This window comes from Actinomadura kijaniata (assembly GCF_014138665.1).
GTDB classification, from domain to species: Bacteria; Actinomycetota; Actinomycetes; order Streptosporangiales; family Streptosporangiaceae; genus Spirillospora; species Spirillospora kijaniata.
On sequence record NZ_JACJIA010000009.1, the window covers coordinates 53793 to 167422 of the forward strand.

Genomic DNA, 113630 nt, shown 5'->3' on the forward strand with positions numbered 1-113630 from the left:
CGTGGAGACATCCACGGTCGTCTCGTACGTGGTCATGGGGTGGGGTCGCATACCGCCTCCAGTCGACGCGGTGAGAGGGGCAGTGCCGCCCACAGTCTTCTCCTCGAACCCGCCTAGAAACCGCTTACCGGGAGAAATGTCACCAATACGGTAGGTTCCAGGTTCGATGTCGAAATGGGGGTGAGGTATCGGTCCCGGATCAGCGGCTCGACGGTGCCGTGCGAGAAGCGGCAGATGAAGTCGCGCCGTTTCCCCCGGGCCGACACCGGGATCGGGATCGGGACGTTACCACTTGGTTTTGACAACCTCACGTTTTGGACCGGTCGTGAGGTCCTGCTTTCGCGGCGCAGAGGTCATCACCGTCCACACGGGAAACTCGCGCGCAACGGAGTCACTCGACCGGGGAGGGCGTGGAGTGTTCCGGGTTTCCTGGCCGCTGTCGGCCATCGGGTGTGGGGACCCGAAAATGAGAATCTCACGCGCGCCGGGAGTGGAAAAGGGGCGGGCGCCGCGGGGGCGAAAATTTCACGGGAAGTTTACGGGAAGCGCGCATCGAACGCGGTGCGCGCTTCCCGTTCGGGCTCCGCGCCGTGGCGGAGCCGAAGCGCCGGTCGCCGGGCGTCGGCGTCAGGCGGGCCCGTCCAGCGAACCGCTCTTGACCTGCGTCAGGAAGGTGCGCCATTCGGCCCGGGTGAGCGTGAGGACCGGGCTTCGCTCGCCGCGCTTGGCGTCGCGGGCTCCGATCAGGCTGCCCGGGGAGGCCAGGGCGGCGATCTCCACGCAGGTTCCGTTCGCTCCGCAGTGCGTACTACGCCGCCAGTTGGGAGCGCCGTTGACATTCATCATGGCCGGGATGGCGCCTTTCAAAAAAGAGGGACCCCCTGTGCGACGCGCAGGGGGATCTGCTTTGCACGGGTTGCTGAGAAAAGCGGCCGGGCCGGCGGCCCCCCTCCCGGGCGCGAATGATGGCGTGCCCGGGACGCCGCGGTTCAGGGTGCTGAACGCCCGACTTTCGGTCTGCACCTTATACCAGCGGCCGAAGGCAGGGAAACTCGACCCGTCCGCTCGGACAGTCGGGAAATATGTCCGGTTGTGGGGCGGGCGGTGCAGTTTAGGGAGGTTTCATGAGCGGGCCAGCCATTGGTCGCGTACCTCGGCCAGGTGACGGCGTGTCTCATGCTCGTCCAGCGCGGCCTGGGCCATTCCGTTGTGGGCCAGACGGTACATGTGCGTGGTCTGCTCGTCCTCCAGATAACTGAAAGTGATGCTCTCGATGTGCACTATGTCCGGGAAAGTCACATCGTGTACCGGGGCGAACTCCAGCACCGTGAACGACGTGGCCATGATCGGGTGCGGACCGTCCAGCGTCAGGATCCGCAGGTCGACGTTGGGCAGGATCGAGACCTGCCGCAGGTGGTCGAGCTGCTCGGCCATCACCCGGGCGTCGCCCACGCGGCGGTGCAGCACCGACTCGTCCAGCACGACCGACATCCGCAGCGGCTGCGGCCGGTGCAGCACCTGCTGGCGGCGCAGGCGCACGTCGATCCAGCGTTCGATCTCGGCGGGCGGCTTGGTCGCGACCACGTCCCAGCCGCCCACGATGTGCCGGGCGTAGGACTCGCTCTGCAACAGGCCGGGGATGACCAGGTTGTCCCAGGCCAGGATCGCGTCGGCCTCCGCCTCCAGGGCGATGAACTCGGCGTACCCCCCGCTCAGCATGGGGTAGTCCTCCCACCAGCCGCGCTTGGTGGCGTCCTGGGCGAGGGCGATCAGCTCGTCGAGGCGGGGGCCGTTGACGCCGTAGAGCTTGAGCAGCTCGATCACGTCGTCGACGCGCGCGCCGGTACGGGCGTTCTCCAGTCGGCTGACCTTGGCGGTGGACCAGGACAGCCGGGCGGCGACCTCGTCGCCGGTGAGCCTGCTGTGCTCGCGCAGGCGGCGCAGTTCGATGCCCAGCCTGCGCTGTCGGACGGTGGGACCGCGTGAGGTGCTCATGGCGGATGTCCTCGGCCGGGGAGTGGGCTGCGGGGTGGTGGAAGACCGTTCCGGTTGAGATTCCCAGCGTCGCGCCTGAGCCGCCGGGCGGCAAGACCACGCGCGGGGAGAGGCCGGATCGCCGTCACGCGGGGCGCGCGGCGTGGCACCCTGGGGAGAGTGATCGTTGGGGTGGGCATCGACGTGGTGGACGTCGCGCGGTTCGAGCGTTCCCTGGAGCGGACGCCGGGGCTGCGCACGCGCCTGTTCACCGAGGGGGAACGGGACCTGGCGGGGCGTTCGCTGGCCGCCCGGTTCGCCGCCAAGGAGGCGCTGGCCAAGGCGCTGGGCGCGCCGCGCGGCCTGATGTGGACCGACGCGGAGGTGCGGCGGGCGGCGGACGGGCGGCCCTCGCTGCACGTGACGGGCACCGTCGCGGAGGCCGCGGCCGCGCGCGGGGTGACCTCCTGGCACGTGTCGTTGAGCCACGACGGCGGCATCGCCACCGCCATCGTGATCGCGGAGTCCGGCGTCTAGCGGCCCGGACGGATGGCAGTTCCGATCTTCACGGGAGAGGCGGCGGAATGCGGTACGCGCACGAGGTCGGCAAGGTCCGGGCGGCCGAACGGGCCCTGATGGCCCGGCTGCCCGAGGGAGCCCTGATGCAGCGCGCCGCCGCCGGGCTGGCCTCGGTCTGCGCCCGGCTGCTGCCCTCGGTCTACGGCGCGGACGTGGTGCTGCTGGTCGGGTCCGGCGACAACGGCGGCGACGCGCTGTACGCGGGCGCGCGGCTGGCCCGGCGGGGCGCGCGGGTCGCCGCCGTCGCGGCCGGGTCGAGGATCCACGAGGACGGCGCGGCGGCGCTGCGCCGGGCCGGGGGCCGGGTGCTGGACGACCCGGCGGGCGCGGAGCCGGTCGTGGCCCGCGCCGACCTGATCGTTGACGGGCTGACCGGGATCGGCGGCGCCGGCGGCCTGCGCGAGCCGCACGCGACGCTCGCGCGGTGGGCGTCGGAGGCGACCGGAACGGTCGTGGCCTGCGACGTCCCCAGCGGCGTGGACGCCTCCTCCGGGCGGGTGGACGGGGCCGCCGTCCACGCCGACGTGACCGTCACGTTCGGCACCCACAAGCCCGGACTGCTGATCGACCCGGGCGCGGCGCACTGCGGCGTGGTCGAGCTGGTGGACATCGGGCTGGGCGACGACCTGCCCGATCCCGACGTCGTCGCGCCCTGGCCGGTGGACGTCCGGCCGCCCGAGCCGGGCCCCGAGTCCGACAAGTACCGGCGCGGCGTCGTCGGGATCCTGGCCGGGAGCCGCCGGTACACCGGGGCGGCGGTGCTCAGCACGGGCGGCGCGGTGCGCGGCGGGGCGGGCATGGTGCGGTTCGCGTCGGAGGCCGAGCCCGTCGACCTGGTGCGGCAACGCTGGCCCGAGGTCGTCACCACCGTCATCGACCCCGGCGCGGGCGGCGCGCTGGACCGGGTGGGGCGCGTCCAGGCGTGGGTCGTGGGGCCGGGGCTGGGCACCGGCGACGACGCCGAGGCGCTGCTGGAGGCCGTGCTGCGCACCGAGCTGCCGGTGCTGGTCGACGCCGACGGGCTGACCGTGCTGGCCCGGCGGCGCAAGCTGCTGGCCCGCGACGCGCCCACGGTGCTGACCCCGCACGCGGGCGAGCTGTCCCGGCTGATCGGCGTGGACCGGGAGCGCGTCGAGGCGCGGCGGCTGGAGAACGTGCGCCGCGCCGCCGAGGAGCTGACGGCGACCGTGCTGCTGAAGGGCTCCACCACGCTGGTCGCCGAGCAGGACCGCCCGGTCCGCGTCAACCCCTCGGGCACGCCCCGGCTGGCCACCGCCGGGACCGGGGACGTGCTGTCCGGGCTGGTCGGGGCGCTGCTGGCCGGGGGGATGCCCGCGCTGGAGGCCGCCGCGGCGGGCGCCTACCTGCACGGGCTGGCCGCCCGGATCGCCGCGGCGGGGCCGGGGGACGCCGGGACCGCGCCGATCAGCGCGTTCGACGTGATCGGCGCGCTGCCCGAGGCGTTCCGGCTGCTCGACTGATCGTCTCCGTTGAACCCCGGGCCGGGCCGCCGCGTCCCAATGGGTGGGAACGCCGCCGGCGTTCCGAGGGGACGACGGGGACGCGCCCGCCCCGGCGGGGCCGTGAGCTGCACGGTCACCGCTCCGGGGGCGGCACACTGGATAACCATGAGGACTCCCGCACAGGCACGTATCGACCTCGACGCCATCAGCGGCAACGTCGCGCTGCTCAGGAACCGCGCGGCCGGTGCCGAGGTGATGGCCATGGTGAAGGCCGAGGCGTACGGACACGGACTGGTGCCGGCGGCGCGGGCGGCCCTGGCCGGGGGAGCGACCTGGCTGGGCGTCGCCAAGGTGGCCGAGGGCCTGACCCTGCGCGCGGCGGGGGTGACCGGCGTCCCGGTGCTGGTCGGCGTGAGCGTGCCGGGCGAGCCCTACGAGGAGGCCGTGCTCGCGGACCTGGACCTGTGCGTCGGGGGCCGCTGGCTGCTGGAGGAGCTGGCCGGGGTCGCGCGGCGGACCGGGCGGGCCGTCCGCGTCCACCTGGAGGCCGACACCGGCATGAGCCGCGGCGGCAGCGGGCCCGCGGACTGGCCCGGCCTGGTGGACGCCGCGCTGGCCGCCGAGGCCGAGGGCCTGGTCGAGGTGGTCGGGGTCATGTCGCACCTGGCGTGCGCCGACACGCCCGACCACCCGTCGGTGGCCGCGCAGGTGACGACGTTCACCGAGATGGTCGAGCGGGCCGAGAAGGCGGGGCTGCGCCCGGCGGTGCGGCACCTGGCCAACTCGGCGGGCCTGCTGACGCTGCCGGAGGCCCGCTTCGACCTGGTCCGGCCCGGCATCGCGATCTACGGGCTGTCGCCGATCCCCGAGCGCGGCTCCTTCGGGCTGCGGCCCGCGATGACGCTGGTGTCGGACGTCGCGGCGTGCAAGCGCGTCCCGGCCGGCAGCGGTGTCTCCTACGGGCACACCTACCACACCGGCGCCGACACGAACCTGGCCGTGGTGCCCGCCGGATACGGCGACGGCGTGCCCCGCCACGGCTCCAACCTGCTGGAGGTGCTGGCGGGCGGCCGCCGCCACCGGATCGCGGGGCGGGTCTGCATGGACCAGTTCATGATCGACATCGGGGACGCCACGCTCGCGGTCGGGGACGAGGTCGTGCTGTTCGGGCCGGGCGAGCGCGGCGAGCCGACCGCACAGGAGTGGGCGGACGTGCTCGGCACGATCTCCTATGAGATCGTCACCCGGATCGGGTCCCGAGTCCCGCGGGTCTACACCGGTCGGCTCGCGGCGGAGGTTTCGCATGGTTAGCAGGAACAGGCGCAGGATCGGCATCGCCGGGGCCGTCGCGGGCCTCGGGGCCGCCGGGATCGGCGCGGCCGTGGGGGTGCGGCGGCTGGCGGTCGGCCGGATCGCGCTGCGCCCCGACCCCGACGCCGACGAGCCGTTCGGCGAGCTGCGCGGGGAGCCGACGACCGTGGAGGCCGACGACGGGCTGCCGCTGCACGTGGAGGTCGACGGACCCGACGACGCGCCCCTGACCGTCGTGTTCTGCCACGGCTACTGCCTCACCCAGGACGCCTGGCACTACCAGCGCCGCGACCTGCCCGGCCGGGGGCCGGGCGGGCGGCGGCTGCGGATGGTGTTCTGGGACCAGCGCAGCCACGGGCGGTCCGGCCGCAGCGCCCCCACCCACGCCACCATCGACCAGACCGGCTCCGACCTGTACGCGGTGCTGCGCGCGACCACCCGTCCGGGGCAGCCGGTGGTGCTGGTGGGGCACTCCATGGGCGGCATGTCGATCATGGCGCTGGCGGAGGCGCACCCCGAGCTGTTCGGCGACCGGATCGTGGGCGTCGCGCTGGTCAACACCTCCGGCGGCGACCTGCGCGAGATGACGCTGGGCCTGCCGATGGCGCTGGCCCGGCTCGTCCAGCCGCTGACGCCGGGCGCGCTGCGCGGCCTGGGCCGCCGGGCCGACCTGGTGGACCGGGTGCGCGGGCTGGGCGCGGACGTGGCGTTCATGGTCACCAAGCGGATGGCGTTCGCCGACCGGCAGGTCAGCCCGACCGTGGTGGACTTCCTGGAGCAGATGATCCGGGCCACCCCGATCGACGTGATCGCCGAGTTCTACCCGACGCTGATCGCGCACGACAAGGCGGCCGCGCTGGAGACCGTCGCCCGCGTCCCGGCGGTGGTGATGGTGGGCGGCGCGGACCGGCTCACCCCGGTGGAGCACGGCCGGCGGCTGGCCGAGGCGCTGGACGCCGAGCTGGTCGAGATCGCCGAGGCGGGGCACGTGCTGCCGCTGGAGTACCCGGGCGTGGTCACCGGCGGCGTCCGCCGCCTGATCGACCGCATCCGGCCGCAGTTGGAGGAGCGCACAGCATGAGCGGGCTGGAGGGGCGCGGCGTCGTCTGGACTGAGGAGCGCCGGGAGCGAAGCGACCAGAGTGACGAGGGAAGGCGGCGCCTTGAGGCGCCCTGGAAGGCCGTGGGAGACAGTTTGAGCGACGTGACCACTCTCGCCGTTCCGACCGCCGAGGACATGCAGCGGCTCGGCGTGCGGCTGGGCGGGCTGCTGCGGGCGGGGGACCTGCTGGTGCTCACCGGCGACCTGGGGGCGGGCAAGACCACCCTCACCCAGGGGATCGGGGAGGGGCTGAAGGTCCGCGGGCCGATCACCTCGCCCACGTTCGTGATCGCGCGGGTGCACCCGTCGCCGGCCGGGGGGCCGGGCCTGGTGCACGTGGACGCCTACCGGCTGGGCGGATTCGCCGAACTCGACGATCTGGATCTGGACGCCTCGCTGGAGGACTCGGTGACGATCGTGGAATGGGGCGAGGGACTGGCCGAGGGATTGGCCGAGGAACGGCTGGAGGTCCTCATCACGCGGTCGGCCGACGGGTCCACCGAGGAACGCCTCGTGCGGTTCACTCCGGTGGGCGATCGCTGGTCCGACCTGCATGATCACCTGACCGGCTGATGTGAAAATCTCTCATATTTTTTGTCGGTAAGGCTGAACCGCTTTGCCGGGAGATGTCGTACTCTTTGCCGGAACGAACCTCACCTTCGCGACAATTCGATTTCCTCGGCACGGGAGTGGGATCCGGTGAGTGGTAGCCATCGCAGCGAAAACAACCGCGTCGACAGCTACCGCGGTTCGGGCGGTGGTCAGGGCGCGGCAGGCGACGGTTACCGTTCGGACGGCGGGTACGGCGGCGACTACGTCGGCAGCGGGCACACGGGCAACACGTACGCCGGTGGCGAGTACGCCACCGGCGGCCACATCAGTGGCGAGCACGGCAGCGGAAGGCACGGCCTGCCCCCGTCCGGGAGCGACGAGTACCTCGCGCGCAGCGACGAGTACCCCCGGCGCGGCACGGACTCGGCCCCGCGCGGCGGCTACCGGGGAACGCGGCGGTCGGCCGGCAGCGGCGGCTACCGCGCCGGCAGCGGCGCGCACCGCCGGGTCGAGCGCGAACGCCGCGCGGGCCGCCGCCTGGCCCTGCTCCTGACGGGCGCGGTCGCCGGGGCGGTCGTCTGCGTGCTGGCCGCGTTCGCGATCCTCAGCGGCTCGGGCGTGCGCGACGGCGACACCGGGCAGGTCGTCAGCGGCGCGACGCAGACCGCCGCGGGCGCGCCCACCGAGCGCAGCGGCGTCCCCGACGCCTGCGAGATGGTCCGGGCCGACCTCGCCGACCGGCTCGCCCCCGACGCCCAGCGCACCCAGGCCGACAACTACCAGAGCAGCGACCGCCAGAACCAGTGCGTCTGGGGCGCCTACGAGGGCGAGCGCAAGCGCCAGCTCACCGTCGAGATCCGCGCCGTCGCCCCCGAGGGGACGCAGACCGGCACCGAGGCCGCGCGCGTGACCTTCGCCCGGGAACGCGCCGACGACGAGTCCGGCAAGGGCCTGCTCGCCGGGCAGGAGGTCACCGACAAGACCCGCCTCGACGGCGTCGGCGACGAGGGCTACACCGTCTACAGCGTCGACGAGGGGCAGGGCTCGGCCGAGGCCATCACCAACGTCCGCCTGTCCAACGTCCTGGTCACCGTCCGCTACTCGGGCGGCGACGACGGCGACCCGCTGGCCGCCGACGCGGCCATGAACGGGGCGACCGACGCGGCCAAGTCCGTGCTGGAGAGCCTCAACAAGGGCTGAGAAGCGGCGGGCAAGCCATAGACTCAGGCAACGTGCTGGTCTTGGCTTTTGACACCGCGACCGCAGCGGTCACCGTCGCGCTGTACGAATGGAACCCCGGCGAGGGGCTGCGTCGCCGCGGAGCGGCCGAGGCGGTGGACCGGCGAAGGCACACCGAGCTGCTGACCCCGTCCGTCGCGGGCGTGCTCGCCGAGGCGGGGGCCGCGCCGGGCGACCTCAACGCCATCGCCGTGGGCGTCGGCCCCGGCCCCTACACCGGCCTGCGGGTCGGCATCGTCACCGCGCTGGCGATGGGGGAGGCGCTGAAGGTCCCGGTGCACGGGGTGTGCACGCTGGACGTGATCGCCTGGGACTCGCGGCGCGAGACGCCGTTCGTGGTGGCCACCGACGCGCGGCGGCGCGAGGTCTACTGGGCGCGGTACGGCTCCTACGGGCAGCGGATCGGCGAACCGATGGTGGGCCCCGCCGCCGGGCTGCCCGAGGGGGTCCCGGTGATCGGGGAGGGCGCCGAGCTGTACGCCGAGGTCCTCGGCGACCGCGCCGCGGAGCCCGCCCCGCTGCTGCCGTCGGCGGCGGCGCTGGCGGAGCTGGCCGTGACGCGGCTGTCCGGCCGCCCCGGCCCCGCGCTGCTGCCGCCCGAACCGCTCTACCTGCGCCGTCCCGACGCCAAGGAGCCCGGTCCGCGCAAGAAGGTGACCCCGGCGTGAGCCCGGGGGTGCTGCTGCGGCCGATGACCGAGGCGGACCTGCCCGCCGTCCACGCCCTGGAACGCGAGCTGTTCCCCGAGGACGCCTGGTCGATGGAGATGCTGCGGGAGGAGCTGGCCGACCAGCCGCGCACCCGGCACTACGTCGTCGCCGAGGCGGACGGCGGGATCGTCGGGTACGCGGGGCTCGCCGTGGCCGCCGACCAGGGCGACGTGCAGACCATCGCGGTGCGGGCCGACCAGCGCGGGAAGGGGCTCGGCGCGGCGCTGCTGACCGCGCTGCTCGACGAGGCCGCCAAACGCGGCGCGGACGAGGTGTTCCTCGAGGTCCGCGCCGACAACCCCGCCGCGCGGCGCCTCTACGAGCGGTTCGGCTTCGAACGCGTCGGACTGCGCAAGCGCTACTACCAGCCGTCCGGTGTGGACGCCGTCGTGATGCGCCGCAGGGCGCGGACCGGGCCGGTCGGGTTCTCCAGGGAGACATGATGATCGTTGATTCCGAGCCCCTCGTTCTGGGGATCGAGACCTCCTGCGACGAGACCGGCGTGGGGATCGTCCGCGGGACGACGCTGCTGGCCGACACCGTCGCCTCCAGCGTCGACCAGCACGCCCGGTTCGGCGGCGTGGTGCCCGAGGTCGCCTCGCGCGCGCACCTGGAGGCCATGACCCCGACCGTGGAACGCGCCCTGGCCGACGCGGGGGTGACCTTCGCCGACATCGACGCGTTCGCCGTCACCGCCGGGCCCGGCCTGCCCGGCGCGCTGATGGTGGGCGTCGCGGCGGCCAAGGCGTACGCGCTGTCGCTGGGCAAGCCGCTGTACGGCGTGAACCACCTGGCCGCGCACGTGTGCGTGGACCAGCTGGAGCACGGCAAGCTGCCCAAGCCCTGCGTGGCGCTGCTGGTGTCGGGCGGGCACTCGTCGATCCTGCTGGTCCCCGACGTCGCCACCGACGTGCGGTCGCTGGGCTCGACCGTGGACGACGCGGCGGGCGAGGCGTTCGACAAGGTCGCCCGGGTGCTGGACCTGGGGTTCCCCGGCGGCCCGCTGATCGACCGGGCGGCGCGCGAGGGCGACCCGGGCGCCATCGCGTTCCCGCGCGGCAAGTACGCCGACGGCACCTACGACTTCTCGTTCTCCGGCCTGAAGACCGCCGTCGCGCGGTGGGTGGAGGCCCGGGAGCGCTCCGGGGAGCCGGTGCCGGTCGCCGACGTGGCGGCGTCGTTCCAGGAGGCCGTGGTGGACGTCCTCACCCACAAGGCGCTGAAGGTCTGCAAGGACAACGGCGTGCGGGACCTGCTGATCGGCGGCGGCGTCGCGGCGAACTCGCGGCTGCGGGCGCTGGCGCAGGAGCGCTGCGACCGGGCGGGCGTGCGGCTGCGCGTGCCGCGTCCCAAGCTGTGCACCGACAACGGCGCGATGGTCGCGGCCCTCGGCTCGGAGCTGGTCACGTCGGGCCTGGCCCCGTCGGAGCTGCACCTGCCCGCCGACTCCAGCCTCCCGATCGAGGTCATCACCCTGTAGCGGGCGCGCCGAGCTCGGCCAGCAGGCCGGCGAGGTAGTCCTCGTAGTAGGGCACCAGCGTCCGGTCGAGCACCCGGTCGTCCTCCTCGGGCAGCAGGTCCAGCAGGCACCGCACGTCCCAGTACGGGTCGTGCGCGTGCCCGCCCGACACCTGGTCGAACACCTGGAGGAACCGGTCGGCGGCGGCCCGCCCGTGCCGGGCCAGCAGCGCCAGGCGCATCCGCGCCACGTCCACGGCGGCGGGCCCGCCGGCGGCCTCCGACCAGTCCACGACGCCGGTGAGCCGCCCGTAGGTCCACAGCGTGTTGTCCGGCTCGTAGTCGCGGTGCAGGAACCGGGCCGGCGCGTGCGGCGCGGGGCCGGCGGCGACGTCGAAGGCGCGTTCCCACAGCTGGGGACGGAGCGCGTGGCGCGGCGGGAGCCGCACGTCGAGCCGGTTGGCGGGAACGTGGGGCGGCATCGACGACGCGCCGCGCAGCCCGTGGACCAGCGTCAGCGCGGCGGCGAGCTGGATCAGGTACTCGGGCAGCTCGTCGGGCGCGGGCCGGGGCCGGTGCCCGTTCAGCCGGGTGACCAGCAGGGCGGGCGCGTCGCAGTAGGCGCCCGCCGGGTCGGCGGCGACCAGCGACGGGGTGGGCAGCTCGCAGCCCGCCAGCAGCGCCAGCGCGGCGATCTCGCGTTCCGGCGAGAACTCGGCGACCGGACGCTCCCGGGGACGCCAGCGGCGCAGCACCAGCCGGTGCGCGTGGCCGGAACGGGTCTCCACCAGCAGCGCGTGGTTGACGTGCGCGCCGCCGGGCAGCGGGCGCACCATGCGGATCTCGGCGCCCCTGCCCAGGCATTCGGTGACCCAGCGCATCGCGGGGCCGGGCAGGGCGGCGCCGGTGGGACGGACGGGCGCGGTGTGCGTCACGGGGTCCATCAAAACGGATCCCGTCGGGTATTGAGAGTGATTTTGCAAAGACGGAACGTAACGAAACGCATGTCATCGACGTGCTCTTGCCGCCGAGGCCCGAGCCGTGACCGGGCCTTGGGGTGAGGCGTCCCTGGGGGGTTCGACCAAGGACGCCCCACCGTCGCAGCGCTCGGGGCCCGTCCGGTTAGTCCTTGCCCTCCCGGCGAGGGCGCAGCAGCGCCTCCGCCAGGGCGAGCATGGTCTCCTCCAGCGTGGACAGCCGCTTCAGGACGTCCTCGTGGACCGCCGTCACCTGCTTGGTGACGTCGTCGTGGACCAGGTCGACCTTCTTGCCGACCTCGTCCTGCACGCCCTCGAAACGCTTGCCGACCTCCACCTGGAGCGTCTCGGCCGTGCGGGACACCTCGTCCTGCACGCCGTCGACGCGCTTGGCGAACTCCTCGCGGGTGCCCAGGACCTGCCGGGACACGTCCTCCTGGAGGTCGGTGACCCGCCGGGAGACGTTCTCCTGGATGCTGTCGACGTGCCGGGTGACGCTGCCGTTGATCTCGTCGATCCGCTTGGACACGTCGTCGTGCACGCCGGTGACCTGGCGGGACACCTCGTTGTGCACCGACTCGACCTGCTTGGTGACGTCCACGTGCACCGACTCGACGCGGCGGGAGACGATGTCCACCTGGGTGGTGAACTCCTCCAGCGCGCCGTCGACCTTGCGGGTGACCTCCTCGTGGATGTCCTCGATGCGCTTGCGGACGTCCTCGTGCACGTCCTCGAAGCGCCGGGAGAACTCGTCCATGCGCTTGGCCACGTCGCTGTAGGCGGTCTCGGCGATCTGGGACATGGTCGCCTTGACCTCGTCGCGGTCCGGCCGGGCCCGCAGCTCCTCGATCAGCGGGTTCACGGCGTCGGCCAGATGCTTCTCCAGCGCGTCGAAGCGGTGGCTGTGGTCCACCACCGGACGCTTGGTCAGCTCGGTGAGCCTGCGGTGCAGCTCGCTGACCTCCAGCGTGGCGGGGAGCTGGCCGATGCGGTCGTTGACCCCGTCGATCCGGTCGTCGATGCCCTCGAACCGGCCGTCCAGGCCGTCCAGCTTGCCCGACAGCCCCTCGAGTCGGCCATCGAGCCCGTCCAGCCTGCCGTCCAGGCCGTCCAGCCGTCCGCCCACGCCCTCGACGCGGCCGTTGACCGCCTCCAGGCCCTGTTCCACCCGCTCGGCCATCTCGCCGAGCGACTGGTCGACCCGGGTGCTGACGCCGTTGATCGAGTGTTCCAGCCGCTCCGAGCGGTGCCCCAGCTCCGCCAGGGACTTGTCCAGCCGGTTGAACCGGACGGAGGCGGCCTCCATGCTGCCCTGGAGCTTGTCCAGGCGCTTGGTCATCTCCTCCATCCGCTTGGACGCCTGCTGGGTGACGTCGGTGATGTTCTGTGCGGAGTCGATCACCGCTTGGATGCGGTTCAGTCCCTCGTCGACGTGCTCGCCGATGACGCCGACGTCCGCCCACAGTGCCGGCAGCTCGGCGACGGGCTTGACCCTCTCGCCCACCGCCTCGATGTGCTCGGCGAGCCCTTCGGCCCACTCCGGGGGCTTGCTGGACAGGTCGTCGACCTGTCCCCGGACGCTGTCGAGCTGTCCGGTGAGGCCGCTGAGCTCACGCTCGCGCACCTCGCGAAGCAGCCACTCCATACCCTCCAGTCGCTGGCGAATCTCGTCCAGGACCTGACCCTGTGAGCGCTGTTCGTAGACGTGGTCCTGCGCCGCACGGGCGAGCAACTCCCGCATCCGATCCGAGACCGGTTGACCCCCCGTCTGCAGGAAGTTGTGATTCGTTTCCACCCGATGCTCCTTCGTGTGCCGACACGGCTAAATGGCGCGCGGCATTGAATCGTGAAGACCTCACTGTAGTGCGTTCGCGGGACCGCTATAAGTGGGAGCAGAGAACATTACGAGTTCTGTGGAATGCGTTCGATATACCTAAAGTCGGTGTCGTCGCGCGCGTTGGTCCGTGGGGGTGATTTCCCGGTTTCGCGGCTGATCGGATCAATTGCGGCGGTGTCGGGTCCGGCGGGGCGGGGCCCGGCGGACGGGCGGCGCTGCGGCCGGAGGCGGCGCGGGGCCGCACATTTCGCCTGACACCACCAGTTCACGCGCGCCGGCGCGAGGGCGCCGGTGTGATCGGCGCCGGGGCGGGGACGTTCCGCGCGGTGGCCGGCCGGGCAATGCCCGGTGGTATTCGGGGCGATTGACGATCATCTTCCGGCGGTGATGGAGCCGCCCCCTGAACGTCTCTTGGTCTTTCTTCGTCCGTTGAACTGGACGGGCTGTTTCGCGCCTTCGCCGCCCGGCCTTGCCGCGCCTCCGCAAACGATTGGCGAACGCAATGCTGGAAAGCGATCAGATTTGCTCGGACGTGGCGCGCCGCCCGGCCGCGCTTGACGGCCGGGCCGGGGCCGGGCGGGGACGGGAGATCTTTGGGCTCGATCGGCGGGCGGGACCGCGCCGGGCGCGTTCGGAACGGGCCCGGGGCGGCGCGGGCTCAGAGGGAGGCGGCGGTCACCGGCCGCGCCAGCAGCGCGACCGGGTCCTGCCCCACGCGGGTCAGCACCAGCGTGAGCGTCCGGCCCGCCCGCCCGGCCCCCTTCGTCCCCCGGCCCCCGAACCCCAGGTCGCGCCGGAGCCGGTCCACGTCCACCGCCGAGCCGCGCTTCTTCACCGTCAGCACGCCGACCTCGCGGCGGCGCAGCTCGGCCCGCAGCCGTTTCACCGAGAACGGCAGCACGTCCTCGATCTCGTAGGCGGACGCGAACGGCGTCGGCCGCAGCGAGTCGGAGGTGACGTAGGCGATGTGCGGGTCGGCCAGCCCGCCGCCGACCCGCGCCGCGACCTCGGCGACCAGGTGCGCCCGGATCACCGCGCCGTCGGGCTCGTACAGGAACCGCCCCCACGGCCGCACCGGGGGGTCGCCGAGCCCGGGTTCGGGCGTCAGCGTCAGCGCGCCCCCGGCGCCGCCGGGGGAGAGCAGGGTCGCGCGGCGCCCGACGTCCCCGGCCAGCCCGCCCAGCCACAGCGCGGCCTCCTTCACGTCCCCGCCGACCGAGACCCACTCGGCCTCCACGGGCCCGCGCACGGCCGCCGCGTCCCCCCACAGCGCCTCGTAGGGGATGCCGGGCGCGACCTTCACGCACGCGGCCGGGACGCGTTCGGCCAGGCCGAGCACGGTGTCCAGCGGCGGCTCGTAGGAACGCGGGTCGAACACCCGCCCCCGCGCCGTCCGCCGCCCCGGATCGGCGAACACCGCCCCGAACCCGGCCGGGATCCCGCCGGCGTACCGGGCGGTGGCGTCGTCGCGCCGCACGGTCACCAGGGACTCCAGGGCGAACGCCGCCACGTTCGCCCGCGCCACCTCGGCCGTCAGCGGGTCCAGCTCCACGGCCTCCCCGCCCAGCCCGGCCCGCGCCCGCGCCGTCAGGTCGGCCCCGATGCCGCAGCCGAGCTCCAGCACCGCCGTCTTTTCCAAAAACTCGGCAAAGCGGCGCGCCCGGTGCGCCGCGACCTCGCCGCGCGTGGACTGCTCCAGCCCGGCGGGCGTGAAGTACATGCACGCGGCCTCGTCGCCGAACTTGGCGCGGGCCCGTTCCCGCAGCCGCACCTGGGTCAGCGCGGCGTTGACCAGGTCCGCCGGATGCCGTTCGCGCAGCCGCGTGGCGGTGGCCAGCAGGGCGTCCTCGCTCACGTCGGAGGCCGCCGCCTCGGCGAGGATCGCCTGGCCGGCGGGGGTCAGCAGACCGAGGAACGCCTGGATGTCCATAGGCTGGACGTTAGCGAGTCGAGACCGGTATGAGACCGCGGGCGGGGTTGCCCGTGTTCGTGTTGACGGGCTAACGGCCACGGAATAGTCTCCATGACTGGCACTCTCCCTTCGAGAGTGCCAACACAGCGACAAGGTCGGTCTGGCACCCGCGACGACAGGCCGGTCCAGGGTCGCCTTCTCTGTCAAATGTGCCGGCCGGCCAATGACGGCCGGCCGAGACCGATCGAAGGGGAGGTCAGATCGTGACGACCGCCACCAAGGTTGTTCTCAAGCCGCTCGAGGACCGCATCGTCGTCCAGCCGCTTGAGGCCGAGACCACCACCGCGTCGGGTCTGGTTATTCCGGACACCGCCAAGGAGAAGCCCCAGGAGGGCACCGTCCTGGCCGTCGGCCCGGGCCGGGTCGACGACAAGGGCGAGCGCGTGCCGCTCGACGTGAAGGTCGGCGACGTCGTGCTCTACAGCAAGTACGGCGGCACCGAGGTCAAGTACAACGGCGAGGAGTACCTCGTCCTCTCCGCCCGCGACGTGCTCGCGGTCGTCGAGAAGTAACGGACCTGACGTGACGCTCCGCCCCGGACCTCGCCCGCTGACAGGGGCGGGTCCGGGGCGGATCGCTTGATAGAGGGAGAACCCCTGTGGCGAAGATCCTGGAGTTCGAAGAGGACGCCCGCCGCGCCCTTGAGCGCGGTGTGAACGCCCTCGCCGACGCCGTGAAGGTCACGATCGGCCCGCGCGGCCGCAACGTCGTGATCGACAAGAAGTTCGGCGCGCCGACCATCACCAACGACGGCGTCACCATCGCCCGCGAGGTGGAGCTGGAGGACCCCTACGAGAACCTGGGGGCCCAGCTCGCCAAGGAGGTGGCGACCAAGACCAACGACATCGCCGGTGACGGCACCACCACCGCCACCGTGCTGGCCCAGGCGCTGGTCCGCGAGGGCCTGCGCAACGTGGCCGCCGGCGCCTCGCCGCTGTCGCTCAAGCGCGGCATGGACGCCGCCGCCCAGTACGTGTCCGACCAGCTGCTGAAGTCGGCCCGCGAGGTCAACGAGAAGTCCGAGATCGCGGGCGTCGCGACCATCTCGGCGCAGGACGCCAAGATCGGCGAGCTGATCGCCGAGGCGTTCGACAAGGTCGGCAAGGACGGTGTCATCACCGTCGAGGAGGCCCACACCATGGGCCTGGAGCTGGAGTTCACCGAGGGCCTCCAGTTCGACAAGGGCTACCTGTCGCCGCACATGGTGACCGACCCCGAGCGCATGGAGGCCGTCCTGGAGGACGCCTACGTGCTCATCCACGAGGGCAAGATCTCCAACGTGCAGGAGTTCCTGCCGCTGGCGGAGAAGGTCGCCCAGACCAAGAAGCCGCTGCTGGTCATCGCCGAGGACGTCGAGGGCGAGGCGCTGGCGCTGCTGGTCGCCAACAAGATCCGCGGCACGTTCCTGTCGGTGGCCGTCAAGGCCCCCGGCTTCGGCGACCGCCGCAAGGCGATGCTCGGCGACATGGCCGCCCTGACCGGCGGCCAGGTCATCTCCGAGGCCATCGGCCTGAAGCTGGACTCGGTCGGCCTGGAGGACCTGGGCCGCGCCCGCCGCATCACCGTCACCAAGGACGCCACCACCATCGTGGACGGCGCCGGTGAGCAGGCCGACATCGAGGCCCGCGTCAACCAGATCAAGGTCGAGATCGAGAACTCCGACTCCGACTGGGACCGCGAGAAGCTCCAGGAGCGCCTGGCCAAGCTCGCCGGCGGCGTGTGCGTGCTGCGCGTCGGCGCCGCCACCGAGGTGGAGCTCAAGGAGAAGAAGCACCGCCTGGAGGACGCCATCTCGGCGACCCGCGCCGCCATCGAGGAGGGCATCGTCTCCGGCGGCGGCTCCGCGCTGGTGCACGTGGCCAAGGAGGGCTTCGAGTCCCTCGGCCTGACCGGCGACGAGGCCACCGGCGCCGAGGCGGTCCGCCGCTCGCTGGTCGAGCCGCTGCGCTGGATCTCCGAGAACGCCGGCCAGGAGGGCTACGTCGTCGTCTCCAAGGTCCAGGACCTGGACGCCGGCCACGGCTACAACGCCGCCACCGGCGAGTACGGCGACCTGATCGCCCAGGGCGTCATCGACCCGGTGAAGGTGACCCGCTCGGCCGTCACCAACGCCGCGTCGATCGCGGGCATGCTGCTCACCACCGAGGCTCTCGTCGTCGAGAAGCCCGAGGAGGAGGAGCCGGCCGCCGGCGGCCACGGCCACGGGCACGGCCACGGCCACTGATCAGGCAGCTTGATCGAGAACGGGACCTCCGCCCCTGGGCGGGGGTCCCGGGCTTTTGCGGAGGAAAAGCGGCGAACACGAGGTTCCCGGCTCGTTGAGCTGTTTCCCGCTCCCTGGCGGCGAACACGTGGAACCTCCGCCACGGCGCGCAGCAGGATGACCACGTTGCGTTCCGATGGGGGACTCGTCCCCGCACTGTGACCATTCCGTTGTCGTGGACAGTGGAGACAGGGCATGGCCCGCTGGGCATCATGCTCTACGTGACCGAGGGATGCTTCGCCGGGACCAGTACCGCGGGCGTGACCGAACCCTCGGGGGGGCCCGCGCCACCGCCTTCCCCCGACGCCGGACGGCTGCGCCTGCTGCGCGCCGCCGGTGAGCGGGAGGGCGACCTGCGGGAACTGACCTCCCTGGCCGTCCAGGGCGACCCGGGCGCGATCGAGGTGCTCATCGCGCAGGTGCGGCCGATGGTGGTGCGCTACTGCCGGGCCCGGCTCGGCCGCGTCTCCGGGCAGTACCACATCGCCGACGACGTGGCCCAGGAGGTCTGCATCGCGGTGCTGTCGGCGCTGCCGCGCTACCGCGACATGGGCCGCCCGTTCGCCTCGTTCGTCTTCGGCATCGCCGCGCACAAGATCGCCGACGCGCTGCGCAGCGCGGTGCGCGCGGCGGTCCCCACCGAGGACCTCCCCGACGGGCCCGACGACCGGCCCGGCCCGGAGGAGACGGTGGTGCGCTACATCGAGGCGCAGCGCGCCCGGGACCTGCTCACCCGCCTCCCCGACCACCAGCGGGAACTCGTGCTGCTGCGGGTGGTGGCCGGGCTGTCGGCGGAGGAGACCGGCAACGTGCTGGGCATGTCCGCGGGGGCGGTACGGGTCGCGCAGCACCGCGCGCTGGCCCGGCTGCGGGCGATGGCCAGAGAGGAGTCGATCGCTTGACGGAGCGGAGCACCGGCGTCCCGGACCGGGCCGGCGCCGAACCCGCCCCGGCGCCCCTCGCCGACCCGGCCGCGGTGCGGCGCACCGACGCCCTGGTCGAGGCACTGGCCGGCCGGCGCGTCCGCGCCGCCGCCCTGCCCGACCCCGCCCTCCGCCTCCTCGGCGCGCTGGTCGCCGACGTGGACGACCCCACCCTGCGCGGCGTTCCGGGCCTGCGCGGCGTGCCCGCGCCGGAGGACCCCGACGAACGGCCGCCCGCCGGCCCGGAGGAGCCCGCCGGGACCGACCCCGCCCGGCCGGGCGGCGCCGAGCCGGGCCCGCGCCGCCGGGGGCACCGCACGATCGTCGCGCTGGGCGTCGCCGGAGCGGTGCTGGCCGGCACCGGCGTGGCCGCCGCCGGAAGCGGGACCGCCGGGGCCCCGGCCCCGCCGCGGGCCGCCGAGGCCGGTCCGCGCGAACTCCCCGGCCCCGCCGGACCCTCCTCCTCCCGCGCCCGGCTCCGCCGCGTCCCGCCACCGGACCAGACCCCGCCCCAGGCCCCGGCGGCGCGGCCTCCCGTCGCGGGCGACGAGCGTCCCGACCGCGCCGCCCGGCCCCGCCCGGACGCCCCGGTCCGCGAGGACCTGGAGGACCTCGAAGGCCGCGTGAAGGACATGCCGCCGGGCCGCCCGCCCGCGCGGAACGGCCGCTCCGGCTGGCGGCCCGAGCAGCAGGTGGACCGGCCGCAGCCGGCCGGCCAGCGCGAACGCGCCGAAGAGGTCCAGCGCCGCCTGGAGGAGATCCGCCGCCGCGCCGAGAGACGCCTCGACCGCTACCGCCGCTGAGACCGGCACCGCACACGGCCGACGTCAGCGTCGCCTGGGGGCAACCCGTAGGCCTTGGGTGGGGACTGGCGTCGGTCCTCGCTTGGCTGCGGTCGACGTCGGTGTTGCCTGGGGGCGGCCCCCAGACCCCCGGGGTGGGGACTGACGTCGGTCCTCGCTTGGCTGCGGTCGACGTCGGTGTTGCCTGGGGGCGGCCCCCAGACCCCCGGGGTCGGGACTGACGTCGATCCTCGCTTCGCTGCGGTCGACGTCAGTCGCCCTCGCGGCCTTCCTCGCTGTCGATCACGCCGTCGACGTAGCCGCGCGCGTACTCCCAGCTGACGTAGTCGACGGGGTCGGGGGACATCGCGGGCTCGTGGACGCGGGGCAGGCCCTGGTCGAGCAGGTGCCGCAGGTTGCCGTGCAGCAGGTCCCAGTCGATGTAGTGCACCTTCCCGCAGTCGCCGCAGTCCACGGTCAGGCCGCGTACGCCCAGCGGCTCCAGCAGGGCGCGGAAGACCTCCAGGTCGGCCAGGTCGGCCAGGACGTCCTCGCGTTCGGCGACGCTGAGCGGCACGACGTCCTCGCCGGGGTCGCCGAGCGAGGCCGCCGGGTCCTCCGGGTCGCCGGCGAACGGGTCGAGCGGAGCGTCATCGTGCACACTCCCACGCTAACGCGCGCCGCCCCCGCAGGTGCACCCCCCGTCCCCTTCTGTGTGGCGGCGATCGTCCCGCGTCCCCTGTGACGTGGGGAATGTCCGGAAACTCCGGGGCGTTACGACGATTCACCGGGGAGGAGTGGATGTCGCCCACGCCACGCGCCGGACCCTCGCAACCGGCCATCCCGGCGGACGGTCTCGGCCTACCATGGGACGAGGTCGCCGTGACCTGGTCGGACACCGCCATCACCGCAGGAAGGTCGCCATGAACCCCGCAGCCGAGCCCGCCAAGTTCCTCCCTCCGGGACTGACCTTCGACGACGTGCTGCTGCTGCCGGGCTACTCCGACATGCAGCCCGGCGAGGCCGACACGACCACCCGGCTGACCCGCAACATCACGTTGCGCATCCCGCTGGTGTCGGCCGCCATGGACACCGTGACCGAGTCGCGCACCGCCGTGGCGATGGCCCGCCAGGGCGGCATCGGCGTGCTGCACCGCAACATGTCGGTCGAGGAGCAGGCCGCCGAGGCCGATCGGGTCAAGCGCTCCGAGGCCGGGATGATCACCAAGCCGGTGACCTGCCTGCCCGACGCCACCCTCGCCGACGTCGAGGAGATGTGCGCCCGCTACCGGATCTCCGGGGTACCGGTCACCGACGTGCGCGGCGTCCTCGTCGGCATCGTCACCAACCGCGACATGCGGTTCGAGACCGACCTGTCGCGCCCGGTGCGCGAGGTCATGACCCCGATGCCGCTGGTCACCGCGCCGGTGGACGTCTCCCGCGAGGAGGCGTTCCGGCTGCTGGCCGACAACAAGATCGAGAAGCTTCCGCTGGTGGACGCCGACGGCCGGCTGCGCGGTCTGATCACCGTCAAGGACTTCACCAAGAGCGAGCAGTACCCCCACTCCACCAAGGACGCCGACGGCCGGCTGCTGGTCGCCGCCGCCGTGGGCGTCGGCGAGGACGCCATCCGCCGCGCCCAGGCGCTGGTCGAGGCGGGCACCGACGTGATCGTGGTGGACACCGCGCACGGCCACTCCAAGGGCGTCGCCGACACCATCGCCAAGATCAAGGCGAACTCGTCGGTGGAGGTGGTCGGCGGCAACGTCGCCACCTACGCCGGGGCCAAGGTCCTGGTCGAGGCCGGCGCCGACGCCGTGAAGGTCGGCGTGGGGCCGGGCTCCATCTGCACCACCCGCGTGGTCGCGGGCGTCGGCGTCCCGCAGATCACCGCGATCTTCGAGGCCGCCCGCGCCGCGAACGAGGCCGGCGTCCCGGTCATCGGCGACGGCGGCCTCCAGTACTCCGGCGACATCGCCAAGGCGCTGGTGGCGGGCGCGAGCACCGTGATGCTGGGCAGCCTGCTGGCCGGGATCGAGGAGTCGCCCGGCGAGCTGATCTTCGTGCACGGCAAGCAGTACAAGTCCTACCGGGGCATGGGCTCGCTCGGCGCCATGCGCAACCGCGAGCGCGGCATGTCGTTCTCCAAGGACCGCTACGCCCAGGCCGACGTCTCCAGCGAGGAGAAGCTGATCCCCGAGGGCGTCGAGGGCCAGGTGCCCTACCGCGGCCCGCTGGCCAACGTCGCCCACCAGCTCGTCGGCGGCCTGCACCAGTCGATGTGGTACGCCGGCGCGCGCACGATCCCCGACCTCCAGGAGCGCGGCCAGCTCATGCAGATCACCTCGGCCGGCCTGCGCGAGAGCCACCCGCACGACATCCAGATGACCGTCGAGGCGCCCAACTACCAGGGCCGCTGACGGGCTGCCGTAAGCTCACGGGGGAGCGTTTTCCGGATCCGGAACGGGAACACTCCCCAGGATCATGACGGACGGCCCGGACACGGCCGCGCGCGACGCGGCCGGGCGGGACCCGAGAAAGAGGAAGCGCAGTGGCTGCTGAGGTGGAGATCGGCCGGGGCAAGAGCGGTCGCCGGGCGTTCGCGTTCGACGACATCGGCATCGTCCCGTCCCGCCGGACGCGCGACCCCGAGGAGGTCAGCGTCGCCTGGCAGATCGACGCCTACCGGTTCGAGATGCCGCTGGTCGTCGCGCCGATGGACAGCGTGGTCAGCCCGGCCACCGCGATCCAGGTGGGACGGCTCGGCGGGCTGGCGGTGCTCGACCTGGAGGGTCTGTGGACCCGCTACGAGAACCCCGAGCCGCTGCTGGCCGAGATCGCCTCGCTGGACGACGTCCGCGCCACCCAGCGGCTCCAGGAGATCTACGCCGAGCCGATCAAGGAGGACCTGATCGGCCGCCGGATCCAGGAGATCCGCGACGCGGGGGTGACGGTCGCCGCGCGGCTGTCGCCGCAGCGCACCGCGCAGTTCCACAAGGCCGTGATCGACGCCGGGGTGGACCTGTTCGTGATCCGCGGCACGACCGTGTCGGCCGAGCACGTCTCCGGCCGCGCCGAGCCGCTGAACCTCAAGCAGTTCATCTACGACCTGGACGTCCCGGTCATCGTGGGCGGCTGCTCCACCTACACCGCCGCGCTGCACCTGATGCGGACCGGCGCGGCGGGCGTGCTGGTGGGCTTCGGTGGCGGCTCGGGCCACACCACCCGCACCGTGCTGGGCGTGGCCGTCCCGATGGCGACCGCCGTCGCCGACGTGGCCGCCGCGCGCCGCGACTACATGGACGAGTCCGGCGGCCGGTACGTGCACGTCATCGCCGACGGCGGCATGACCAACTCCGGCGACGTCGCCAAGGCGTTCGCCTGCGGGTCCGACGCGGTGATGGTCGGGTCGCCGTTCGCGCGCGCCACCGAGGCCCCGGGCCGCGGCTACCACTGGGGCAGCGAGGCCCACCACGGCGACGTGCCCCGCGGCACCCGCCTGGACCTGGGCACGATCGGCACCATGGAGCAGATCCTGTACGGCCCGTCGCACGTGGCCGACGGCTCGATGAACCTGATCGGCGCGCTGCGCCGCTCGATGGCGACCGCCGGGTACACCGAGCTGAAGGAGTTCCAGCGGGTGCAGGTCGTGGTGGCTCCGCAGACCCTCTGAACCTCTGACCTCCGGCTCTCCGAGTCTCCGAACGGTCCGCCATGAGGGCGGCGCGCAGGGTGCGCGCCGCCCTCGTGCGTTGTTCACGTGGAATCCATCACGCGGGGGTGGACCGCTCCCTACTGTTGGGTAGGGGTAAGGGGCGAACGCCGTACGACCGCATGGGGGAGACGCGATGACGGGATCACCGGTGACCGGACTGGGCAGTTCGCGGCTGGGCCCGGCCGAACGGTCGACGGCGTTGGACCGGATGTCCCGGGAGGAGTTCGACGTCGTGGTGGTCGGGGCCGGGATCGTCGGGGCCGGGGCCGCCCTGGACGCCGCCACCCGTGGCCTGTCGGTGGCGGTGGTGGAGGCGCGCGACTTCGCCTCCGGCACCTCCTCCCGGTCCTCCAAGCTGATCCACGGCGGTCTGCGCTACCTGGAGCAGTACAACTTCGACCTGGTGCGGGAGGCGCTCACCGAGCGCGGCCTGCTGCTCCAGCGCATCGCCCCGCACCTGGTGCGGCCGGTCCCGTTCCTGCTGCCGACCACGCACCGCGTGTGGGAGCGCGGCTACCTCGGCGCGGGCGTGGCGCTGTACGACGCGCTGGCGTTCCAGATGGGCTCGACGCGGGGCGTGCCGCACCACCGGCACCTGACGCGGCGCGGGGCGTTGAGGCTGGCCCCGGCGTTGCGCAAGGACTCGTTCGTCGGCGCGATCCAGCTGTGGGACGCGCAGGTCGACGACGCCCGCTACGTGATGATGCTGCTGCGGACCGCCGCCGGGTACGGCGCACAGATCGCGTCCCGGACCCAGTGCGTGGGGTTCCTGCGCGAGGGCGAGCGCGTCACCGGCCTGCGCGTCCGCGACCTGGAGGGCGGCACGACCAGCGAGGTCCGCGCCAAGCAGGTCGTCAACGCCACCGGCGTGTGGACCGACGACATCCAGGAGCTGGTCGGCGGGCGCGGGCAGATCCACGTCAAGGCGTCCAAGGGCATCCATCTGGTGGTGCCCAAGGACCGCATCCACTCCTCGACCGGCCTGCTGCTGCGGACCGAGAAGTCGGTGCTGTTCGTGATCCCGTGGGGGCGGCACTGGATCATCGGGACCACCGACACCGCCTGGGACCTGGACCGGGCGCACCCGGCGGCGTCCAAGGCCGACATCGACTACGTGCTGGACCACGTCAACGCGGTGCTCAACACCCCGCTCACGCACGACGACGTGGAGGGCGTGTACGCGGGGCTGCGGCCGCTGCTGTCGGGCGAGAGCGAGGAGACCTCGAAGCTGTCGCGCGAGCACATCGTGGCGCACCCGGTGCCCGGCCTGGTGCTGGTGGCGGGCGGCAAGTACACGACCTACCGGGTGATGGCCAAGGACGCGATCGACGCGGTCGCGCACGGTCTGGACGGCAGGGTCGCCGAGTCCTGCACCGACCGGGTCGCGATCGTCGGCGGCGACGGCTTCCAGGCGATGTGGAACGCCCGGTACCGGCTGGCGTCCAGGTCCGGGCTGCACGTGGCGCGGATCGAGCACCTGATGCGGCGCTACGGGACGCTGGTGGACGACCTGCTCGGGCTGATCGCCGAGCGGCCGGACCTGGGCCGCCCGCTGGAGGGCGCCGACGACTACCTGCGCGCCGAGATCGTCTACGCGGCGTCGCACGAGGGCGCGCGGCACCTCAACGACGTGCTGGCCCGCCGCACCCGCATCTCCATCGAGACCTGGGACCGCGGGCTGGGCGTGGCGCAGGAGGCCGCCGACCTGCTGATGCCGGTGCTGGGCTGGTCCAAGAAGCAGCGCGACCGCGAGATCGAGTACTACCGCAAGCGGATCGAGGCCGAGCGCGCCTCCCAGGCCCAGGAGGGCGACCAGGAGGCCGACGCCCGGCGGCGCGGCGCGCCCGACATCGTGCCGGTGGCGACGCCCGACGGTGTCTCCTGACCGTCGAATCGCCTGCTCAGGATCGCGACGCCCCGTCCCCACCGCCGGGACGGGGCGTTCTTTCTGACCGGATGTGGCAAAAGGGGCAAGGCTTTCATAAGTGGTAAAAGTCTGAATTGCTGCTAACCTCGCATTTCTTCGTGATCAAGGAGTCACGGGAACGGGGAGGTGGCAGTGCGGGGGTTCGTCATCGCGGCCGGGGGGTCGCTCGTCGCTCTGGCGGTCGGGTCCGTGGACGCCACGGCGGCCGTCAACGGGAACGTCACGCGCGTCGCGCACGCCGCGCCGCAGGCCGTCGCCAAGGCGAAGCCCAAGAAGCCGAAGAAGCGCTACGTCCCGCAGGGCGTGCGGTTCAACCTGCCGACCGGCACCACCGCGCAGCGCGGCGCGATCGACCTCTACATCAAGAAGCTGATCCGCAACGCCCCGCGCGGCTCGGAGATCGACGTCTCCCTGTTCCGGCTGCGCACCCCCGGCATGGCCAAGGAGCTGGTGCGCGCCCACAAGCGCCGGGTGAAGGTCCGGATCATCCTGGACTCCGACTCGCCCACCGGCGGCAAGACCAACCGCGCCGTCTACGACTACCTGCGCCGCAACCTCGGCACCAGCACGCGCCGGTCGTCCTGGGTCGTGCTGTGCCCGACGCGCCGCGGCTGCGTGGCGACCGCGCCCAAGGGCAAGTGGAGCAAGAACCACAACAAGTTCTACGCGTTCTCCCGCACCTACGACTCGCGCAACGTGGTCGTGCAGACCTCCAGCAACGCCACCAACGGCGGCTACAACCAGTACAACGACGCCTACACCGTCGTGGACCGCAGGCTCTACACCGCCTACCGGCGCTACTTCTACGACCTGGCCAGGAAGCGCGCCAACGCGAACTACTGGCGCACCACCTGGTCCGCCCACCGGGGCGTCAGCCACTTCCCGAAGGCCACCGGCGACCCGATCGGCGACGTGCTGGACCGGGTGAGCTGCACCGGCGGCCGCACCCGCATCCGCGTCTCCAGCGGCATCCTCACCCGCACCGGCGTGGCGGGGCGGCTGACGAAACTGGACGACCGGGGCTGCCGCGTGCAGGTCGTCGCCGACGAGATCGGCGAGAGCGCGATGCGGACGTTCACCAAGCCGAGCCGCAACGGCATCCCCGAGGTCCGCTACTTCACCCGGGGACAGAACCGCACCGCCCACTCCAAGTACCTGCTCATCGACGGGATCTACAAGGGCCACCGGCGCAAGCTGGTGCTGACCGGCAGCCACAGCTACACCACCGACGCGCTGCGCTACAACGACGAGTCGATGCTGTGGGTCTTCGGCGGCCACGTGCACGACGTCTACGTCCGCAACTTCAACCGGGTGTTCTCGGCGGCACAGGGCAAGGTCTACGTGAGCGGACTGCTCGCCGCGCCGACCGTTCCCGACGACACCAGCGAGGCCGAGCGGCCCGAGCCCGAGCCCGCGACCGGCCAGCCCGAGGCGGAGCTGCCCGCGACCGAGCGACCCGCCCCCGACGGCGGCCCGTCCGGCCCGGTCGACGGCCTCCCCTCCGCCGAGGGCCTCTAGGACAGCACGCCGCCCAGCAGGGCCCGGATCCCCTTCTCGTACAGTTCGGCGGGTACCCGTTCCGGGTCCAGCAGGTGCTGGAACGCCAGTCCCACGTCCAGCGCGACCACCAGTGCGGCGCGGTCGGCGGGGGTCAGGCCGTCGCGTTCGGGGAGGCGGCGGGCCAGGCGGGAACGGCGTTCGGCGTACCAGTCGGCGATCCGCCACCCGGCCGCGTAGTCGCGCATCCCGTAGAGCCAGAACTCCACCAGCAGCAGCGCCCGGGAGCGCGCGCCGTCGCCCGTCACGCGCCGCGTGTAGGCGTCCCCGGCCCGCCGCAGGCGGTCCTCGGGGGGCCGGCCGGCGTCGTGGAGCTCCTGGCAGGGGCCGTCGGTGAGGCGGTCGTCGGTATGCCGCTCCAGCAGCGCCAGCAGCAGGTCGGTCTTGCCCGCGAAGTTGGAGTAGACGGCCCCCTTGGTGAGGCCCGCCGAGGACGCGATGTCGTCGAGGGAGGCGCCGTGGATGCCGTGTTCGGCCCACAGGCGCTCGGCCGCCTCCAGCAGCGCGGCGCGGGTCTGCTCGCGGCGTTCCCGGCGGCTGCCGCCGCCCCGCCTGGTCGCCCGTCCCGTACCGGTCTCCGCCATGCCCACCCCTCCGTCGTCGGCGCGCTCCGAGAATTCCCTCCCCGGCGCGGGACGCGCCCGGTCTCCTGTTTCCGGAATACACCGACCGGTCATGGTCAGTCCGCCGGTTACGGAACTCGACCGGATGTGGAACGGTCCGTCAGCACTTCTCGCGCTATTGATCGCCGCACATTCGGAGAATGTGGTACACATCACCAAAAGTGTGTCGTTACTCGCAGGTAGTCAGAGATGGCCACCTGGTCATACGCTGCCTTCCATGGCATCCCCGACGGTTCCCGCGAACGGCGCGGCGAAGTACAGCCTCCCCCGGAACACCCTCGATCGGCTCGTCTCGCACCTCGTCCCCGGCGGGGCCGGCACGGTGACGATCCCCGCCCCCTTCACGGGGGAACCGCTGGCGACCGTCCCGCTGTCGGGCGCCGACGACGTCCGCCGGGCCTACGACCGGGCCCGCGAGGCGCAGCGCTCCTGGGCGCGGCTGCCCGTCCGCGAACGCGTCAAGCCGTTCCTGCGGCTGCCCGAGGCCATGGTCGGGCGCCGCGCGGAGATCCTCGACATCATCCAGATGGAGACCGGCAAGGCGCGCCGGCACGCGCTGGAGGAGTTCCTCGACGTCGCGCTGTGCTCGCTGTACTACGCGCGCCGCGCCGAGAGGCTGCTGAGGCCAAAGCGCCGCCAGGGCACGTTCCCCGGCGTGGTGCGGGTGCGGGAGCTGCGGCACCCCAAGGGCGTCGTCGGGCTGATCTCGCCGTGGAACTACCCGTTCGCGCTCGGGGCCAGCGACATCGCGCCCGCCCTGATGGCCGGGAACGCCGTCGTCCACAAGCCCGACACCCAGACCTGCCTGTCCAGCCTGTGGGTGCGGGCCCTGCTGGTCGACCTGGGCCTGCCGCGCGACCTGTGGCAGATCGTCGTCGGCGAGCCGGCCGAGATCGGCGACCCGCTGGTCGAGAACGCCGACTACGTGTCGTTCACCGGCTCCACCCGGGGCGGCCGGGCCATCGCCGCCAAGGCGGCCCCGCGCCTGGTGAACTACTCGCTGGAGCTCGGCGGCAAGAACCCGATGATCGTGCTGGACGACGCCGACGTGGAGCGCGCCGCGCGCGGGGCCGTCCGCGCCTGCTTCACCAACGCCGGCCAGCTGTGCATCTCCATCGAGCGGATGTACGTCCACGAGGACGTCCACGACCGGTTCGTGCCGCGCTTCGTCGAGCTGGTCAAGGGCATGCGACTGGGTGCGGGCCTGGACTTCTCCGCCGACATGGGCTCGCTCACCCACGCCCGCCAGTTGGAGGCCGTCACCGCGCATGTCGAGCAGGCCGTCAGGGAGGGCGCGACCGTCCTGGCCGGGGGCAGGCCCCGCCCGGACATCGGGCCGCTGTTCTTCGAGCCGACGGTGCTGACCGACGTGTCCGGCGAGATGGACCTGTGCGCCAGCGAGACGTTCGGGCCCGTCGTGTCGGTCTACCGGTTCCGCGACGAGGACGAGGTCGTCGCCCGCGCCAACGACACCGAGTACGGCCTGAACGCCTCGGTCTGGACGCGGGACGTGGCGCGGGGACGCCGCCTCGCCGCGCGGATCGAGGCGGGCACCGTCAACATCAACGACGGCTACGGCGCGGCCTACGCCTCCTACGACGCCCCGATGGGCGGCTTCAAGCAGTCCGGCGTCGGCCGCCGGCACGGCGCGGAGGGCCTGCTGAAGTTCACCGAGGTCCAGAACGTCGCCAGCCAGCACTGGATGGACCTGGAGCCGCCGGGGTCGATGCCGTTCGACCGGTTCGCCGACCTCATGGCGAACGGCGTCAGGTACATGGCGAAACTGCGGATCAAGTAGGCGGCCGCCCATGACGCGCACGTACGACTACGACGTCCTGGTCATCGGCTCCGGCTTCGGCGGCAGCGTCACCGCGCTGCGGCTGACCGAGAAGGGCTACAAGGTCGGGGTGGTCGAGGCCGGGCGGCGGTACGACACCGCCCCCGACGCCGGCCCCGGGGCCCGCCACGCGGAGCTGCCGAAGACCAACTGGCGGGTCTCCCGCTACGTGTGGGCCCCGGCGCTCGGACTCACCGGCATCCAGCGCATCCACCTCATCCGGGGCGAGAAGTCGTCGCGGGTGATGGTGCTGGCCGGAGCGGGCGTGGGCGGCGGCTCGCTGAACTACGCCAACACGCTGTACGTCCCGCCGGAGCCGTTCTTCAAGGACCGGCAGTGGGCGCACATCACCGACTGGAAGTCCGAGCTCGCGCCCTACTACGACCAGGCCAAACGGATGCTGGGCGTCGTCACCAACCCCACGGTGACCGACGCCGACCGGGCGATGAGGCGCGTCGCCGAGCGCATGGGCAAGGCCGACACCCTCGTCCACACCCCCGTCGGCGTGTACTTCGGCGACGGGCCGGGCGTGGAGAGGGACGACCCGTTCTTCGGCGGGGCCGGGCCGCGCCGCAGGGGCTGCACCGAGTGCGGCGAGTGCATGGTCGGCTGCCGCCACGGCGGCAAGAACATGCTGACCGAGAACTACCTCTACCTGGCGGAGCGGGCCGGGGCGCGGATCATGCCGCTCAGCCGGGTCACGCGGGTGACGCCGCTGGTGGGCGGCGGCTACGAGGTGGAGATCGTCCGCACCGGGTCGTTCGGGCGCAACCGGAGGACGTTCCGCTGCGAGCAGGTGGTGTTCGCGGCCGGGACCTACGGCACCCAGAAGCTGCTGCACAAGCTGAAGTCGACCGGGCGGCTGCCGTTCCTGTCGGACCGGCTGGGCGTGCTGACCCGCACCAACTCCGAGGCGATCCTCGGCGCGGGCCGCCGCAACGGGAAGCCGGGCCCGGACTACTCGCGGGGCGTGGCGATCACCTCCTCGTTCCACCCGACGCCCGACACCCACATCGAGCCGGTCCGCTACGGCCGGGGCTCCAACCTGATGGCGGGCCTCCAGACCCTCCTGGTGGACGGCGACCGGCCCGGGGAGCGGCGGCGCCCGCGCTGGCTGAAGTTCCTCGGGCACATCGCGCGCCGCCCCAGGGACCTGGTGCAGCTGCTGGACGTGCGGCACTGGTCGGAGCGCACGGTCATCGCGCTGGTCATGCAGACCCGCGACAACTCCATCACCCTCAAGCCCAGGCGGGGGCCGCTGGGCTGGGACGTGCGCGCCGCGCAGGGCCACGGCGAGCCGAACCCGACCTGGATCCCCGAGGGCCACGAGGCGACCCGGCTGCTGGCCGAGGAGGTCGGCGGCATGGCGGGCGGCGGCTGGGGCGATCTGTTCGACATCCCGCTGACGGCCCACTTCCTGGGCGGCTGCGCGATCGGCGACTCCCCGGAGACCGGCGTCATCGACCCCTACCACCGCGTCTACGGGCATCCCGGCCTGCACGTCGTGGACGGCTCGGCCATCTCGGCGAACCTGGGCGTCAACCCGTCGCTGACGATCACCGCGCAGGCCGAACGCGCCATGGCCCTGTGGCCGAACAAGGGGGAGGAGGACCCGCGCCCGGCGCTGGGGGCGGCCTACCGGCGCATCCCGGCGACGCCGCCGAAGAACCCGGTCGTCCCCGGCGGCGCCCCGGGCGCGCTCCGCCTCCCGATCGTCGAGATCACCTGATCTCCCCCGACGCCGCGCGACGGCCCCTAACGTGGGGCCCCGTGAACGCCGTCGAGGACACCACCGACCGGATCATGAAGGAGCTGCGCGAGCGGGGGGCGCCCGAGCGCGCGGCGCGGGAGAAGGGCTACCTGAAGAGCGACCTGGTCCACCTGGGCGTGCCGGTCCCGGACATCCGGCGCACGGTGCGCCCGGCCGTCGGCACGCGCGCCGAGACCCTGGCCCTGGCCGGGGCGCTGTGGGCGGTGACCGACTCCGGGACGCCCGTCCACGAGGCGCGCATGGCCGCCGCCGAGGTGCTGGTCCGCAACGTCGGCGCGCTCGCGGCGGAGGACGCCGCGTTCGCCGAACGCCTGGTCCGCGACTCGGTGAGCTGGGTCTACGTGGACGTCCTGGCGGACAAGGTCGTGGGCGCGCTGGTGCTGCGGTTCCCGGACCTGGCCGGGACGCTGGACCGGTGGGTGACCGACCCCTGGATGTGGATACGCCGCACGTCCCTGCTGGCGCTGCTGCCGGGGGTCCGCGCGGGCGCCCCCGACCGGGAGCGCCTGTCCCGCTACGGCGAGGCGCTGATCGGGGAGCGGGAGTTCTTCATCCGCAAGGCGCTGGGCTGGGTGCTGCGCGAGCTGTCGAAGAGGGACCCGGCCTGGGTGCGCGACTGGACGGAGGCGCACCTCGGCGAGATGTCCGGCGTCACGTTCCGGGAGGCGGTCCGCCGCCTCCCGGAACGTGACGCCGCGGCCCTGACCGCCGCCTACCGGGCGCGGTAGGCGGACCAGACCTGGCGCATGCGGGCGCCCTGGCCCGCCGTGAAGTGGGTCATGCAGGCGTCCCAGGCGTAGTCCATGAAGTTGTGGATCGGGTCCTCGCCGGGGGCCGGGCAGGTGTCCTTGCGGTCGGGGCAGCCGTTGGTCGGGTCGCGCTCCTCCGGGGTGTCGTCCACCCGGTCGCCGGGCGTGCCGCAGCCGTCCTGGAAGGTGTGGTAGAGGCCCATCCAGTGGCCGACCTCGTGGACGGCGCTGTACCCGCGGTCGTAGTTGGCGATCGTGCCGTCCGGCAGGGCGCCGATGTGGATCACCACGCCGTCCATCCTCGGCTCCGACCGGTACTTCCACGGGAACGTGGACCAGCCGAGCAGATCCTCGCCCAGCGAGGCGCTGTAGAGGTTCAGCGTGCCCGCGCCACCGCGCCGCAGCCGGGACTTGTAGGTCGCCTCGTGCGTCTCGGGGTGGGCGTACCAGTCCGCGTTGTCGCTGCGGGTGATCTCCTTGAGGACGAACGAGACGCCGGTGTCGGCGCCGCCCCGGCCACCGCCGTAGGCCGCGTTCATCACCGCGATCTGCCCCCTGACCTGCTCGTCGGTCAGGTTGCCGCGCCCGCCGTCGTGCAGGACGTGGAAGTACACCGGGACGGTCACCCGGTCGGGGACGCGCTCACGCCGCGCGGGGGAGGACGTCAGCAGGGACAGCAGGGACGACAGCTCGCCCTCGATCCTCGGGACCTCGGCGGCGGGGACCTCGTTGCGCTCCGGAACGCCCCGGTGCAGCGCCTCCGCGCGGATCCTGGCCAGGGCCGGGGCGCATCCGCCGTCCCCGGCCGCGGGCCGGGCGGCGTCCCCGGCGACGGGGACCAGGGCGGCGACGAACAGGACGGCGGCGGCCAGCGATTTCACGGCACTCCTCGGGCACGGGCGGCGGAAGGGACGGAGTCACGGAGCAGATACGGTACGTCACCAACTGGTAGCAGAGGGGCACCGGGGGTCGCGATGGAGACCGCCAAACGGAAGCCGACCGTTATCGGCCGGAAACGCTGTGTGGGAGCCGCCATGCCCGCCCGCGCCATCAGCGCAGGCAGAGGCCCGTAGACTGGAGATTCCTCCGCCTGAACCCGTCGTGTCCCTGCGAAAGGCGCTGTTGGTGGCCGTAGACCAGACCTTTGACACCGTTCTCGTCGTCGACTTCGGCGCGCAGTACGCGCAGCTGATCGCGCGGCGGGTCCGGGAATGCCATGTGTACAGCGAGATCGTGCCGTCGACCATGCCGGCGGCCGAGATGCTGGCCAAGAAGCCGAAGGCGATCATCCTGTCGGGTGGTCCGGCCTCGGTGTACGAGGAGGGCGCGCCGATCGCCCCCGACGGACTGTTCGACCTGGCGGTGCCGACGCTCGGCATCTGCTACGGCCACCAGGTGATGGCGCAGGCGCTCGGCGGCACCGTGGAGAACTCCGAGGTCGCCGAGTACGGCGGCGCGACCATCGCGGTCACCGACCCGGGCGTGCTGTTCGACGGGCAGCCGGACGAGCAGGCGGTGTGGATGTCGCACCGCGACTTCGTCAGCCGCGCCCCGGAGGGCTTCACCGTCACGGCGCGGACCGAGGTGACGCCGGTCGCGGGCATGGAGGACCCCGAGCGGGGCTTCTACGGGGTGCAGTTCCACCCCGAGGTGCTGCACACCGAGCACGGAATGGAGGTGCTGCGCCGCTTCCTGTACGAGGGCGCGGGCTGCCGCCCGAGCTGGACCATGGTCAACATCGCCGAGGAGCAGATCGAGGCGATCCGCGCCCAGGTCGGCGACAAGCGCGCCATCTGCGGCCTGTCGGGCGGCGTGGACTCGGCGGTCGCCGCCGCGCTGGTGCAGCGCGCCATCGGCGACCAGCTGACCTGCGTGTTCGTGGACCACGGCCTGCTGCGCAAGGGCGAGCCCGAGCAGGTCGAGAAGGACTTCGTCGCGGCGACCGGCGTCAACCTGCACGTCGTGGACGCCCAGGAGCGCTTCCTGGACGCGCTGGCCGGGGTCGTCGACCCCGAGGAGAAGCGCAAGATCATCGGACGTGAGTTCATCCGCGTGTTCGAGGCGGCCGCGCGCGAGATCGCGTTCGGCGACCGCAGCGAAGCGAGGATCGCCGAAGGCGGCTCTTCCAGGGGGTCGGGGGGATCGTCCCCCCGGGGCCGGCAGGGCGAGGACGCGGCCGAGCCCGTGGAGTTCCTCGTCCAGGGCACCCTGTACCCGGACGTGGTGGAGTCCGGCGGCGGCACCGGCGCGGCCAACATCAAGTCGCACCACAACGTCGGCGGCCTCCCCGACGACCTCCAGTTCCGGCTGGTGGAGCCGCTGCGGGCGCTGTTCAAGGACGAGGTCCGCGCGCTGGGCGAGCAGCTCGGCCTGCCCGCCGAGATCGTCTGGCGGCAGCCGTTCCCCGGCCCCGGCCTGGGCATCCGGATCATCGGCGAGGTGACCCGCGAGCGCCTGGACATCCTGCGCGACGCCGACGCCATCGCCCGCGAGGAGCTGACCCGCGCCGGGCTGGACCGCGAGGTGTGGCAGTTCCCGGTGGTGCTGCTGGCCGACGTCCGCTCGGTCGGCGTGCAGGGCGACGGCCGCACCTACGGCCACCCGGTCGTGCTGCGCCCGGTGACCAGCGAGGACGCCATGACCGCCGACTGGGCCCGGCTGCCCTACGACGTGCTGCAGAAGATCTCCACCCGGATCACCAACGAGGTCCGCGAGATCAACCGGGTCGTGGTGGACGTGACCTCCAAGCCGCCCGGCACCATCGAGTGGGAGTGACCCGCTGAACGCCGAAGGCCCCGGGGCGACCCGGGGCCTTCGCACGTCGTGGGGAGGGTCAGACGGTGGCCGGGGCCAGCGCGGCCTCGCCCTCCAGGGTCAGCGCGGCGGCGTGCACCACGGAGGCGATCTTGATGGCCTCCTGGATCTGCTCGCGCGGCATGCCCGCGTCGCGCAGCACCTTCTCGTGGGCGTCCAGGCACTTGCCGCAGCCGTTGATCGCCGAGACCGCCAGGCACCACAGCTCGAAGTCGACCTTCTCCACGCCCGGCTTGCCGATGATGTTCATCCGCAGGCCCGCGCGCAGGGTCTCGTAGGTCTCGTCGCTCAGCAGGTGCATCGAGCGGTAGTAGACGTTGTTCATGGCCATGATCGACGCGGCGCCCTTGGCGGCGTCGAACGCCTCGGCCGACAGGTAGTCCCCGGCCTCCTCGGCGAGCTCGCGGATCACGACCGGGTTGCGACCGGCCAGCGCGGAGGCCAGCACGGTGCCCCACAGCTGCTGCTCGGTGAGCTGCGAGGTGGAGGTCACCGAGCCCAGGTTGAGCTTGGTGTCCTTGGCGTAGTCGGGCAGGGACGACTTCAGCGCGTCAACGCTCATTGCTGCGGGTCCTTTCGAGAGAACGCGAACGGCCGGTCGCGGGCGGCGCGACCGGCCGTCGTCGTGCGTGCCACCGGGCCGGCCACCGGCCGGCTACCGGGCTGGGGCGGTCGGTCAGGCGCCGGCCATCAGCTTGGTGGCGTCCAGGGTGTCCTCGCCCTTGTTCCAGTTGCAGGGGCACAGCTCGTCGGACTGCAGGGCGTCGAGGACCCGCAGGACCTCCTTGACGTTGCGGCCCACCGAGCCGGCGGTGACCATCGAGAACTGGATCTCGTTGTTCGGGTCGACGATGAAGGTCGCGCGCTGGGCGACGCCGTCCGGGGTCAGGATGCCCAGGGACTCCGTCAGCTCGCGGTTGAGGTCCGACAGCATCGGGAAGGGCAGGTCGCGCAGGTCCGGGTGGTCCTTGCGCCAGGCGAAGTGGACGAACTCGTTGTCCACGGAGGCGCCGAGGACCTGGGCGTCGCGGTCGGCGAACTCCTCGTTGAGCCGGCCGAACTCGGCGATCTCGGTCGGACAGATGAAGGTGAAGTCCTTGGGCCAGAAGAAGACGACCCGCCACTTGCCCTCGTAGGTCTTGTGGTTGATCGTCTCGAAGGCGTTGTCCGGGTCCAGGGAGACGCAGGCGGTCAGCTCGTACTCGGGGAACTGGTCACCGACAGTAAGCACGCAGGCTCCTTTGATTGCGAGTTTCGTCTGCCTGATCAGGCGGAATGCGGGGGAGAGGGCGACGGCCCAGCGTCGCGTCCGCCCCCGACGTCACTCAGAGTGCCTCAGGTATCGTGAAAAGAGAAATCGATCTGTCTCTTCACACTCATAGGAGTTTGCTATCAGCAGGCCAACGGTGGCCCAGCTGCGCGCCTTCGCGGCCCTGGCGGAGCACCTGCACTTCCGGGACGCCGCCGCCGCCCTGCGGATGAGCCAGCCCGCGCTGTCCGGCGCCGTGGCCGCCCTGGAGGAGACCCTGAACGTCCGGTTGGTGGAGCGTACGACACGCCGGGTCCTGCTCACACCGGCGGGGGAACGGGTGGCCCGCCGCGCCGAGACCGTGCTCACCGAGCTGGACCGCCTGGTGGAGGAGGTGCAGGCGGCCAGCGGCACGCTGGTCGGGCCGCTGCGCGTCGGCGTGATCCCCACCGTCGCGCCCTACCTGCTGCCGGTCGTGCTGCCCCGGCTGGCCGCCGACTTCCCCCGGCTGGAGCTGTCGGTGCACGAGGAGCAGACCGAGGCGATCGTCGCCGACCTCCAGACCGGACGCCTCGACGTCGTGGTGCTGGCGCTGCCGTCCCCCGTCCCCGGGGTGACGGAACTCACCCTCTACGAGGAGGACTTCGTCCTGGTCGCCCCCGCCGCGACCGGCCTGCCCGACCCGCTGCCCCGCGAGACGCTGGCCGACCTGGACGTCATCCTCCTCAACGAGGGCCACTGCCTGCGCGACCAGGCGCTGGACGTGTGCCGCGAGGTCGGCGCCCGCGCCGCCGCCGCGACCTACGCCACGAGCCTGGCCACCCTCGTCCAGCTCGTCTCCGGCGGGCTGGGCGTGACCCTGGTCCCCGAGACGGCGCTGGAGGTGGAGACGCGCCGCGCCCCCGACCTGGCGCCGCGCCGCTTCGCCGGCCCGGCCCCGTTCCGCCGCGTCGGGCTGGCGTTCCGCGGCACCTCCCCGCGCGCCGCGGAGTTCGGGGCGCTGGCGGACGCGATCCGCACGGCGGTCGCCGAGCAGGTCCCCGCCGTGCGGGTCGCGCGCCCCTAGGACAGGGTCCGCACCACCCGCACGGCCCGGCGCAGCCCCGGCACCCGCCGCCCCACGCGGCGCAGCCGCCGGAACCCCTCCGGCGCCCCCGGGAACGCGCGGTCCACGCGCAGCTCGGCCGCCCCGTCCAGGGACACCAGCAGCCACAGCCCGGGAACGCGGCGGTGCGGGTTCCACCCGCAGGCGTTGACGCGGACGCGCAGGTCCCAGGCGCCGGGGGCCAGGTCGGCCAAGCCCTCCAGCCGCGCCCGCACGTCGAACCGCAGGTGCTCGTCCGGGCCCTCCTCCTCCCGCCGCCGCGCGATCACCGCGAACGCCGCCTCGTCCCGGGTGCTCCGGTGCCGGGCGAACACCTCCACGCCCGCGCGGGGCAGCGCGTCGGTCATGTCCCGGGCCTCCTCGGGGATCGGCGTGCCGAGCACGACCGGCGGATTCCACAGCACCCGCCGCCCGCCGTCCCGGTCCACGCGGCGGAACGGCACCGGCCCGCCGTCCCGGTAGACGAGCTCGGCCGACAGCACGAGGGTCAGCGCGCCGTTCTCCAGCCGCATCTCCACCGCCCTCGCCCGGACGACGATCCGCTTCTCCGCCTCGGCCAGCGCCTCCAGCTCCGCGTAGCTGCCGGCGCGCAGTATGACGGCGCGCGGCCGGTAGCCCGCCGGGAGGAACCGGTCGGTCCCGGGCGCGAACCGCTCCACCGCCAGCCGCCGGACGGCCGCGTACAGCTCGCGCCGGTACCCCGGGGGATAGTTCAGCAGCCTGCGGCCGCCCACCCGTTGCAGCATCTTGCCGCGCAGCCAGTGCGCGTAGAAGCGGTCCCTGGTCTCGCCGGGCGGGACGTGCTCGTCCACCACGTCCAGCACCTCGCGCAGCGCCCCGAAGTAGTGCTCGGGGTCGAAGCGCCGGGAGGAGTAGTTGCCCTCGTCGGCCCGCCTGACCCAGTGGCAGCACGGATAGCTCGCCAGCACCGAGATGACCTCGGCCTTGAAGTAGGCGGGCACGCAGAACCGGTGGTCCTCCAGCCGCACCGGCCCCTCGGGGAAGCGCAGGCCGTGCTCGCGCAGGAAGGCCGTGCGGAACAGCTTGTGCGGGGTGAGCAGCGTCAGCAGGTGGTGGGCGAGGATCTCGGCGCGGTCGCGGTCCCGCCGGAACAGCCGCCGCGGAACGCCGCGCCCGTGCCCCACCAGCCGCCCGACCAGCACGTCCGAGCGGTTGCGGGCGGCCATCGCGTACATGCGTTCCAGCGCCTCGGGCCCGAGCCAGTCGTCGCAGTCCAGGAAGTACACGTACTCGCCGCGCGCCATGTCCAGCCCCAGGTTGCGCGGGCGGCCCGGGCCGCCGGAGTTCTCGGTGCGCACGACCCGGACGTGGTCGTGCCCGGCGACGGCGGCGACCAGCCGTTCGCCCGTGCCGTCGGTCGAGCCGTCGTCGACGAAGACGGCCTCGTACTCCTCCGGCGGCAGCGACTGCCCCAGCACCGACGCCACGCACGCGTCGAGGTACGTCCCCGCGTTGTAGACGGGGACCACGACACTGATCTTGACCTTGTCTTCCACAGCCACCAACGATGTGCGCTCCGGCGCCCCGGAAGGGGGAGCTTCCGCCGCTCTTTGCCGTTCGATGGCCCAGTGAGGGAGGAGAGCGCGCCCACCGCCCGGCGCGGTCCCGCGTTCCACGCGACTCGGTCGCCTCCGGGTCAAGTCTGCGTCAGGCCATGGTCGAGCGATCGCGATGCGCGCCCGGCGTGTCACCCGGCGTCACCATGCTGGCCGCATGGCGACGTTCTCACTGGAAGATGTCCGTGCCGTCTGCAAGGAACGCGACGCGTGGTGGACGGTCCTGCTGGTCGACCCGGTCGCGACACGGCTGACCCGGCTGGTCGCCAACCGCACCCGGATCACCCCCGACCAGATCACGCTGGCGGCGTTCGCCCTCGGGCTGGGCGCGGCGGCCTGCTTCCTGCGCGGCACCGCGGGCTGGCTGGCGGTGGGCGCGGCGCTCTACCACCTGTGCTTCGTGCTGGACTGCGTGGACGGCAAGCTCGCCCGGCTGAAGGGCACCGGCACGCCGTTCGGCGGCTGGCTGGACTACATGCTCGACCGGGTCCGCGACGCCTGCTGCGCGATCACCCTGGCGGTCGGGCAGTACCTGGTCACCGGGCAGGTCGGCTATCTGGCGCTCGGCTTCGCGGTGATCGTGCTGGACATGGTGCGGTACCTGAACGGCCCGCAGATCGCCAAGTTCCGGCGGCTGATGAGCGCGACCCTGCTCCAGCGCGGCGGGGAGCCGGGCCCGGCGGAGGACGCCGCGCCGGGCCCGGCCGACCCGGCCGACCCGGCCGCCACCGGACCGGCGCGCAGGCCCGAGCTGGACCGGGAGGCCGCCGGCCGCTACCCCCGCTACCTGCGGTTCCGCCGCCACCTGACCCGCCACCGCGTCCGCACCCACCTGGTCAGCGGCATCGAGTTCCAGATGGCGGTGTTCATCGTGGGCCCCCTCACCGGCGCGATCGTCCCGATGACCGTCACCACCGGGGCCCTGCTGCTGGCCTTCGAGTGCGCCATCATCTACAAGTTCTGGCTGACCTCCCGGCAGTACGTCCGCACGCTCGCCCGGCTCGACGCCGGGCCGGCCGGGCCGGCCGCCGGGCCCGTCGCGACCCTGGTGCCGCGCCAGGGACGGGCCGACGCCCCCGCCGTGCGGCTGGTGAACCGCTAGAACCCACGATCAAGCCGGTGCGTAACCGGGTATGTGCCATGTGTGACTGATCGGGGGATGGGCCCGGAGAGGGCCGTGCTGAGCGTCGTCGTGCCGTTCTACAACGTAGAGGACTACCTCGGGGAGTGCCTGGAGTCGCTGGCGGGCCAGACGCTGCGCGACATCGAGGTCGTCATGGTCGACGACGGGTCCCTCGACGGCAGCGCGGTCATCGCCAAGTCCTACGCCGACCGCGACCCCCGGTTCCGGCTCGTGCAGCAGGACAACCGGGGGCTCGGGCCCGCGCGCAACACCGGGGTGCGGCACGCCACCGGCCGTTACCTGGCGTTCGTGGACTCCGACGACGTGGTGGCGCGCGGAGCGTTCGAGCTGATGACCGGCACGCTGGAGCGGACCGGGTCGGACTTCGCGTGCGGCAACGTCCACCGGTTCGACGCGGGCCGGGTGTGGCAGAGCTGGGCGCACCGCGAGCCGTTCGGGCGGCGCGCGCTGCGGACCCACGTCACCCGCCGCACCACCCTCATGCAGGACCGGATGGTGTGGAACAAGGTGTTCCGCCGCGACTTCTGGGACCGGCACGGGCTGGCGTTCCCCGGCATGCTCTACGAGGACTCGCCGGTGATGGTGCGGGCGCACGTGCTGGCCGGCAGCGTGGACGTCCTGCCCGAGCACGTCTACTACTGGCGGGAGCGCCCCGGCTCCATCACCCAGCGCCGGGCCGAGCTGGCCAACCTGGAGGACCGCATCACGTCGGTCCGCCGCGTCCGCGCGTTCCTGGACGAGCGCGCCCCCCTGCTGCGCCCCAGCTACGACCGGTACGCCGTGGACGTCGATCTCGGCGTGCTCACCGAGGCGCTGCCCCATCTCGCCGAGGCCGACCGGGCGCGCGCCATGGAGCTGGGCCGCGCGTGCCTGGCCGGGACCGACCCGCGGGTGCTGCGGGACCTGGCCCCCGCCAAACGGCTCCGCTTCCACCTGCTGGAACGCGGGATGCTGCCCGAGCTGCTGGAGGTCCTGGAGGCCCGCCCCGACGACCGTCCCGCCCCGCGCACCGTGCGCCGGGGCCTGCTGCGGCCCCGCTTCTACACGACCCTGCCCTACTTCCGGGACCGTTCCAGGGGCGTGCCCGACGAGATCTACGACGTCACCGACCGGCTGCCGCTGTGGGCGTTCGCCGACCGGGTCGCGTGGGAGGACGGGATGCTGCGCGTGGAGGGCTGGGCGCACATCTCCTCGCTGGACGTCTCCCGCGAACGCGACTCCCGCGTCCGGATGTGGCTGGTGGAGCCGAAGCGGCGCCGCCGCGTCCCGCTGGAGGTGCGGCCCACCTACCGTCCCGAGGTCACGGCCCGCTCCGGGCAGGCGGAGGTCTCCTACGACTGGGCGGGGTTCAGCGCCCTGATCGATCCGGAGCGGCTGCGGATCGGCCGGCGGTGGCGTCCGGCGGCCTGGGAGCTGCACGTGGAGGTCGTCACCCGGGGGCTGCGCCGCCGGGGGCGGGTCCGTCCCACCCGCGCCCCCGTCCTGGCCTGGACGCCGTGCCGGGACGTCGCGCCGGGCGTCCGCGTGAAGCCGGTCGCCGACGGGGCCCTGACGTTCCGGGTGCAGCGCCCGCGGGCCGACCTCACCGGCCACCGCCTCGTCGGCGACCGGCTGGAGCTGACCGGCACCCTCGCCGCCCGGCCGGGCCGCGCCACGCGGATCGTCGCGACCCGGCTCGCCGGCGGCCCGCCGGTCACCGGGCCCGCCGAGGTCACGCGGCGGCCGGGCGGCGGCTGGGGGTTCCGGGCCCGGCTGCCGCTGGAGGCGCTGCGGCCGGCGACCGGGGAGGGCGGCGCGGCGGGCGGGGCGATGGCCGCGCGGATCACCGACCGGGTGGACTGGAACCTCAGCCTGGAGACCGCGGGCCGCGGCCTGCGCCTCGCGATGCCGCGCACCGCGCCGGAGGGCCGCTACCCGCTGCGCGGCGACCGGGAGTTCGCGCTGACCAGCACCAGGTTCGGCAACCTGCGCGGCGTCGAGCGCCGCCGCCGCCCGGTCGTGGACGGGATCCGCTGGGACGGCGACACGCTGGTGCTGACCGGCGACCACAGCGGCCCCGAGCGCCCGGACCGGGTCGTGCTGGCCCACCACCGCTGCGGCGACCACCACCGCGCCCCGCTGACCTGGGACGGCGCCCGGTTCACCTGCCGGATCGCGCCCGCCGCGATGGAACGCTTCGGCCTGCGCACCCCGCTCACCTCCGGCGACTGGGAGCTGCGCCTGCCCGACCCGGTGACCGGCGCGGCGGGCCCGGTCACCGTCGTCGCCGAACGCCGCCTGCTCGCCGCCCTGCCGGAGGAGCGCGTCGTCGGCGCGCACGAGGTGACCGTCGACGCCCACCGGAGCGACGCGCTGCGGCTGCGCGTCCGCCTCGCCCTGCCCGAGGAGGACCGGGGGGCGCGCGGGCGCCGCCGCCTGCGGACGGAGATCTACCCCGCGCTGCTGCACCGGCCGGTCCGCGACCTGGTCGTCTTCGACTGCTACGAGGGACGCCAGTACGCCTGCAACCCCCGCGCGGTCTTCGAGGAGATGCGGCGGCGGGACCTGGGCCTGGAGTACGTGTGGGTGTCGCGGGACGGCGCCTTCCCCACGCCGGACGGCGCGCGGATCGCGCTGGTCGACAGCCGCGACCACTACGAGGCGCTGGCCCGCGCCCGGTTCGTGGTCGGCAACTTCGGCCAGTTCCCCTGGTACGTCAGGCGGCCGGGGCAGACCTACCTCCAGACCTGGCACGGCACCCCGCTGAAAAGGCTGGTGTACGACCTGGCGGACATGCCGTGGGAGCGCACCGAACGCTTCGACTGGGTGGAGCGCGAGGTGCCGCGCTGGGACGTGCTGCTGTCGCCGAACCCGTTCACGACGCCGATCATGCGGCGGGCGTTCCGGTACGACGGGGAGATCGTGGAGACCGGCTACCCGCGCAACGACGTGCTGCTGGGCCCCGACGCCGGGCGGATCGCCGCCGACACCCGCGCCCGGCTGGGCGTCCCCGCGGGCCGGAAGGTGATCCTGTACGCCCCGACCTGGCGCGACGACCACCACCTGGCGCCGGGGCGGCGGGCGTTCTCCCTGGAGCTGGACATCGAGCGGGCCCGCCGCGCCCTCGGCGACGACCACGTGCTGCTGGTGCGCACCCACTACCTGGTCACCGACCGGAACTGGTCGGCCAACGACGGGTTCGTGATCGACGTGTCGGCCTACCCCGACATCGCCGACCTCTACCTGGCGGCGGACCTGCTGGTCACCGACTACTCGTCGGCGATGTTCGACTTCGCGGTGACCGGCAAGCCGATCTTCTGTTACGCCTACGACCTGGAGCGGTACCGGGACCGGGTGCGCGGCTTCTACTTCGATCTCGAAGCGGAGGCCCCCGGCCCGGTCGTGCGGACCACCGGCGACCTGGTGGAGGCGATCCGCGAGGACGACGGGACCGCGCACCCGTGCTACGCGGCGTTCCGGGAGAGGTTCTGCCCGTTCGACGACGGGCACGCCGCCGCGAGGGTGGTGGACCGGCTGCTCGGTTAGCGGCAGAGCATGCGTTCGGTGCCGTGCCTGGCGACCAGGCGGAAGCCCGGCAGCGCGCCGGGTTTCGCGATGTTGACCGAGCCCACGGCGCAGCGCGCCCGGTAGCGGTCGGCGATGCGGAGCCGCTCCTGCGGCGGGGTGGAGTCGGCGAAGAACGCGTCCCCGTCGGCCTGCCGCCGCCGCCAGTCGGACCCGTACGGGTAGGGCCACGGCGTCGGGACGGTCCGCGTCCCCGCCAGCAGCAGCGCCTTGCGGCCCCAGATCCGGGAGGCGAGCACCGTCTCGCCCGGACGGACGTGCGCCACGGCGAAGTAGCTCTGCATGGGGTAGAGCACCGGCACGTCCCAGGACCCGCGCTGCTCCTCCTGGGGCATCACCGCCGGGGGCAGCGCCCGGACGACGCCGCCGCGCACCGAGTACAGGCCGACGCACAGCGCGGCGGCGCTCGCGACCGCCAGCACCACCTGCACGGGCCGCGCCCACGCCGCGCGCTCGCCGGGCGGCGGCGGGTCGCCGAGCCGCCGGGCCAGGGCGAACTGCAACGGCAGCACCACCACCGGCATCGCCCGCGCGAACTCGTAGCGTCCGAACACCACGCCCGCCAGCACGAACAGCGACGCGACCGCCCACAGCGCCAGCAGCTCGGGCCCGCCTCGCCGCCGCCGGTCCAGCCACAGGGCGGGCAGCCCGAGCAGCGCCAGCCCGTACCAGCCGAGCGCGTCGGTCACCAGCCTCTCGTGGATCTGGGAGAACGACTCGGGGTTGCGGAACAGGTCCGCCACGTCGCTGTAGGGCCACACCAGGATGACCGCCACCGCGGCGGCGCCCGCCGCCGCGACCCGCAGCAGCCCGCCGCCGGTCAGCCACCGCCGGAACCCGACCAGCGCGAAGCCGAGCAGCCCCAGCGCCGTGCCGACCGCCGTGAACGGGTGGACCAGCAGGATCAGCCCGAACAGCGCGCCCAGTCCCAGGAACCCCGGCACCCCCAGCGTGTCGCGCCGCTTCAGGAACACCGCCCAGACGAACAGCATCAGCGTGAACGCGAACGTGCTCGGGTACCCCAGGTTGGCCGACAGCGACCGGAACTCCATGAACCCGCTCCACAGCAGGGGGGTGGTCCCCCAGAGCAGGAACACGAACAGCACGCCCAGGAACGCCGTCTGCCAGCGCGTGCTGACCGCCCGCGCGAACGCCCGCACCCCCGCCAGCGTCAGCGCGACGTTGACGACCCCGGCGATCTCCAGCACGCCCGGCGCCGAGAGCCCGGTGAGCCGCGCCAGCACCGCCAGCGCGAACGGGTAGGGCGACAGGTACGGGCTCGGCGCGCGCTCCCCGGTCATCGGGTCGGGCGGGTCGGTGAGGTCGGCGGCGAACGACCGCACGGTCGCCACGTGCAGCGGCCAGTCCCCGCCCCACAGGTGCCGCAGCACCACCGCGACGGCCCAGGCCAGGACGAGCGCGCACAGCAGCCAGTACGGCCAGTCCCGCGCCAGGTCGCCGAACCGGTCCCGCGCGGTGGGCGGGGAGGAGGTCGGCGGGGACGTCTCGGCCGTGCTCTGTCCGGATTCGGTGGCGCTGGTCAACTGCACTCCGAGGAAAGGGCGATACAGGACGGATGTTGCGTGTAGGTCACGAGACTAGCCCCGAGCCGGACCCGATCACACGAAGATCACTTCGGTAGGCGGGCGCGGGCCAGCAGGGTCGTGCCGCGCCAGGAGCGCACCGGCAGCAGGTCCTCCAGCGCGAGGACCGCGCCCAGCAGCCGGTCGTGCAGGGGGTGGCGGGGGCGGATCTCCCAGCCGTTCATCCGGTGGCGGTGCCAGCGGGCCAGCGGGCGCAGCAGCACGTTCCAGCTCCACATCCGCTCGACCACCAGGCCCGCCCCGGCCAGCAGGCGGGCCAGGCCCTCGCGGGTGTAGCGGCGCACCCGGCCGAGCGCCAGGTCGCGGGCCGACCACAGCGCCATGTCGCACGGCACCGCCACCAGGGCCGTGCCGCCGGGCCGCAGCACCCGCGCGATCTCGGCGGCGGCCAGGTCGTCGTCCTCGATGTGGGCGAGCACGTCCCAGGCCAGGGCCAGGTCGACGGACCCGGCCGGCAGCGGCAGCCACCGCGCGTCGGCCTGCCGGCAGTCCACGCCCCGCGCGCACGCCATCTCCACCGCGTCGTAGGAGAGGTCGACCGCGGTGGTGCGCCAGCCGTGCCGGGCGAGCAGCCGCGCGGTGTCGCCGGGGCCCGCGCCGATGTCCACGGCCGTCCCCGGGCCGCGGCCCCAGGTCCGCAGCAGGTTCAGCTCGCGGGTGAGCACGGCGCGGCGCTCGCGGTACCACCAGTTGTCGTCCTGCGCTTCGGCGATGCGCCGCAACTCCAGCGTGTCCACGGTCCAAGACGACGGGATGGCGGGCCGGAGGGCCACCGACGCCACCACGGATGAGCGGATCGTGGAACGGTCTTTGCCATCCCGCACGACCAATGCCCCTTTCTGTGACCTCTTGCCACTAGCGGGACAAAAGTGGCTTCCGGTACATACAGGTGACCATCTGTTTCTTCGCAGGGAGCTCCATGTCCCCCCGTTACCCCCTGCTGATCGGCGGAGCGGCGATGACCGCGCTCCTCGGCAGTACGCTCGCCCCCGTCGCGGCGACCGCCGACCCGGCACCGGTGATCGAGAAGCGCTCCGGAACCGCGTCCCCCGCCCTGGTCAGCGGCCTGAACGAGCGGGCCGCGAGCGGCGACCCCGTCGCCGCGGCCCGCACCCATCTGGCCGACCCGCGCTACAAGATCAAGAATCCGGGCGCCGAGCTGGCCCCGCTCGGCGTCGTCCGCGACGGCGCCGACGAGACCGTCCGCCTCCAGCAGCGCCACCACGGCGTCCCCGTCCTCGGCGGCCACTACCTGGTCCGGTTCCGCACCGAGCGCGGCGCCCGCAGGGTCGTCGGCGCGGGCGGCCGGTTCCAGACCGCGCTGACCGTCCCGACCACCCCGGCCGTCCCCGAACGCATCGCCCGCGGCGTCGCCCTCGGCCAGACCGGCGACCTGGCCACGCGGCTCGGCGAGCGGGCCGCGACCGCCGAGCCCCGCGGCCTGGTCGTGCTGCCGCGCGGCGGCGGCCAGCTCGCCTGGCACTTCGTCGTGCGCGGCGAGGAGCACGGCGCCCCCACCCTCCGCGAGGTCTACGTCGACGCCCGCACCGGCGCGCTCGCCCTGGCCTACGACCGGCTGCGCCACGCCGCCGAGGGCCCCGTCGCCGCCACCGGGAAGCTCGCCAAGAGCGGACGGCAGGTCACCGTCAACGCGTTCCGGCGCGCCGACGGCAAGATCGAGCTGCGCGACCGCGGACGCGGCGCGGAGATCGTCACCTTCGACGCGCAGAAGCGCGACGTCGCCCGCTACGAGGGCGGCCCGGTCCCCGCCGACACCCCGGTCGTGGCGTCCGGCTCCACCGTGTTCGGCCCCGAGGCCACCGAGACCGGCGCGGTCGACGCGCACTGGGCCGCCGGGCAGGTCTACGACTTCTACAAGGCCCTCGGCCGCAACGGCCTGGACGACCGCAACGGCCCCATCCACTCCGTCGTCAACGTCACCAGCGGCGGGCAGATGTACTTCAACGCCTTCTGGGACGGCACCAAGATGGTGTACGGCGGGGGCGGCCCCGACCACCACTCGCTGGCCGCCGCGCTGGACGTGGACGGCCACGAGATGACCCACGGCGTCATCGAGCACTCCGCCAACCTGGTCTACTTCGGCCAGGCGGGCGCGATCAACGAGGGCCTGGCCGACTACTTCGGCAACGCCATCGAGACCAGGGTGCACGGCAGGCCGATGACGGCCTCCGGGGCGGGGCTCATCGGCGAGGACATGTGCCGGACCGCCGAGGCGGCCAAGTGCGCCATCCGCGACCTCAACGACGGCCGCCGCGCCGACCGCGACTACATCGGCGTCACCGGCCAGCTCGACAACGCCGGCGTCCACCTGAACTCGACGATCTTCTCCGGCGCGCTGTGGGACGTCCGCGAGAGGATCGGCGGCGCGAAGGCCGACAAGCTGGTCTACAAGGCGCTCACCGAGTACATGACCCCGCTGGACGACTTCACCGACGCCCGCCGGGCCGTCGAGGCCGCCGCCAGGGCCATGAAGCTGACCGGCGGCGAGCGCCGCGCCGTCCGGGCCGCGTTCGACGCCCACGGCGTCACGCCCGGCTGGGAGAAGAGGATCGGCGTCGACAGCAGGCTGCTGCTGCCGAACGTGACCGCCCCCAACGCCAGGCCCGCCGCCGCGGGCGACCGCTACGCCATCGCCCAGTCCGACGCCACCCGGACCGAGCCGTCGGCGGTCTACACCGGCACCGCCCGGGGCAAGCGCCCCACCCGGTTCAGCCCGAGGACCGGCGGGATCGTCCAGGGCCTCGACACCGACGGCCGGACCGTCGCCTGGGGCGAGCTGAACGCCACCACCGGCGTGTCCAGGGTGCTGGTGCGGCCGTTCGACCGGAGCGCGCCGCCCAAGGAGGTCTTCTCCGGCGAGGGCTGGGTCAACGACGTGGCGGTCGACGGCCGCAACGTCGCGTTCACGTTCGTGAACCACGCCGCCACCGACGCCAACGTCTGGCTGAGCCGGAACGGCGGCCGGGCCGCCGAGCTCACCCCCGGCCCCGAGATGTCCCTCCAGACCTCGGCCAAGGGCGGCCGGATCGCCTACCAGAAGCCGACCTCCGGCGGGGTCGCCGTCCACGACGCCGCCACCGGCAAGGAGACCGTCGTCCGCGTCAAGGGCACCGTCCAGTGGCCCACCCTGACCCGGACCTCGCTGCTGTTCGCCCTCAACACCGACGCCGACCGCCGCTCGGCGATCAAGAAGGTGAACCTCGACGGCACCGGCCTGACCGACCTGCGCCCCGAGGGGGACCGGCTGTCGTGGCTCAGCGGCCTCGACGTCGACGCCGCCGACCGGTGGGTGACCATCGGGGCCTACCCGGCGGCCGCCACCTACGCCAACGAGAACCTGCCCAAGCTGTTCCAGTTCCCGCTGGCCGGCGGCGAGCCGCGGCGCTACTCGTGCAACCGCGGCCAGCAGGGCGCCTTCGCCGCGACCGCCGGACGCGGCGCGGTGTGGCTCGACGGCACCCGCGCCCGGCCGGACCTGGTCACCCGCACCGGCCCGACCCGCGCCCTCTGCCGGTGACGGCCGTGACGTCCCGTTAGGAAGATCCAGAGGAGCGGGGCCCGTCCGTTTCCGGACGGGCCCTGCTTCTTTGTGCCCCGTTGACCGGATGACCGCGGGGGCGCGGGTACCTCAATCCGTATGGCGTCCCCTGTCAGGCTCGCCCGCCGGGCGGCCCGGGAGCACTGGCCCGCGCTGGCGGCGTTCACGGTCGCGGCGGCGATCCGCGCGGTCGCGGTGCTGGGCTACCCGACGATCCTGTGGTTCGGCGACACCGTCGGCTACCTGCGCACCGCCACCACCCTGTTCCCGTCGGGCACCCGGCCGAGCGGCTACTCGCTGCTGCTGCTCGCGCTGCGCCCGCTGCACAGCTTCGTCGCGGTCGTCACCGTCCAGCACGTGATCGGCCTGCTCACGGCCGCGCTGCTGTACGCCGTCGTGTGGCGGCACGCCCGCCGCGCCCGGCCCGCCCGCCGCCTGGCGCCCAGCGCGCTGGGCACGCTGGTGGCCGCCCCGGTGCTGTTCGACGGCTACCAGATCGAGCTGGAGCACCTCGGCCTGTCCGACAGCCTGTTCACGTTCCTGGTGGTCGCGGCGGCCGCGATCCTGCTGTGGAACCCGGGCGTCACCTGGCGCACGGCGGCGGCCGCCGGGCTGCTGCTGGGCGGGGCGGCGGTGACGCGCGCGGTGGGGCTGCCGCTGCTGCTGATCGTGCTGGCGTGGCTGCTGCTGCGCCGGCGCGGACGCCGCGCGGCGATGCCGCCCGCCGCCGCGCTGACGGCCGCGTTCCTGGTGCCGGTGCTGCTCTACATGAGCTGGTTCGCCGTGGCGCACGAACGGTTCGCGCTCACCACCACCGACCGCGTGTTCCTGTACGGCCGCACGACGGACTTCGCCGACTGCTCGATCATCCGGCCGCGTCCCGGGCTGGCCCGCCTCTGTCCGAAGCCGCCGCCGAAGGACGTCTCCCCGGCGTACGCGGCGCTGTGGACGGAGCAGTCGCCGTTCCTGGGCATCCCCGGCGGCAAGGGCGGCGGGAACGACCTGGCGGGGGAGTTCGCCATGGCCGCGATCCGCGCGCAGCCCGGGGACTACGCGCGGGTGGTGGCGCGCGACACGTTCCGGGCGTTCGAGTGGGAACGCAGGGTGTACCCGTCGCCGTGGACGTTCCGGAAGTACGAGTTCCCGGCGAGATCCGAGAAGCTGACCGCGCGCCAGGCCAAGGTGGCCCGCGCCTACGCGCGCGCGGCGGGACCCCGTCCGGTGAACGAGCCCTACGCGGGATGGATGCGCGCCTACCAGGACCACGTCCACCTGCCGGGGACGGTCCTCGGCGTCCTGCTGCTCGCGGCGGTGGCCGGGGCGGTGGCGCGCCGCAGGCCGGAGAGGGTGGCGCTGCCGTGGCTGCTGTCGCTGGGCCTGCTGGTCGTGCCCGCCGCGACCGCCGACTTCGACTACCGGTACGTGCTGCCCGCCGCTCCGCTGGGGGCGCTGGCCGCCGCGCTGGCGTTCGTCCCGGGGCGCCGCGACGCCGCGACCGCCCCGCGCGACGAGGGCCGGGACCGCGCGGCCGGGGAGCCCCCGGCCGCGCCGGTCCCGGCCTCCACGATGGTCAGCGACGGCGGCGCCGCACCAGGAACCGGACCGCCAGCAGAAGCGCCACCAGCGCGCCCGCGGCGGGAGCGGCCCGCCTGGCGAGCGAGGGGCCGGCGAACTCCAGCAGATCGATCGCGTCGTCCTGCCGCCGGACCGGGGTGACCGGCCGCACCGGCTCCCGGACGGTCTCAGCGGTCTCAGCGGTCTCGGCGGTCTCGGTGGGCTCGGTGGCCTCGACGGACGGCTGCGGAACGGCCGCCGCCGGCGCTTCGACCGGGGACTCGTCCGGCTCCGGCGCGGGTTCGGCGGTCTCGACGGGTTCGGCGGCCCGCTCCACCACGCTCTCGGCGGCCTTCTCGCCCTCGGCCCTGTCGACGGCCGCCTCCCGCGCGACCTCGGCGGCGCCCTGCTGGTCCACGACCTCGGCCTCCTCCCGGACGGTCGGGTTCTCCAGCTCGGCGGCGAGGTTCTTGGCGAACCGCGCGATGAGCTTGGCCCCGACCTCCGCGAGGATGTTGCGGCCGAACTGCGCCGGGCGGCCCGTGACGTTCAGCTTGGTGTGGACGGTGACCCGGGTGTGGTCGCCCTCGTCGTGCAGGCGGGCCTGAACGGTCGCGGCGGCGGTGCCCGGACCGCGCGCCTCCTTGGCGGCGGCCTCGATGGTGACGGCGCGGGCGTCCCGGTCGGCCACGGCGATCCGCGCGGTGCCCCGGTAGGTGACGGTCATCGCGCCGACCTTCACCTTCAGCCGCCCCGCGTACTCCTCGCCGTCGGCCGAGTCGAGCGTCGCGCCCGGCACGCACAGGGCCACCCGCTCCACGTCCAGCAGCACCGACCAGGCCTGATCCACCGGTACGGGAACGGTGAATTCGTGGTCGAGCTCCATGTTTGAGGTCCTTTTCTGATCCGGGGACTTGCACTGGACCCTATGACCGTCCCCCCGTCCTTTGCCATACGCCCCGGCGGTGGGCGCGCGCCGGCCGCCGGATGACCGTGCGGCCGGGCCCGGGGCGGAGGGCCCGGCCGCACGGTCACGCCCCGGTCAGGTCGCGGCGGCGGCGCGCAGCGCGCGGGCCGTCAGGACCTTCGCCAGGTGCTCGCGGTACTCGGTGGAGCCGTGCAGGTCCGTGGGGGCGCCGGTGCCCTCGGCGGCGCGTTCGGACGCCGCCCGGAACATGTCGTCCGACACCGAGCGGCCGCCCGCGAACCGCTCGACCGCCGTCGCCCGGACCGGCGTCGGCCCCATGTTGGTGAGCGCCACCCGCACGTCCTCGATCGCGCCGCGTTCCCGGCGGACCGCGCACGCCACCCCGACGATCGCCCATGCCTGGGCGGTGCGGTGGAACTTCTCGTAGTGGAAGCCCCAGCCCTCGCCGAGCCTGGGCACGCGCACACCGGTCATGATCTCGTCGGGCTCCATCGCCGTGGTCATCCAGTCCACGAAGAAGTCGGCGGCGGGGATCTCCCGTTCGCCGCGCTGCGAGCGGACCAGGAACACCGCGTCCAGCGCGAGCGCCACGGCGGGCAGGTCCCCGGCCGGGTCGGCGTGCGCCAGGGAGCCGCCGAACGTCCCCCGGTGCCGCACCGCCGGGTCCGCGACCGTCGCCGTCGCCTGGGCGATCAGCGGGGCGTGCCGCCGGACCAGGGGGTCGCGCATCACCTGGTGGTGGGTGGCCATGGAGCCGATCACCAGATGGCCGCCGTCCTCGCGGATCTCGCGCAGCCCGGCGACGCGGTCCAGGTCGACCAGCGCGTCGGGATAGGCCAGCCGCAGCCGCAGCAGCGGCATGAGGCTCTGCCCTCCGGCCAGCACCTTGGCGTCCTCGCCGGCCGAGGCCAGCGCCCGGACGGCCTCCTCGACCGAGGCCGCGCGCACGTACTCGAACGTCGCCGGGATCACCGCGCACCTCCCGCGGAGCCGAGGCCGCCGCCCGCGCCGGGCGCGGCGGAGGGGTTGGGGTCGGGATCCTCCCGGAACGCCTGGCGCAGCGCCCGCCAGACCCGTTCGGGCGTGCACGGCATCGGCACGTCCGTCACGCCGTGGTGGCGCAGCGCGTCGACGATCGCGTTCACCACCGCCGGGGTCGAGGCGATCGTCCCGGCCTCCCCGACGCCCTTCACCCCGAGCGGGTTGGAGGTCGCGGGGGTCTCGGTCCGGTCGGTGACGAACTCGGGCAGGTCGGCCGCCGACGGGACGAGGTAGTCCGCCATCGTGGTGGTGGTGAGGTTGCCGTCGGCGTCGTAGACGGCCTCCTCGTACAGGGCCTGCGCGATGCCCTGGGCGAGCCCGCCGTGCACCTGCCCCTCCACGATCAGCGGGTTGACGACGTGGCCGACGTCGTCGACCGCCACGTACGACCGGATCCGCACCTTCCCGGTCTCGGTGTCCACCTCGACCGCGCACAGGTGCGTGCCGTGGGGGAACGAGAAGTTGCCGGGGTCGAACGTGGCGTCGGCGTCCAGCGACGGCTCCACCCCGTCGGGCAGGTCGTGCGCCGCGAACGCCGCGAGGGCGACCTCCTGGATCGACGGGCCCTCGGCCGCCGCGCCGCGCACCGCGAACCGGCCGCCGCTGAACTCCAGGTCCTGCTCGGACGCCTCCATCAGGTGCGCCGCGACCCGCCTGGCCCTGTCCACCACCCGGTCGCACGCCTGGTAGAGCGCGATGCCGCCGACCGCCAGCGACCGCGACCCGTAGGTGTCCATGCCCTTGGGGGCCACGGCGGTGTCGCCGTGCAGGACCTTGACGTCCTCGAACGGCACCCCGAGCCGGTCGGCGGCGATCTGCGCCCACGCCGTCTCGTGGCCCTGGCCGTGCGCCGACGACCCGGTGACGACCTCGACCTTCCCCGACGGCAGGATCCGCACCGAGGCGTGCTCCCAGCCGCCCGCGCCGTACGCCAGCGACCCCAGCACCCGCGACGGGGCCAGCCCGCACATCTCGGTGTAGGTGGACACGCCGATGCCGAGCTGCACCACGTCGCGGCGTTCCCGCCGGTCGGCCTGCTCGGCGCGCAGCTTGTCGTACTCGAACAGCGCCAGCGCCCGGTCGGTGGCGGCCTCGTAGTTGCCCGAGTCGTAGGTGAGGCCCGCGACGGTCTCGTACGGGAACTCCCCGTGGCCGATCCAGTTGCGCCGCCGCACCTCGATCGGGTCGAGCCCCAGCTCGGCGGCCAGCTCGTCCATCAGCCGCTCGATCGCGAACGTCGCCTCCGGCCGCCCCGCGCCCCGGTAGGCGTCGGTCGGGGTCTTCGTCGTGAACACGCCCGTGCAGGTGAACGAGTAGGCGTCCATCTTGTAGATGCCGTTGAACATGAACGCGCCCAGCAGCGGGATGCCCGGCGTCACCAGCATCAGGTACGCGCCCATGTCGGCGAGCAGGTCCACCTTCACGCCCCGGACGCGCCCGTCGCGTTCGGCGGCCAGCGTCAGCCGCTGGATCTGGTCCCGGCCGTGGTGGGTGGCCATGTTGCCCTCGCTGCGCGACTCGGTCCACTTCACGGGACGGCCGAGCCGCCGCGCCAGCAGCAGGCACAGCACCTCCTCGCCGTACACCTGGAGCTTGGAGCCGAAGCCGCCGCCCACGTCGGGCGCGACGACCCGGATGCGGTGCTCGGGGATCTGCGTGACGGTCGCCAGCATCAGCCGCAGGATGTGCGGGATCTGCGTGGCCGAGTACAGGGTGAAGTCGTCGCCGTCGGGCTCGCACAGCACCGCGCGCGGCTCCATCGCCGTGGGGATCAGCCGCTGCTGGACGTAGCGGCGCTCGATGAGGACCGGGGCGTCGCGGAAGGCCGCGTCCAGGTCGCCGTTCTCGAACACCCACCGGTACGCCCGGTTGGTCTCCAGCTCCTGGTGGACCAGCGGACCGCCCTGCCGCAGCGCCTCCTCCATCTGCACCACCGCGGGCAGCGGCTCGTAGTCCACGTCGATCTCTTCGAGGGCGTCGGCCGCCGCGTACCGGTCGCGCGCGACCACGCACGCCACCGGCTCGCCGGCGTACCGCGCCTCGGTCACCGCCAGCGGCGGGTGCGCGGGCAGCTTCATGTCCTCGGTGACGGTCCACGCGCACGGCAGGCTGCCCTGCTCCTCGGCCAGGTCCGCGCCGCCGAACGCCGCGACGACGCCCGGCACCCGCCGGGCGGCCGCCACGTCCACCCGCGTGATCCTCGCGTGGGCGTGCGGGCTGCGCAGGAACGCCACGTGCAGGGTTCCCGCCGGGTTCAGGTTGTCGGTCCAGCGGGTCCGTCCGGACACCAGCCGGGCGTCCTCGGACCGGCGGCGCGGCCGGCCGACCTCGCGGCCGGGGTCGGGTTCGCTGCGCGGCGCCCGTTCGGCCTGCTCAGCCAGGCCCTCGGGGGAGATCTCGCTCACGGGGCCACCTCCCGCTCGGGCTGCCGGCGCATCTCGTCGGCGGCGGCGCGCACGGCCCGGACGATGTTCTGGTAGCCGGTGCACCGGCACAGGTTGCCCTCCAGACCCTCCCGGATCTCCTCGTCCGACGGGTCGGGGTTCTCCCGCAGCAGGTCGATCGCCGCCATGATCATGCCCGGGGTGCAGTAGCCGCACTGCAGGGCGTGCGCCTCGTGGAACGCCTGCTGCATCGGGTGCGGCGTCCCGTTCATCCCGAGGCCCTCGACGGTGGTGACCTGCCGTTCGTCGGCCTGCACGGCCGGGACCGAGCAGCTCTTGACGCTGAGGCCCTCCATCAGCACGGTGCAGGCGCCGCAGTTGGTGGTGTCGCATCCGACCGGGGTGCCGACCTTCCCCAGCCGGTCACGCAGGTAGTGCACGAGCAGCAGTCGCGGTTCGACGTCGTCGTCGTACGGCACGCCGTCGACCTCGACACGGATCCGTGGCATTCGTTCTCCCAGGGGCGTCGTCGGGGGTGGGCAGGGAGGACGGACGCCCGGCGGGGCGCGTGGGGCAGACCACGGCATCGGGGCCACCTTCGGCTGCTGGGGGCGCCGCCGAGTGTGACGGCGGACACACTCCATGAACGTATGCCGAGGTGGGGACGCCCGCCAGCCCCTTCCGCCGATTCGCCCGCGCGCGCCGTATTCGGCCCGACCTATTCGGCGGCGGGGCCGGGCCGTTCGAAGTCGACGTCCACGCGTTCGAAACCCTTGTGGCGTTCGGTCCGCGCGTACGAGCGGTAGGCGCGCCGGTCGCCCTTCGTCAGCTCGACGGCGTCGGTGAACGGCGTCATCAGGCTCCGCGGCCACAGCCCGCGGTCCCTGACCACGTTGACCTCGGCGCACATCACGAACGTCAGCGCCCCCAGGTAGATCCAGGCGAGCAGCCCCAGGACGATCCCGAACAGCCCGTAGGTGGCGGTGGCGTTGCGCGTCATCAGCCCGAGGAAGAAGCTCCCGCCCCACTGCACGCCCTGCCAGACGATGGCCGCCGCGACCGCCCCGGCCCGGACCTGCGCCACCGACAGGGGCCGCGCGGTCAGCACCCGGAACGCCACCACGAACAGGGCGGCGTTGACCACCATGACGCCGAGCTGGGTGATCCACCCCCAGCCGCCGAACAGCCGCGACCCGACCGCCGACACCACCGCCAGCGCGATCACCGCGCCGCCCCCGGCCACCAGCAGCACCAGGCTCCGCAGCCGCGACAGCAGGGGGTTGGGCCGGTCGTTGCGCGGCACGCCCCACAGCTTGTTGAGGGCGTTCTGGGTGGCCTGGATGACGCCGAGCCCGCCGTACAGGCTCCCCAGGATGCCCGTCACCAGCGCGAAGGTGTTGCCCTTGAACGAGCGGACGTTGTTCTGCAACTGGTCCCCGACGATCGGGAACTGCACCAGCGCCGACTCCACCACCCGCCGCTGGAGATCGGGATTCCCCTCCAGCGCGAACCCCAGCACCGTGACCAGCAACAGCAGCATCGGGAACAGCGACACGAACGCGTAATAGGTGATCAGCGCGGTCAGGTACCCGCCCTGGTCATCGAAGAACTTGTAGACGACGGCCAACGGGAACCCGAACCAGGGGCGCCGACGCTGGTACCCGTCGACGCGCTCGACCAACCCCATGGCCGCACTGTGCCCACGGAGCCGCGCCTTACCCCAGGAAAGTCAACTGGTCGAAACGGTAGTTGCGAACATCCCGGATGCCGTATGAAGAAGGGACATGAGGGGGAACCGGGTGGTGCTGACACAGACCCCGGACGACATCTACGTCTGCCGGGGCGAGAGCGGGCGCGTCCTGGCCTCGTTCTACGCCGAGAACGACGGCTGGTGGACGGTCTTCCTCCCCAACGGCACGACCCGCCGCCTGTACGAACCGTCCGGAGACGAACGGGAAGTGGCCCGCCGCCTTCTGTCCGGCCCGTGACCGTCATGAGAAGGTCCGCCCTCTCCCCCGAGGGCGGACCATCATCGAAGTCCCTGGCCTCTAGAACAGGTCGAGGTCGAGGTCGAGGACGTCGTTGTCGGAGTGGTGGTGGTGGTGGTTGTGCCAGTGATCGTGGCAGTGCTTCTTGCAGGGCCCGGACGCGGCCTGGGCGGACGCCGCGCTTTCGGGCGCGGCCATCGACACGCCCGCCAGCGGCACCAGGGCGGCGGCGGCCAACGACGCGACGGCCACGGCGCGACCAAGATTCTTGATCATGGTTCCTCCTTCGTTGTCCGGTTGGACCACTTCGGCCATCCCCGTGAGTGATCAATCAGTATCTGTCCGTAGTCGCATGTTTGCGTAGATCATCTTTGTCGACCTCCGAGGCGGTCGCGCCGCCTCCACCTCCAGGCCGACGGCTCCAGCAGCCCGGCGACGGCTGAACGAGGTGGGCTTCAGCCGTGCGTCTCAGCCGGTCCGTCAGACAACCGCAACATCAGCGCGTCGGAGAACGGCGGCTCGACGCGGAACTCGGCGACCTTGACCCAGCCCCACTCCAGACACCGCTCGTAGGCGTCCGCTTCGATCACGGCCGCGAGCGTGGCGTACTCCTCGCGCCGTCCTTGCAGCAGCGTGTTCAGCAGAGTCCGGCCGATGCCCGGCCGCGCATGTCCTTCTCGACGATGAACTCGACGAGCGCGAACTTGGATGCCTTCAGCACCTCGGCCGGTGGCATGGACGCGTTCGCCCACCACGCGCCCGGCATCATCGAGAACCCGAACGCGAACCCGGCCAACGCGTCCCGGCGGCGGGCCGTGACCAAGACAAAGCCCGAGGCCAGCGCCTGCTCGCGGGTGCGCTCGGTGAACCGCTCGCGGCTGAATTTGGGTGCGGAGTCGTACGGCGGCTCGGCGTACACCCGCACATAGAGATCCGCCAGCTCGTCCAGCACGTCGAGGGCCTGATGTCCGTCGAGGGTCTGGAACTCGATGGGCGGCACGCTCACCCGTCCTCGCCTTTCAGTAAGGCCAGCGCCGCACGGTGATCCCGCACGGCGGGCAGGACCTTCTCATCTTCGGGAACCGCTTCCAGCGCCATGCGCGCGCCCCGTTGCACGGTGGTGGTGCGTTGCTCGGGCGCCGGCCCGGCTATCGCATTTCCGGCAGTGGCGACGCCGCCGGAGACGTCACCTTGCCGGATCAGCGTGACGGCCCGGAGCGGCGCGATCTGCGCACGTCGGCGGTGCGTGTTCCATCAGCGTGATCCGCTATTCCGGTGCCCGTGCCTCCTCCAGCGCGACCCGGTATTCGTGCAGCCATTCGGCGTCGGCCTGGTCTTCCGGCATTCCCCGGAGACCGTCCTCCAGGAGCGCGACGGCATCGGTGTGAAGCCCGAGTCCGTGATGCACCATGCCGATGTTGAGCTGGAAGAACGGCTCGGAATACCAGTAGACGGCCGGCGGCGGCTCGATGGTGTCGCGGGCGCGCTCTGCCGCCTCGTCCAGCAACCGCCGAGCCTGCTCGACGTCGCCCAGCCCCGCGTACCCCTGTGCGGCCTGAAGGAGGTCGTAGGTCGGTTGGATCGGATGCCGCCCGGGGGACGCCATCGCTGCGCGGGAGGCGCGCACGACCAGTTCGTAACGGCGCTGCTGGCGGGCGACGTAGCCACGGAAGGACGTGGCGATGGCGGCGATGACACCATCATGGGCATCATCGGCCAGCTCCTCGGCCAGATCGAACAGCTTGAGCGCGGGGGCGTCGTGGCGGAGAGTCGCATGGAGCCACCCGGCGTAGGCCGACCACTCGGCGGCCACGCTGCCGAGCCGATCGCGCAATGGACCAGAGACATCTCGCAGCATCGCCAGGATGCCGTCGAGCTGGGCGGTGACGGGACCGCGGAGCGCGGCCGGGCCGATGGCGTCCTCCAGGCGACGCTGCCCGGCGAGCACGGTGGTAAGGGCGTCGAGGGTCCCGGCGTCGAGGCGGGAAGGACGGGCGGCGGTGGAGACGAGACGGTCGCTGTCGTCAGGGGTGAGACCGACTTCGAACGGCAGCCACAGCGACGGCTCGGGTTCGGCGGGCGGAGCGAACAGCTCGTCCTCGGTCGTCTCGTACGCGGCGGCGTACAGCGCCCGGTAGCGCGGGCCGACGGAGTGTTCCCCGGCCTCGTGGCCCCGGATGGTGCGTTCCAGGTCGCGCAGTTTGGGAAGGCGCTGAGCGGCGCGCGGTGGAGCGATCTCGCGGAATCGCTCGGCGAGATCGGAGACCGTCATGCGGCGGGCCTTGCGTTCGGCACGCAGGCGCGCGCCGATGCGCACCTTTTCGGTTTCGTCGGCTGACATATCGCGAGGCACCTCGGCCGGATGTCCACGAGCACGGTTCCGTATCCGCGCCCACCTCTGATTATCACGGTGACTTGCGTCACGCGTCACGGCTTCACTGGTGATGTGGGCGCGGCCCTGCCTCTGAAGTCCCCGTGTGATCCGGCTGAGAACCGGGCCTCTCACCCCAGGGCCATACCCACCTCTGAAACGTCAGACGGCCCCGGCACGGCGGGCGAACGCCGAGGGTTCCGGGGCCTTGGCCGGAGGCGAGTCCGACCCATGAGCACGGTAACGCAAGCGGACCTGACGGTGCTGGGCGAGTTGCGCGCCGCATTCCGTGACCGCTGGTGGATTGAGATCGGCACTGGTCTGTGCCGCTGGGAGGCCCGGCGCCACGGCCTGGTCGGCGCGCGTGAGGAGCGTGGCGGCATGGTGGCGTTCCAGGCTGAGACGCCCGAGATCCTGCGGGATCTGATCGCGGGAGTCGAGGCGCTGGAGCGGCGGATCACCATGCGTTACGGCACGAGCACCGCCCCGCGTCAGGGGGCGGCGTGACCCGCGTGGGGGACGGCCACGCCGACGACGAGCGGTGCCGCGCCATCGCCCGCTGGCTCGACCAGGCTCACCCGGCATGGACGGTCTGGTGGGTCCCGGCGACGCGTCGCTACTGGGCGCTGCCCGCGCGAGGCATGACCGTGCCGCTCCTGGAGCGAGCCCGTCCGGAGGACCTGGAGAACGCGATCCGCGAGGCCGAGGTTTGGCACGGCATCGAGACGCGGGACGGCGCGCCCGCCCCGTACAGGGAGAACACCGCGCGGCCACAGCCACGAAAGGGAGCACGATGAGCAGTACGGACCTGGAAGCCCTGGCCGGGGAGCTGGCGACGCGCGGTCTGGCGGTCGACCTGACCGACGCCGGGCTGCGCACCTCCAACCCGAGACTGCCGGGTTGCTGCGGGCCGCACCCCGGCACGATCATCACGTGCCGTGACGGCCTCGACGGCGCGAGCTGGTTCTACACGAGTTGGGGTGAGCCGCTGGCCTCGGTGACGCGCCCCGAAGACGCGGCGCGAGCGATACGACGTTGGCTGTCACCACCCCCGACCGGACACCGAGCACGATCCTGGCGTAGAGCCGGGCAGCGCCCCCGTGGCTCTCAGAACTTGTGGACCTGGCGGGTCGAGCGTTGGTACCGGGCGGTGCTGGAGGGCTTGGGCGGGTCCAGTGCGCCAGCCGCGGCGCCGCGGCCACACCGACTTTCCCGGGATTGGCTCGTAGTGCCGTGCTCCTGTGCGAGGGCGGGCATCCGGACCGCGAATTGGACCCCTGGGATCATTTGCCCGGCAACGTTCACATGTGATCATGAGTCGCTCATGCGTCGGAACGGCACCCCCAGGACATGGAGAGGACTCCGCATCGTGACTGTGCGTAGAAGGTCGGCCCTGGTCTGCTCAACCCTCATCGCTTCGGCGGTCAGCGTCGCCATCGTGCCCCTCGGCTCCTCGACGGCGCACGCCGAGCCGGTGGCGGCCGAGCCGTCATCGGTGGCCGCCGCCTACACCAAGCCGAACTGCAAGCGTAAGCCCGCCGCCGAGCCGATCACCGACTACTGGCGGTTCGTGCGCAAGGGCTCCCCGCCCAAGGGGGCCGTGCTGCGGTGCGGGACCACGAAGTGGGGTTACCGGCACTTCAGCAAGCGCTGGAGCAAGAGCTTCGAGGCCAAGATCTCCAAGACGCTGGCGGCGCCGACGAAGCCCATCATCAAGAACGGCAACACGCTGATCTACTGCCGCAAGTACAAGATCAGCAACGCCAAGTACTACTTCAAGGTCGTCTACTCGGTCAAGGACGTCCCCGGCTCGATCACCGGCAACACGGGCATCATCACCTCCACCTGGGACAAGAAGAGCGGCACCTGCGACAAGGCCGCCTGACCCTCACCGTCCGTGGCCGACCACTTCGGCCATGAGAACGAAATCGGCGTGCGGCGGGCAGTCGTCCGCCCCGCTGATTTCGGTCGGCCGTTCGTGTCCCGTGACCTCGATCGTGTGCGGGTCCGTCCGCCGGAGGATCTGCCGGGCACAGCACACCCTGCGTACGACGACCCGGTACGGCTCACCGATTCCGAAGTCCTCGTGCGCGTGGTGCCACAGGAGACCGGTCCCCTGGAAACGCCCGGTCCGAACCGGGCCGTCGACCGCCGACGAGACACCTCCGAAGTCGGCTCGCGGATACGGTTCGCGTCGGCCGAGGTCGGCGACGAACTCGACCGCACCCGATGCGGTCGCCCGCCAGCCGAGCGGCTGCCCACGATCGGTCGGCTCCGCGGTGAAACCCTCCAGCACCAGGTCGACGCTCAGCTCAGTCCCAGGTTCGAGGGAAGGGCCGCAGCATTCGTACTCCCAGGCGGCGTACCAGATCGGCAGGTGCATCCCCGCCAACCTACCGTTCCGCGCGACGCCCAGGCTGATCGCCTTGCCCTCCACGGTGCGGGCCTGCGCCATCCTCGAACCGCCGCCACGACCGTCACGCGAACGGCCTCGCACGTCTGCGACCACGCCTCTCGGCGAAGTCGAACGCGGCATGCATCGCTTACCGGGCCGGGGTGAGGGTCTTCGTGTAGAGGACCTTGCCGTCGATGTCGCGGAGGCGGACGGTGAGTTCCTGGCTGGAGCCCTCGATCGCCGCCTCGCCGAAGAATTGGTAGCCCTCGGCCGGGGACGTGTTGGCGCGCGGGGGAGCCTGCTGGAAACGCAGTTGCGGACCGAAGGTCGATTCCAACCGATTGGGGCCGAAGGCGCCCGCGTTCAACGGGCCCGCCACGAATTCCCAGAACGGGTCGAAGTCCTTGAACGCCGCCTTCTCCGGGTCGTAGTAGTGCGCCGCCGTGTAGTGCACGTCCGCCGTGAACCACACCATGTTCCGCACGCGGTTCCGCTTCGCGAAGGAGAGCAGGTCCGCGATCTCCCGTTCGCGGCCCAGCGGCGCCCCGCCGTCGCCCTGGGCGATCCCCTCCTGGGCCGTGCCGTCGGGGACGATCAGGCCCAGCGGGAGGTCGGCGGCGATCACCTTCCAGGTCGCCCGGGAACGCCGCAGTTCGCGCTTCAGCCAGGCCAGCTGCTCGGTGCCGAGGACGCCCTCGCGCTGCGTGGGGCTGTTGTTGGCGCCGTTCGGGTCCTTGTGGGTGCGCATGTCCAGGACGAAGACGTCCATCGACGCGCCGTAGGACAGCTTCCGGTAGACGCGGCCCCGGTGCGGGTCGCGGACGGCGATCGGGGTGTACTCGAACATCGCCCGGCGGGCGCGGGCCGCCAGGACGTCCACGCGCTTCTCGCCGTACTGCGGCAGGTCCAGGATCTCACCGGGGTACCAGTTGTTCACGACCTCGTGGTCGTCCCACTGGTAGATCATCGGGACGCGCGCGTTGAACGCCCGCAGGTTCTCGTCCAGCAGGTTGTACCGGAACTGCCCTCGGTACTCCGCCAGGGTCTCGGCGACCTTCGTCTTCTCCGGGGTGACCACGTTCCGCCACGTCCGGCCGTCCGGCAGCGCCACCCGCTCCTGCATCGGGTTGTCGGCGTACACCAGGTCGCCGCTGCACAGGAAGAAGTCCGGGTCCACCGCCGCCATCGCGCGGAAGATCCGGTAGCCGCCCAGGTCCGGGTTGATGCCCCAGCCCTGTCCGGCCAGGTCGCCCGACCACACGAACGACACGTCCCGCCGCCCGCGCGGCGCGGTCCGCAGCCGTCCCACGGTCGGGGCCGAGACGAGCCCGTGGCGGTCCCGGTCGGCCAGGCGCACCCGGTAGTGGATCTCCTCGCCGGCGGGCAGGCCGCGCAGGAACGTCTTCCCCGTCAGGTCCGTCCCCGGCGTCAGCACCGGGCCCGGCACGGTGCGGGCGTGCCGGAAGTCGGGGCGCCGGCTGATCTCGACCAGCATCCGCGCGGGCCGGTCCGAACGCGCCCAGACGACCGCCTCGTGCGCGGTGACGTCGCCGCTCTGCACGCCGTGCGTGAGCGAGGGGCGGGTCCGCAGCAGCGCCGCCGCCGGGGAGCCGTTCAGCAGCCCGAACGCCGCCCCGCCGCCCGCCACGAGTCCGCCGCGCAGAAGAGTCCGCCTGTCCAGCACCATCGATGATCTCCGTTCCCGGGAAAGCTCGTGCGCATCGTCTCCGCTGCCGGCCACGGGGACCAGACCCGGATCTGGCCGCGACGTGAACGCCCGTCGACCGATGATCGCCAGGTGTCCGACTTGACAGCGCAGGGTGACGGCGTGTCTCCTAGAACGCATGCCAGCGCGTCTGTCGTTCTGCCGCCCCGTGGCCCTGCGCCGCGTGGCCAGCGCGCTGTGTTCTTCGTGTTGTTGTCGCTGATCCGCGACGCTCTTCCCGGGTGACGTCTCCCCGGACGCTTTTCTGATCTTGCTCTTTCTCTCCGTCCCGGCCGTCCGGCCGTACACGAAGGACCTTCTCTGTGGACCTGGATCTGGTTCCCGACATCACGATGCGTGGCCAGGCCGACCCGCACGGCCGTGACGCCGTCAAGCGTCCGCCGACGGTCGGCCAGCTCGCCGCCCGCATCCACGGCCTGGCCGCCCGCCCCGCCGACTGGTGGCACCGCGTGCGCTTCGACGCGTCGGGCCCGGTCCGCGTCGTCCTCGACGAGGTCGAGGGCGTCCGGCTGTGGCTGACGACCTGGCCGCCCGGCCACCGCACCGGCGTGCACGACCACGCCGGAACGGAGGTCAGCGCGGTCATCGCGGGCGAGCTCGCCGAAGTCAAGATCACCGACGACGGGGTCACCGAACGCCCCCTGCGCGCCAACCGCGTCCGCGTCCACGGCGGCGACCATACCCACGAGCTCACCAACCCCGGCCCCGCCTACGCCATCACCCTGCACGCGCAGCTGGCCTGACGCGCCGCCGAGGCGCGGCCCGTCCGCGCCCAGGCGCTGCCTCCCACCCGCCCGGATCCGCGCACCTGCGTTCGATGGCGCGTCACCTGGCTGGTACGCCAAGGGCCGCCCCTCCCGGACGGGAGGGGCGGCCCTTCGCGTGTGGAGCGGGGTCAGGCGGACGCGCCCGCCAGCTCCTTCTTCCCGGCCGGGGTCTCCTCCTTGGCCTCGTCGGCCTCGGGGGAGGTCAGCTCGACCGGCTTGGCGTTGAAGGTCTTCTCGTCCAGCAGCCCCTCGGACCTGGCGACCAGCACCGGGACGGTGAGCTGGCCGGCCACGTTCAGGGTGGTGCGGGCCATGTCGATGACCTTGTCGATGGCGATCAGGTAGCCGACCGCCTGGAGCGGCAGCCCGACCGTGGTGAGGGTCAGGGTCAGCGCGACCAGCGCCGGGCCGGGGGTGCCGCCGGTGCCGAGCTGGCCGATGATCGCGGCCAGGGCGATCAGCGCGTACTGGCCGAGGCCCAGCTCCACGCCGGTGTACTGGGCGACGAACACCGCCGCGACCGCCGGGTAGATCGCGCCGCAGCCGTCGAACTTGATGGTCGCGCCCAGCGGCTGGGCGAACGAGGCGTACTCGCGCTGCACGCCGTTCCGCTCGATCTGCACCTTCTGCGCGATCGGCAGGGTCGCCAGCGACGAGGAGGACACGAACGCGAACTGCAGCGCGGGCCAGGTGTTGCGGTAGAACTTCAGCGGCGAGACGCGGCCGACCGCGGCCAGCAGCGCCGGGTAGCCGACCACCAGCATGATCGCGACGGCGAGGTAGATCGCGCCGGTGAACTTGGCCAGCGGGGCCAGGGTGGAGGGGCCGTAGGTGGCGACGACCGAGCCGATCAGGAAGAACGAGCCGATCGGGGTGAGGCGCACCACCCACCACACGACCTTCTGCATCACCAGGTAGACGTCGTCGATGATCTCGGTGAGGCGCTGCCCGCGCTCGCCGAGGGCCACCAGCGCCGCGCCGAACAGCACCGCGAAGGTGACGACGCCGAGGACGTTGCCCTCCGCCATCGCGTTGACGATGTTGGACGGGAACAGGTTCTTGAGGATCTGGGTCCAGGTGACCGGCTCGGTCTCGACGCTCTCGCTGGCGAGCTTGCCGAGCCCCTGACCGGGGTTGGTCAGCAGCGCGACGGCCAGGCCGACCGCGGTGGCGATCACCGAGGTGACCACGAACCAGCCGAGGGTCTTGCCGGTCAGCCGGGCCACGCTGGACACGCCGCGCAGCCGCCCGATGCTGACCACGATCGCGGCGAACACCAGCGGAACGACGACGACCTTCAGCAGGCTCGTGTAGACGCCGCCGAACGGGTCCAGCCAGTCCTCAGCGATCTTGGCGCCGTCGCCGAGGTTGTTCAGCAGCGCGCCGACGGTGACGCCGAGCACCAGGGACAGCACGATCTGCTGCCAGAACTGCCATTTCCAGACACGCAAAGACACGGAGAGTTCTCCAGGGGGTACGGCACACGTCCCGGGACCCCGGACATGGCGGCGCGGACGGATCAGGGCGCGGACATGCCGGTACGCGGGCGTGCGGAAGTCGGAAGGAAGGGGAGGCGAGGAAGGAGCGCGGGGGGCTTCAGATCAGCCGCGACACAGCACGCTGGCGAGGCGGCACAGGTCGACGTGCAGCCGGGCCACGAGCAGAACGCTCTTCTTGGAGAACCTCACGAGGCTAGTTAACCGTAATGTCCGGTTTCCTTGTTCCCGGACGATCGCGTGATCCGGATCACTGCCGCCGGAGCGGGGGTCAGCGGTGCCGCCGGGACCGCGTCACCACCCGTACGACCATCACCGCGGCCATCCCCAGCAGCACCGCCGGGACCAGCACCTCCGGCCCTCCGACGAGCCGCCCGGCCAGCCCGCTGACCAGGAACGCCGCCGCCACCGCCAGGAAGAACAGGCCCGTCACGACCGAGCCGGGGTCGAAGCGCCGCCGGGTCCGCGTCCCGGGGCCGGCGTTCTCCACCGCGTCCCGCTCGCGGGACTCCATGGACTCAGCCACGGCGCACCTCCACATCACCGATCTTGCCGCGGATGCGCAGCGCGATCACCGGCGGGTTCGCGACGTCGCCCTCGGGTTCCAGCACGCGGGTGTCCCGGGCGTTCGGGCCGCCCAGCACCCGCCCGGCCACCGTCAGGTCGCCGAACCGGACCTTCGCGTCCAGCTCCACCCGCGCCGCGCGCGGCACGGTCACCACGAGCGCTCCCGCCAGCAGCTCGGCGTTGACCTGCGCGCGCTGGCCCGGACGGACCGGCAGCGCGGTCAGGTCCAGCCTGCCGGACCCGAGCCCCAGCCGGTAGTCCTGCCGCGCCGGTGAGGTCTCCATCGGCCGCCACTCCACATCACCGTGTCGGGAACCGCTCGGCATCTCGGCCACCGCCGTGTAGGCGAGCAGCGTGAACGTCAGGATCACGCCGATCCCCGCCAGCCCGCGCACCCGGAACCAGCCGCCCAGCAGCATCCCGCCGCCGATGACGGCCAGCGCCGTTCCGAGGACGACCATCGACGAGTAGGGGAACGGGTGGGCCGCCGCCGGAACGGTCGCCGCCGCCCCCGCGCCCAGGGCCGCCAGCACCGTGATCGGCGTCAGCGGCGAACGTCCCGGCCGCCGCGCCACGGCGGGCGCGCACGGCGCGAGGGGCGGCTCCGGGAGATCGTCCACGGGCGGTGCCGGGCGCGACCGGAGCGACGCCAGATCGACCATTCCCGGCGCGAGCCCGCTCGCCGCCGCCACGCCCGGACCCTTGTCCAGCGGCACCCCCGGAGACGGCGGCGTTCCCGGGCCCGTGGTGGCGGGAGGAGCGGTGGCGGGAGGAGTAGTGGCCGGGGGAGCGGCGGGCGGGTCCTGGAGCGGGTGGCCCTGGAGGCGTTCGGGCAGCGAGCGCGCCAGCCCCACGAAGTTCGCGCCCCGGGCGTGCGCGACCAGCAGCACCAGCCCGAGCACCGTCACCGCCCCGACCGCGTCGGTCGACAGCCCCGCGCCCACCAGGCTCCCGAGCACCCCGACCGACAGCAGCGCGCCCAGGATCGACAGCGCCCCGGCGGCGTCGAACCAGCGCCGCAGCAACTGCTCGACCGGCGAGTACGCCTCCGGGCGCGGCGGCATCAGCACCGCCGCCGCGATGTAGAGCAGGATCCCCTGCCCGTGCGCCAGCGTCAGCAGCGCGAACCCCACCCGGTACACCACCGGGTCGATGCCCGTGTGCCGGCCGAGCCCCGTGCAGACCCCGGCGATCATGCGGCCCTCCGGAGCGAGGGACAGCCTCGGGGGCGACACCTGGGTCGGGACCTGCTGCTCAGCCATGGCCACCATCGTGGCCCCTCCCGGGCGCGCGGGGTATCGGGGGCACCCCTGATCCGACCCTGAGGGGAGGACCGGGGAACCGGGGGGACGCCCGGATGCCGATCACCCGCGGGACGTGTGACGATCGTGTCTTGACTTCCTCCCCCGTCTAAAGGCGGGGGATTCCCGCCCTCACGGGCTGGGCTTCCTGCTTCACCGCCGACCGCCGAAGGGAGGACCCTTGCGGACTTACATCAGCTCCACAGGCAGACACCGCTCGACCAGCGGCCAGAATGTTCTTCGCCGCGTTGATGTCCCGGTCGTGCCGGGTGCGGCAGGCGGGGCACGTCCAGTGCCTGGTCCTCAAGGACAGCTCGGCGAGCAGGTGCCCGCACGCCGAGCATGTCTTGCTGGAGGGGTACCAGCGGTCGATCACGATCAGGTGGTGGCCGTGCCTGGCGGTCTCGTACTCCAGCAGGCGGCGGAACTCGCCCCACCCGCAGTCGGAGATCGCCTTGGCCAGGGACCGGTTGCGGACCATCCCGCAGACGTTGAGGTCTTCGGTCACGATCACGTCGTGGTCGCGGACCAGCCGCGTGCTGGTGCGGTGCGGGAAATCCCGGCGGGCGTCGCGGACCTTGCGGTGTGCGCGGGCGACCTTGGCCTTGGTCTTGGTCCGGTTGTGGGAGCCGCGCTGTTTGCGGGCCATGCGCCGCTGGTAGCGGGCCAGATTGCGGGCCTTGCGCTCCAGGTGACGCGGATTTGCGATCTTCTCGCCGGTGGACAGGACCGCGAAATCGCTCACGCCCACATCGACGCCGACCGCCGCGCCGGTGGTGGGCGGCGGCTCGGGGTCGGCGGTGGTCTCCACCGCCAGGGAGGCATACCAGCGGCCATCGGGGTCTCGGGAGATCGTCACCGTGGTCGGGGTCAGGGTGGCCGGGTCGATGCCGGGCCAGGACCACGCGAACGCAAGCGGGCCCTCGGTCTTCGCCAGGTGCAGCCGCCCGCCCTTCCATCGGAACGCCGAGCGGGTGCAGGTCGCCGACTGGCGGCCGTGCCGGGTCTTGTGGCGGGGGTAGCGGGCGCGTCCGGCGAAGAAGTTCACGAACGCGGTGTATTGGTGCCGCAGGGCCTGCTGCAACGGGACCGAGGACACCTCGTACAGGAAGTCGTGGCTGCCGTCGCGTTTCAGTTCGGTCAGATAACGGTCGGTTTCGGCGTAGGAGGTGCGCTTGCCTTCGGTGTGGTAGCGGGCGTGCCGCCACGTCAGCACTGTGTTCCACACCAGGCGCACGCAGCCGAACGTGCGGTTCAGCACCGCCGCCTGCTGCGGGGTGGGGTAAACCCGCACCTTGTACGCCGTGCGCATGTTCCGATTTTATCGAATCCCGGCATGATCGGTAAGAAAATGCAGATGTGTAGGCGCGACTCGCGCTCTGGACTGTCCCGGTTTTGCCGGGCCATTCCTTGCGGGGTCCGGATTTCTCCCCGGCCTGAAGGCCGGGACATCCTCCGGAGGGTTTGGTGAACGAAGTCGCCACGACCCGGCTGGAACGCCGAACCGACGGCAGGCTGGTCGCCGGGGTGGCGAGCGGCCTGGCCGCGCATCTGGGCGTGGACGTGATCATCGTGCGTGCCGCGTTCGTGCTGCTCATGACGTCGGTATGGCTCGGGGTGGCCGCCTACGCCGCGTTCTGGGTGCTGGTGCCCCGGCAGGTCGCCGCCGAGGGGGCGGCCCCGGCCGCGCGCCTCCCGACGTCCCGCGACTGGGGCCAGCTGCTCGCCTACACCGCCGTCACCGCCGCGCTCGCCGTGCTGACCTGGAGCGCCGGGATCGCGCAGGCCGCGCTGTGGCCGTTCGTGATCGGCGGCATCGGCGCGGCGATCCTGTGGCAGCAGGCCGACCGCGAGCAGCGCCAGCGCTGGGTGCTGCCGCTGCGGCACATGTGGCTGCGCAGCGTGTTCGGGCTGGTGCTGGTGGTCGGCGGGATCGGCGGGTTCGTGGTCCGCAACGTCGACCCCTCCCAGGCCCGCTCCGTCGTGATCGCGATGCTGGTGATCCTCACCGGTGTCGCGGTGATCGCCACCCCGTGGGTGGTGCGGCTGTGGCAGGACCTGGACGCCGAACGCGGCGAGCGCATCCGCTCCCAGGAACGCGCCGAGCTGGCCGCCCACATCCACGACTCGGTCCTGCACACCCTCACGCTCATCCAGCGCAACGCCCACGACCCGCGCGAGGTGCAGCGGCTGGCCCGGTCCCAGGAGCGCACCCTGCGCGAGTGGCTCTACCAGCCGCGCAACGACCCCGACCAGACGTTCGCCGCCGCGATCAGGCGGGCCGCCGGGGAGGTCGAGGACGACCACGGCGTGCCCATGGAGATCGTCGTGGTCGGCGACAGCCCGCTGGACGAGCGGCTCGGCGCGGCGATCCAGGCCGCGCGCGAGGCCATGGTCAACGCCGCCAAGTACTCCGGCGCGCCGTCGGTGTCGGTGTACGCCGAGGTCGAGGGCGACCGTGTCGAGATCTTCGTGCGGGACCGGGGCCGGGGTTTCGACCTGGAGCAGGTGCCGGCGGACCGGATGGGCGTGCGGGGGTCCATCATCGGACGTATGGAGCGCAACGGCGGGACGGCGAAGGTCCGCACCGCGCCGGGCGAGGGCACCGAGGTCCGCTTGGAGATCAAGAAGTGACGCGAATCGTGTTGGTGGACGACCACCAGATGTTCCGGACCGGCGTGAAGGCCGAGCTGGGGGACGGGATCGAGGTCGTCGGCGAGGCCGGGGACGTGGACGAGGCCGTCGCGGTGATCAAGCGGACGGAGCCCGACGTGGTGCTGCTGGACGTCCATCTGCCCGGCGGCGGGGGCATCGAGGTGCTGCGCCGCCTGCACGGCACGGTCCGGTCGCGGTTCCTGGCGCTGTCGGTGTCCGACGCCGCCGAGGACGTGATCGGGGTCGTCCGGGGCGGGGCGCGCGGCTACGTCACCAAGACGATCTCCGGGCCGGAGCTGACCGACGCGATCGGGCGGGTGGCCGAGGGCGACGCGGTGTTCTCGCCGCGCCTGGCGGGGTTCGTGCTGGACGCGTTCGCCGCCACCGACGCCCCGCCGGTCGATCCGGAGCTCGACCAGATCACCCAGCGGGAACGCGAGGTCCTGCGGCTGATCGCGCGCGGCTACGCCTACAAGGAGATCGCCAAGGAGCTGTTCATCTCGGTCAAGACGGTCGAGACGCACGTGTCCAGCGTGCTGCGCAAGCTCCAGCTGTCCAACCGGCACGAGCTGTCGCGCTGGGCCGCCGCCCGCCGTCTGGTCTGAGGCCGGGCGGCCGGGGGACACCGCGTGACCTGCGTCCACGTGGTGAGATCTTCTTGCCTTCGGCGGCGTGGAACGGTTTACCTTTCGCGGTGCACACTGAACGATCTCCCCGCCAGGAGGTGGACGGCGCCGCTCCCGACCGCGTCGCCCGCCGCGCCGTCACCGTCTTCCCCGTCCTCGTGCTGCTGGCCGGAGCCGCCGGGCTGCTGGCCCCCGGCCCCCTGAGCGGCGGGAGGGAGGCGGTCCCGTACCTGCTCGGCGTCGTGATGTTCGGCATGGGCCTGACCATGACGGGGCGGGACTTCCGGGGCGTGGCCCGCCGCCCGTGGGCGGTCGCCCTGGGGCTGGCCGCGCACTACGTGATCATGCCGGGTCTGGGCTGGGTGATCGCCCACGCCCTCGGCCTGTCGCCGCAGCTGGCCGCCGGGCTGATCCTGGTCGGCTGCGCGCCGAGCGGCACCGCCTCGAACGTGGTGGCGTTCCTGGCGCGCGGCGACACGGCCCTCGCGGTCTCGATCGGCACGGTCTCGACCCTGGTGGCCCCCGTGCTCACCCCGCCGCTGACCCTGCTGCTGGCCGGGGAGTTCCTGCCGGTGGACGCCGGGTCGATGGTCGTCGACATCCTCAAGACCGTGCTGCTGCCGGTGGTGGCCGGGTTCGTCGTGCGGACGGTCGCGGGCGGGCTGGTCGAGCGGCTGACCGGGATGCTGCCGTGGCTGTCGGTGGCGGCCATCGGCGTCATCGTCGCGATCGTGGTCGCCGGGAGCGCCGCCGCGATCAGGTCGGCGGCCGTCCTGGTGCTGGTCGCCGTCGTCCTGCACAACGGCCTCGGCCTGCTGCTCGGCTACGTCTCCGGCCGGGTCTTCCGGCTGGGCGAGCGCGGCAGCCGCGCGCTGGCGTTCGAGGTCGGCATGCAGAACTCCGGCCTGGCCGCCTCGCTGGCCGCCGCGCACTTCAGCCCGCTGGCGGCGCTCCCCGCCGCGATCTTCTCGGTGTGGCACAACGTCTCCGGGGCGCTGGCGGCGGCCTGGCTGTCCCGCCGCCCCGCCCGCGACTGACCCGCCGGACGCCCGGCCCGCGCGGGCCGGGCGTCCCGGCCGTCAGTAGTCCTTCACCACGAACCCGCCCGCCACCGACTCGAAGTCGGCCAGGCCCTCGGTCATCGCCTCGGCGGCCTCGGCGTCGCCCAGCTCGGCGGCCTGGGCGGCCTCCACACGCCTCTTGTTGTCGAGGGCGAGCCGCTGGTTGGCGGTGACGTAGTCGCGCAGCTCGGTCTCGTACGCGGCGAACGCCTTCACGTGGTCGCCGTCCGCCCGCCCCAGCTCACCGGCCAGCACGTACGCGCCGACCATCGCCATGGTGGTGCCCATCCCCGACAGCAGCGACCCGCAGTAGCCGGAGTCGCCGAGCAGCACGACCCGGCCCGTGGACCAGGAGTCCATGTGGATCTGCGTGGTCGCGTCGAAGTGGAAGTCGGGCGCGTCCCACATGTACTCCAGCAGGCGCGGGATCTCCCAGCCGCACCCGCCCAGCCGGTCCAGCATGATCTGCTTCTGGGCCTCGGTGTCGCGGTGGTCGTAGGCGATCGGCTCCTCGGCCCGGAAGCCCAGGTAGACGCGCAGCTCGGCGTTGTCGCGCACGCTCATCACGCCGCCGCCGACGTCGCTGCCGGGCATCTGGTGGAACACCTGCCAGCGGTCCAGCCCGAGGAAGTTCGGCGCGGTCCACACGCCCATGTAGGTGCCGAGGTGGCTGCTGTACCGCTCCTTCGGCCCGAACGCCAGCCGCCGCGTGTTGGAGTGGACCCCGTCCGCGCCGACGACGACGTCGAAGGTGCGCGCCGGGGCGTTCTCGAACGTCACCCGCACCCCGTCCGGCCCGTCCTCCAGCGCCGCGATCGAGTCGCCGAACAGGTACTCGACCCCGTCCCCGGCGGCGTCGAGCAGGACGAGCGCCAGTTCGTCGCGCAGGATCTCGATGTCGGGGCTGTCCAGGTCGCCGCCGGTGAGGGTGCGCTCCTCGGTGCGGAACAGCTCGTCGCCGTCGCCGTCCACCATGGACATGCCGCGCATCCGGACGCGCCGCTCGCGGAGCCGGTCCAGGACGCCCATCCGCCCGGCGACCTCCAGTGCGGGGCCGCGCACGTCGATCGCCTGCCCGCCCCGGCGCGGCCCGCCCGCCGCGCGCTCCACGACGGTGACCTCGAACCCGTACCGGTCCAGCCAGTAGGCCAGGGCCGGGCCGCCGATGCTCGCGCCGGAGATCAGGACCTTCGTCACGGTGACTCCTCGTGTCGTTGCCGTTGTCGATGTCCTGGACTCTGGCCGCGCCTACTGACGGTCGGCTGACCGCCCGCGCACCGCCGCTGACCGAGCCGGGGGACCCAGGGCGGCGACGTAGGCCGCGACCGTGCGCCCGGCGGCGAGGAACGGTTCGGTGGAGCGCAGCGCGCGGGCCATGGTGAACGCGCCCTGGAGCGCCGTGAGCAGGGCGAACGTGACGTCGCGAGCCTCGTTCTCGGGAAGCCCGCGTCCGGTGAGGTAGCGCACGCCCTCGGCCACCCAGTGCTCCATCACCTCCGCGGCGGCCTCGCGGAGCAGGGGTTCGGTGTCGGCGACCTCGCCGACGACGGTGCCGACCGGGCACATGTTCGCCCAGCCGGTGTCGCGCATGTCGGCGGCGGCCGCGGCGAAGGCGGCCTCGATCCCGGTCGCGAGGTCGTCGTGCTCGTCCAGCAGCAGCGGCAGCAGCCGGATGTAGGCGGCCCCCGTCTGACGCAGCGCGGCGGCCGCGACCTCGCGCTTGCCGCCCCGGAAGTGGTGGTAGATCGAGCCGGTCGGCGCCTGCGCGGCGCTCGCGAGCTGGTTGACGCCCGTGGCCGCGTACCCCTGGACGCGCAGCAGTTCCGCCATCGCCCGCACTATCCGCTCGTCGGTCCTCATGGCACCATGCTAGAACAGTCTCTCTAGAGAGACCTTTCTAGTGGGAGGTCGCCATGCGCAACGTCGAGGTCACCGGGGGAGTCCTGGAGTACGACGAGGTCGGGACCGGCCCTCCGGTCGTCCTGCTGCACGGGCTGCTGATGGACCACACGGTCTGGGACCGCGTGCTGCCGCTGCTGCCGGAGGGGTTCCGGTACGTGCGGCCCGTGCTGCCGCTGGGGTCCCACCGCCGCCCGATGCGGCCGGACGCCGACCTCACGATGCGCGGGCAGGTCGCCCTGGTCGCCGACTTCCTCGACGCCCTCGACCTGAGGGACGTCACCCTGGTGCACAGCGACTGGGGCGGGTCGCTGTTCCTCACCGCCTACGGCCGGGACGAGCGGGTCGCCCGGCAGGTGATCCTCCCGTGCGAGGCGTTCGACAACTTCCCGCCCGACCTGCCCGGGAAGCTGCTCACGCTCGTCGTCCGGATCCCCGGCGGGCTCCAGCTCGCCGCCCGCCAGCTGCGCGTCGCCCCGCTGCGCCGCCTGCCCATGCTGTTCGGGCGGATGGCGCGCCGTCCGGTGCCCGACGCCCTGGTCCGCCGCTGGACCGAACCGGTGCTGCGCGACCCCGCCGTCCGCCGCGACCTGCTGGCCTACGGCCGCGGGCCGTTCGACCGGCGGGAGCTCGTCCGCGCCACCGAGGAACTGCGCCGCTTCCAGGGGGAGTCGCTGGTGCTCTGGTCGCCCGACAACCGCGTGATGCCCCCCGAGCACGGCCGCCGCCTGGCCGAGCTGCTGCCCGCCGGGCGGTACGCCGAGGTGCCCGGGGCGTACGTGCTGTCGATGCTGGACGAGCCCGAGACCGTGGCCCGGGAGATCGGGGGTTTCCTCCAGGGGTGACCGGGAGGGTCAGGCGGGGGTCCGGCGCTGGTCCGCCAGGTGCCGGACCCGCGCGGCGATGTCGTCCCAGACGTCCTCGGGGAGGTCGTGGCCCATGCCGGGGAGCAGCGCCAGCCGCGCGCCGGGGACGCGGGCCGCGACGCGCCGCCCGGCGCTCGGCTTGATCAGCGGGTCGTCCGCGCCGTGCAGGACCAGCGTCGGAACGGCGATCGTGTCGATCGCGGGCCCGCGCCACCGGGCGCCGATCTGGCCGCCCTGCGCCGTCGTGTCCCGCACGCCCGGGTCGGCGAGGCCGGTGATCAACTCGCGGGCGGCGGCCTCGTCGAACGGACGGCCGGGCGAGGCCAGGATGCGCGCCACCTCCACCCCCGCCGCGACGTCCCCTTCGGGCGTGTCGGGGTGCTTGACGCGGGCGAGCCGGACGAGCGTGCGCAGCCGCACGTACCGCAGGGCGGCCAGGCCCGCCGCGTCGCCGGGGACGGCGGAGACCGACGTCAGCGTGCGGACCCGGCCGGGATGGCGGACGGCCGTCCGCTGCGCGACGGCGCCGCCGAGCGACGCGCCGAACAGGTGCGCCGAGCCCCAGCCGAGCGCGTCGAGGACCGCGACCGCGTCGTCGGTCATGTCCTCGGCGGTGTAGGGCTGCTCGCGGCGGCGGAGCAGCGCCCCGATCGGGCCTCCGGCGGACTCCCGCGGCAGGTGGGTCGACTCCCCGGCGTCCCGCTGGTCGTACCTGGCGACGGCGAACCCGCGCGCGGCGAGGGCGCGGCACAGGCCGTCGGGCCACCAGCGGCGGGAGACGCCGAGCCCGATGACCAGCAGGAGCGGCTCCCCGTCCGCGCCCTCGGTGAACCGGTCGTAGGCCAGCCTGACGGGACCGTTCCCGGCCCAGCGGACCGGCGTCCACGGCGTGGTCGTGTCCATGACCCCTCCCAAAAACTGCGATCGGTGTTCGCAGTTACTACTCTAGGGCATGGCGGGCGGTGCGAGACCGACAGTGGACCGGCGGGGGAACGTGACTGACGAGACGGAGGCCGAACGGCCGACGACCGTGTGGGAGCGGCCCGGCCGGGGCGCCCGCGGACCGGCGCCCGAACGCAGCCGCGCCCAGATCACCTCCGCCGCGGTCGAGCTGGCCGACCGCGACGGGCTGGACGCGCTGTCGCTGCGCGCGCTGGCCCGGCGGCTCGGCACCGGCCCGGCCTCCCTCTACCGGTACGTGTCGGGGCGCGAGGACGTGCTCGACCTGATGGCCGACGCGGTCACCGGGGAGATCGACCTGGGCGTTCCGCCGACCGGTGACCCGGTGGCCGACCTGACGGCCCTGGCCGTCCGCGCCCGGGCCGTCCACCTGCGGCATCCATGGCTCGCCGAGCTCCCGCCCGAACCGCTCAGGACCGGCCCGAACGGGCTGGCCTACCTGGAACGCGCCCTGGAGGTCCTGGAACCGGCCGGGCTCGAAGGCCGCGCGGCGATGGAGGCGGTCGCCGTCGTGTCCGGGCTGGTGACCCTGTTCGCCCGGGTCGAGCTGCACGGCCGCCGCGCCCCCGGCGCACGGCAGGTCGCGCAGGCCGCCTACCTGGCGGCCGCCGCGGCCGGCGGGCGCCACCCGAGGCTGGCGGCGGCCCTGGCGGACGGCGCGCCCGAGGACGCGTTCGGCGGCGACGCGCTCTTCGCGCGGATCATCCGGCAGGTGCTCACCGGCCTCGTCCGCGGCGAGGACGCCTAGGCTGCGTGTGGCTCCCCCCTCCGAACCCCCGCCCGCTGAGCCGGGCCGACGTCGATCCGGCCCGCCATCCCTTCGACCCCGACGAGGCGCACGGGGTCGCGCGCTCGCTGGAACCGGCCGCGCGGGTACCGGCCGACCACTTCCCTTCCCTGCCCCGGAACGCGTCGCCCGCCTGCTCACCGCCCTGGAGCACGTCCGCCGCGCCGCCGACGAGGGGCGGGACCTGGACTTCGCACTGCTGGCCGGGTGGCAGCGGCGTGTGCTGGGGGCGGGCGAGGCCCCGTTCCGTACCGCTCCGGCATTCGCCAAACGGGGACGGGAACGCTACGACTCCCACCTCGCCGAGGACGCCCCGCCGGCGACCCCGACGGCCCCGCCGAACTGGTCGGGCTGCTGGGGACCCTGCTGCGCCGGACCCGGAAAACCGATCGCCCACCTTGATCATCTGTGCCATGTTGGCGGCATGAGCGCGGTCTACCTGATCACCGGTGTCCAGGCGGCGGGCAAGTCCACCGTCGCGCAGGCCCTCGCCGAACGGCTGCCCCGCTCGGCGCACGTGCGCGGGGACGCGTTCCGCAGGTTCGTCGTCGGCGGCCGCGAGGAGATGTCCGGCGAGCCCTCCGCCGAGGCCCTGAACCAGCTCCGGCTCCGCCACGAGCTGGCCGCGCGGACCGCCGACGCCTACGCCGAGGCGGGCTTCACCGCGATCGTGCAGGACGTCGTGCTGGGAGAGCACCTGCCCTGGATGGTCGAGCGCGTCCGCACGCGCCCCCGGTACGCGGTCGTCCTCGCCCCCGACCCCGCCGCCGTGGCCGAACGCGAGGAGCGCCGCGCCAAGACCGCCTACGGCGAGGGCTTCAGCGTCGCGTCCCTGGACCGGGTCCTCCGCGAGCAGACGCCCCGCCTCGGCCTCTGGCTCGACACCACCGGGATGACCGTCGAGGAGACCGTCGACGCGATCCTGGCGAAGGCGACGGCGCTTTGAAGCCCTGGCCTACGACCCAGGTGACGCGCTCGCGCGCGTGGCCGCGGGCCCGCTAGACCACGTCGGGCAGCCGGGCCGGGCAGCCCGGCTCGCAGTGCTCGGCGTGGTAGGCGACGCGCCGGGCGAAGGACCGCAGCAGCCGCCCCAGGACCACCCTGACCAGCCCGGCGGTGCCCGGGACCAGCGGCTCGAACGCGCCCCGCCACGTGATCTGCGTGCCGAGCCCGTGCGGGGTCAGCGTCACCTCGGCCCGGTACTCGCGCACCGGCAGCCCCGACAGCGCCACGTAGCCGTACCGGCGCGGCGGCTCGTACAGCACGACCCGCTCCCGCGCCGGAGGGATCCGCCGGACCGCGCCGACGCCGTTGGGGTGCTCGTCGCCCGCGCGCTCGCGCCGCGCCCGGGTCGGGAACGACCCCCACTCGCTCCACGCCTCGGCCACCGCCAGATGCTTGAAGACCACCTCGGGGGCGGCGGTGGAGGCGGCGGTGGCCTCGATCTCGTACGGCATGCGTTCTCCCGGTCTCCCCGGTCGCGATCACCGCACGGTAACCAGGCCCGCCGCCGCCCGACAAGACGCCGGGACGTGTGGCGCGCGTCACCCGCCGCCGGTCACAGCGACAGGACCGCCGCCAGCAGCCGGTCCTGGAACCCCGCCACGTCCACGCCCGTCGCGACCCGCACCGGACGCCGGTCGTCGTCGGCGGGCAGCGACCGCGCGTCCCACACCGTCGCGCCCCGCGTCAGCGCGCCGCGCAGCTCCACGTGCACGGGCCGCTCGGTGTACTCGCACAGCTTCGGCTCGACGACCAGCATCGCGGCCAGCGCGTCGTGGATGACCGCGCCCCGCCGCTTCAGCGTCGGCGTGTAGGCGGTCACGTAGAACTCCAGGATCCGCGTCGCGAACCGCGCCGCGTCCGAGTCGTGCGCCGCCAGCTTCGTCAGCCACGGGTCGCCCACCGCCGTCGGGTGCGTGGCGTCCAGCGGCACCAGCACCACCGGCCAGTCCGCCGCGAACACCAGGTCCGCGGCCTCCGGGTCGTGCCAGATGTTCGCCTCGGCGTGCGTGGTGATGTTGCCCGGGTGGTCGAACGCCCCACCCATGATCACCACTTCGCGGACCAGCGACGGCAGCTCGGCGTCCAGCAGCAGCGCCGCGCCCAGGTTCGTCAGCGGCCCGGTCGCCAGGATCGTCAGCTCGCCCGGGTGCTCCCGCGCCAGCCGGACGATCTGCGCCGGGGCCGACTCGCCGGTCGGCGCGCCCTGCGGCTCGGGCAGGAACGTGTCCCCGAGCCCGTCCCGGCCGTGCCACTCCAGCGCGAAGTGCACGTCCTGCGCCATCGGACGCCCCGCGCCGATCGCCACGGGAACGCTCCCGAGCCCGGTCATCTCCAGCACCCGCAGCGTGTTCAGCGCCCCGGTCCGCGGGTCGATGTTGCCGTGCACGGTGCCGACCGCGAGCAGCTCGGCGTCGCCCGAGCGCACCAGCGAGGCCAGGTAGAGCAGCGTCAGCGCGTCGTCGATGCCGGTGTCACAGTCGAACAGGATCTTGCTCATGGGTTCCTTCCGGAGGTCTCAGCGGTGCCCGGCGGGCTCAAGCAGTGTCCACGACCTGGAACGTTTCGGCGAAACTGCCCTCCGGCAGACCGGCGGCCGCCGCGTTGGCGCCCATCCATCCGGTCAGCATCTCCTCCAGCGCCCCGTCCGGCATGTGCCCCACCTGGGTGGCGTGCGACTTCAGCGCCGCGACCTTCCGGGAGAAGTGCGGGGTGACGTCCACGGTGTGGTTCGGCGTGGGCCCGCCGGCGAGCCACACCTCCCGCGCCGTCCACGCCTCCAGCCCCTCGGTGAGCAGCTCGGGGTGGGCGTAGGGGTTGCGGGCGTCGGGGTACACGGCGTCCAGCGCCGCCGACCCCACGGCCCGGTGGTCGGGGTGGCTGGGGTAGATGCGCTCGTAGTTGCGTTCCGGGGACGGCATCAGCACCCGGTCCGGCCGCACCTGCCGGATCACCCGGGCGATGTCGCGGCGCAGCTCCAGCGTCGCCTCGACCCTCCCGTCGGGGTAGCCGAGGAAGCGGACGTCGGTCACGCCCACCGCCTTGGCCGCGGCCCGCTGCTCGTCCCGCCGCAGCGCCGCCATCTCCGTCCGCGTGATCCCGTCGTCGAACCCGCCCGCGTCACCGTCGGTGACCATCAGGTACGTGACCTCGATCCCCTCGTCGGTCCACCCGGCGACGGTCCCCGCCGCGCCGAAGTCGACGTCGTCGGGATGCGCCATGACCACCAGGATGCGGCTGACCTCGTTGTCGTCCAGAACGTTAGTCACGGTTTCAACCATAGGCGTCGAAGCCGACATCTCCGCCGCCGCGGGCCACCGGGACCGCCGGGGCCCGATGACCGAATCCGGCCGGAGGAACGCCCGCAAAGGGGGTCGCGTCCGTGGCGGCGGGGTAGGACCCCAGTCGCCCCAACGCTCGGCGGGCACCGGAACTCCAGAACGGTGTGGCAGGGACATGCGGAAACTCATCAACGCTCCGGCCGACGTCGTCACCGACGCGCTACGCGGGCTGGCCGCCGCGCACCCCTCCCTGCGCGTCGACCCGGAGGCCGGGACGGTGGTGCGGGCCGACGCGCCGCGCGCCGGGAAGGTCGCGCTGGTGTCGGGCGGCGGCTCCGGTCACGAGCCGCTGCACGCCGGGTTCGTCGGCCCCGGGATGCTCGACGCCGCCTGCCCCGGCGCGGTGTTCACCAGCCCCGTCCCCGACCAGATCCTCGCCGCGACCACGGCCGTGGACGGCGGCGCGGGCGTGCTCCACATCGTCAAGAACTACACCGGCGACGTCCTCAACTTCCGCATGGCCGCCGAACTCGCCGAGGACGAGGACATCGAGGTCGCCTCGGTCGTGGTGGACGACGACGTCGCGGTGGAGGACTCCACCTACACGGCGGGCCGCCGGGGCACCGGCGCGACCCTGTTCGTCGAGAAGATCGCCGGGGCGCGGGCCGAGGAGGGCGCGGACCTGACGGCGGTCGCCGACGTGGCGCGCGAGGTCAACGAACGGTCCCGCTCGTTCGGCGTCGCGCTGTCCCCGTGCACGGTCCCCGCCGCCGGACGGCCGACGTTCGAACTGGGCGAGGACGAGATCGAACTCGGCATCGGCATCCACGGCGAACCCGGCCGCGAACGCGCCGGGACCGCGACCGCCAGGGAGATCGTGGACGCCGCGCTGACCGCGATCGACGCGGACATGCCGCTGGCCGGACAGGAACTGCTCGTCCTGGTCAACGGCATGGGCGGCACCCCGCTGATCGAGCAGTACATCGCCTACGCCGCCGCCGCCGAATGGCTGGCCGGACACGGCGCCACGGTCGCGCGCCCCCTGGTCGGCGACTACGTCACGAGCCTGGAGATGGCCGGAGTGATGATCACCGTCTGCCGGGCGACCCCCGAACTGCTGCGCCTCTGGGACGCCCCCGTCGACACGCCCGCCCTGCGGTGGGGCCGATGAACACCGCCATGGGGACCGAACGGTGGGTGCGGACGGCCGCCGAACGGGTCGCGGCCGACGCCGAGCGCCTCACCCGGCTGGACGCCGCGATCGGCGACGGCGACCACGGCCACAACCTGGAACGGGGCTTCACCGCCGCCGTGGCCGCGCTGCCCGGCGACGCGCCGCCCGGCAAGGTCCTGGTCGCGGCCGGACGGGCGCTGGTGTCCAAGACCGGCGGCGCGTCCGGGCCCCTCTACGGAACGGCCCTGCGCCGCGCCGGGAAGGCCCTCGGCGACACGGACGAGATCGACGCCGCCGCGCTGGCGACCGCGCTGCGCGCCGCCCTGGACGGGGTGACCGAACTGGGACGGGCGGCCCAGGGCGACAAGACGATGGTGGACGCGCTCGCCCCGGCCGTCGCCGCGTTCGAGCGGGCCCGCGACGACGGCGGCGACCTGGCCGCCTGCGCCCGCGCCGCCGCCGACGCCGCCGAACGGGGCGCGGAGGCGACCGTCCCGCTCCAGGCCCGCAAGGGCCGCGCCAGCTACCTGGGCGAACGCAGCAAGGGACACATGGACCCCGGCGCGGCGTCCACCGCCCTGCTGCTGCGGGCCCTGGCCGACACCGTTTCCTGACCGGCCGGCATCTTCCTGACCGGCCGACATCGTTTCTTGAGGGGAGCCGCCTTGGTGGGGGTCGTCATCGTGTCGCACAGCCGCACGCTCGCGGACGGCGTCGTCGAACTGGCGCGCACGATGGGGCTCGGCGCAGCCCGCGTCGAAGGCGCGGGCGGCACCGACGACGGCGGGCTCGGCACGAGCATCGAACTGCTGGAACGCGCCGTCGCCGCCGTGGACGACGGCGACGGCGTCGTGCTGCTCGCCGACATCGGCAGCTCCGTCATGACCGCGCGGCTGTACACCGAGGACGCCGACGGCGCGGTCGTGCTCGCCGACGCGCCGCTGGTGGAGGGCGCGGTCGCGGCGGCCAGCGCGGCGGCGACCGGCGGCGACCTCGCCGCCGTCGTGGCCGCGGCCGAGGAGGCCCGGGAGTATCGCAAGCTGGGCTAGGAGTTTGGGTTTGGGGCTGTGCGGACTCCCGATGAAGTCGCCGGACGGCAAGCTTTCTGCTCAGCCGGTGAAGTGCCGGGTGGTCCCGCGTGCCCAGCCGGGGTCACCGTCGCGGACGAATCCCGTCCAGGCGCGGCGGGTCTCGTCGACGAGGGTCCGGGGTCGTTCGTCGGCGAGCATGGGGGCGTCGCGCCATGCGTCGGCGCTGCCGAGGATGAACGGGAGTTCGATGCAGTGGCAGGCGCCGAAAGGACCGTTTCGGGGATGCCAGTCGAAGCGGTAGGACCAGGGCGCGTTCCCATGTCCGGTGAGCAGCCGTGCCAGGCGCAGTGACGGCCGGAGGAACATCTGGCCGGTGACCGTCTCGACGGCCCGGTCATCGCCGGGGAAGAACGCCGCCGCCTCGTCACGGGTGGTGCCCATGAGGACGTCGACGCCGTCGGCGGTGGGTGCGCCGACCGCCGCCACCGGGTCGGGGGCCACCAGGTCATCGTCGGCGACGAGCTGGAACGGCGGTGCCGGGTTGAGCGGGACCGCGGTGCGGCGTGCCACGGCCCCGAGCGCGGACACCAGGGCGTCCGCGGGGGCGACGCGGAGCCGCGCCGCTTCGCCGGGTTCGATGCCCAGCTCGTCCAGCAGGATGTGGCCGGTGCGTTCGGCGTCGGCCGGGGAATCCGGGAGCATTCCCGCCGGAGTGCTTTGCAGGATCGCGCGGCGGAACAGGCCGCGGGCCCGTCCGCGCGAGAGCAGCGCCAAGATCGACTGGGCTCCCGCGGACTGGCCCGCCACCGTCACGTTCGCGGGGTCGCCGCCGAACGCGGCGATGTGGTCGCGTATCCACCGCAGGGCGGTGAGCTGGTCGAGCAGTCCGAGGTTCCCGGGGCTCACCGCCGGCAGCCGCAGGAAACCGAGCACGCCGAGCCGGTAGTTCACCGTCACCACGACGACATCACCGCGTGCGGCGAACTCCGCGCCGTCGTACCAGCCGAGGCCGCCCGAGCCGCTGGTGAAGCCGCCGCCGTGCAGGAACACGAGGACCGGGCGGGCCGGGCCGCCGCCTGCCGGTGTCCACACGTTCAGCGACAGGCACCGCTCGTCCTGTGGGACCTCGAAGCCGCCCATCACGCGTTCGAGCCGGGACGGTCGCTGCGGTGCGGCCGGCCCGGGAGCGACGGCGTCCCGGACACCGGACCAGGGCCGGACGGGCCGCGGGGCGGCGAACCGCTCGGCGTCGGCATAGGGGACTCCGAGGAAGGCGGTGACGCCGTCGGGACGGGCGACGCCCCGCACCCGTCCGGTGGAGATCTCGGCGATCATCGGGCGGTGAAGAACAGGCCGGCGCCGTAGGCGTCACGGGCGGAGACGAAGAACCCGTCGTCGGTCGGGCGGGTGGCGGTACCGCCACCCTCGACGATCGTGCGGGCGGCCGCGACGTCCTCGACCGCGATGGTCATGGCGGCGAGGCGGGAGGGCGCCGGAGCGGGCTCGCCGGGCAGCACCCCCTCGGCGTCGCCGGACCGGACGATCTCCAGCCGGGCCGCTGCGGTGTCCAGCACGGTCAGCGGTCCCTGGCGCCGCGGCCCGGTGGACAGGATGGTCGCGTACCGGGCGACCGCGTCCTCGAACATCGGGTCGTCGACCACGATCAGCACCGCCTCCAGCGCCCGTGCCCCGTTGGGGTGGTCGAGGTAACGGGGCTGATGCACGTACTGGCGGGTGAGGTGCTGGGCGACACCGATGTGCCCTTCGGGCGTCGAGGAGGGGTCGATGTGCACGGCCCGGGCTCGCATGGTGCGCGTTCCGTCCGCGGTGTCGACGTCGCGTTCGAGGTCCAGGACGCCCGACGTGCGCAGTCCCGCGCCCGTGAGCGCCTCGTCGGCGGCCTCGGCGTCGCCGGTCTCCAGGTTGAGCAGCCGGAACCCCTCGTACTCGTCGGCCATCGCCCTGGTGTGCCAGGGGTCGGGCGCCGTCGCGTCCACGATGCCCAGCAACTCGATGTAGGCGTCGCCGAACAGGGCGCACCGGTTCGCGGTGCAGCCAGGCACCGGGGGCTCGTCCGGGCGTTCGTTCAGCAGGTGCCGGGAACGGGGGCTGAGCGTGAGGCCGAACGAGAGGTAGGCGCGCTCAAGGCCGTCCAGGTCGCTGGTCAGGATGCCGGCATGGTGAATGCCGCGGATGTCGCTCGTCATGCCTTCATCCTGTGGCTCCCGCCCCACCACAGACCCTTGCCAGCAGGCAGAACGCCGCGATCGGACGGCTGGCTACCCTGATCTGATGGAATCGGACACGCTCGACGTGCTCGACCGCCGGTTGCTTCACGCGCTGCACCTCGACGCGCGGGCGCCGGCCAGCCGGATCGCCGAGGTCCTGGACGTCTCCGGCCGGACGATCACCCGCCGGCTCGGCCGGCTGCGCGCCACCGGCACGGCCCGCGTCACGGCGATGATCGATCAGCGCGCCACCGGCCACGCCGAATGGCTGGTGCGGCTGCGCGTGTCCCCGGACGGCATGCGGGCCCTCGTCCGGCCGCTCGCACGGCGTTCCGACACCACCTGGCTGACCGTGTTGTCGGGAGGCACCGAGGCCGTCCTGATCCTGCGCGCACATCGCGCGGACCCGGCACCCCTGCGAGCCCTGGCGAGCTCGCCGCACGTTCGGGACGTCACCGCCCATCGCCTGCTGCGACATCTGATGGACCACCGCTGGCACGGCCGGACCTGCGCCCTCACCGCCGAGCAGGCGGCCGCGCTCCGCCCACCGGCGAGCGGCGGCACCGGCCCGGTAGCCCTCAACGACCTCGACCGGCGGATACTGCCCGTCCTCGCCGCGGACGCACGCGCCAGCTACCCCGAGCTCGCCCGGCACGCCGGCTGGTCCGAGTCGGCGGTCCGCCGCCGACTTGACGAACTGCGCCGTTCCGGCACGCTGCGCTTCGACGTCGAGATCGACTCAGCCCTCCTCGGATACTCCGTCGAATGCCTGCTGTGGCTGACGGTGTCACCGGCCCGGCTCGCCACCGTCGCCCAAGCCCTGGCGGCGGACGCCGAGACGGCGTTCGTCGGAGCGATCACCGGCCCGCACAACCTCCTCGCCATCACCGTCTGCCGCGATGAGGAAGCGTTCTACACCTACCTCACCGGCAGGATCGGGAGGCTGGACGGGATCGAACACATGGAGACCGTTCCCGTCACCTCCTATGCCAAGCGCGTCGCACCGGCGCTCTGATTCGGCTTGGGTCGGCTTGGGTTGTTTGGCGTCGGTGCCAGTGTCGTTCGCCGTGAGGCTGTCGGTGGGGCGCCCTGCGGAGACGCGGGGGTTGGGGTCTTGGGTTATGTGTAGACCCCCGATATTGCTGGGGGTCTGCGCGGTTCTGCGGCGAAAGCGGCTGTGTTGGCCTTGGGGGGACCGTCCCCCCAAACCCCCACATCGGGCCCGCGCACGCCGAAAGACTTCGCTGGCGCTTCGCTTTCGGCGTGCTGCGAACCCTGGCAAGGGGGCCCGCCCCCTTGGACCCCCGGCGAGGGACTCCGTCCCCCACACCCCCTGGCAGGGCTCCGCCCCACACCCCGGCAGGGGCTCCGCCCCCACACCCCCGGCAGGGGACTCCGCCCCCTACAACCCCTCGTGGGGCTCCGCCCCTACAACCCCGGCAGGGCTCTGCCCCACACCCCCTCTGGGACTTCGCCCCTTGCCCCGGCTTTCCGGCCACCTCCTCGCAGGGGCTTTGCCCCCACGCGCCCGGCGCCCCCTGTGCGGCCCTTCGTCGTGGGAGCCCGGGATTTTAAGGGTGGGTCAGAGGCCTGATGGGCTGGGTGGGGATTCGCGGCGGGCGGCCTCGTCCGGGCGTTCCTGCGGCTCGGCCGGGCCCTGGAGCAGGGTGGCCAGCAGGGCGTCCCGCTCCTCGTTCTGCTCGCCGCAGATCTCGAACACCTTCGGGTCGGCGTCGGGGTCGCCGATCGTGATCCGGTAGGACGGCAGGTCCGCGCCGATCTCGCCGGGAGACGTGGCGCCGTCGTCCCGCGACAGGCGCTCCACCGCCGCGCGGACCCGGTCGGCCTGCTCCTTCGGCAGCTCGTCGGTGTCGTACTTCGCGACCATCATCTCCGTGCCGGAGAAGCCGCCGGTGCTCTCGATCTTCACGCGCATGGTCACGCCTCCCGCTCGGGCCGGGGTCTCCCGGTCGTCCTGCCCGTCCTCGCGCGGGACGACCGGGAGCGGGGGAGGTTTTTCCTACTTGGTGAAGGCCCGGCGGAGTTCGTCCAGCTCGTTCCGGAGGATGTCCTCGTTGGTGATCTCACCGCGCTGGGCGAGGGTCTGCTCGTCGACGACCCGGTACTCGGGCATCTGCATGGTGCCGCAGCACCGGGAGCGGTCCTGCTCGGCGCGCAGGCTCGCCGAGTTCTCGTCGGGGACGCCGACCTCGGTCACGTCCCTGCTCCCGTCGCCGGTGTAGTCGGCGTCGCTCATCCGCATCCGCCCGCTCATCAGGTCGTCCAGCGGCGTCACGGCCGTGGTGATCTCGCGGACGGCGAAGCGGTTGCGGATGAACGTCCGGTACACCACCGGGTCGCCCTGCCCGGCGGAGATGTGCAGCATCCGGTTGGCGACGTCGACGTAGGTCGCGCCGGTCGCGGGCGCGGCCACGATCGCGTCGAACAGCAGCTTGCACAGCTTCTGCGCCACCTCGATCAGCACCAGCGCCGGGTCCTTGGTACGCCGCTGCCGCTGCGCCTCGAACACGTAGACGTCGGCGAGCACGTCGTAGATCGCCCCGGTGAACACCTGGGAGATCGCGTGGACCTCGTTGCCGACCTCGCTGAGCTTGAGGTCGTTGTCGGCGTTGCGCAGGCCGAACGGGTGGCCGAGGCCGAGGCCGAACTCCTCGGCCATCGCGGGCAGGAACGACCGGTCGTGCAGGTTCGCGCGGGTCATCGCCACCAGCGCCTCGGCCTGGTCGGGCTGCGCCAGCGCCAGGAAGATCGCGGTCAGGTCGCCGAACGCCTCGTGCAGCCCGCCGGTCTGCGGCGGCTGGTTCGCGCCCAGCCAGCCCGGCTTGAGGCCGTCGAGGATGGCGTGGCCCGCCTCGTGCGCGACGATGTCCAGCGACCGGCAGGTCACGATCTCCTGCGTGCCGCCCTGCGGGGTGAACGACAGGAACTTCAGCGCCTTCGCGGTCCGGCTGTAGAACGCGTTCGCGCCCGTCCCCGCGCGCGGGTGGACGCTCAGCCGGTCGGTGTTGCCGCCGACGTTCCAGGCGAACGGGATCGGCTCGCCGCCGTTGTGCCGCTCGTACATCGCCAGGGTCTGCCGCACCACCGCGAACGTGGCCGCGCAGTCGAACTGCGGCGTGTTGGCCTGGAACACGAAGTCGCCGTTGGCGTTGCGGGAGACCGGGGTGACGCCCGGCAGGACGGTGGTGAGGCGCGCGTCGGCGGGGCCGTTCAGCACGACCGTGGGGACGTAGACCACGCGGACGCCGAGCTCGGCGACCGTCGGGTCCTGCTTGTAGATCAGGAAGCGGTGCCCGGTGATCTGGGGCACCGGGACCGGGACCGGGCGCGGCTGCGGGGGAGCGGCGGCGCCCTCGATCCGCAGCGCCGGCGGGAGCAGGCGCGCCCGCTCCTCCGGGACCCGCATCCGCTGCGGCTCGGCGGCCTGGACCTGCGGGACGATGCCGGACACCGCCGCCGCGGTCATCTGCTGGGACTGCACGTCGTGCTGGTGGATCATCGTTGATTCCACCTTCCGTCACCGTGCGTGGGCCTCTGCTGGCCCGACGCGATCGCGGGCGGGCGGCCTCGGGCGCGCTCCGGTCGGGGTGCGCGCGATTCGGGGGCGTCCGGCCGGGTCCGTGGCGATCCCGGTGCCGTGCTCCGCCCTGCGCGCCCACGTTCCGTCCGTCCCGCGGGGGAGTCAACCCGTGGCGCGTTCCACGCGGCGTTTGTCCTCTTCCGGTCGGGCGGCGGCGGGGAGCGCGTTCCGCGCGACCGGACCGAATCGCCCGCCGCCGCGCCGTAGACTCGCACATGATGTCGAAGACCGAAGCTCACCCTCTGCTGGACGGCCTGAACGAGCAGCAGCGCGCCGCCGTCACGCACTCCGGCTCGCCCCTGCTGATCGTCGCCGGCGCGGGCTCGGGCAAGACCCGAGTGCTCACGCACCGCATCGCCCATCTGCTGGCCGAACGCGACGTTCACCCCGGCCAGATCCTGGCGATCACCTTCACCAACAAGGCCGCCGCCGAGATGCGCGAACGCGTCGACGCGCTGGTCGGGCCGCGGTCGCGGGCCATGTGGGTGATGACCTTCCACTCCGCCTGCGTGCGGATCCTGCGCCGGGAGGCGAAGCGGCTGGGGTTCCCCACGAGCTTCTCGATCTACGACCAGGCCGACTCGCAGCGGCTGATGGCGCTGTGCTGCCGGGAGCTGGACCTCGACCCCAAGCGGTACCCGCCCCGGTCGTTCAGCGCCCAGGTGTCGAACCTGAAGAACGAGCTGATCGACTACGAGACGTTCAAGGCCAGGGCCTCCACCCACATGGAGCAGACCCTCGCCCAGGCGTACGAGATGTACCAGGCGCGGCTCCAGCAGGCCGGGGCCATGGACTTCGACGACCTGATCATGCTGACGGTCAACCTGTTCCAGGTCTTCCCCGAGGCCGCCGAGCACTACCGGCGGCGGTTCCGGCACGTCATGGTCGACGAGTACCAGGACACCAACCACGCCCAGTACGAGCTGGTCCGCGAGCTGACCGCGCCGGTCGAGGGCATCGGCCCGGCCGAGCTGTGCGTGGTCGGCGACGCCGACCAGTCGATCTACGCGTTCCGGGGCGCGACGATCCGCAACATCCTGGAGTTCGAGCGCGACTACACCGACGCGACCACGATCCTGCTGGAGCAGAACTACCGCTCCACCCAGACGATCCTGTCGGCCGCCAACGCCGTCATCGAGCGCAACGCCGACCGCAAGCCCAAGCGCCTGTGGTCGGACCAGGGCGAGGGCCACAAGATCACCGGCTATGTGGCCGACAACGAGCATGACGAGGCCGCGTTCGTCGCCGCCGAGGTGGACCGGCTCACCGACGCGGGCGACTGCAAGCCCCGCGACGTGGCGGTCTTCTACCGGACCAACGCCCAGTCGCGCGTGTTCGAGGACGTGTTCAACCGCGTCGGCCTCCCGTACAAGATCGTCGGCGGGCTGCGGTTCTACGACCGCAAGGAGGTCCGCGACCTGCTGGCCTACCTGCGGGTGCTGGCCAACCCCGAGGACACCGTCTCGCTGCGGCGCATCCTGAACGTCCCCAAGCGCGGCATCGGCGACCGGGCCGAGGCGTGCGTGGAGGCGTACGCGTCGCGGGAGCGGATCTCGTTCTGGCAGGCGCTGCGGCGGCCCGAGGACGTGCCGGGCATGGCGACGCGTTCGATCAACGCCGTCCGCGAGTTCGTGGCGCTGCTGGACGAGCTGCGTGAGGTCGCCGAGACCGCCACCCCCGCCGACCTGGTGGACCGGGTGCTGGTACGCAGCGGCTACCTGGCCGAGCTCCAGGAGTCCAAGGACCCGCAGGACGAGACCCGCGTCGAGAACCTCCAGGAGTTCGAGGCGATCGCCCGCGAGTTCGAGGAGCGCCTGGACGGCGAGTCCGCCGAGGGCCGGCTGGTGGAGTTCCTGGAGCAGGTGTCGCTGGTCGCCGACGCCGACTCGATCCCCGGCGGGGCCAAGAGCGGGCCCGTCCCGCCCGGCGAGCAGCCCGAGGAGAACGACGACGGCGTCGTCACGCTGATGACGCTGCACACCGCCAAGGGCCTGGAGTTCCCGGTGGTGTTCCTGACGGGCATGGAGGACGGGGTCTTCCCGCACCTGCGCGCCATGAGCAACCCCAAGGAGCTGGAGGAGGAGCGCCGCCTCGCCTACGTCGGCATCACCCGGGCCCGGCAGCGCCTGTACGTGAGCCGCGCGACGATGCGGTCCTCGTGGGGCGCGCCGCAGGTGAACCCGTCGTCGCGGTTCCTGGGCGAGATGCCGGTGAACCTGGTGGTCTGGGAGCGCGAGGGCGCGTCGCTGAAGACGTCGGCGTCCACGTCGCTGGCGTCGCGGCCGGGCACGCGGGCCGCCGGGGGCAGGCCGGTGCCGACGCTGTCGCCGGGCGACAAGGTCACGCACGACTCGTTCGGGCTGGGCACGGTCGTGACGGTGGACGGCGCGGGCGACCGGGCCGCCGCCAGCATCGACTTCGGCAGCCCGCACGGCGTGAAACGCCTGGTCCTGCGGTACGCACCGGTCGAGAAGCTGTGATGTCCCCGTCCGCCGCGCCCACCCGGGTGCGGCGGACGGGCCCGGTGCGAGCCATCTCTCTTCCCGGTGCCGGAGGGTGCGCGGCGTGGGAGGCGACCTGTACGACCGCGAGGCCCAGCGGCGCATCCGCGCGCTGGTCCCGCACGCCCGGCTGATCGCGGTGCTGCGCGATCCGGTGGAACGCGCCCACTCCAACTGGACGCACCCCGCAACGGCCGTCGTGCCAGGCGATCACCGGATCCTTCACCGCGGTGGCGGCGTCGCCGGGCAGCATGACCCGCCGGTCGCGGGTGTCGAACCGGGCCGGGGCGCCCGCCTCCAGGACCTCCACGCGCCAGTGCTTGGTGCCGTGCGTGGCGCGCACCAGGGCGGGGCGCTCCAGCGACTCGGTGTCCGTCGCGGGACCGGGGGACGGCGCAGCCGGTACGCCAGGTAGATCCGGCCGTCCGCGGCGAACCGTTCCCCATATTCCCTGGTATTCAGGTCGGGGTAATAGGTCGCGGGGTTCCCTCGGGTCTTCCGGGGCGGTGCGCGAGGGAGCCGAGGAAGGCGTCCAGCAGCGCGGCCTGGCGTTCGGGCGGGAAGCGGTCCGGGTCGAACAGCACCTGCACCACCAGGCCGTGCGTGAACGCCGCCGCCGAAGCCGCCAGGTCCTCCACGTCGGCGTCGGGCGGCAGCTCGCCCAGCTCGACGGCCTTCTCCAGGTGCGCGCGGAGCTCGCCACGCCAGCGCTCGTAACGGTCGCGTTCGCGATCGCCCAGGTCCGGGTCGCCCAGCGCGGCGTCCCAGGAGCTCACCCAGACGCGGTTCAGCTCGACGGCCGGGGCGGTGCGCGGCAACACGTCGAGCAGGGTCGTGCGCAGGGCGGGCAGGCCGGGGGCCGGGGGAGCGGGGCGCGATCGGGTGCCGGTGCGTTCCCCGGCGAGGTCGAGGGCGTGCCTGACCAGGGCCCTCTTGGTCGGGAAGTAGTGCGTCAGCAGGCCGGTCGAGGCGTTCATCTCGGCGGCGACGGCGCGCAGCGTCAGGCCGTCGAAGCCGCGGGCGGCCAGCACGCGCCAGACGGCCTCCGAGACGTCGCGGCGGCGGGCGTCGTGATCTCCACGGGCGGGCATGCGGCTAGAGTACGTAACAAACGTTCGGTACGCACCGTGGAGGTCCCCCATGCTCTCTCTCGCGCTGGCCGACGACGCCGAGCTCCGGCCGCTGGAGCCCTGGCGGTCGGCCGAGTTCGCCGCGCACGTCGCGAAGATCCGCGACGAGCTGAAGCCGTGGATCCCGTGGGCGTACGGGGTGGAGGACGAGGCGGCGGCGCGGGCGCTGCTCCAGGACTACGCCGACCGGCAGGCCTCCGACACCGGCCGCCTGTACGGCATCTGGGTGGACGGCGAGCTGGCGGGCGGGACGCTGTTCCGGACGTTCGACGTCCGGCACGGGGTGTGCGAGGTCGGCGTGTGGCTGGGCGCGGCGCACCGGGGCCGGGGCCTGATCACCACGGCGGTCCGGCACATGATCGACTGGGCGTTCGACGTGCGCGGCATGTCCCGCGTGGAGTGGCACTGCGACCCGGGCAACGCGCCCAGCGCCGCCACCGCCGAGCGGCTGGGCTTCACCTGCGAGGGCACGCTGCGCTCGGCGGCCGAGTTCGGCGGGTCCCGCCGGGACTACCAGATCTGGGCGATGCTGGTCGACGAGCGCCCCTGACGCTCAGGAGGCCGCGCGGGCGGGCGCGGTGAGCAGCGCGTGCAGGTGGTCGGCCATCGCGCGGCCGAGCTCGGGGTCGTTCACGTCGGTGTCCGCCTCGCGGATCTCGACCCGGGAGCCCTCCAGCCCGGCGCGCAGCGCGTCGAACAGGGCCCCGTCCGCCGCCGGGTCCCAGTACACGCCGCCCGGCACGTCCAGCGTCGACAGGCCCCGCAGCGGCAGGTAGAGCGCGGTCGGCGCGGTCGCGCCGCGCAGGGCCGCGGCGACGGAGCGGCCCAGCGCGGCGCACTCGGCCGCCGTCGTCCGCACGACCGTCACCGAGGCGTTGTGGACGTGGACGCGCCGGTGCCGCAGCCGGTCCGGCACCGACGGCCCGAACTTGGCCATGTCCAGCGCCCCCACGCTGACCACCTGCGGGAGGCCCGCGCGGACCGCGGCGGTCAGCCGTTCCGGCCCGGCGCGGCCCACCCCGCCCAGATGGGCCGTGGACACCTCCAGCAGCGTGGCGTCCAGCGTCCCGGCCAGCGCGCCGTCGGCCGCCATCGCCGCGAACGAGCGCCCGCCCGCCCCGCTGGCGTGGAAGACCAGCACCTCGTAGCCGAGGGCGGTCAGGCGGTCGCGCGCCGCGTCCACGCCGCGCGTCGTCACGCCCGCCATCGTCGCGCCGACCAGCGGCCGGTCCCCGCGCGGGACGGGCCGCCCCGCCGCGTACCCGGCGGCCATCCCGGCGATGGCGTCGGCGGCGTTGGCCAGCACCCGCGCGGAGATCCGGTTGATGCCCGCCACGTCCACCACGCTGTACATGAGCGTGAGGTCGCTGTCGCCGACGTAGGGCGACACGTCGCCGGACGCCATGCTCGACACCATCAGCTTGGGGACGCCGACCGGCAGCGCCCGCATCGCCGTCGTGGACAGCGCCGAGTTGCCGCTGCCGCCCACCGACAGCACCCCGTGCAGCCGTCCCTCCGCGTGCAGCCGCCGCAGGACCTCGGCGGCCCCCCGCGCCATCGCCGTCACCGCCGCGCCCCGGTCCCGCAGCGCGCCCGGCATGACCCCGGCGGCCCGCGCCACCTCCTCGCGCGGGACGTCCGGGACGACGCGCGGCGCGTCCAGCGTCCCGGTGTCCACCAGCACGACCCGCACGCCCCGCGCGCGCAACCGGTCGCGCAGCCAGCCGTACTCCGCGCCCTTCGTGTCGAGCGTTCCAAGAAGCACCACCACAGGCATGTCCCTCACTGTCGGCGGACGCACCGTGGGCGGACAAGCGCCGGAGACGTGTGATTCGTCTGGCCGTGGGGCGTTTCGGGCTAACGGGGGTGGTCGGTCGGAAAAGCCGGAAGTGGGACGGCTAGAGTCAGCGTCGTTCTTCTTTTATCCCTTACATCCCCCGGGAGCCCCCCATGTCGGCCGAGACCGTCGTCATGCTCCTGCTGGCCGCCGTCGGAGCGGGTTGGGTGGACGCGGTCGTCGGTGGCGGAGGGCTCCTGCAACTCCCCGCGCTGATGCTGGCGTTCCCCGGCCAGCCGGTGGCCGCGCTGGCCACCAACAAGGTCGCCTCGATCGCCGGGACCACCTCGGCCTCGATCGCCTACCTCCGCAAAACCAAGATCGACAAGGAGGTCGCGCTGCCCGGCGCCGGGCTGGCCGTCGCCTGCTCGGCCGGGGGCGCGCTGTGCGCCTCCGCGATCTCCTCCGAGGTGCTCAAACCGCTGGTCATGGTGGTGTTGCTGGCGGTCGCCGCCATCGTGGTGCTGCGCCCCGACCTCGGCCGCGCCCCCCGCGTGGTGCTGCGCACCCGCCGCCGCACCGCCGCCGCCGTCCTGACCCCCGGCGTCGCCATCGCCTTCTACGACGGGCTGGTCGGGCCCGGTACCGGAACGTTCCTGGTCCTCGCCTTCACCACCCTGCTGGGCAGCGACTTCGTCACCGCCTCCGCCAACTCGAAGATCATCAACGCCAGCACCAACCTCGGCGCGCTGCTGGTGTTCGCCGCCCAGGGCGAGGTCCTGTGGGCGATCGGCCTGGCCATGGCCGTCTGCAACGCCGTCGGGGCCCAGCTCGGCGCGCACATGGCGATCAGCCGGGGCGCGGGCTTCGTCCGCGTGGTCCTGCTGGTCGTGGTGGCCGCCCTCGTCGTGAAGATGGGCTACGAGCAGTTCGGCTAGCGGCATCCCCGCCGCCGTGGCGGGTAGGTGGGGCGCATGTGGCTACGAGCTGTGGTGAACGGAACGGGCGCGGGCCTCGTCGGCGTCCTGGTGATGACCGCCGCCGAGAGGCTGGAGCAGCGCCGCACCGGGCGGCCCGACTCCCACGTTCCGGGCCGGACCCTGCTCCGGCTGGCCGGACTGCCCGAACGGCCCGGCCGGCAGCCGGTGGCGGCGAACCTGGCGATGCACGTGGGGCAGGGCGTGCTGCTGGGCTCGGTCCGCGGCGTGATGGCGGCGGCGGGCCTGCGCGGCCCGTGGGCGTCGGCGATGTTCTGGGCGCTGCGGCTGACCAACGACCAGATCCTGGAGAACGCCACGGGAGTGGGCGCGCCCCCGTGGACCTGGCCGCGCCGGGAGCTGGCGGTGGACCTGGCGCACAAGGCGGTGTACGCGTTCACCACCGGACTGGTCGCCGACGCGCTGGCCGCCCGTGAAGGCCCCGGTCCCGGCCGGCGCCACGCGAACCTGCGGGCGGGCCGCCACGAGAACGTCGGACCGATCCCCCGCTGAGAGGAGAACGAGGTGGCATCCGGGAGACGGGCGGCGGCCGGGCCGTCGTGCGACGCCGCCGCGCTGGCCCGCGCCCACGGCGTCTTCAACGTGCTGGGCGGGGCCTGGCCGCTGGTGAGCATGCGCAGCTTCGAGTGGGTGTTCGGGCCCAAGGAGGACGAGTGGCTGGAGCAGACCGTCGCCGGGCTGCTGGTCGCGGCGGGCTGGTCGCAGCTGCGCGCCGGTGACTCGGCCGCCGGACGGGAGCACGCGCGCCGCGTCGGCGTGGGCACGGCGGCCACGCTGCTGGCCATCGACCTGATCCACGTCCCGCGCGGCCGGCTCCGCTGGACGTACCCGCTGGACGGGGCCATGGAGGCGGCGTGGCTGCTGGCCTGGTGGCGCACGCGCGAGCGGCGCGCGGACGGGGCGCGGCGCTAGGGCGCCGGGACCGGCAGCGGCCTCTCCAGCGCCGTCAGCGTCAGCAGCACCAGCGACGCCGTCCACCCCAGCGGCGCGACCGCCGCCTGCCGGCCGTTCTCGTCCACCTTCTCGGGCAGCACGCCCAGCGTCGTGCGGTGCCGCGCCAGCCAGTCCAGCCGCGACCGGGCCTCCCCGTCGCGCCCCGACGCCGCCGCCGACAGCGCGAACAGCGCCATCTCCGGCGTCCAGGCGATCTTCTTGTTGCCCGACCAGTACTCGCCGGGCAGCACCCCGCCGTTGGGCAGCGCCTGCTTGCGCGCCGCCCGCGCGCACGCCTCGGCGACCCCCGGGTCCGGCGGCCCGAACGGCGGCCCCAGGAACGTCACCGACGTGTCCATCCACCCGCCCCGCAGCGGCGACCTCGGGTAGCCCAGCGGCGCGAAGTCCCGCGCCGTCGCGCCCGCCAGCCGTTGCGCGGCCGCCCGCCACCGCGCCGCCTCCGCGGGCCGCCCGGTGTCCCGCGCGAACGTCGCCGCCGCCCGCAGCCCCGCCAGCACCGGCCCGACCACGCCCAGCGTCGCCCGGTCCGGGACCTGCTCGCTGCCCGGCGACCGCTCCCAGTAGTCCGGCGACGGCGGCGGCAGCCCGTCCCGGCCCAGCGACCGCGCCAGCCGGTCGGCGGCCCGCCGCACCATCGGCCACAGCTCCGGCGTCGCGGCGGCGGCCTCCGGGTCCTGCGTCCGGAAGAACCAGGTCGCCCACAGCACCCAGCCCAGCGCGTCCGACTGCGGGGGGCGCCCGTCGGTGACCGCCGACCCGTCGGCGTGGTACCGCGCCGCCCACCGGCCGTCCGCGCTCTGCACCCCGGCCAGGAACCGCAGCACCCGCCGGGCCTCCGGCCGGTGCCCGGTCGCCGTGAACGCCGCCGCCGCGAACGCCGAGTCACGCGGCCAGGAGTACCGCCACGCCCCGTACCAGGACGCCAGCGACGCGCCGTTCGGGCGGGTCAGCAGCCGCAGGTCCAGCAGTGCCCGCGCCGCCATGTCCCGGTACGGCCCCGGGACCGCGACCGGCTCCGGCCGCGGCGACACCACCGGCGGCCCCACCGGGCTCGTCGCCTGCGGGTGCGGGCGGGGCCGCGGCGGGGGCGGGGCGGGCAGGTCCGCGCCGGGGACCGTCCCGCGCGCCAGCCACGCCTGGTCCGAACGCACCGCCGCCGCCACCCGGGGGTCGTGCGCCGCCACCGTGATCGCCCTCTCCCCGCCGAGCGGCACCAGCCGCACCCGCCCGTCGCGCAGCCGCACCGCGGAGCTGCCCGGCAGGTAGGCCGCGCCGTCGGCGTCGGCGGGCGGCAGCGGCTCCCCGGCGAACGGCCATCCGCCGCCGCCGACCAGCCCCGGGCTGGCCCAGGGCGGCCCGCCGCGCTGCGGCATCGTCGCCCCGCACATCGCCACCAGCGCCGCGACCAGCAGCAGCACGGCGGTCCGGCTCACCCGCAGCAGCCGGCCGTGCCCGCGCGGCGCCGGTCCGTCGTTCACCTCGGTGTCTCCCCCTCATTTCCCCCTCGTCGCCCCAAGTACAGCAAACGCCGCCAAGCCGGACGTCCTCCCTGGATCGGAAATGGATCTCCACCTTCCGGTGGAGCGAAACTCCCATCGAAGGCCAAGGTGGGATGTTCCCGGCGGTGGACGGTCCGTCACCGCCCCGGAGAGGGTCGTTCCGCTCACTACCTGCACCCGGTCGCCGAGTCACACCTGGCGAGGGGCTAGGCTGCATCGACGGAGCGGACCGCAGAGTGGCGGCCGCACGGCTCCCCGTGCCACCCCCACTCGTGTGGTCATTGGCTGTCGATCCGTTAAGGACGCCCTCGTGGACCTGTTCGAACATCAGGCGAAGGAACTCTTCGCCGAGTACGGGGTACCGGTGCCCACCGGCAAGGTCGCCCGTACTCCCCAGGAAGCGCGCGCCATCGCGGAGGAGCTGTTCTCCGCGGGCAGCAAGAAGGTCGTCGTCAAGGCCCAGGTGAAGACCGGTGGCCGCGGCAAGGCCGGCGGCGTGAAGCTCGCCGACAACGCCGACGAGGCCGAGGCCCTCGCCGGCCAGATCCTCGGCATGGACATCAAGGGCCACACGGTCCACAAGGTCCTGATCGAGGAGGGCTCGGCGATCGCGCAGGAGTACTACTTCTCCTTCCTGCTCGACCGCGCCAACCGCACCTTCCTCTCCATCTGCTCCGTCGAGGGCGGCGTGGAGATCGAGGAGGTGCCGCACGACCGGCTGGCGATGGTGCCGGTCTCGCCGCTGACGGGCGTGGACCGCGCCGCCGCGCGCTCGATCGCCGAGCAGGGCCGCCTGCCCGAGGAGGCGCTGGACGGCGCCGCCGAGATCATCGAGCGGCTGTGGGCCGTGTTCACCGACGAGGACGCCACCCTCGTCGAGGTGAACCCGATGATCCTCACCGCCGACGGCGAGGTGAAGGCGCTCGACGGCAAGGTCTCCCTCGACGACAACGCCGCGTTCCGCCAGGAGCACGACCAGCTCGAGGACAAGGCCAGCGCCGACCCGCTGGAGGCCGCGGCCAAGGCCAAGGACCTCAACTACGTCAAGCTCGACGGCAGCGTCGGCATCATCGGCAACGGCGCGGGCCTGGTCATGTCCACCCTGGACGTGGTCTCCTACGCCGGCGAGGAGTTCGGCGGCCAGAAGCCCGCCAACTTCCTGGACATCGGCGGCGGCGCGTCGGCCGAGGTCATGGCCGACTCCCTGGAGATCGTGCTGTCGGACGCCGACGTGAAGTCGGTGTTCGTCAACGTCTTCGGCGGCATCACCGCCTGTGACGCGGTCGCCAACGGCATCGTCGCCGCCTACAAGCTGCTGGCGGACCGCGGCGAGACCGTCAACCGCCCGCTGGTGGTGCGCCTGGACGGCAACAACGCCGAGCTGGGCCGCCAGATCCTGACCGACGCGGGCCTGTCCGGCGTCCAGCAGGTCGACACGATGGACGAAGCGGCCAAGCGCGCCGCCGAACTCGCCGCGGCAGGTGCATGAGCATGGCTATCTGGCTCACCGAGAACAGCAAGATCATCGTCCAGGGCATGACCGGCTCGGAGGGCATGAAGCACTCCCGCCGCATGCTGGCCTCCGGCGCGCAGGTCGTCGGCGGCGTCAACGCCCGCAAGGCGGGCACCGAGGTCGACTTCGACGGCACGGTCCTGCCGGTGTTCGGCACCGTCAAGGAGGCCATGGAGAAGACCGGCGCGGACGTGTCGGTGGTCTTCGTCCCGCCGAAGTTCACCAAGGACGCCGTGGTCGAGGCGGTCGACGCCGAGATCCCGCTGTGCGTGGTGATCACCGAGGGCATCCCGGTGCACGACACCGCCTACTTCTGGGCCTACGCGGGCGAGAAGGGCAACAGGACCCGCGTCATCGGTCCGAACTGCCCCGGCATCGCCTCCCCGGGCAAGTCGAACGCCGGCATCATCCCGGCCGACATCACCAACCCCGGCCGCATCGGCCTGGTCTCCAAGTCGGGCACGCTGACGTACCAGATGATGTACGAGCTGCGCGACATCGGCTTCTCCACCTGCGTGGGCATCGGCGGTGACCCGATCATCGGCACCACCCACATCGACGCCCTGAAGGCGTTCCAGGAGGACCCGGAGACCGACGCCATCGTCATGATCGGCGAGATCGGCGGCGACGCCGAGGAGCGTGCCGCGGCCTACATCGCCGAGCACGTGACCAAGCCGGTCGTCGGCTACGTCGCGGGCTTCACCGCCCCCGAGGGCAAGACGATGGGCCACGCCGGCGCGATCGTCTCCGGCTCGTCCGGCACCGCCGAGGCGAAGAAGGAGGCGCTGGAGAAGGTCGGCGTCCGCGTGGGCAAGACCCCGAGCGAGACCGCCCGCCTGATGCGCGAGATCATGCAGAACCTCTGACGTTCCGCACTCCGAAAGAGGCCCGAACCGGTGACCGGTTCGGGCCTCTTTCGGTGTTGGCACCCGCGTGGGGGATCTTCTACCCGCCGTTCGGATCGTCACACCTGGGGCTCGTGGTGCGCCGGGTTCACTTCCCGCCGGTGCTCCAGAAGCGGTAGGCGTGATCCCGGACGAAGTCGGCGCGCTTCCAGGTCCCGGAGGTCAGGGACTGCACGTGCCAGCCGCGCGGGCCGCGGTCGCGCAGCCGGGGCCAGGCCGTCTCGCCGCCGCCATCGGGGTCGCCGGTGGCGGCGAAGCGGACCCAGGCGCCGATCATCCGGTCGCCGAGGGCGGCCTGCTCCCTCGTCGGCCTCTCGAACAGGGCCAGGTCGAACAGGTACGGCAGCTCGGCCATGTGCTGGGCGGCGGCCGGGAAGCTCGGCGCGGGGTAGCCCGCGTACCAGGGGGTCTTCCGCTCGGCGAACTCGTACATCCGGGTCGGGGTCCGGCGGGACAGCGCGCGGGCGGTGTCCAGGGTCGGCGCGGACCAGGCCGCGTCGGTCCGCACCCTCGCCAGCGTCTGCCCGGCTGAGGCGCCGAGGGGGTAGCGCCTGAGCACGGCGTCGGCCCTGCCGCCGTACTCCTTCCTGACGGCGGGCTCGTAGGCGCCGGCGGGCATGGGCTTGCCGGTGGCGAGTTCCTGCCCGAGGACCATGCCGTTCTCCTCGTCGTGGTTGACGCCGACGAGGACGGGGACGCGGTGGAAGCGGCCGGTGCGCAGGGCCCGGTCGACCGGGAGCGGCAGGGCGGGCGTGCCGCTGACCGGGCGCGGCTCGCGGGCGGAGCCGTAGACCCTCAGCAGCGTCTCGACCGGGACCTCGCGCAGGCAGCGGGCCACGTCGGCGGCGGTGGCGCAGCCCACCTCCGCGTGGCCGACGACCTTGGCGCTCTCGGCGTCGGCCGCGGCGCGGGTGCGGGAGGCGCTGCCCGGGGTGAGGCAGGGCGCGCTCTGGACGATCGCCTTCTGGAACAGCCCGGCGGAGGCCGGTGAGGCCAGATGGCCGCAGACGGCGAAGCCGCCGCCGGACTCGCCCATGATCGTGACGTTGCGGGGGTCGCCGCCGAACGCCCCGGCGTTCCGGCGCACCCAGCGCAGCGCGGCGCGCTGGTCGTCCAGGGCGAGGGCGCCGGACTCCGGCAGGGACGGGTGGGTCAGGAAGCTCGTGACGCCCAGGCGGTAGTTCATCGACACGACCACGGCGCCGCCCGCCGCGAGCCGGTCGGGGCCGTACAGGTCGCCCATCCCGAACATCATGCTGCCGCCGTGGATCCACACGACCACCGGCAGCCCCTTCCGCGCGCCGACGGGCGCGGTGACGTTGACGTTGAGGCAGTCCTCGTCGGTGCTGGGCTTGCCGATCGGGTATCCGGCGGGCTGGGCGCACACCTTGCCGGGCCGGGTGGCGTCCCGCACGCCGGTCCACGCGGCGGCCGGGCGCGGCGCGGCGAAACGGGCGGCGGTGGCGTAGGGGATGCCCTGGAACGACCGCGTCTTCGGGCCGACCGTGCCGCGCACGGCGCCCTGGGAGGTGACCGCGACCGACGGGTCGGGGGACGCGCGGGCGGCCGGTGCGAACGTGGCGAGCAGCGCGAGCCCCAGGCCCGCGGCGGCGGTCTTCTTCATGTCCCTCATCCCTGTCGATCAAGCGATGCGAGGACCGTAACAACGTTTTGCACGATCGTGCAAGACGATCGCGCAAAACGTTCGCGTAAGGCGTTCGTGCAAATCCCTTGGTAGGGTGCCGCGCATGGGAAACCGCGAGGACCTGCTCGCGGGCGCCAAGCGGTGCCTGCGCGAGAAGGGCTACGACCGCACCAGCGTCCGGGACATCGCCGCCGAGGCGGGCGTGAGCACCGCCGCGATCGGCTACCACTACGGGTCGCGCGAGGCGCTGCTCACCCAGGCCCTGTTCGACCTGCTGGACGAGTGGGGCGACAGCCTCGGTCGCGCGCTCGCGCCCGCCGCCGACGGCGACGCGGTCCGGGGCTTCGCGCGCATGTGGGACGGGCTCGTCGAGCAGTTCCGCGAGCACCCCGACCTGTGGCTGGCCACGGTGGAGCTGTTCCTCCAGGCGCGGCGGCAGCCCGAGCTGCGCCCCCGGCTGGTCGAGGGGTTCGCCGAGGGGCGGCGCGGCATGGCCGCGATCCTGCGGAGCGTGCCGGAGGAGGAGGTCCCCGACCGCGACGCCCGCGCGCTCGGCATGGTCCAGATGGCGCTGATGTCGGGCGTGATGATCCAGAGCCTCGGCGACCCGGCGAACGCGCCCACCGCCGCCGAGGTGCTGGCGGGACTGCGGGCCCTGGCGGAGCTCGCCGGGCCCTGACGGCCCCGGGCGGACCCGGGATGGGGGATGACAAAGGCGACACGCCGGGCGTGGGGCGGCGTTCGCGGGTCTCCCGGGTGCCAGCATGGGCGTGTGAGCGATGCATCCCCTGGACAGCGTGTGACGCCGGAACGAGCCGGAGCGGGCGGAGCCGGGGGGTCCGCGGCCGCGCGGCCGCTGCTGGTGACGGGGCTGGCCGGGGCGCTGTGGTGCGTGGGGATCGGCCTGGTCGTGCTCACCACGGTCACGCTGGTCGGGTGGGTCGCCGCCCCGCGCACCGCTCTCGGCGCGGGCCTGCCCGGGGTGTTCCGCACCGCGATCAACTTCTGGCTGGTGGCGCACCACGCCGGGTTCGCCGGGCCGTCCGGGCGGGTCGGGCTGCTGCCGCTCGGGCTGCTGGTGCTGCCCGGCGCGCTGCTGTACCGCAGCGGCGGCTGGATGATCCGCGCGGCCGGGGTGCCGCGCCGCACCCGGGTCGGGGTGCTGCACGTCGCGGTGGCGCTGGCCGCGCCGTACGCGGCGCTGGCCGGGCTGCTGGCGCTGGCGGCCACCACGCCGGCCGTGCGCCCCTCGGCGTGGCAGGCGCTGCTGGCCTGCTTCGTGACCGCCCTGGTCGCCGGGGGGCTGGGCGCGGCGCGGGCGCTGGTCGCCTCGCGGGGCAAGCGGGTCCGCTCCGGGCTGGGCGCGCTGCTGAACCTGCTGCCGCCGCGGCCCCGCTCGCTGGTCGTCGGGGTCGCCGGGGCGACGGCGACGCTGCTGGCCTGCGGCGCGCTGCTGGTCGGCGCGTCGCTGGCGCTGCACCTGCCCGAGGCCGGCCGGCTCTACGACATCCTCGCGCCCGGCGCGGTGGGCGGGACCCTGCTGTTCCTGATCCAGCTCGCGTACCTGCCGAACGCCGTCGTCTGGGGCATGGCCTACGCCGTCGGCCCCGGCTTCTCGGTGGGGGCCGGCACCAGCGTGTCGGCGACCGGGGTGATCCTCGACACGGTCCCCTCGCTGCCGATGCTGGCCGCGCTGCCCGACCCGGGGCCCGCGCCGCTGCCGTCGCTGGTGGCGCTGCTCGCGCCGTTCCTGGCGGGCGCGGTCGGCGGGGTCCTGACCGTGCGGGCGCTGCCCAGCCCGGTGTACGAGGGCGCGCCGGTGTGGGGGTTCGTGACCGGCCTGCTCACCGGCGGGGTGGCGGCGCTGCTGGCGGCGCTGTCGGGCGGCCCGCTGGGCGGCGCGCGGCTGGCCACCATGGGGCCGTCGGCCTGGCAGGTCGGGATGATGGCCGCGCTGGAGGTGGGGATCTCCGCGGCGGTCGCGGCGTGGCTGGCGAACTGGACGATCCTGCGGCGCTCGGTGGTCGAGGGACCGGCCGCCCCGCCGTCCCCGAGGAGGGCCGGGGCCAAGACCACGGCGAAGACGGGGACGAAGACGGGGGCCAAGGCCGAGGCGCCCGCCCCGCGGCCCGAGCCCGCCGCCGAGACCACCGCCCCGAAGAAGGAGGCTCCGGCCCCCGCGCCGCGCCGCAGCGCGCCGCACGCCGCCGACGCGATGCTGTTCGAGGAGGCCGAGCCGGTGCTCACGCCCCGCCGCCGCAAGGCGAAGGGCAACGAGGACCCGCTGCCCGAGCTGATCGAGGAGGAGACGCCCTGCCCCACCCCGGAGGCCAGGGCCGAGCCCGAACCCGCGCCCGAGCCCGAACCGGCGCCCGAACCCGCCCCCGAACCCGAGGAGCGGCTGCGGCCCCTCCCGCCGCCCCGGGAGTCCGGACGCACCGAGAACCGGGGCGGCGCGATCTACGTCCTGCGGGACGAGCCCCCTCGTGACTAGGACCTGTTCCAAAGGGGCCCCGGTCCGCGCACGCGAACGCGTGACCTGACCGGCGGGCCCGACGTCGGAGGCGAGGGCCCATAGGTCAGATCGCGAAGCGATGCCGTGCTCGCCAAGTCCTGGTGGGGCGCGACCCCTCCGGGCGAGCGCCGTAGGCCGGGGTCTTGAAACACCGCCGAGCTCCTGCCGCGAAGCGGGCCCCGGCCGCGCACGCGAGCGCGCTGCCTGACCCGCGGGCCGACGCCGTAGGCGGGGGTCCGCGGGTCAGGGCTTGGGAGCGCGGACTAGGAGGGGCGGCCGACGTCGGGCACCGAGCCCTTCGGGAGGTTGAACTTGCGCTCCAGGTCCGAACGGAACCGGTCCCAGCACGCCTGCTCGTCGCTGATGGTGTTGGCCTTGTCGCGGCACTGCGTGTAGCGGGCGTTCTCCGACCACGTCAGCAGGGAGAACAGCAGCAGCGGCGTGGCCAGCGCCAGCGTCACCGCGCCCAGCGTGATCCCGGCGGTCGCGCCGCCCGGCGTCAGCGCCGCCATCCGCCGCGCGCTGCGCCGCGCCCTGATCCCCACGATCAGGGCGGCCACGGCCAGCCCCAGTGCCAGCGGGAACGCCGTCGGCAGCAGCATCAGCGCCAGGGAGCCGATCCCGAGCCACAGTGCCCGCTTTCCGGTCTGCTGCGGGTTTTCCGGGGACTTCGCGGGCGGCCGTCCGCCGATCTCGGGACGGCCGGGCGTCTCCACGCGGTCTCCGGCCTCGGGACGGGAACCGTTCCCCGGCCCCTGCGGGTCGCTCACTGTCGCTCCGTTCCTCGTCGCGGCCGGTCCGTGCGGACCGGCCCGGTGGTGTCGATTCATACGGGCCGAGCAGGGCCGATAGGCTTTGCCCGGAACCCGCCCGGCGCGCACGTCGCCGCCGGGGCCGTCAACCCCACACCCCTAACGTCCACCAGGGAGTCATGGTGTCCGCCCGGCTCGTCGTCCTCGTCTCCGGAGCGGGGACCAACCTTCAGGCGCTGCTCGACGCGTGCGCGGATCCAGCCTACGGTGCCCAGGTCGTCGCCGTCGGAGCCGACCGGGACGGGATCGCCGGACTGGAGCGCGCCGAACGCGCCGGGCTGCCCACGTTCGTCGCGCGCGTCCCCGACTTCGCGACCCGCGAGGAATGGGACGCGGCGCTGGCCGACGCGGTCGCGGAGCACGCCCCCGACCTGGTGGTGTCCGCCGGGTTCATGAAGATCCTCGGGCCGCGGTTCCTGGCGCGGTTCGGGGGCCGTACCGTCAACACGCATCCGGCGCTGCTGCCGTCCTTCCCTGGCGCGCACGCCGTCCGCGACGCCCTGGCGTACGGCGTCAAGGTGACGGGATGTACCGTGCACTTCGTCGACGAAGGCGTGGACACCGGACCCGTCATCGCCCAGGAGACCGTCAGGGTCGGCTGGCATGACGACGAAGACTCCCTGCACGAGAAGATCAAGCAGGTGGAGCGCCGGCTCCTCGTCGACGTCGTCGGCCGGCTGGCGCGCGACGGCTGGACCACCCGGGGCAGGCGGGTCTCCATGAAATGCAGGACCTGCGACAGTTCGGCCGAACATGAGGGGAGCTCGACCGGTGAGTCGGGTCGCGATTAAGCGTGCGCTGATCAGCGTTTACGACAAGACGGGGCTGGAGGACCTGGCCCGGGGCCTGCACGAGGCCGGCGTGGAGATCGTCTCCACCGGCTCCACGGCGGGCCGGATCGCCTCCGCCGGGGTTCCGGTGATGAAGGTCGAGAAGCTCACCGGGTTCCCCGAGTGCCTGGACGGCCGGGTCAAGACGCTGCACCCCAAGGTGCACGCGGGCCTGCTGGCCGACCGCCGCAAGGAGGACCACGTCCAGCAGCTCCAGGACCTGGACGTCGAGCCGTTCGACCTGGTCGTGGTGAACCTGTACCCGTTCACCCGGACCGTCGACTCGGGCGCCCGGCCCGACGAGTGCGTCGAGCAGATCGACATCGGCGGGCCGACCATGGTCCGCGCCGCCGCCAAGAACCACGCCAGCGTCGCCGTCGTGGTGTCCCCGGACGCCTACGGGACGGTGCTGGACGCCGCCCGCGCGGGCGGCTTCACCCTGGAGGAGCGGCGCCGGCTGGCCGCCGCCGCGTTCTCCCACACCGCCTCCTACGACGTGGCCGTGGCGTCCTGGTTCGCCTCCACCTACGCGCCCGACGAGACCGCCGCCGAGGCCCGCTGGCCCGACTTCCTGGGCGCGACCTGGGAGCGGTCGAACGTGCTGCGCTACGGCGAGAACCCGCACCAGCGCGCCGCCCTCTACACCGACGGCTCGGGCGGCGGGCTGGCCGGGGCCGAGCAGCTGCACGGCAAGGAGATGTCGTATAACAACTACGTCGACGCCGACGCGGCGCGACGCGCCGCCCACGACTTCGCCGAGCCCGCCGTCGCGATCATCAAGCACGCCAACCCGTGCGGCATCGCCGTCGGCGCGGACGTCGCCGAGGCGCACCGCAAGGCCCACGCCTGCGACCCGGTGTCGGCGTACGGCGGCGTGATCGCCGTGAACCGCCCCGTCACCGCCGCGATGGCCGCCCAGGTCGCCGAGGTGTTCACCGAGGTGCTGGTCGCGCCCGGCTTCGAGGACGAGGCGCTGGAGATCCTCACCCGCAAGAAGAACATCCGCCTGCTGGTGTGCCCCGAGGGCCCCGCGAGCGACACCGAGTACCGGCGTGTCGACGGCGGCCTGCTGCTCCAGACCGTGGACCGCGTGGACGCCCCCGGCGACGACCCCTCCGCCTGGGAGCTGAAGGCCGGGCCGGCCGCCGACGAGGCGACCCTCGCGGACCTGGCGTTCGCGTGGCGGGCGTGCCGTTCGGTCAAGTCGAACGCGATCCTGCTCGCCCACGACGGCGGCACCACCGGCGTCGGCATGGGCCAGGTCAACCGGGTCGACTCGGCGCGCCTGGCCGTGTCCCGGGCCGGGGCCGAGCGCGCCGCGGCCTCGGTGGGAGCGTCGGACGCGTTCTTCCCGTTCCCCGACGGCCTGGAGGTGCTGACCGAGGCCGGGGTCCGCGCGATCGTGGAGCCGGGCGGCTCGGTCAACGACGACAAGGTCATCGAGGCCGCCGAGAGGGCCGGGGTCACCCTGTACTTCACGGGCGTGCGGCACTTCTTCCACTGATCCGCCGCCGACGGACGACGCCGGGCCGGTCCCTCCCGGAGGGGCCGGGCCCGGCATGGTCCGAACGGGTGGTTTTGAGGATCTTGGGAAGTTTTACGTTTTCGCGTTGGTACCCTCGGCCAGGTCATGCGTCATTGGTCCGCCCTTGACCAAGCGCGACCCCCGACACACCGCTCGCCCTCCGCCGCGAGCCCCCATCCGCGAACGCTCACGGAGAGCCCATGGACGTCCTGGTGACGCTGCTGCTGACCATCACCACCCAGACCACCGCCCTGCTGATGGAGGGGCGCCAGCTCATCGGCCTGGCCGCCGCGATCATCCTCGCGATGATGGCCGGCCAGCTGGGCTGGAAGGGCACCGACCGCGTCATCGCCTGGCGGCAGCGCCCCGACCAGGACTGACCGGACCCGCCGCGAGCCTCGCCCGCAGGGCCGCGCGCGCCTCGGGCCACTCGGTGTCGATCATCGAGTAGACGGCGGTGTCCCGCAGGGAGCCGTCGGGACGGATGCGGTGCCGGCGGTGGATCCCCTCGAACCGCGCCCCCAGGCGCTCGATCGCCCGGCGCGAGCGCTCGTTCCGCGCGTGGGTGTGCCAGGTCACCCGGATCGCGCCCAGCTCGTCGAACGCCCGTTCCAGCAACAGCAGCTTGGCCTCGGTGTTGACGCCCGTGCGGTGCCAGCGGGAGCCCAGCCAGGTGTGGCCGATCGCGACCCCCCGGTGCTCGGGGGTCACGTCGTAGTACGACGTCACGCCCGCCACCTCGCCGGTCACCGCGTCCACCTGCGCCCACGGAACCTGCCGACGCGCCCGGTGGGCGGTCAGCGCCTTCTCCACCAGCGCGCGCGACCCGGCGACATCGGCCGGCCGCACCTCGTTCAGCCACGTCCACACGCCGGGGTCCCGGCCCGCCTCGAACAGCCCCTCCGCGTGGTCCGGGGTGAGGGGCTCCAGCCGCACATGACGGCCGAAGAGCGCAGGACGCTCGTACCAGGCATCACTCATGCGATGGAACGTTAGGCCAGGCCAGAGCCCCTCTGTCAGGGCCACTTCCGGAGGTTTCTCGGAAACCACCGCGCATGACCCGCCACGCACGCGAGCGCGTCCGTAGGCTGAGGCAGGGGGCCGAAGCCGGAGGCGAGGCCCCCTGCGGAAGATCGCGAAGCGATGCAGCGCTCGCCCGCGGAGCGGTCAGCCCCGGAGCGCTCCGCGCGGAGGGGCTGGGCCGTAGAGCACAATAAACTCGCAACGCGACTGGCGCGATCAAGGTGGGGCACCACCGGGGAGCGAAGGACAGTCCGGACACCGCGCGCCTGGGTGACCGGCGACGTCGGCCGGGGCCTGCCCCGGCGGGATCAGCGCGGAGGTAGTTCATGACGGCACGCATTCTCGACGGCAAGGCGACGGCGGCGGAGATCCGGGCCCAGATCGCCGAACGGGTCCAGGCGCTGCGCACCCGGGGCGTCCGGGTCGGGCTCGGGACCGTCCTGGTCGGCGACGACCCCGGCAGCCACGCCTACGTGAACATGAAGCACCGCGACTGCGCCGAGGTCGGCATCGAGAGCATCCGCCGCGACCTTCCCGAGAACGCCAGCCAGGAGGACGTCGAGCGCGCCGTCGCCGAGCTGAACGCCGACCCGGCCTGCACCGGCTACATCGTCCAGCTGCCGCTGCCCAAGGGCCTGGACGAGATGCGCGTGCTGGAGCGCATCGACCCGGCCAAGGACGCCGACGGCCTCCACCCGGTCAGCCTCGGGCGGCTCGTCCTCATGGAGGAGGCCCCGCTGCCCTGCACCCCCAAGGGGATCGTGGCGCTGCTGCGGCGGTTCGACGTCCCGCTGAAGGGCGCCGAGGTCACCGTGATCGGGCGCGGCGTCACCGTCGGGCGGCCGCTCGGCCTGCTGCTGACGCGGCGCAGCGAGAACGCCACCGTCACCCTCTGCCACACCGGCACCCGGGACCTGGCCGCGCACGTCCGCGCCGCCGACATCGTCGTCGCCGCCGCCGGGGTGCCCGGCCTGATCACCGCGGACATGGTCAAGCCCGGCGCGGCCGTGCTCGACGTGGGCGTGTCCCGCGTGGACGGCAGGCTCGCCGGGGACGTCGCCGACGACGTCCGCGAGGTCGCCGGGTGGGTCGCGCCCAACCCCGGCGGCGTCGGGCCCATGACCCGCGCCATGCTGCTGGCCAACGTCGTCGAGGCCGCCGAGCGCGCCGCCGGGATCTGAGCCACGGCCGAGCCCGGGCGGGGAACGGTGGGCGCCCCGCCCGGGTGCTTCCCGGAGGCCCGTGCGCTGCCCTGACCGAGCCTCCGGGTCACATCCTTCGCCGGTCTGGTGACCCCGGCCACGCACGCGAGCGCGACCGAAGGTCTGCCACAGGGGGCCGAAGCCGGAGGCGAGGCCCCCTGTGGCAGATCGCGAAGCGATGCAGCGCTCGCCCGCTTTTCGGCCGGTTCCCGAGCCCCCGGGCGAGGGGTTCGGGCCGGAAGGCCATAAGTAGGGCCTCAGCTCGCCCGGCGGCCCGCCGCGGTCGTCGGACGCGTGACATGCCCGGGGTGGCCTCCCGCGGCGGGGTGTCCCGGGCGGCGGATCTCGCCCGGGGGGCGGCCGTCCACCGGACGGCTGTTCTGCTGCGGGACGTGGACCGGCGGCAGCGGCCGGACCAGCCCCATCGCGATGACCTCGTTGGCCAGGCGGGTGCGCCGGTTGGCGCCTTCGGGGATGCGGAACTTCTGGTACAGACGCAGCAGGTGCTGCTTGACGGCCGCCTCGGTCACCACGAGATCAGCGGCGATCTCCCGGGCCGTGGCGGGCGCGACGAACGCCTCGTCGGACAGGGCGGGTCGGCAGAGCGAGGTCAGCACGTCGACCTCGCGGCGGGTCAGTTCGGGAGCCACGGCACGCCGCAGCTCGACGTCGGGATCGACCTCCTCGCGGGGGATTCCCCCCATCCGGACGCGCGCCGTGCCGAAGCTGACGACGTCACCGTCCTCCAGGACGCGTCGGGCGATCGGCCGGCCGTTGACACGGGTCCCGTTCCGGGACAGTCCCATGTCGACGACGTACACGTACGGGCCGCGCCGAACGATTTCTGCGTGCAAACGGGACACACTCGGGTCGTCGAGACGGATGTCGACTCCTCGGCCTCGGCCGACCGTTGTGACGTCGGGGCGCAGCGGCATGACCAGCCCGCTGTCCTCGATGCGCATGAACGGCCCCTCCACGGCAGTCCTCCCAGCTAGTTAGCGACCCCTGTCTGCCGGGTTACCCGGGCGGGCCGTCGCCACACCCGCCTACCGGTGAGTAACACCGAGGCCACCGGGGCGCCCGCCGCCTCGTGCGCCCGGCTCGCCCGCCTCGTCCGGGTCTCGCCGCCCCCGGCTTCCACTAACGTGGAGGGTGGAGGATTGCGAGCGGAACGAGGCGACCACCCGACGAGGAGCCATGAGCGCACAACTGCACCGGCGACGGCGGCAGGCCCCCCGAGGCCGCCACGCCACGCCCCACTGGCTGGGGCGGCTGCCGTACCTGATCGTGCTGTGCGGCGTGGCCGGCGGGCTGGCGCTGTGCGCGTTCGACTACTTCCGCAAGGGTTCGAGCCTCATCGCCGCCGCGGTCCTGTTCGGGGCGCTGGCGCGACTGGTGCTGCCGCCGAGCCAGGTCGGGATGCTGGAGACCCGCAAGAAGTGGCTCGACGTCGCGACCATGGCGTTCTTCGCCGTCGCGATCGCCGTGGTGGCCTGGACCGTCCCCGGCGACAAGTAACGCGGGACCCGCGCCGCCGGGCCGCCCGGCGGGCGCTCCCCGCGGCGGTGGGACGTGGCCTGGGCACCAGATATCTTGATATCGAGCAATAACGCCGCAGTGATGTGAGGGAGTGTCCGGTTGACCGACTCGACGATTATCTACACGCACACCGACGAGGCCCCGCTCCTGGCGACCTATTCGTTCCTTCCGGTGGTCCAGGCGTACGCCTCGACCGCCGGGGTGAAGGTGGAGACCCGGGACATCTCCCTCGCCGGACGGATCATCGCCTCCTTCCCCGAGCACCTGAAGGAGGGACAGCGCATCGGTGACGCCCTGGCCGAGCTGGGAGAGCTCGCCGAGACCCCGGGCGCCAACATCATCAAGCTGCCCAACATCTCCGCCTCCATCCCGCAGCTCAAGGCCGCGGTCGCCGAGCTCCAGAAGCAGGGCTACGCGCTGCCGGACTACCCCGACGAGCCCGCGACCGACGAGGAGCGCGAGATCCGCGCCCGCTACGACAAGGTCAAGGGCAGCGCGGTCAACCCGGTGCTGCGGCAGGGCAACTCCGACCGGCGCGCCCCGGCCGCCGTCAAGCAGTACGCCCGCAACCACCCGCACCGCATGGGCGCCTGGTCGGCCGACTCCAAGACCAACGTGGCCACCATGGGCGCGGGCGACTTCCGCTCCAGCGAGAAGTCCACGGTCGCCGGCTCCGACGGCGCCCTGCGCATCGAGCTGGTGGGCGCCGACGGCTCGGTCACCACGCTGCGCGAGTCGGTGCCCGTGCTCGCCGGCGAGGTGCTGGACGCCTCGGTGATGCGAGTATCGGAGCTGCGCGGGTTCCTGGCCGAGCAGGTCGCCCGCGCCAAGGCCGAGGGCGTGCTGTTCTCGGTGCACCTGAAGGCCACCATGATGAAGGTCTCCGACCCGATCATCTTCGGCCACGTGGTGCGCGCGTTCTTCCCGAAGACCTTCGAGAAGTACGGCCAGACGCTGGCCAAGGCCGGGCTGTCGCCCAACGACGGCCTCGGCGCGATCCTCGGCGGCCTGGACGGGCTGCCCGAGGGGGCCGAGATCAAGGCCTCGTTCGAGGCCGAGCTGGCCGAGGGGCCGGAGCTGGCCATGGTCGACTCCGACCGCGGCATCACCAACCTGCACGTGCCCAGCGACGTCATCGTGGACGCCTCCATGCCCGCGATGATCCGCACCTCCGGGCACATGTGGGGCCCCGACGGCCAGGAGCACGACGCCCTGGCGGTCATCCCCGACTCCAGCTACTCGGGCGTCTACCAGGCCGTCATCGACGACTGCCGCGCCAACGGCGCCTACGACCCGGCGACCATGGGCTCGGTGCCCAACGTCGGCCTGATGGCGCAGAAGGCCGAGGAGTACGGCAGCCACGACAAGACCTTCGAGGCGCCCGCCGACGGCACCGTGCGGGTCGTGGACGAGGCCGGCAACACCGTCCTGGAGCAGCCGGTCTCCGCCGGCGACATCTTCCGGATGTGCCAGACCAGGGACCTGCCGATCCGCGACTGGGTCAAGCTGGCCGTCACCCGCGCCCGCCTGACCGGCGACCCGGCCGTGTTCTGGCTGGACGCCGACCGGGCGCACGACGCGGTGCTGATCGAGAAGGTCGAGAAGTACCTCGCCGAGCACGACACCTCGGGCCTGACCATCGAGATCATGTCCCCGGTGGAGGCCGCGAAGTTCTCCCTGGAGCGCATCCGGCGCGGCGAGAACACCATCTCGGTCACCGGCAACGTGCTGCGCGACTACCTGACCGACCTGTTCCCGATCCTGGAGCTGGGCACCAGCGCCAAGATGCTGTCGATCGTCCCGCTGATGGCGGGCGGCGGCCTGTTCGAGACGGGCGCGGGCGGCTCGGCGCCCAAGCACGTCCAGCAGCTGGTCAAGGAGAACTACCTGCGCTGGGACAGCCTGGGCGAGTTCTTCGCGCTGGCGGCGAGCTTCGAGCACCTGGCCCGGGCGACCGGGAACGCGCGGGCGCAGCTGCTGGCCGACACGCTGGACCGTGCCACCGCCACGTTCCTCAACGAGAACAAGTCGCCGACCCGGCGCCTGGGCGGCATCGACAACCGCGGCAGCCACTTCTACCTGGCCCTGTACTGGGCGCGGGAGCTGGCCGCGCAGGGCGAGGACGCCGAGCTGGCGGCGGCGTTCGGCCCGCTGGCGCAGGCCCTGGCCGAGGGGGAGCAGGCGATCGTGGACGAGCTGCTGGCCGTGCAGGGCTCCCCGGTGGACCTGGGCGGCTACTACCGTCCCGACCCGGAGAAGGCCACGGCGGTCATGCGCCCGTCGGCCACGTTCAACAACGCCCTCGCGATCCTGAACGGCTAGCGAAGGCAGCGACACGGTACGAACGAGACAGTCCGGTGTAGGGACGGTCTCGTCGGAGGGCCGCCGCGGGATTCCCGCGGCGGCCCTCGCCGTTGCCGCGCGACATCGGCTGTGAGATATCAACCAGGGGCCTTACGGGTGGTGCGGCCGCCGGGCGCGATAGCCTGACCGATGGATATCTCGACACCGAGAGATATTCGCAGACGCCAGGATGGCCGCCTGAGCCCGTCAGGCTCACCAGCAGGAGAAGAAGGCAATGACGCGCACCCCAGTCACCGTCACCGTCACCGGCGCCGCGGGCCAGATCGGCTACGCGCTGCTGTTCCGCATCGCCTCCGGGCAGCTGCTCGGCGCGGACGTACCGGTCAGGCTGCGCCTGCTGGAGATTCCGCAGGCCGTGAAGGCGGCCGAGGGCACCGCCATGGAGCTGGACGACTGCGCGTTCCCGCTGCTCCAGGGCATCGACATCTTCGACGACGCCACCCGGGCGTTCGAGGGCGCCAACGTGGCCCTGCTGGTCGGCGCGCGCCCCCGCACCAAGGGCATGGAGCGCGGTGACCTGCTGGAGGCCAACGGCGGCATCTTCAAGCCGCAGGGCGAGGCCATCAACGCCGGCGCCGCCGACGACATCCGCGTCCTGGTCGTGGGCAACCCGGCCAACACCAACGCCCTGATCGCCCAGCAGCACGCCCCGGACGTCCCGGCCGAGCGGTTCACCGCGATGACCCGCCTGGACCACAACCGCGCGCTGGCGCAGCTGTCGAAGAAGGCCGGCGTCTCGGTCTCCGACATCAAGAAGATGACCATCTGGGGCAACCACTCCGCCACCCAGTACCCGGACCTGTTCCACGCCGAGATCGGCGGCAAGACCGCCGCCGAGGTCGTCGACGACCAGGACTGGCTGGAGAACGACTTCATCCCGACCGTCGCCAAGCGCGGCGCCGCGATCATCGAGGCCCGGGGCGCGTCCTCGGCCGCCTCCGCCGCCTCCGCCGCGATCGACCACATCCACACCTGGGTGAACGGCACCGCCGAGGGCGACTGGACCTCCATGGCGGTCGTGTCGGACGGCTCCTACGGCGTGCCCGAGGGCCTGATCTCCTCGTTCCCGGTGACCTGCGCGGACGGCAGGTGGGAGATCGTCCAGGGGCTGGAGATCGACGACTTCTCGCGCGGGCGGATCGACGCCTCGGTGGCCGAGCTGGCCGAGGAGCGCGACGCGGTGCGCAAGCTGGGCCTCATCTGAGCCCGCACGCCCGAGCGTTCGCCGGGCCCCGGACCGTCCACGGTCCGGGGCCCGGTGCTTTTCGGGGCCGATGCGGAAAATCGGGCGGTTCTGTCGCCGCTGGTCGGTAGGGTGCTGATCGCGATATTCGCTGATCAGGAGGGTGTGCGGGTGGCCGAGCGGGCGTTTCAGGTCGATCTCCGTGGGGTGGTGGATCTGCTCAGTCGCCACCTGTATGCGAGCCCCCGGGTCTACCTGCGGGAACTGCTGCAGAACGCGGTGGACGCGATCACCGCGCGGGGCGGCGCCGGTGGGCGCGTGCGGATCGAGACCGGCGGAGGGGTGCTGCGGGTCCACGACGACGGCGTCGGGCTGACCGAGGACGAGGTGCACCGGCTGCTCGCCACGATCGGGCGGTCGTCCAAACGGGACGAGCTGGGCTTCGCGCGGCACGACTTCCTGGGGCAGTTCGGGATCGGGCTGCTGTCGGCGTTCCTGGTCGCGGACGAGATCGAGGTGGTGACGCGGTCCGCCCGGGGCGGCGAGCCGGTGCGGTGGACGGGCCTGGCCGGGGGCAGCTACCGGGTGGAGAGGGGGGAGCGGGACGAGCCCGGGACGACCGTCACGCTGCGTCCCCGGCCCGGCTCGGAGGACCTGCTGAGCCCGCCGGTGGTGGCGGAGCTGGCGCGGACCTACGGGTCGCTGCTCCCCGTCGAGCTGACGGTGGACGGCTCCGCGGTGACGGGGGACGGGCCGCCGTGGCGGCGTTCGCACCCGGACCCGGCCCGGCGGCGGCGGGCGCTGGACGCCTACTGCAAGGAGCTGTACGGGTTCGAGCCGTACGACGTGATCGACCTCGACGTGCCCGAGGCGGGGCTGACCGGTGTCGCGTTCGTGCTGCCCCAGGCGGTGTCGCCGAGCGCCCGCGCCTCGCACCGCGTCTACCTCAAGCGGATGCTGCTGGCCGAGAACGTGGAGGGCCTGCTCCCGGACTGGGCGTTCTTCGTGCGGTGCGTCGTGGACGCGGGGGAGCTGCGGCCCACCGCCAGCCGCGAGGCGCTGTACGAGGACGAGCTGCTGGACTCCACG

General features: G+C 73.2%; 106 protein-coding genes and 1 riboswitch (2 of these 107 cut by a window edge). Of the genes, 59 read left to right on the top strand and 47 right to left on the bottom strand.

The window, feature by feature from the left end; all coding sequences use genetic code 11:
• From HNR61_RS29945 to HNR61_RS29955, 3 genes are all read right to left on the bottom strand, one after another.
• Window positions 1-36, bottom strand: the beginning of a protein-coding gene (locus tag HNR61_RS29945; protein WP_182846776.1) for a DUF397 domain-containing protein. 267 nt of this gene lie to the left of the window's left edge; the window shows 36 of its 303 coding nt (coding positions 1-36); the start codon lies at window positions 34-36; its stop codon lies off the left edge, out of view.
• A 591-nt stretch (window positions 37-627) separates the two neighbouring features.
• The gene (locus HNR61_RS29950; protein ID WP_067822748.1) at window positions 628-846 is read right to left on the bottom strand and encodes a DUF397 domain-containing protein; all 219 of its coding nucleotides are present in this window, start codon (window positions 844-846) and stop codon (window positions 628-630) included.
• A 276-nt stretch (window positions 847-1122) separates the two neighbouring features.
• Entirely contained in the window at window positions 1123-1995 is an 873-nt protein-coding gene (locus HNR61_RS29955; protein ID WP_182846517.1) for a helix-turn-helix domain-containing protein, read from the bottom strand.
• Between the two features lie 159 nt (window positions 1996-2154).
• Between HNR61_RS29955 and HNR61_RS29960 the strand changes: the two genes are divergently transcribed.
• From HNR61_RS29960 to tsaD, 9 genes are all read left to right on the top strand, one after another.
• Complete coding sequence (locus HNR61_RS29960) at window positions 2155-2511, top strand: holo-ACP synthase (protein WP_182846518.1); 357 nt, start codon at window positions 2155-2157, stop codon at window positions 2509-2511.
• Window positions 2512-2558: 47 nt separating this feature from the next.
• A complete protein-coding gene (locus HNR61_RS29965; RefSeq protein ID WP_182846519.1) occupies window positions 2559-4034 on the top strand; it encodes an NAD(P)H-hydrate dehydratase in 1476 nt (491 codons plus the stop codon).
• A gap of 147 nt (window positions 4035-4181) precedes the next feature.
• Entirely contained in the window at window positions 4182-5327 is a 1146-nt protein-coding gene (gene alr, locus HNR61_RS29970; RefSeq protein ID WP_182846520.1) for an alanine racemase, read from the top strand.
• Complete coding sequence (locus HNR61_RS29975) at window positions 5320-6408, top strand: alpha/beta fold hydrolase (RefSeq protein ID WP_182846521.1); 1089 nt, start codon at window positions 5320-5322, stop codon at window positions 6406-6408. Before alr ends, HNR61_RS29975 begins: the two co-directional genes overlap by 8 nt.
• A gap of 122 nt (window positions 6409-6530) precedes the next feature.
• Complete coding sequence (gene tsaE, locus HNR61_RS29980; RefSeq protein ID WP_312898186.1) at window positions 6531-7001, top strand: tRNA (adenosine(37)-N6)-threonylcarbamoyltransferase complex ATPase subunit type 1 TsaE; 471 nt, start codon at window positions 6531-6533, stop codon at window positions 6999-7001.
• Between the two features lie 126 nt (window positions 7002-7127).
• Window positions 7128-8180 carry a hypothetical protein gene (locus HNR61_RS29985; protein WP_182846523.1) on the top strand — a complete coding sequence of 351 codons (1053 nt, stop codon included), beginning with the start codon at window positions 7128-7130 and terminating at the stop codon, window positions 8178-8180.
• Window positions 8181-8212: 32 nt separating this feature from the next.
• Entirely contained in the window at window positions 8213-8887 is a 675-nt protein-coding gene (tsaB, locus tag HNR61_RS29990; RefSeq protein WP_182846524.1) for a tRNA (adenosine(37)-N6)-threonylcarbamoyltransferase complex dimerization subunit type 1 TsaB, read from the top strand.
• Window positions 8884-9372, top strand: coding sequence for a ribosomal protein S18-alanine N-acetyltransferase (gene rimI, locus HNR61_RS29995; protein ID WP_312898158.1), 489 nt, complete (start codon window positions 8884-8886; stop codon window positions 9370-9372). Before tsaB ends, rimI begins: the two co-directional genes overlap by 4 nt.
• A complete protein-coding gene (gene tsaD, locus HNR61_RS30000; RefSeq protein WP_182846525.1) occupies window positions 9372-10409 on the top strand; it encodes a tRNA (adenosine(37)-N6)-threonylcarbamoyltransferase complex transferase subunit TsaD in 1038 nt (345 codons plus the stop codon). Before rimI ends, tsaD begins: the two co-directional genes overlap by 1 nt.
• Here the strand turns inward: tsaD and HNR61_RS30005 are convergent.
• The 3 genes from HNR61_RS30005 to HNR61_RS30015 all read right to left on the bottom strand — a co-directional run bounded on the left by HNR61_RS30005 (window position 10399) and on the right by HNR61_RS30015 (window position 15131).
• Complete coding sequence (locus HNR61_RS30005; protein ID WP_182846526.1) at window positions 10399-11331, bottom strand: phosphotransferase family protein; 933 nt, start codon at window positions 11329-11331, stop codon at window positions 10399-10401. The genes tsaD and HNR61_RS30005 overlap by 11 nt on opposite strands.
• Before the next feature lie 178 nt (window positions 11332-11509).
• Window positions 11510-13009 (bottom strand): hypothetical protein, encoded by a 1500-nt coding sequence (locus HNR61_RS30010; RefSeq protein WP_169814135.1) that lies wholly within the window; start codon window positions 13007-13009, stop codon window positions 11510-11512.
• Between the two features lie 850 nt (window positions 13010-13859).
• Window positions 13860-15131 carry a THUMP-like domain-containing protein gene (locus HNR61_RS30015; protein WP_182846527.1) on the bottom strand — a complete coding sequence of 424 codons (1272 nt, stop codon included), beginning with the start codon at window positions 15129-15131 and terminating at the stop codon, window positions 13860-13862.
• Window positions 15132-15376: 245 nt separating this feature from the next.
• Here HNR61_RS30015 and groES point away from each other — a divergent pair, with 245 nt between their 5' ends.
• From groES to HNR61_RS30035, 4 genes are all read left to right on the top strand, one after another.
• Window positions 15377-15685: a co-chaperone GroES gene (gene groES, locus HNR61_RS30020; protein ID WP_067832867.1), complete on the top strand. Its 309-nt coding sequence runs from the start codon at window positions 15377-15379 to the stop codon at window positions 15683-15685.
• 86 nt (window positions 15686-15771) lie between these two features.
• Complete coding sequence (gene groL / locus HNR61_RS30025) at window positions 15772-17397, top strand: chaperonin GroEL (protein ID WP_182846528.1); 1626 nt, start codon at window positions 15772-15774, stop codon at window positions 17395-17397.
• Window positions 17398-17648: 251 nt separating this feature from the next.
• Window positions 17649-18338, top strand: a complete 690-nt coding sequence (locus HNR61_RS30030; RefSeq protein WP_376770282.1) for a sigma-70 family RNA polymerase sigma factor — start codon at window positions 17649-17651, stop codon at window positions 18336-18338.
• Window positions 18335-19162, top strand: a complete 828-nt coding sequence (locus HNR61_RS30035; RefSeq protein ID WP_182846529.1) for a hypothetical protein — start codon at window positions 18335-18337, stop codon at window positions 19160-19162. The genes HNR61_RS30030 and HNR61_RS30035 overlap by 4 nt, the downstream gene beginning before the upstream one ends.
• A gap of 250 nt (window positions 19163-19412) precedes the next feature.
• Here the strand turns inward: HNR61_RS30035 and HNR61_RS30040 are convergent, their stop codons facing one another.
• Entirely contained in the window at window positions 19413-19802 is a 390-nt protein-coding gene (locus HNR61_RS30040; RefSeq protein WP_067831263.1) for a DUF5319 domain-containing protein, read from the bottom strand.
• Between the two features lie 262 nt (window positions 19803-20064).
• Here HNR61_RS30040 and guaB point away from each other — a divergent pair, with 262 nt between their 5' ends.
• The 4 genes from guaB to HNR61_RS30060 all read left to right on the top strand — a co-directional run bounded on the left by guaB (window position 20065) and on the right by HNR61_RS30060 (window position 26301).
• The gene (gene guaB / locus HNR61_RS30045) at window positions 20065-21561 is read left to right on the top strand and encodes an IMP dehydrogenase (protein ID WP_182846530.1); all 1497 of its coding nucleotides are present in this window, start codon (window positions 20065-20067) and stop codon (window positions 21559-21561) included.
• Window positions 21562-21704: 143 nt separating this feature from the next.
• On the top strand, window positions 21705-22814 hold the full coding sequence (locus HNR61_RS30050) for a GuaB3 family IMP dehydrogenase-related protein (RefSeq protein WP_182846778.1): 1110 nt from the start codon (window positions 21705-21707) through the stop codon (window positions 22812-22814).
• Between the two features lie 175 nt (window positions 22815-22989).
• On the top strand, window positions 22990-24741 hold the full coding sequence (locus HNR61_RS30055) for a glycerol-3-phosphate dehydrogenase/oxidase (RefSeq protein WP_182846531.1): 1752 nt from the start codon (window positions 22990-22992) through the stop codon (window positions 24739-24741).
• A 174-nt stretch (window positions 24742-24915) separates the two neighbouring features.
• Window positions 24916-26301: a phospholipase D-like domain-containing protein gene (locus HNR61_RS30060; RefSeq protein ID WP_182846532.1), complete on the top strand. Its 1386-nt coding sequence runs from the start codon at window positions 24916-24918 to the stop codon at window positions 26299-26301.
• Here the strand turns inward: HNR61_RS30060 and HNR61_RS30065 are convergent.
• Window positions 26298-26924, bottom strand: a complete 627-nt coding sequence (locus tag HNR61_RS30065; RefSeq protein WP_182846533.1) for a TetR/AcrR family transcriptional regulator — start codon at window positions 26922-26924, stop codon at window positions 26298-26300. The genes HNR61_RS30060 and HNR61_RS30065 overlap by 4 nt on opposite strands.
• A 256-nt stretch (window positions 26925-27180) precedes the next feature.
• Between HNR61_RS30065 and HNR61_RS30070 the strand changes: the two genes are divergently transcribed.
• Genes HNR61_RS30070 through HNR61_RS30080 form a run of 3 tightly spaced genes read left to right on the top strand, consistent with a single transcriptional unit; the run spans window position 27181 to window position 31299 of the window.
• A complete protein-coding gene (locus tag HNR61_RS30070; RefSeq protein ID WP_182846534.1) occupies window positions 27181-28761 on the top strand; it encodes a succinic semialdehyde dehydrogenase in 1581 nt (526 codons plus the stop codon).
• A gap of 10 nt (window positions 28762-28771) precedes the next feature.
• Entirely contained in the window at window positions 28772-30529 is a 1758-nt protein-coding gene (locus tag HNR61_RS30075; protein ID WP_182846535.1) for a GMC oxidoreductase, read from the top strand.
• 41 nt (window positions 30530-30570) lie between these two features.
• On the top strand, window positions 30571-31299 hold the full coding sequence (locus HNR61_RS30080; RefSeq protein WP_182846536.1) for a DNA alkylation repair protein: 729 nt from the start codon (window positions 30571-30573) through the stop codon (window positions 31297-31299).
• On the opposite strand, the gene HNR61_RS48370 is transcribed toward HNR61_RS30080, so the two are convergent.
• Window positions 31284-32201, bottom strand: a complete 918-nt coding sequence (locus HNR61_RS48370) for a zinc metalloprotease (RefSeq protein ID WP_312898159.1) — start codon at window positions 32199-32201, stop codon at window positions 31284-31286. The genes HNR61_RS30080 and HNR61_RS48370 overlap by 16 nt on opposite strands.
• Before the next feature lie 238 nt (window positions 32202-32439).
• On the opposite strand from HNR61_RS48370, the gene guaA reads away from it, so the two are divergent.
• Window positions 32440-34095: a glutamine-hydrolyzing GMP synthase gene (guaA, locus tag HNR61_RS30090; protein ID WP_182846780.1), complete on the top strand. Its 1656-nt coding sequence runs from the start codon at window positions 32440-32442 to the stop codon at window positions 34093-34095.
• A 58-nt stretch (window positions 34096-34153) separates the two neighbouring features.
• Here the strand turns inward: guaA and HNR61_RS30095 are convergent, their stop codons facing one another.
• Both HNR61_RS30095 and HNR61_RS30100 read right to left on the bottom strand, forming a co-directional pair.
• Complete coding sequence (locus HNR61_RS30095; protein WP_067831250.1) at window positions 34154-34696, bottom strand: alkyl hydroperoxide reductase; 543 nt, start codon at window positions 34694-34696, stop codon at window positions 34154-34156.
• Window positions 34697-34810: 114 nt separating this feature from the next.
• Complete coding sequence (locus HNR61_RS30100; RefSeq protein ID WP_182846537.1) at window positions 34811-35365, bottom strand: peroxiredoxin; 555 nt, start codon at window positions 35363-35365, stop codon at window positions 34811-34813.
• Between the two features lie 175 nt (window positions 35366-35540).
• Between HNR61_RS30100 and HNR61_RS30105 the strand changes: the two genes are divergently transcribed.
• Window positions 35541-36449 carry a hydrogen peroxide-inducible genes activator gene (locus HNR61_RS30105; RefSeq protein ID WP_312898161.1) on the top strand — a complete coding sequence of 303 codons (909 nt, stop codon included), beginning with the start codon at window positions 35541-35543 and terminating at the stop codon, window positions 36447-36449.
• Here HNR61_RS30105 and HNR61_RS30110 read toward each other — a convergent pair.
• On the bottom strand, window positions 36446-38005 hold the full coding sequence (locus HNR61_RS30110) for a glycosyltransferase family 2 protein (RefSeq protein ID WP_182846538.1): 1560 nt from the start codon (window positions 38003-38005) through the stop codon (window positions 36446-36448). The genes HNR61_RS30105 and HNR61_RS30110 overlap by 4 nt on opposite strands.
• A 217-nt stretch (window positions 38006-38222) precedes the next feature.
• Here HNR61_RS30110 and HNR61_RS30115 point away from each other — a divergent pair, with 217 nt between their 5' ends.
• Both HNR61_RS30115 and HNR61_RS30120 read left to right on the top strand, forming a co-directional pair.
• Complete coding sequence (locus HNR61_RS30115) at window positions 38223-39167, top strand: CDP-alcohol phosphatidyltransferase family protein (protein WP_182846539.1); 945 nt, start codon at window positions 38223-38225, stop codon at window positions 39165-39167.
• Between the two features lie 42 nt (window positions 39168-39209).
• Window positions 39210-42734, top strand: coding sequence for a bifunctional glycosyltransferase/CDP-glycerol:glycerophosphate glycerophosphotransferase (locus HNR61_RS30120; RefSeq protein WP_312898162.1), 3525 nt, complete (start codon window positions 39210-39212; stop codon window positions 42732-42734).
• On the opposite strand, the gene HNR61_RS30125 is transcribed toward HNR61_RS30120, so the two are convergent.
• Both HNR61_RS30125 and HNR61_RS30130 read right to left on the bottom strand, forming a co-directional pair.
• Window positions 42731-44317 (bottom strand): glycosyltransferase family protein, encoded by a 1587-nt coding sequence (locus HNR61_RS30125; protein WP_182846540.1) that lies wholly within the window; start codon window positions 44315-44317, stop codon window positions 42731-42733. The genes HNR61_RS30120 and HNR61_RS30125 overlap by 4 nt on opposite strands.
• Before the next feature lie 86 nt (window positions 44318-44403).
• The gene (locus HNR61_RS30130; protein ID WP_067830920.1) at window positions 44404-45114 is read right to left on the bottom strand and encodes a class I SAM-dependent methyltransferase; all 711 of its coding nucleotides are present in this window, start codon (window positions 45112-45114) and stop codon (window positions 44404-44406) included.
• 182 nt (window positions 45115-45296) lie between these two features.
• On the opposite strand from HNR61_RS30130, the gene HNR61_RS30135 reads away from it, so the two are divergent.
• On the top strand, window positions 45297-47915 hold the full coding sequence (locus HNR61_RS30135) for a M4 family metallopeptidase (RefSeq protein WP_182846541.1): 2619 nt from the start codon (window positions 45297-45299) through the stop codon (window positions 47913-47915).
• A 1591-nt stretch (window positions 47916-49506) separates the two neighbouring features.
• Here the strand turns inward: HNR61_RS30135 and HNR61_RS30140 are convergent.
• From HNR61_RS30140 to HNR61_RS30160, 5 genes are all read right to left on the bottom strand, one after another.
• A complete protein-coding gene (locus HNR61_RS30140) occupies window positions 49507-50376 on the bottom strand; it encodes an SRPBCC family protein (protein ID WP_182846542.1) in 870 nt (289 codons plus the stop codon).
• Window positions 50377-50532: 156 nt separating this feature from the next.
• On the bottom strand, window positions 50533-51390 hold the full coding sequence (locus HNR61_RS30145) for an FAD binding domain-containing protein (protein WP_182846543.1): 858 nt from the start codon (window positions 51388-51390) through the stop codon (window positions 50533-50535).
• Complete coding sequence (locus HNR61_RS30150) at window positions 51387-53840, bottom strand: xanthine dehydrogenase family protein molybdopterin-binding subunit (RefSeq protein ID WP_220510006.1); 2454 nt, start codon at window positions 53838-53840, stop codon at window positions 51387-51389. The genes HNR61_RS30145 and HNR61_RS30150 overlap by 4 nt, the downstream gene beginning before the upstream one ends.
• A 20-nt stretch (window positions 53841-53860) precedes the next feature.
• Window positions 53861-54352, bottom strand: a complete 492-nt coding sequence (locus HNR61_RS30155) for a (2Fe-2S)-binding protein (RefSeq protein WP_182846545.1) — start codon at window positions 54350-54352, stop codon at window positions 53861-53863.
• Between the two features lie 209 nt (window positions 54353-54561).
• Window positions 54562-55530: a YihY/virulence factor BrkB family protein gene (locus tag HNR61_RS30160; RefSeq protein ID WP_220509975.1), complete on the bottom strand. Its 969-nt coding sequence runs from the start codon at window positions 55528-55530 to the stop codon at window positions 54562-54564.
• A 97-nt stretch (window positions 55531-55627) separates the two neighbouring features.
• On the opposite strand from HNR61_RS30160, the gene HNR61_RS30165 reads away from it, so the two are divergent.
• Window positions 55628-55831 (top strand): hypothetical protein, encoded by a 204-nt coding sequence (locus tag HNR61_RS30165; RefSeq protein WP_182846546.1) that lies wholly within the window; start codon window positions 55628-55630, stop codon window positions 55829-55831.
• Window positions 55832-55891: 60 nt separating this feature from the next.
• Here HNR61_RS30165 and HNR61_RS30170 read toward each other — a convergent pair whose 3' ends face one another.
• The 3 genes from HNR61_RS30170 to HNR61_RS30175 all read right to left on the bottom strand — a co-directional run bounded on the left by HNR61_RS30170 (window position 55892) and on the right by HNR61_RS30175 (window position 56837).
• Window positions 55892-56107 carry a hypothetical protein gene (locus HNR61_RS30170; protein ID WP_182846547.1) on the bottom strand — a complete coding sequence of 72 codons (216 nt, stop codon included), beginning with the start codon at window positions 56105-56107 and terminating at the stop codon, window positions 55892-55894.
• 179 nt (window positions 56108-56286) lie between these two features.
• Window positions 56287-56421, bottom strand: coding sequence for a hypothetical protein (locus tag HNR61_RS49460; RefSeq protein WP_281400613.1), 135 nt, complete (start codon window positions 56419-56421; stop codon window positions 56287-56289).
• 47 nt (window positions 56422-56468) lie between these two features.
• Window positions 56469-56837 (bottom strand): hypothetical protein, encoded by a 369-nt coding sequence (locus tag HNR61_RS30175; protein ID WP_182846548.1) that lies wholly within the window; start codon window positions 56835-56837, stop codon window positions 56469-56471.
• A 35-nt stretch (window positions 56838-56872) separates the two neighbouring features.
• Between HNR61_RS30175 and HNR61_RS30180 the strand changes: the two genes are divergently transcribed.
• Window positions 56873-57094, top strand: coding sequence for a hypothetical protein (locus HNR61_RS30180; RefSeq protein ID WP_182846549.1), 222 nt, complete (start codon window positions 56873-56875; stop codon window positions 57092-57094).
• A gap of 4 nt (window positions 57095-57098) precedes the next feature.
• Here HNR61_RS30180 and HNR61_RS30185 read toward each other — a convergent pair whose 3' ends face one another.
• Window positions 57099-58337: an NsdA family TPR-like regulatory protein gene (locus HNR61_RS30185; RefSeq protein WP_512698966.1), complete on the bottom strand. Its 1239-nt coding sequence runs from the start codon at window positions 58335-58337 to the stop codon at window positions 57099-57101.
• 96 nt (window positions 58338-58433) lie between these two features.
• Here HNR61_RS30185 and HNR61_RS30190 point away from each other — a divergent pair, with 96 nt between their 5' ends.
• The 3 genes from HNR61_RS30190 (at window position 58434) to HNR61_RS30200 (ending at window position 60087) form a co-directional block, all read left to right on the top strand.
• Complete coding sequence (locus tag HNR61_RS30190; protein ID WP_182846551.1) at window positions 58434-58709, top strand: hypothetical protein; 276 nt, start codon at window positions 58434-58436, stop codon at window positions 58707-58709.
• Window positions 58706-58999 carry a hypothetical protein gene (locus tag HNR61_RS30195; protein WP_182846552.1) on the top strand — a complete coding sequence of 98 codons (294 nt, stop codon included), beginning with the start codon at window positions 58706-58708 and terminating at the stop codon, window positions 58997-58999. The genes HNR61_RS30190 and HNR61_RS30195 overlap by 4 nt, the downstream gene beginning before the upstream one ends.
• Before the next feature lie 572 nt (window positions 59000-59571).
• Window positions 59572-60087, top strand: a complete 516-nt coding sequence (locus HNR61_RS30200) for a hypothetical protein (RefSeq protein WP_182846553.1) — start codon at window positions 59572-59574, stop codon at window positions 60085-60087.
• A gap of 3 nt (window positions 60088-60090) precedes the next feature.
• On the opposite strand, the gene HNR61_RS30205 is transcribed toward HNR61_RS30200, so the two are convergent.
• Window positions 60091-60657 carry a hypothetical protein gene (locus tag HNR61_RS30205; RefSeq protein WP_182846554.1) on the bottom strand — a complete coding sequence of 189 codons (567 nt, stop codon included), beginning with the start codon at window positions 60655-60657 and terminating at the stop codon, window positions 60091-60093.
• A gap of 88 nt (window positions 60658-60745) precedes the next feature.
• The gene (locus tag HNR61_RS30210; RefSeq protein ID WP_182846555.1) at window positions 60746-62284 is read right to left on the bottom strand and encodes an alkaline phosphatase D family protein; all 1539 of its coding nucleotides are present in this window, start codon (window positions 62282-62284) and stop codon (window positions 60746-60748) included.
• A gap of 341 nt (window positions 62285-62625) precedes the next feature.
• Here HNR61_RS30210 and HNR61_RS30215 point away from each other — a divergent pair, with 341 nt between their 5' ends.
• Entirely contained in the window at window positions 62626-63066 is a 441-nt protein-coding gene (locus tag HNR61_RS30215) for a cupin domain-containing protein (protein WP_182846556.1), read from the top strand.
• A gap of 152 nt (window positions 63067-63218) precedes the next feature.
• Here the strand turns inward: HNR61_RS30215 and HNR61_RS30220 are convergent, their stop codons facing one another.
• The 5 genes from HNR61_RS30220 to HNR61_RS30235 form a co-directional block, all read right to left on the bottom strand.
• Entirely contained in the window at window positions 63219-64547 is a 1329-nt protein-coding gene (locus HNR61_RS30220) for a dicarboxylate/amino acid:cation symporter (RefSeq protein ID WP_182846557.1), read from the bottom strand.
• A 144-nt stretch (window positions 64548-64691) separates the two neighbouring features.
• Window positions 64692-64778, bottom strand: coding sequence for a putative leader peptide (locus HNR61_RS50540; RefSeq protein WP_373861894.1), 87 nt, complete (start codon window positions 64776-64778; stop codon window positions 64692-64694).
• Between the two features lie 79 nt (window positions 64779-64857).
• Window positions 64858-65112: a hypothetical protein gene (locus HNR61_RS30225; RefSeq protein ID WP_182846558.1), complete on the bottom strand. Its 255-nt coding sequence runs from the start codon at window positions 65110-65112 to the stop codon at window positions 64858-64860.
• Window positions 65105-66415 (bottom strand): PspC domain-containing protein, encoded by a 1311-nt coding sequence (locus tag HNR61_RS30230; RefSeq protein WP_182846559.1) that lies wholly within the window; start codon window positions 66413-66415, stop codon window positions 65105-65107. Before HNR61_RS30230 ends, HNR61_RS30225 begins: the two co-directional genes overlap by 8 nt.
• Window positions 66416-66563: 148 nt before the next feature.
• On the bottom strand, window positions 66564-67766 hold the full coding sequence (locus HNR61_RS30235; RefSeq protein WP_182846560.1) for an RNA-guided endonuclease InsQ/TnpB family protein: 1203 nt from the start codon (window positions 67764-67766) through the stop codon (window positions 66564-66566).
• A 155-nt stretch (window positions 67767-67921) separates the two neighbouring features.
• Between HNR61_RS30235 and HNR61_RS30240 the strand changes: the two genes are divergently transcribed.
• From HNR61_RS30240 to HNR61_RS30250, 3 genes are all read left to right on the top strand, one after another.
• Window positions 67922-69088, top strand: coding sequence for an ATP-binding protein (locus HNR61_RS30240; RefSeq protein ID WP_182846561.1), 1167 nt, complete (start codon window positions 67922-67924; stop codon window positions 69086-69088).
• Window positions 69085-69714, top strand: coding sequence for a response regulator (locus HNR61_RS30245; RefSeq protein ID WP_182846562.1), 630 nt, complete (start codon window positions 69085-69087; stop codon window positions 69712-69714). The genes HNR61_RS30240 and HNR61_RS30245 overlap by 4 nt, the downstream gene beginning before the upstream one ends.
• 89 nt (window positions 69715-69803) lie before the next feature.
• On the top strand, window positions 69804-70772 hold the full coding sequence (locus HNR61_RS30250) for a bile acid:sodium symporter family protein (RefSeq protein ID WP_182846563.1): 969 nt from the start codon (window positions 69804-69806) through the stop codon (window positions 70770-70772).
• 42 nt (window positions 70773-70814) lie between these two features.
• Here HNR61_RS30250 and HNR61_RS30255 read toward each other — a convergent pair whose 3' ends face one another.
• Window positions 70815-71993, bottom strand: coding sequence for an FAD-dependent monooxygenase (locus HNR61_RS30255; RefSeq protein WP_182846564.1), 1179 nt, complete (start codon window positions 71991-71993; stop codon window positions 70815-70817).
• 51 nt (window positions 71994-72044) lie between these two features.
• Window positions 72045-72656: a TetR/AcrR family transcriptional regulator gene (locus HNR61_RS30260; RefSeq protein ID WP_182846565.1), complete on the bottom strand. Its 612-nt coding sequence runs from the start codon at window positions 72654-72656 to the stop codon at window positions 72045-72047.
• 53 nt (window positions 72657-72709) lie between these two features.
• Here HNR61_RS30260 and HNR61_RS30265 point away from each other — a divergent pair, with 53 nt between their 5' ends.
• On the top strand, window positions 72710-73540 hold the full coding sequence (locus HNR61_RS30265; RefSeq protein WP_182846566.1) for an alpha/beta fold hydrolase: 831 nt from the start codon (window positions 72710-72712) through the stop codon (window positions 73538-73540).
• Window positions 73541-73549: 9 nt separating this feature from the next.
• Here the strand turns inward: HNR61_RS30265 and HNR61_RS30270 are convergent, their stop codons facing one another.
• A complete protein-coding gene (locus HNR61_RS30270) occupies window positions 73550-74464 on the bottom strand; it encodes an alpha/beta fold hydrolase (RefSeq protein WP_182846567.1) in 915 nt (304 codons plus the stop codon).
• Window positions 74465-74555: 91 nt separating this feature from the next.
• On the opposite strand from HNR61_RS30270, the gene HNR61_RS30275 reads away from it, so the two are divergent.
• Window positions 74556-75269, top strand: coding sequence for a TetR/AcrR family transcriptional regulator (locus HNR61_RS30275; RefSeq protein WP_312898163.1), 714 nt, complete (start codon window positions 74556-74558; stop codon window positions 75267-75269).
• A gap of 463 nt (window positions 75270-75732) precedes the next feature.
• The gene (locus tag HNR61_RS30280) at window positions 75733-76254 is read left to right on the top strand and encodes an AAA family ATPase (RefSeq protein WP_182846569.1); all 522 of its coding nucleotides are present in this window, start codon (window positions 75733-75735) and stop codon (window positions 76252-76254) included.
• Window positions 76255-76306: 52 nt separating this feature from the next.
• Here HNR61_RS30280 and HNR61_RS30285 read toward each other — a convergent pair whose 3' ends face one another.
• From HNR61_RS30285 to HNR61_RS30295, 3 genes are all read right to left on the bottom strand, one after another.
• Window positions 76307-76765, bottom strand: coding sequence for an SRPBCC family protein (locus HNR61_RS30285; protein WP_182846570.1), 459 nt, complete (start codon window positions 76763-76765; stop codon window positions 76307-76309).
• Window positions 76766-76866: 101 nt separating this feature from the next.
• Complete coding sequence (locus HNR61_RS30290) at window positions 76867-77811, bottom strand: nucleoside hydrolase (protein WP_182846571.1); 945 nt, start codon at window positions 77809-77811, stop codon at window positions 76867-76869.
• A 37-nt stretch (window positions 77812-77848) separates the two neighbouring features.
• Window positions 77849-78532 (bottom strand): PIG-L deacetylase family protein, encoded by a 684-nt coding sequence (locus HNR61_RS30295; protein ID WP_246444050.1) that lies wholly within the window; start codon window positions 78530-78532, stop codon window positions 77849-77851.
• Window positions 78533-78767: 235 nt separating this feature from the next.
• Between HNR61_RS30295 and dhaK the strand changes: the two genes are divergently transcribed.
• From dhaK to dhaM, 3 genes are read left to right on the top strand one after another with little or no spacing between them, the layout of a single operon-like run.
• Window positions 78768-79763 carry a dihydroxyacetone kinase subunit DhaK gene (gene dhaK, locus HNR61_RS30300; protein WP_182846573.1) on the top strand — a complete coding sequence of 332 codons (996 nt, stop codon included), beginning with the start codon at window positions 78768-78770 and terminating at the stop codon, window positions 79761-79763.
• Window positions 79760-80380 carry a dihydroxyacetone kinase subunit DhaL gene (gene dhaL / locus HNR61_RS30305; RefSeq protein WP_182846574.1) on the top strand — a complete coding sequence of 207 codons (621 nt, stop codon included), beginning with the start codon at window positions 79760-79762 and terminating at the stop codon, window positions 80378-80380. Before dhaK ends, dhaL begins: the two co-directional genes overlap by 4 nt.
• 54 nt (window positions 80381-80434) lie before the next feature.
• Window positions 80435-80815 carry a dihydroxyacetone kinase phosphoryl donor subunit DhaM gene (dhaM, locus tag HNR61_RS30310; protein WP_312898164.1) on the top strand — a complete coding sequence of 127 codons (381 nt, stop codon included), beginning with the start codon at window positions 80435-80437 and terminating at the stop codon, window positions 80813-80815.
• Between the two features lie 60 nt (window positions 80816-80875).
• On the opposite strand, the gene HNR61_RS30315 is transcribed toward dhaM, so the two are convergent.
• On the bottom strand, window positions 80876-82132 hold the full coding sequence (locus HNR61_RS30315; RefSeq protein ID WP_182846576.1) for a carboxylesterase/lipase family protein: 1257 nt from the start codon (window positions 82130-82132) through the stop codon (window positions 80876-80878).
• Complete coding sequence (locus HNR61_RS30320; protein ID WP_182846577.1) at window positions 82129-83004, bottom strand: VOC family protein; 876 nt, start codon at window positions 83002-83004, stop codon at window positions 82129-82131. The genes HNR61_RS30315 and HNR61_RS30320 overlap by 4 nt, the downstream gene beginning before the upstream one ends.
• 85 nt (window positions 83005-83089) lie before the next feature.
• On the opposite strand from HNR61_RS30320, the gene HNR61_RS30325 reads away from it, so the two are divergent.
• Window positions 83090-84040, top strand: a complete 951-nt coding sequence (locus HNR61_RS30325) for an Lrp/AsnC family transcriptional regulator (protein WP_182846578.1) — start codon at window positions 83090-83092, stop codon at window positions 84038-84040.
• Between the two features lie 567 nt (window positions 84041-84607).
• Here the strand turns inward: HNR61_RS30325 and HNR61_RS30330 are convergent.
• Together HNR61_RS30330 and HNR61_RS30335 are read right to left on the bottom strand one after the other, a co-directional pair.
• Entirely contained in the window at window positions 84608-84961 is a 354-nt protein-coding gene (locus HNR61_RS30330; RefSeq protein ID WP_182846579.1) for a protealysin inhibitor emfourin, read from the bottom strand.
• A gap of 84 nt (window positions 84962-85045) precedes the next feature.
• Window positions 85046-86545: a gluzincin family metallopeptidase gene (locus HNR61_RS30335; protein WP_182846580.1), complete on the bottom strand. Its 1500-nt coding sequence runs from the start codon at window positions 86543-86545 to the stop codon at window positions 85046-85048.
• 299 nt (window positions 86546-86844) lie between these two features.
• Here HNR61_RS30335 and pcrA point away from each other — a divergent pair, with 299 nt between their 5' ends.
• Entirely contained in the window at window positions 86845-89106 is a 2262-nt protein-coding gene (pcrA, locus tag HNR61_RS30340) for a DNA helicase PcrA (protein WP_182846581.1), read from the top strand.
• An 85-nt stretch (window positions 89107-89191) separates the two neighbouring features.
• A complete protein-coding gene (locus tag HNR61_RS48375) occupies window positions 89192-89542 on the top strand; it encodes a hypothetical protein (protein ID WP_246443974.1) in 351 nt (116 codons plus the stop codon).
• 43 nt (window positions 89543-89585) lie between these two features.
• Here the strand turns inward: HNR61_RS48375 and HNR61_RS30350 are convergent, their stop codons facing one another.
• Window positions 89586-90218: a TetR/AcrR family transcriptional regulator gene (locus HNR61_RS30350; protein WP_182846582.1), complete on the bottom strand. Its 633-nt coding sequence runs from the start codon at window positions 90216-90218 to the stop codon at window positions 89586-89588.
• Window positions 90219-90267: 49 nt separating this feature from the next.
• Here HNR61_RS30350 and HNR61_RS30355 point away from each other — a divergent pair, with 49 nt between their 5' ends.
• Entirely contained in the window at window positions 90268-90807 is a 540-nt protein-coding gene (locus HNR61_RS30355; protein WP_182846583.1) for a GNAT family N-acetyltransferase, read from the top strand.
• Between the two features lie 3 nt (window positions 90808-90810).
• Here the strand turns inward: HNR61_RS30355 and HNR61_RS30360 are convergent, their stop codons facing one another.
• A complete protein-coding gene (locus HNR61_RS30360) occupies window positions 90811-92034 on the bottom strand; it encodes a Tm-1-like ATP-binding domain-containing protein (protein WP_182846584.1) in 1224 nt (407 codons plus the stop codon).
• A 173-nt stretch (window positions 92035-92207) separates the two neighbouring features.
• On the opposite strand from HNR61_RS30360, the gene HNR61_RS30365 reads away from it, so the two are divergent.
• From HNR61_RS30365 to HNR61_RS30375, 3 genes are read left to right on the top strand one after another with little or no spacing between them, the layout of a single operon-like run.
• On the top strand, window positions 92208-92972 hold the full coding sequence (locus tag HNR61_RS30365; RefSeq protein ID WP_182846585.1) for a TSUP family transporter: 765 nt from the start codon (window positions 92208-92210) through the stop codon (window positions 92970-92972).
• Window positions 92973-93008: 36 nt separating this feature from the next.
• Window positions 93009-93524 carry a hypothetical protein gene (locus HNR61_RS30370; protein ID WP_182846586.1) on the top strand — a complete coding sequence of 172 codons (516 nt, stop codon included), beginning with the start codon at window positions 93009-93011 and terminating at the stop codon, window positions 93522-93524.
• A gap of 12 nt (window positions 93525-93536) precedes the next feature.
• Window positions 93537-93944 (top strand): hypothetical protein, encoded by a 408-nt coding sequence (locus tag HNR61_RS30375; RefSeq protein WP_182846587.1) that lies wholly within the window; start codon window positions 93537-93539, stop codon window positions 93942-93944.
• Here the strand turns inward: HNR61_RS30375 and HNR61_RS30380 are convergent.
• Window positions 93941-95464 carry a glycoside hydrolase family 15 protein gene (locus HNR61_RS30380; RefSeq protein ID WP_312898165.1) on the bottom strand — a complete coding sequence of 508 codons (1524 nt, stop codon included), beginning with the start codon at window positions 95462-95464 and terminating at the stop codon, window positions 93941-93943. The two genes, HNR61_RS30375 and HNR61_RS30380, sit on opposite strands and share 4 nt — an antisense overlap.
• 331 nt (window positions 95465-95795) lie before the next feature.
• On the opposite strand from HNR61_RS30380, the gene sucC reads away from it, so the two are divergent.
• On the top strand, window positions 95796-96974 hold the full coding sequence (gene sucC / locus HNR61_RS30385) for an ADP-forming succinate--CoA ligase subunit beta (protein ID WP_182846588.1): 1179 nt from the start codon (window positions 95796-95798) through the stop codon (window positions 96972-96974).
• A 2-nt stretch (window positions 96975-96976) separates the two neighbouring features.
• Window positions 96977-97864 carry a succinate--CoA ligase subunit alpha gene (sucD, locus tag HNR61_RS30390; RefSeq protein ID WP_182846589.1) on the top strand — a complete coding sequence of 296 codons (888 nt, stop codon included), beginning with the start codon at window positions 96977-96979 and terminating at the stop codon, window positions 97862-97864.
• Between the two features lie 127 nt (window positions 97865-97991).
• Here the strand turns inward: sucD and HNR61_RS30395 are convergent, their stop codons facing one another.
• The gene (locus HNR61_RS30395) at window positions 97992-99527 is read right to left on the bottom strand and encodes a carboxylesterase/lipase family protein (RefSeq protein WP_182846590.1); all 1536 of its coding nucleotides are present in this window, start codon (window positions 99525-99527) and stop codon (window positions 97992-97994) included.
• Window positions 99528-99651: 124 nt separating this feature from the next.
• Here HNR61_RS30395 and HNR61_RS30400 point away from each other — a divergent pair, with 124 nt between their 5' ends.
• Complete coding sequence (locus HNR61_RS30400) at window positions 99652-100227, top strand: TetR/AcrR family transcriptional regulator (RefSeq protein ID WP_182846591.1); 576 nt, start codon at window positions 99652-99654, stop codon at window positions 100225-100227.
• A gap of 120 nt (window positions 100228-100347) precedes the next feature.
• On the top strand, window positions 100348-102042 hold the full coding sequence (locus tag HNR61_RS30405; protein WP_312898166.1) for a cell division protein PerM: 1695 nt from the start codon (window positions 100348-100350) through the stop codon (window positions 102040-102042).
• Window positions 102043-102326: 284 nt separating this feature from the next.
• Here the strand turns inward: HNR61_RS30405 and HNR61_RS30410 are convergent, their stop codons facing one another.
• Window positions 102327-102833: a hypothetical protein gene (locus HNR61_RS30410; RefSeq protein ID WP_067823887.1), complete on the bottom strand. Its 507-nt coding sequence runs from the start codon at window positions 102831-102833 to the stop codon at window positions 102327-102329.
• A 161-nt stretch (window positions 102834-102994) separates the two neighbouring features.
• Here HNR61_RS30410 and purN point away from each other — a divergent pair, with 161 nt between their 5' ends.
• The 3 genes from purN to HNR61_RS30425 all read left to right on the top strand — a co-directional run bounded on the left by purN (window position 102995) and on the right by HNR61_RS30425 (window position 105610).
• Window positions 102995-103666 (top strand): phosphoribosylglycinamide formyltransferase, encoded by a 672-nt coding sequence (purN, locus tag HNR61_RS30415; protein WP_182846592.1) that lies wholly within the window; start codon window positions 102995-102997, stop codon window positions 103664-103666.
• Entirely contained in the window at window positions 103647-105209 is a 1563-nt protein-coding gene (gene purH, locus HNR61_RS30420) for a bifunctional phosphoribosylaminoimidazolecarboxamide formyltransferase/IMP cyclohydrolase (RefSeq protein WP_312898167.1), read from the top strand. The genes purN and purH overlap by 20 nt, the downstream gene beginning before the upstream one ends.
• A gap of 221 nt (window positions 105210-105430) precedes the next feature.
• Window positions 105431-105610: a hypothetical protein gene (locus HNR61_RS30425; protein WP_067823897.1), complete on the top strand. Its 180-nt coding sequence runs from the start codon at window positions 105431-105433 to the stop codon at window positions 105608-105610.
• Here HNR61_RS30425 and HNR61_RS30430 read toward each other — a convergent pair.
• Entirely contained in the window at window positions 105576-106211 is a 636-nt protein-coding gene (locus HNR61_RS30430; RefSeq protein ID WP_182846594.1) for a GNAT family N-acetyltransferase, read from the bottom strand. The two genes, HNR61_RS30425 and HNR61_RS30430, sit on opposite strands and share 35 nt — an antisense overlap.
• Before the next feature lie 235 nt (window positions 106212-106446).
• Window positions 106447-106532, top strand: a riboswitch (ZMP/ZTP riboswitch).
• 47 nt (window positions 106533-106579) lie between these two features.
• On the opposite strand from HNR61_RS30430, the gene HNR61_RS30435 reads away from it, so the two are divergent.
• A complete protein-coding gene (locus tag HNR61_RS30435; RefSeq protein WP_182846595.1) occupies window positions 106580-107434 on the top strand; it encodes a bifunctional methylenetetrahydrofolate dehydrogenase/methenyltetrahydrofolate cyclohydrolase in 855 nt (284 codons plus the stop codon).
• Between the two features lie 278 nt (window positions 107435-107712).
• On the opposite strand, the gene HNR61_RS30440 is transcribed toward HNR61_RS30435, so the two are convergent.
• Window positions 107713-108432 carry an FHA domain-containing protein gene (locus HNR61_RS30440; protein WP_067823906.1) on the bottom strand — a complete coding sequence of 240 codons (720 nt, stop codon included), beginning with the start codon at window positions 108430-108432 and terminating at the stop codon, window positions 107713-107715.
• A 220-nt stretch (window positions 108433-108652) separates the two neighbouring features.
• Between HNR61_RS30440 and HNR61_RS30445 the strand changes: the two genes are divergently transcribed.
• The 4 genes from HNR61_RS30445 to HNR61_RS30460 form a co-directional block, all read left to right on the top strand.
• Window positions 108653-108973: a DUF3017 domain-containing protein gene (locus tag HNR61_RS30445; RefSeq protein ID WP_182846596.1), complete on the top strand. Its 321-nt coding sequence runs from the start codon at window positions 108653-108655 to the stop codon at window positions 108971-108973.
• Between the two features lie 120 nt (window positions 108974-109093).
• Window positions 109094-111316, top strand: coding sequence for an NADP-dependent isocitrate dehydrogenase (locus HNR61_RS30450; RefSeq protein ID WP_182846597.1), 2223 nt, complete (start codon window positions 109094-109096; stop codon window positions 111314-111316).
• A 256-nt stretch (window positions 111317-111572) separates the two neighbouring features.
• A complete protein-coding gene (locus tag HNR61_RS30455) occupies window positions 111573-112562 on the top strand; it encodes a malate dehydrogenase (protein ID WP_182846598.1) in 990 nt (329 codons plus the stop codon).
• A 150-nt stretch (window positions 112563-112712) separates the two neighbouring features.
• Window positions 112713-113630, top strand: partial view of an HSP90 family protein gene (locus tag HNR61_RS30460; RefSeq protein WP_182846599.1) — the 5' portion only. Its footprint extends 852 nt past the window's final position; 918 of the gene's 1770 nt are visible here — the first part of the coding sequence; its start codon is at window positions 112713-112715; its stop codon lies off the right edge, out of view.

Excerpts from the sequence above, each read along its gene's own strand:
- HNR61_RS29950 (WP_067822748.1), bottom strand. The coding sequence starts at position 846 with ATGATGAATGTCAACGGCGCTCCCAACTGGCGGCGTAGTACGCACTGC.
- HNR61_RS29955 (WP_182846517.1), bottom strand. The coding sequence starts at position 1,995 with ATGAGCACCTCACGCGGTCCCACCGTCCGACAGCGCAGGCTGGGCATC.
- HNR61_RS29965 (WP_182846519.1), top strand. The coding sequence starts at position 2,559 with ATGCGGTACGCGCACGAGGTCGGCAAGGTCCGGGCGGCCGAACGGGCC.
- alr (WP_182846520.1), top strand. The coding sequence starts at position 4,182 with ATGAGGACTCCCGCACAGGCACGTATCGACCTCGACGCCATCAGCGGC.
- HNR61_RS29975 (WP_182846521.1), top strand. The coding sequence starts at position 5,320 with ATGGTTAGCAGGAACAGGCGCAGGATCGGCATCGCCGGGGCCGTCGCG.
- tsaD (WP_182846525.1), top strand. The coding sequence starts at position 9,372 with ATGATCGTTGATTCCGAGCCCCTCGTTCTGGGGATCGAGACCTCCTGC.
- HNR61_RS30005 (WP_182846526.1), bottom strand. The coding sequence starts at position 11,331 with ATGGACCCCGTGACGCACACCGCGCCCGTCCGTCCCACCGGCGCCGCC.
- HNR61_RS30010 (WP_169814135.1), bottom strand. The coding sequence starts at position 13,009 with ATGGAGTGGCTGCTTCGCGAGGTGCGCGAGCGTGAGCTCAGCGGCCTC.
- HNR61_RS30015 (WP_182846527.1), bottom strand. The coding sequence starts at position 15,131 with ATGGACATCCAGGCGTTCCTCGGTCTGCTGACCCCCGCCGGCCAGGCG.
- HNR61_RS30030 (WP_376770282.1), top strand. The coding sequence starts at position 17,649 with ATGCTCTACGTGACCGAGGGATGCTTCGCCGGGACCAGTACCGCGGGC.
- guaB (WP_182846530.1), top strand. The coding sequence starts at position 20,065 with ATGAACCCCGCAGCCGAGCCCGCCAAGTTCCTCCCTCCGGGACTGACC.
- HNR61_RS30055 (WP_182846531.1), top strand. The coding sequence starts at position 22,990 with ATGACGGGATCACCGGTGACCGGACTGGGCAGTTCGCGGCTGGGCCCG.
- HNR61_RS30065 (WP_182846533.1), bottom strand. The coding sequence starts at position 26,924 with ATGGCGGAGACCGGTACGGGACGGGCGACCAGGCGGGGCGGCGGCAGC.
- HNR61_RS30070 (WP_182846534.1), top strand. The coding sequence starts at position 27,181 with ATGGCATCCCCGACGGTTCCCGCGAACGGCGCGGCGAAGTACAGCCTC.
- HNR61_RS30075 (WP_182846535.1), top strand. The coding sequence starts at position 28,772 with ATGACGCGCACGTACGACTACGACGTCCTGGTCATCGGCTCCGGCTTC.
- HNR61_RS30095 (WP_067831250.1), bottom strand. The coding sequence starts at position 34,696 with ATGAGCGTTGACGCGCTGAAGTCGTCCCTGCCCGACTACGCCAAGGAC.
- HNR61_RS30115 (WP_182846539.1), top strand. The coding sequence starts at position 38,223 with ATGGCGACGTTCTCACTGGAAGATGTCCGTGCCGTCTGCAAGGAACGC.
- HNR61_RS30135 (WP_182846541.1), top strand. The coding sequence starts at position 45,297 with ATGTCCCCCCGTTACCCCCTGCTGATCGGCGGAGCGGCGATGACCGCG.
- HNR61_RS30140 (WP_182846542.1), bottom strand. The coding sequence starts at position 50,376 with ATGGAGCTCGACCACGAATTCACCGTTCCCGTACCGGTGGATCAGGCC.
- HNR61_RS30155 (WP_182846545.1), bottom strand. The coding sequence starts at position 54,352 with ATGCCACGGATCCGTGTCGAGGTCGACGGCGTGCCGTACGACGACGAC.
- HNR61_RS30160 (WP_220509975.1), bottom strand. The coding sequence starts at position 55,530 with ATGGGGTTGGTCGAGCGCGTCGACGGGTACCAGCGTCGGCGCCCCTGG.
- HNR61_RS30165 (WP_182846546.1), top strand. The coding sequence starts at position 55,628 with ATGAGGGGGAACCGGGTGGTGCTGACACAGACCCCGGACGACATCTAC.
- HNR61_RS30170 (WP_182846547.1), bottom strand. The coding sequence starts at position 56,107 with ATGATCAAGAATCTTGGTCGCGCCGTGGCCGTCGCGTCGTTGGCCGCC.
- HNR61_RS30190 (WP_182846551.1), top strand. The coding sequence starts at position 58,434 with ATGAGCACGGTAACGCAAGCGGACCTGACGGTGCTGGGCGAGTTGCGC.
- HNR61_RS30205 (WP_182846554.1), bottom strand. The coding sequence starts at position 60,657 with ATGGCGCAGGCCCGCACCGTGGAGGGCAAGGCGATCAGCCTGGGCGTC.
- HNR61_RS30210 (WP_182846555.1), bottom strand. The coding sequence starts at position 62,284 with ATGGTGCTGGACAGGCGGACTCTTCTGCGCGGCGGACTCGTGGCGGGC.
- HNR61_RS30230 (WP_182846559.1), bottom strand. The coding sequence starts at position 66,415 with ATGGCTGAGCAGCAGGTCCCGACCCAGGTGTCGCCCCCGAGGCTGTCC.
- HNR61_RS30235 (WP_182846560.1), bottom strand. The coding sequence starts at position 67,766 with ATGCGCACGGCGTACAAGGTGCGGGTTTACCCCACCCCGCAGCAGGCG.
- HNR61_RS30260 (WP_182846565.1), bottom strand. The coding sequence starts at position 72,656 with ATGAGGACCGACGAGCGGATAGTGCGGGCGATGGCGGAACTGCTGCGC.
- HNR61_RS30265 (WP_182846566.1), top strand. The coding sequence starts at position 72,710 with ATGCGCAACGTCGAGGTCACCGGGGGAGTCCTGGAGTACGACGAGGTC.
- HNR61_RS30270 (WP_182846567.1), bottom strand. The coding sequence starts at position 74,464 with ATGGACACGACCACGCCGTGGACGCCGGTCCGCTGGGCCGGGAACGGT.
- HNR61_RS30280 (WP_182846569.1), top strand. The coding sequence starts at position 75,733 with ATGAGCGCGGTCTACCTGATCACCGGTGTCCAGGCGGCGGGCAAGTCC.
- HNR61_RS30285 (WP_182846570.1), bottom strand. The coding sequence starts at position 76,765 with ATGCCGTACGAGATCGAGGCCACCGCCGCCTCCACCGCCGCCCCCGAG.
- HNR61_RS30290 (WP_182846571.1), bottom strand. The coding sequence starts at position 77,811 with ATGAGCAAGATCCTGTTCGACTGTGACACCGGCATCGACGACGCGCTG.
- HNR61_RS30295 (WP_246444050.1), bottom strand. The coding sequence starts at position 78,532 with ATGGCGCATCCCGACGACGTCGACTTCGGCGCGGCGGGGACCGTCGCC.
- dhaK (WP_182846573.1), top strand. The coding sequence starts at position 78,768 with ATGCGGAAACTCATCAACGCTCCGGCCGACGTCGTCACCGACGCGCTA.
- dhaL (WP_182846574.1), top strand. The coding sequence starts at position 79,760 with ATGAACACCGCCATGGGGACCGAACGGTGGGTGCGGACGGCCGCCGAA.
- HNR61_RS30315 (WP_182846576.1), bottom strand. The coding sequence starts at position 82,132 with ATGATCGCCGAGATCTCCACCGGACGGGTGCGGGGCGTCGCCCGTCCC.
- HNR61_RS30320 (WP_182846577.1), bottom strand. The coding sequence starts at position 83,004 with ATGACGAGCGACATCCGCGGCATTCACCATGCCGGCATCCTGACCAGC.
- HNR61_RS30325 (WP_182846578.1), top strand. The coding sequence starts at position 83,090 with ATGGAATCGGACACGCTCGACGTGCTCGACCGCCGGTTGCTTCACGCG.
- HNR61_RS30330 (WP_182846579.1), bottom strand. The coding sequence starts at position 84,961 with ATGCGCGTGAAGATCGAGAGCACCGGCGGCTTCTCCGGCACGGAGATG.
- HNR61_RS30335 (WP_182846580.1), bottom strand. The coding sequence starts at position 86,545 with ATGATCCACCAGCACGACGTGCAGTCCCAGCAGATGACCGCGGCGGCG.
- pcrA (WP_182846581.1), top strand. The coding sequence starts at position 86,845 with ATGTCGAAGACCGAAGCTCACCCTCTGCTGGACGGCCTGAACGAGCAG.
- HNR61_RS30350 (WP_182846582.1), bottom strand. The coding sequence starts at position 90,218 with ATGCCCGCCCGTGGAGATCACGACGCCCGCCGCCGCGACGTCTCGGAG.
- HNR61_RS30355 (WP_182846583.1), top strand. The coding sequence starts at position 90,268 with ATGCTCTCTCTCGCGCTGGCCGACGACGCCGAGCTCCGGCCGCTGGAG.
- HNR61_RS30360 (WP_182846584.1), bottom strand. The coding sequence starts at position 92,034 with ATGCCTGTGGTGGTGCTTCTTGGAACGCTCGACACGAAGGGCGCGGAG.
- HNR61_RS30365 (WP_182846585.1), top strand. The coding sequence starts at position 92,208 with ATGTCGGCCGAGACCGTCGTCATGCTCCTGCTGGCCGCCGTCGGAGCG.
- HNR61_RS30370 (WP_182846586.1), top strand. The coding sequence starts at position 93,009 with ATGTGGCTACGAGCTGTGGTGAACGGAACGGGCGCGGGCCTCGTCGGC.
- sucD (WP_182846589.1), top strand. The coding sequence starts at position 96,977 with ATGGCTATCTGGCTCACCGAGAACAGCAAGATCATCGTCCAGGGCATG.
- HNR61_RS30395 (WP_182846590.1), bottom strand. The coding sequence starts at position 99,527 with ATGAAGAAGACCGCCGCCGCGGGCCTGGGGCTCGCGCTGCTCGCCACG.
- HNR61_RS30400 (WP_182846591.1), top strand. The coding sequence starts at position 99,652 with ATGGGAAACCGCGAGGACCTGCTCGCGGGCGCCAAGCGGTGCCTGCGC.
- purN (WP_182846592.1), top strand. The coding sequence starts at position 102,995 with ATGGTGTCCGCCCGGCTCGTCGTCCTCGTCTCCGGAGCGGGGACCAAC.
- HNR61_RS30425 (WP_067823897.1), top strand. The coding sequence starts at position 105,431 with ATGGACGTCCTGGTGACGCTGCTGCTGACCATCACCACCCAGACCACC.
- HNR61_RS30430 (WP_182846594.1), bottom strand. The coding sequence starts at position 106,211 with ATGAGTGATGCCTGGTACGAGCGTCCTGCGCTCTTCGGCCGTCATGTG.
- HNR61_RS30435 (WP_182846595.1), top strand. The coding sequence starts at position 106,580 with ATGACGGCACGCATTCTCGACGGCAAGGCGACGGCGGCGGAGATCCGG.
- HNR61_RS30445 (WP_182846596.1), top strand. The coding sequence starts at position 108,653 with ATGAGCGCACAACTGCACCGGCGACGGCGGCAGGCCCCCCGAGGCCGC.
- HNR61_RS30455 (WP_182846598.1), top strand. The coding sequence starts at position 111,573 with ATGACGCGCACCCCAGTCACCGTCACCGTCACCGGCGCCGCGGGCCAG.